We start from the raw sequence: 98,656 nt of genomic DNA on the forward strand, positions 1-98,656 counted from the left end.
TGCTGGTGGCCGAACCGATCACCCCGCAGGTGCTGCTCGGCGGTGCTGTCATCGTCGCCGGGGTCGCCCTGGTGGTGACCACCGAACGGCCACGTCGGGCGGGCACGGGATCACGATCGGGGAGCACGCCGGCGCGCGACCGCCAGTAACGTCCGGCCCATGTCGGCCGCCGCGCTGGTGTCGATCGCGCTGCTCGGCGCGCTGGTCGGCTTCGTCGTACCCCTGGTGTCCCGGCGCTTCGCCACGGCGGACGCCCGGCCATTGGCGTTTCCACTGCCGCAGCCGGGCCGACGGCCCTGGGTCGACCCGGCGGTGGCGGCCAGCGTCTTCGTCGGCCTTGCCGTCGCCGTGGGTGACGGCCCGGCGTTGCCGGTGTTCCTCGCGATCGCGGCCGTCGGTCTGGTGCTGGCGCGGGTCGACCTGGCCTGTCTGCGGCTGCCCGACCTCCTGGTCCTCGTCGCCGGGTTGCTGGCCCTCGGAGGGCTGACCGTCGCGGCGCTGCTGTCCGGCACTCCCGGTCGGCTGCTCGGCGCGCTGGGAGGTGCGACGGTCGCGGGCGCGGCGCACGTGCTGCTCGCCCTGCTGCCCGGCTCACGACTGGGCTTCGGGGACGTGAAACTCGCCGCCGTCCTCGGCCTGCCGCTCGGCTGGCTGGGCCGGGATGCCCTGCTCACCGGGTTGCTCCTGCCGCACGTGCTGCACGGCGGGCTGGTGCTCGGCCTGCTCGCCGCCCGAAAGGTGCACCGGAACACCCTGCTGCCCCTCGGCCCAGCCCTGCTGGTGGGCGCCTGGCTCGCCGCCCTCCTCACCTAACCTCCGCCCCGCACCCCGCCCCCGCACCCCGCCCCTGCCTCGTCGATCTTGCAGTTTCTGCACCGACAGAAGGCGCATTTCACGCACAACGGCGACCGAAAGTGCAAGATCGGCGGGGGTCAGGGGGTCAGGGGGTCAGATCAGGCGGAGCTGGCGGTCCTTGGGGCGGCGGGGCTCGGCTTCGCCGAAGCGCTCGAACAGGCCGGGGTCGATGGTGTTGAGGAACGGCGAGGGTGCGCAGTCGCGCTCGGTGCCGTGGCGGGTGCGGCGGGCGGCGTGACTGACGTACAGCCGGTCCTGGGCCCGGGTCAGGCCGACGAAGAGGAGCCGGCGCTCCTCGGCGACGGCGTCCTCGTCGGGCGTCGAGCCCGGCCAGCGCAGCGGCAACAGCCCGTCCTCGACGCCGACCAGGAAGACCACCGGAAACTCCAGGCCCTTCGCTGCGTGCAGGGTGAGCAGCGTGACGGCCTCGGCACGCGGGTCGAGCGCGTCCACCTCCGCGCCGGTGGCCAACTGCGACAGGAACGCCTCCAGGTCGTCGCCGCAGCGTCGGGCCAGGGGGGTCAGCAGGTCCACGGCCGAGCGGACGTCCTCGGGACGGACCGCGCTGGCGGCGCCGTCCAGGGTGGGCACGGCGAACCGCTCGGCGACCACCTGACCGGCCAGCCGCACCCGGGCGGCCAGTGAGCCGGCCAGACCGTCGGCGTGCCGTAGCTCGCGGGCGATGGCCGCCACCCCGAGCCGGTCCCGCAGCCGGTCGTGGGAACGCTTCTGCACGGGGATGTTGGCCCGGGTCAGGGCGTCCACGATCGGGGCTGCCTGCGCGTCGGTGCGGTACAGCACGGCGATGTCGGAAAACGACAGCGAGGTGGACCGGCCGTCGATGCGGCCCGAGTCCAGCGAGCGGTGCGACAACCCGCCGACCAGATCGTCGACGGTACGCACCACGAAGTCGGCCTCCTCGGCCACCGACGCCGCCGGGTAGCGCCCGACCAGCGGAGCCTCCGGGTCGAGCCGGGCCGGGTCCAGTCGCCGACCCCGGACCAGCGAGGACGGTGCGATGGCCTGCACGGCGGCGGCCAGGATCGGGGCCGACGAGCGGTAGTTGCGGTTGAGTCGGACCAGTCGGGCGTCGGTGAAGTCCTCGGAGAAGCGCAGGAAGTAGCCGACGTCGGCACCCCGGAACGAGTAGATCGCCTGGTCCGGGTCGCCGATCGCGCAGAGGTTGCCGTCGGCGGGGCTGAGCAGCCTCAGCAGCTCGTACTGCACCTCGTCGACGTCCTGGTACTCGTCGACGAAGATCCACCGCCAGCGGTCCCGGTACCGTTCGACAAGCTTCCGGTCGGCCCGCAGCAGCTCCACCGGCAGGGTCACCAGTTCGTCCAGGTCGACCAGGTCCTGCTTGCGCAGCAGCGACACGTAGGCGGCACCGTCGTCGCCGGCCTCGGTGCGGGCCGCCGCCCGCTCGGCGTCGTCGGCGATCCGGAAGTCGACCGGGAGACCCGCCGCGTCGGCGTTCTCCCGCAGGATGGTCAACCCCAAGGCGTGGAACGTACCCACTGTGACGTCCTCGGCGACCGGGCCGAGCAGGCCGTCGAGGCGGTGCCGCAGCTCCTCGGCGGCCCGGCGGGTGAACGTGATCGCGAGGCAGTGCTCGGGAAAGACGTTCAGCTCCGCGCACAGGTACGCGATCCGGTGGGTGAGCGTCCTGGTCTTGCCGGTGCCCGGACCGGCCACGATGAGCAGCGGACCACCGGGTGCGGAGGCGGCCACCCGCTGCATGGCGTCCAGTCGGTCCAGCAGGCCGGTGCCGACCTCCTCCATGCCGGAGAGCATCGGCTCGAACGGCTCGTGCGGAGACGGTGGTGACGCGATCGGCGGCGCGGGCGCCGGGACCGTCTTCCGCTTCGGCTCCGCCTTCGCCGCCGCCGGGCGCTTGGCCGGGACCCGGGGAGCCGGCTCCGTGGGTCGCCGCTGCGCCGGCACCGGTACGTCGAACAGCGTCTCCTGCGTGCCCAGCTCGGCCGGGTCGAAGAGCGTGATCACGCCGTACTCGCCGTCGTAACCGGGCACCCGGCGGACGTCGCCACGCCGCAGCCGCCCGATGCCCTCCGCGAGCAGCTCACCACCGGCCTGCGCGACCTCGGTCAGCGGCGTCGTGGTCAGGATCTCCAGCTCGGGGCCGAGCGCGGCCAGCAGCTCGTTGAGCCGCCCCTCGACCTTCTTCGACCGGGCACCCACCTTGTTGATCTCACCGAGGATCTCGGCCAGCGGCACCAGGTGCGTGACGTCCCGGGCGTTCGCCGGCCGGTGCCCGTCCGGACGGTCGGCCAACTCCTCGATCCGGCTGAGGACTCCCACGGTGAGGGGCTTGCCGCACTCGGGGCAGCGCCCGTCGGCGGCCCGGGTGCGCTCCGGAGACCAGTTGACCCCGCACAGCCGGTGCCCGTCCGCGTGGTACTTGCCCTCCTCCGGGAAGAATTCGACAGTGCCGGCCAGGCCGACACCGGTCCGCAGCGCCTCCCGAACGGCGAAGTAGTCCCGTTCGGCGGTCAGCACTGTCGCCTCCCGGCCGAGCGCCGGCGGCGAGTGCGCATCCGAGTTGGACACCAGTTGGTAGCCGTCCAGGCTGCCGACCCGCCAGTTCATGGCGGGGTCGGAGGAGAGCCCGGTCTCCACGGCGAAGATGTGCTCGGCCAGGTCCGCGTAGCAGTCCGCGATCGCGTCGAAGCCGGACTTCGAGCCCAGCGCGGAGAACCAGGGAGTCCAGATGTGCGCCGGCACCAGGTAGCCGTCCGGGCTGGCCTCCAGGGTGATCTCCAGCAGGTCGCGGGAGTCCAGTCCGAGGATCGGTCGGCCGTCGGAGCCGAGGTTGCCGATCCGGCCGAGCGCGGTGTTGAACCGGGCCACCGCGTCCAGATCCGGCAGGTAGATCAGGTGGTGCACCTTGCGGGTCCGGTCGTCCCGCTTGTAGATGGTGGAGATCTCCACGCTCAGCATGAAACGGACCGGGTCCGCCTCCGCCGTCTGCGCGAGCCGGGGTGGCAGCCGACGGGCGATGTCCCGTTCCGCCTCCGGGCCGAGCCGGTAGAGCCCCGGCTCGGCAGGGCGCAGCGTCTCCCGCAGTTGGTCGTACCAGGCGGGGTGGGTGAAGTCGCCGGTGCCGAGCAGGCCGATGCCCTTACGCCGGGCCCACCACGCGAGGTTCGGCAGGGTGAGGTCACGGCTGCACGCGCGCGAGTACTTCGAGTGGATGTGCAGGTCCGCGACGAATGGCGGTAGGCCACCGGGGGGTACGGCGCTGAACGGGGGCACGCCGCATCCTGTCACGCCCGCCGCGCCGGCCAGCCGCCGCCACGCGCGGACGTGACCTCCGCTATGCCGAGCGCAGCTCGACCAGACTGATCTGCGGCTCCGCGCCGACCCGGACCGGCGGCCCCCAGAAACCGGCGCCGTTCGTCACGTAGACCTTGGTGCCGTCGACCTCGCCGAGCCCGCTGACCACCGGCTGCTCCAGCCCGACGGCCAGGTTGAACGGCACCATCTGGCCGCCGTGGGTGTGCCCTGACAGTTGCAGGTCGACGCCGTACCGGGCCGCCTCCTTGGCCGCCAGCGGCTGGTGCGCGAGCAGGACAACGGGTCGGCTCGGGTCGCGGTCACCGAGGGCGGCGGCGAAGTCCGGCCCGGCGGCGAGGCCGGTGCCCACCGCGGTGAGGTCGTTCACGCCGGCCAGGTCGAGCACACCGCCCCGGGCCTGGATCTCCTGCCGCCGGTTCTGCAGCACCCGCAGACCGAGTCGGTCGACCTCCTGGACCCACTCCTCCACGCCGGAGTAGTACTCGTGGTTGCCGGTGACGAAGAAGCTGCCGTGGCGGGAGCGCAGGTCACGCAGCGGCGCGGCGGCCGAGCCGAGTTCGGCCACGGAGCCGTCGACCAGGTCACCGACGACCGCGACGATGTCCGCGTCGAGCCGGTTGATCGCGGCGACGATCCGCTCGGTGTGTGCCCGCCCGCGCAGCGGGCCGAGGTGGATGTCGGAGACGGTGGCGATGCGCAGACCGTCCATGCTGCGGGGGAGCTTGGCCAGCGGGATCCGCACCCGGTCGAGGTGGGGCGGGCCGAGCGCCGTGCGGATGCCGTACCCGGTGACGCCGGTGGCGGTGAGGCCCGCGAAGATGGCCGCCCCACGGGCCAGCATCAGCCGACGGGACGGGTCGTGGTCCGGTGCCGCGACGGCGCCGGCGGCCGGCGGCTCGGTCGGCCCGGCGGCGCCGACCAGCACCGGCTCGGGCGCGGCGGTGGTGGGCTCGGCGGCGACCACGCGGCGACGCAGCACCAGCCGGGCGACGAGCATCGGAACTTCCAGCACTACCAGTACGACAAGCAGGTAGAACATCAGCGCGAGCCACAGGTAGCCCGGCCACGCGAGCCAGTAGAGCCCGGCCTGCGTCCCGGCGAGGGTGACCGGCACGAGCAGGGCCAGCACCAGGGCGGCGATCCCGCCGATCCGTCGCCAGCGGCCCGGCGTGGTGGTGTCCCGAACGAGTCGCTTCCACAGGTAGAGGTGGATGAGACCGGTGACCAGCGCCAGGACAGCCACGAACCCCAGAACCGCCATCATGTGTGCGCCTCCCTCAGCCGCCCGCGAACGGGGGCAGGACATCGATCGTGGCCCCGGCCGGTAGGGGTGCCTGACGATCATGACAGGTGACGCCGTCCACGAGGAAACTCGCAACCCGCAGCACCCCGGCGAGCCGGTCGCCGTGGCGCTGGGTCAGCTCGGCCGTGAGGTCGTCGAGTGACCGCCCGCCGGGGATGGCCTCCTCGGCGCGGCCGGCGGCGGCGCGGGCGCCCGCGAAGTAGCGGATGGTCAGCGGGGTCCCCTCCATGCTCAGCCTCCGATCGCGGACATCGGGCGGGTCGGCTGGAGGAAGGTGGGGTCGTCGATGCCGTGCCCGGCGCGCTTGCCCCACATCGCGGTACGCCAGCGTCGGGCCAACTCGTCGTCATCCGCGCCGGTGCGCAGTGCGGCGCGCAGGTCCGACTCTTCGGTGGCGAAGAGGCAGGCGCGGACCTGGCCGTCGGCGGTCAACCGGGTGCGGTCGCAGTCCCCGCAGAAGGGGCGGGTGACGCTGGCGATCACACCGACCCGGGCCGGGCCTCCGTCGACCAGCCAGGTCTCCGCCGGTGCCGCGCCGCGCTCGGCCGGATCGGGGCTCAGATCGAACACGGTACGCAGCGACGCCAGGATCTCCTCGGCGGTGACCATGGTGTCGCGGGCCCAACCGTGCTGGGCGTCCAACGGCATCTGCTCGATGATGCGCAACTGGTAGTCGTGATCGAGGGCGAAGCGGAGCAGCGCCGGCGCCTCGTCCTCGTTGAGACCACGCATCAGCACTGAATTGATCTTCACGGGGTTGAGCCCGGCAGCCGCCGCTCCGGCGAGCCCGGCCAGCACCGCGTCGAGGCGGGGGCGGCGGGTGAGCGTGGTGAACCGGTCCGGGTCCAGGGTGTCCAGTGAGACGTTCACCCGATCCAGGCCGGCCGCCCGCAACGCCGGGGCCAGCCGGTCCAGGCCGATGCCGTTGGTGGTCAGCGAGACCCGGGGGCGTGGTTCGAGGGCGGCGACCGCCGTCACGATGTCGACAAGCCCGGATCGGATCAGCGGCTCACCGCCGGTGAACCGCACCTCGGTCACGCCGAGCAGCTCGACAGCCACCCGGACCAGCCGGACGATCTCCTCGTCGGTCAGCAACTCGGGGCCGGCCAGCCAGGGGAGCCCTTCCGCCGGCATGCAGTAGGTGCAGCGCAGGTTGCACTTGTCGGTGAGGGACACGCGCAGGTCCCGGGCGACACGGCCGAACCGGTCGACGAGGACGCCGTCGGACCCCGGGGCGACGCTCACCTGTCGACCGTAGCGCGCTCGGCCGTGCTCAGGACGGCACGGGCGGTCTGGACGACCACATCTCGGAAGCTGGCGCCGAAGAGTGCGGTGTGCACGAGCAGCAGATGCAGCTGATGCACTGGCACGCGCTCACGCCAGCCGTCCGGTAGGGGCCAACTCTCCTGGTAGGCGGCCAGCGCCCGATCCAGGTGGGGGATGCCGCCGAAGAGGGCGAGCTGGGCGAGATCCGTTTCCCGGTGCCCACCGTGCGCTGCCGGGTCGACGAGCCAGGCCCGGTCATCGGCCCCCCACAGCACGTTGCCCGGCCACAGGTCGCCATGGATGCGCGCGGGAGGCTCGTCGTCGCCGAGCCCGTCGAGGCGGCCGATCACCTGCTCGACCAGAGCGGCATCGGCGCTGGTCAGCGCGCCAGCGTCGACCGAGCGTCGCAGGTAGGGGGCGAGGCGCCGCTCGGCGAACCAGGTCGACCACCGCCCGCCCGTGGGGGTGTTGTCCTGTGGAAGCGAGCCGATGAACCCGGGCCAGGCGGCACCGAAGGCGGGCGCGCCCGCCCGGTGCAGCCCGGCCAACTCCCGGCCGAAGCGCTCCGCGGCCTCCGGCGTCGGTTCGCCGGGCTCCACCCAGTCGAGCGCCAGCAGCTCCGGCAACACCACGATCACTTCGGGTACGCCGACAGCGCCCGCCTCCCGCAGCCAGCGCAAGCCGGCGGCCTCGGCGGCGAAGAAGCCCTCCGGCGCCGGTCGGTCGGCGCCTTCAGGCCAGGACTTGGCGAAGACGGAGTGGCCGTCGTCGAGGGTGAGCCGGGCGGCGGCGCAGATGTTTCCACCGGCGACCGGCGTCTCCCGGAGCCGCTGATGGGTCCGGAAGGTCGGGAGGTGTGCCGGGTGCGCGCGCAGGTACGCCAGGTCCATCAGCGCACGGTAACCGCTCCTTACGACAGCCAGGTGTCGCCCGACGACATCGGCGCTCTTTCCGCACTCGTAGGTGTGGCGTGAGCAGGGACAACACGTTCAGTAACTGTGGATAAGCCGCGTGTCGTCCACAGGGGTGGCAGGGCCCGGTACGCCCGCCGCAGGCTTCCGACATGACCTCGACCGAACGCCCTCAGCTCGCCGTCCGCTCACCCGCCGACCTGATCGCCGCTGTGCCGTACCTGCTCGGCTTTCATCCCACCGACAGCGTGGTCGCCGTGGCGCTGGTCGGCCGGCAGATCGTCTTCGCCGCCCGCGCGGACCTGCCCGACCCGACCGAGCTGGGCGGGCTGGCCGGGCACCTGGCCGGTGTGATCCGCCGGCAGGGCGCGGAGGCCGCCACCGTGGTGGGTTACGGGCAACCGGAGCGGGTCACCCCGGCCGTGGACGCGGTGCGCGACGCGCTGAACGACTTCGGGCTGCACGTGCTCGACGCGCTGCGGGTGACCGACGGTCGCTGGTGGTCCTATCTCTGCACCGAGCCCGACTGCTGCCCGCCCGAGGGTCGCCGCTACGACCCGACCGCCAATCGGTTGACCGCCTCGGCGGTCTTCGCCGGCCAGGTGGCACTCCCCGACCGGGCCGCCCTGGTGGCGCAGGTGGCACCGGTGGACGGCCCGGCCCGGGATGCTGCCCGCGCGGCCACCGCCCGCGCCGAGCTGAGACTGGCCGAGCTGGTCGAGCAGGCGCCCGAGAGTGACCTGCTCGGGGCGCGGGCGCTGCGCGCCGCCGGGTTGGCGGCGGTCCGCGAGGCCCAGCGCCGGCAGCGGCGTGGTGAGCGGCTCGACGACGACGAGGTGGCCTGGTTGAGCCTGCTGATGACCCACCTGCCAGTTCGCGATCACGCGTGGGAACGCACCGACGGCCGGGACCGGGACATCGCCCTCTGGACCGACGTGCTGCGCCGCGCCGAGCCGGAGGTGGCCGCCGCGCCGGGTGCGCTGCTGGCGTTCGCCGCGTGGCGCGCCGGACAGGGCGCGTTGGCGGCGGTCGCGCTGGAACGGACGCTGAGTCTGCACCCCGACTACTCGCTCGCCCTGCTGCTGGACGACCTGCTCCGGCGCGGCGTGCCCCCGGCCGAGCTGGACGGGTGGCCGTCCGTCGGGATGCCCGGCGTCATCCGGCCCCGCAAACGGAGCCGACGTGGCCGTCGCTGACGGGCCAGATGCGGGAGACTCCGCAGCAGTCGTATCGCAACTTTGCTATAGTCGGCTCTGGTCAGTCCTCTTCCACCCAGAGGCCGTGTCCGAACTGCGAATACCCGCGATCGAGCAGGCGGCAATCGGACACGCCGTCGAAAAGCTGGAGAGCCTTGGCCCCAACCTTGGCTACCCGCACTCCAGCAAGATTCGAACCGCCGACAACTTGCGTGAACTACGCCCACGCGGAGGGCGTAGCCGGTGGCGCGTCTTCTACGCGCAGGTCGGTGAGGCGTTCGTGGTCGGTGCCATCGGCCCAGAAGCCAGCGTCAGTCAGCGGAACTTCGCCCGGGCCGTCGCAGCCGCAGAGCGAAGGATCAAGGACGTGGAGGCGGAGTGATGAAACGTTCCGAACTCAAGACCTCGCAGCAGGTCATCGGCGATTTCAGCCGTCAGGACCCGGTGTTCCGCGCAGAGTGGGATCGGACAGCATTCGCGCGTGAGGTCGCGCTCCGTATCGTGGGATACCGCACCGAGAACCAGCTGACCCAGACCGCGCTCGCTCGCAAGGTGGGGATGACCCAGTCAGTCATCGCGCGACTGGAGTCTGGCGACCAGCCGCCGTCGATCGCGACCCTCGTCAAGCTTTCCAACGGCACCGGCATGGAGTTCGACGTCAAGATCTCCCGCGGCGCCGTCGAGATCGTGGCCGCATAGTCGGACCTAGCCGACTGGGCCGATCTTCTTTGTCAGCCCGACGAAGCCCGCCCAGGCGGCCGGCTTGAAGCTCAGCGTGCCGCCGTCCCGATCCTTGGTGTCGCGCACGAGCACGACACCCGCCAGGTTGTCGGCCACCTCCACGCAGTTGCCGCCATTTGAGCTGCTGCGGGTGCTCTTGCGCCAACGGGCGCCGCTCAGGTCATCCATGCTCGCGCTCTCATCAGGTCGATGGTCAGGTCTCGCGGTAGCGCTAACGACCTCGGGCCAGAGGTCGCCCTCGTCGCGGCCGAGGACCTCAGCGACCTTCGACCGGTGCCGCGTCTGCGGAATCCGTCCCGGGTTCGCCCACTTGGCCGCCGTCTTGGGATCCACCCCGATATGGGCGGCGAGGCTGTCGGCGGTCAGGCCGGATTTCGCGCGAGCTGACCGACCGGCACACCTACCACGGTTGGACCTGGATCGAGGCGTACGAGCTGGGGCCGGACGGCAGCGCACGCGTCAAGCGCGAACTGTTCGTGCTCCGCGAAGGGATCGACCTGCTGTCGTCCGGCCCGACCAGGCAGTCCGGCCGGCCCGGCTCGACGGCGAAGGTTCGACAGCCCCGCTGACTCCCGCCCCGGCGCTGATCCCTCGTCCCCCGAGGTCGATGGCCCGGGGCGGGTTCCTTCCGCAACGCCTCCGTCGAAGGATGTACGCGTTGCTCCTGTCCACGGCCGACGCGGCAGGGTCACCGCCGCCGGAGAATGATCTCGTGGCCGTTCTCCGCGTTGGTACGACATGACCCCCGAGTTGCTGCTGTCGCTGGCCGGGCTGGCGTTGATCGACAGCACCAGCATCGGCACCCTCTTCATCCCGGTCTGGTTGCTGCTCGCCCCCGGGCCGGTCAACGTCCGGCGGATCCTGGGCTACCTCGCCACCATCGCGGCGTTCTACCTCGCGGTAGGGCTGCTGCTGGTCTGGGGCGGCAGCGCGTTGGGGGACGCGCTGGGCGGAGCCCTGGACAACAGGGGTGTCCTCTGGGCGCAACTCGTCCTCGGCGTGGGAATGCTGGCGCTCAGCTTCCGCTACGACGGCAAGCGGCGTCCCCGTACCGGTGGCGTGTTGCGCTGGCGGGACCGGGCCACCGCCGGAGATTCCTCGGCCCGCTGGTTGGTCGGGCTCGCGCTGCTCGCGGCGCTCGCCGAGGTGGCGACAATGCTCCCGTACCTCGGTGCTGTGGGTCTGTTGGCCACCTCGGGGGTGGGGGCGGCGAGCGTGGTGGCGCTGCTCACCGGGTACTGCCTGGTCATGGTGCTGCCGGCGGTGTTGCTGCTGGGTGCCAGGGTGGCCCGCCCGCGACTGGTCGAGCCGGTGCTGGCCCGCCTGAACGCCTGGATCGTCACGAAGGCGGGTAGCGCGTTGGGCTGGATCCTCGGCATCGCCGGTTTCCTCATCGCCCGTGATGCCGCCGCACGGCTGGCCCTGTTCGACCTGATCGACCGGATCGGTCGCTGACGGGCCGCTCACGTCAGGCTGGCTGCTCCACGGTGATCCGGTGCGGCCCGGTGTAGACGTTCATGGTCCGGCCACGCAGGAAGCCGACGAGTGTCATCCCCGCCTCGTCGGCCAGTTCGGCGGCGAGGGTGCTCGGGGCGGACACCGCGGCCAGCAGCGGCAACCCCGCCATCCACGCCTTCTGGGTCAGCTCGAAGCTGGCCCGTCCGGAGACCAGCAGCAGGTGCCCGGCGAGCGGCAGCCGGCGTTCCCGCACGGCCCAGCCGATCACCTTGTCCACGGCGTTGTGCCGGCCCACGTCCTCCCGGAGCACCACCAGCTCACCGTCGGGGGTGAACAACCCGGCCGCGTGCAGCCCGCCGGTCCGGTCGAAGCCGCGCTGGGCGGCTCGCAACCGGTCGGGCAGTTCGGCGAGCAGCGCGGCCGGCACGCTGAGCGGATCCGCCGCGACCGGGAAGAGCGACCGGGTGCGTACCGCGTCGATGCTGGCCTTGCCGCAGACCCCGCAGGAGCTGGTCGTGTAGAAGTTCCGGGACGGGTCGGTGGCCGGTTCCGGTACGCCGGGGGCGAGCACCACGTCCACCACGTTGTACGTGTTCGGCGTCTCCGCGCCGGCGCAGAGTTGCGCTGTCAACACGTCGTCGGTCGACCGGATCAGCCCCTCCGTGAGCAGGAACCCGATGGCCAGGTCCAGGTCGTCGCCGGGGGTACGCATGGTGACGGCGAGCGGCTGACGTTTGCCGGGACCGGCCGCGCCGACCCGGATCTCCAGCGGCTCCTCCACGGCGAGCGTGTCCGGTCGGCGGACCGCTCCGCGCCCGGCGGTGGCCGCGTCCAGGTCGATCCGGAGTACGCCGCGTCGATCAGTTGCCCGTCCCATCCCGCCATCCTCCACCTCCCGCCGGCCCCACCCCACCCCCACCCGTTGATCATGAAGTTGGCCGCGCGTGTCGTCGGCGTGTCGAGCGATAACGTCATGATCAACGGGGTGGGGGGTTGGGCCGGCACTGTCGGGCGCTGGCACGGCTACGGTGGGCGGGTGGGGACGTACGCCGCAGTGGTGCTGGCGGGTGGGGCCGCCCGACGGATGGGCGGGGTCGACAAGCCCGCGCTTCCGGTCGGTGGCCGGCCGATGCGTGACCGGGTGCTGGCCGCCGTCGGCGACGCGACGCCGCGGGTGCTGGTCGGTGCGGCCGACGCCGTGCCGCCGGGTGTGCGGGTCGTCCGGGAGGACCCGCCCGGCGGGGGCCCGGTCGCCGCGGCGGCTGCCGGCCTGGCGCTGCTGGATGCCGACGTCAGCCTGGTCGCGCTGCTCGCCGCCGACCTGCCGCTGCTCACCCGGGCCGCGATCGGTGACCTGCTGGAGCACCTCGACGAGGAGACCACCGGCACCGAACCACCGGGCGGCGGCTCTGCGCCAGCGCCGCCGGCCCACAGCGGCCTCGACGGCGTGCGGGCACCGGACGGGGCGTGCTTCGTGGACGGGGCCGGGCGGCGGCAGTCGCTCTGCGGTGTCTGGCGGGTCGCCGCGCTGCGGGCGGCAGTGGACCGGCTGACGGTCGAGCGGGGCGGCAGTCTGTCCGGAGCCCCGGTCCGGGCGTTGCTGGCGGGTCTCGTCGTGCGGGAGGTGGCCTGGTCCGGCGAGGGCCCGCCACCGTGGTTCGACTGCGACACTGACGAGGACGTACGCCGGGCGGAGGAGTGGACGCGATGACGGTGATGGACGACTGGGTCACGGCCGTGTGCGCCGAGTTGGATCTGGACTCGGCCGCGGTGCCGGTGCCGGCGGTGCTGGATCTGGCCCGGGACGTCGCTCACCAGGTGCTGCGTCCGGGTGCGCCGGTCACCGCGTACCTCTTCGGCTTGGCGGTTGGCCGGGGCGCGGACCCGGCGGACGCCGCGGCCCGGCTCAGCGCGCTGGCGGGCGCCTGGCCGGTCGAGCTGGGCGCCGACCCCGCCGACCCGACGGCCCCCTGACCGCCGCTGTCCGATCCCGGTCGGGGCTGATTCGACCAACAGGCGGCGTGGGTAGGGTGATCGTGACGGACGGAGGCGATCATGACGGCTGACCACCCCTCGGCGCCGCACGGTGATCTGCCCGGCGCTTCGACTGAGCCGGCGGAATCGATCCTGCTTGACGAGCCCAGCACCACCGACCTGCGGGCGAAGGTGACCGAGGCGTGGCGGGAGTTCGCCCGCGCGCTCGCCGTACGGCTGCGGGAACTTCCCGTCGGCGCGCACCTCGACGTGACACTGGACCCCACCGCCTCCGGCACCGGGGACGCCGTCTATTCGATAAGCGTCGACGTGGACGCGGACCTGGTGTTGTCCGCCCGCGCGGTCGGCAACGCCGCCCTGCCGGCGGGCTACCGACTGGACCGGGGCGCGGTGGCGGACATGGTCGCGCTCGGTTGGTCCCCGCCCGGGGTGGTCGCCGGATCCGGCGGTTCCTTCGGGCTGAACGCCACGACGGCCGAGTCGACCCAGGTCGCCACGCTGCTCTCCCGCACGCTGCGGGACGTCTACGGTGCCCCGCACCCGGCGTTCCTCGTCTACCTGGTGCACGACGCCGAGGGCGAGCCGTTGGCAGTGGACCCGCTGGGCACCGCCCGCAGCGAGTTCGGTCCGGACGCCGACGTCGAGGGGGACCTGGAGGAGGCGTTGGCCGAGGCGGCCGCCGCGCAGGTCGAGCGGGACGACGTGCTCGACCTGGCCGATCGGGTCCGCACAGTGGTCTCCACGATGTTGAAGTCGGACACCGACCGGTTGCAGATCGACTCGGACGGCGACATCACCATCCGCGCCGGGTCGGCGATGGTCTTCGTGCGGGTGCGGGACAATCCGCCCCTGGTGGACGTCTTCTCGCCGGTGCTCACCGAGGTGGAGCCGACCGAGCGGCTCTACGTCAAGCTCTCCGAGCTGACGAACCGGATGCCGATCGGTCGCCTCTACTGCGCCGACGACACGGTCTGGGCGTCCATCCCGGTGTTCGGCCGTAACTTCCAGGCGACCCATCTGATGCTGGCGGTGCAGGTGATGACCGGTCTCGCCGACGAGTTGGACGACCGTCTGCACGGTGAGTTCGGCGGCAAGCGGTTCTTCGGTGAGGGTGACAAGCCGGTCCGGCGCGACGAGTCGGAGCACCGCACCGGCATGTATCTCTGAACCCGATCAGGCCACGTCCAGCAGGGTCTTGCCGACCGTCGCGCGCGCCTCGATGGCGGCGTGCGCGTCGGCGGCACGTTCCAGTGGGAAACGTTGGCCGATGAGCGGTCGCAGGCGGCCGGCCGCCGCGTCCGCCAGGGCCTGTTCGGTGTACGTCCGCAGCCGGGCCGGCGGCACGTCCGGGCGGACCAGCGTGACCTGCCGTGCCGTGGCGGCCTCTGCCGACACCGGGGACCACTCCCCGCTCGCCAACCCGAAGCTGACCATCCGGCCGCCCGGGGGGAGCAGGTCGAAGGCGGCTCGGGCCACCTGACCGCCGACCCCGTCGAGCACCACGTCGACACCGCCCACCGCGGCGCGGACCTGCTCGGCCCACTCGGGCAGCAGGTAGTCGACGGCCAGCTCGGCGCCCAGGCCGGGTAGCAGGTCCACCTTGCGTCGCCCACCGGCCGCGCCGATCACCCGGGCCCCGGCCCGGACCGCGAGCTGCACCAACAGGCTGCCGACGCCGCCGGCCGCGGCCTCCACCAGCACCCGGTCACCTGGGCGGACGCCGACCGCCTCGATCAGCATGGTGGCGGTCCGCCCGTCGGCCAGCAGCGCCACCGCCTCGTCCAGCGCCAACCCGGCCGGCACCGCGATCGTCGCCGACGCGTCCACTGCCGCGCGTTCGGCGTAACCGCCGGAACCTCCGGTGGCGCTGACCACCCGCTGCCCGGTCAGCGCCGGGTCGACGTCCGACCCGACAACCGTGATCACCCCGCCGACGCCGTTGCCGGGGATCAGCGGTGGGGTGAGGCGGAACGGGCCGGGGTGACCGGCGCGAAGTTGCGTCTCGATGAAGGTGATGTTCGCGTGCGCGACGTCGATCAGCACCTGGCCGGGGCCGGGGACCGGGTCGGGCGCGGGGCCGGGCACCAGCACCTCGGGACCGCCGAACTCACGTAACCAGATCGCCCGCATGACAGCCCCCTCGCCCCGATGGGCTGCCTCGCCCACTCGGGGGCCAGTCCATCTCCTCAACCTGGGTTGAGGTCAAGGGGTGCCGGCGGACGGGCCGACGCCGGGGGATTCGACCAGCCGGGAGAGCACGATGGTGCTGCGGGTGGAGGTCACGAAGGACTCGGCACGCAGCCGCTCCAGCGCTGCCTCCAGGTGGCCGATGTCGGCGGCGCGCAGGTGCACGAGCGCGTCCGCCTCCCCGGAGACGGTGTACGCCCCGACCACCTCGGGGTGTCGGCGGGCGGCCACTCCGATCTGCGCCGGGGTGGTCCGGCCGGCGCAGAACAGCTCGACGAAGGCCTCAGTGGTCCAACCGACGGCGGCCGGATCAACGACAGCCGTGAATCCCCTGATCACACCGGTGGCGCGCAGTCGGTCGACGCGACGCTTGACCGCCGGGGCGGAGAGTGACACCCGGGCGCCGATGTCGGCGTAGGACGCGCGGGCGTCCGCGACGAGTAACGCAATGATCCGCTGGTCTACCGCGTCTATCTGCAACGTTCCGCCTCTGGGAAGCAACGCTTGTGGCTGTTTTCAAAGTTCTACGGTACCTACTCTTGGTGACCGTGAACCAGCAGCGTTTCCCGCGAAAGCGGACATATCTCATGTGCTCGCCGGAGTACTTCGCGGTCGAGTACGCGATCAACCCGTGGATGGACGTGACCACCCCGGTCGACCGGGACCTGGCCGTCAAACAGTGGGACCGGCTGCGCGAGACGCTTGTCGGCCTCGGCCACGAGGTGCATCTGCTCACCCCCGAGCAGGGCCTGCCCGACATGGTCTACGCCGCCAACGGCGGCTTCGTGGTGGACGGAAGCGTCTACGGCGCCCGGTTCAAGCACGAGCAGCGGGCCGCCGAGGCCGCCGCCCACCACGCCTTCTACGAGGCGCAGGGCTGGCGGTTCATCGCACCCAGCGAGACCAACGAGGGCGAGGGCGACTTCGCGTACGTGCCGGAGGCGCACGGCGGGCTCATCCTGGCCGGTCACGGCTTCCGCACCGAGATCCCCGCGCACGCGGAGGCGCAGGAGGCGCTGGGTCGTCCGGTGGTGTCGCTGCGCCTGATCGACCCCCGCTTCTACCACCTGGACGTGGCGCTCGCGGCCATCGACGACGCAAACATCGTCTACTTCCCGGGCGCGTTCTCCGCGGCCAGTCAGCGGGTGCTCACCCAACTCTTCCCGGACGCGGTGATCGCCGACGACGAGGACGCGATGGCCTTCGGGCTCAACCTGGTCAGCGACGGCGCGAACGTGGTGCTCAACAGCGAGGCCACCCGCCTGGCCGGCAAGCTCAAGGCGGCCGGGTACACCCCGGTCCCGGTCGAGCTGGCCGAGCTGAAGAAGGGTGGCGGCAGCGTGAAGTGCTGCATCGCCGAGCTGCGGCACTGAGCCGCGAACGCCTCGGGGCCGGCCTCCCACTGGGAGACCGGCCCCGAATCGTGCTCCGGGTGGGCGTTCAGCCCAGCGTGGCCAGCTCGTTGATCAGCACGTTCGACATGACCTGACCGTCGCGCTGCACCTCGCGCAGGTACCACTTCTGCTGCGGGGTACGCGGCTGGTTGAACTGCCAGATGCCGCGCGGGCTGTCGATTTGGCCGATCTTGCCCAGCGCCAGGTTGACCTGCTGCGGCGTGGGCTTGCCGCCGGTCAGCTGGATGGCCTGGTCGAGCACCTGCGCCGCGTCGTACGACGCCATCGCGTAGGTGGTGGGGGTGACCTGGTACTTCTTGCGGTACGCCGAGGCGAAGACCCGGTTGGACGTGTTGTTCAGGTCGGCCGAGTAGTTCAGCGCGGTCTGGATGCCCAGCGCGTTGTCCTTCAGGTTCTCCAGCACGGTGCCCTCGGTGAGGAAGCCGGGTGCGTAGATCGGCCCGGCGAACTTCTCGCGCAGCTGCTTGATGAACTCCACGGCGGCCGCGCCGGCGAAGAAGCAGAAGACAGCCGTGGGCTTCTTGGCCAGTGCCCTGGTGATGTCCGAGGCGTACGTCGTCTTGCCGGGGTTGGAGGTGGCGCTGGTATAGGTCACCGGGTCGCTGATCCGCGGATCGGTGGTGCCGAAATACTGCCGGAAGCCGCGGACCACGTCCGGGCTGCCGACGTTCTCCGGCATGATGATCGCGACGCGGCCGTTCGCCGGCAGTTGGTCGCGCAGGTAGCGGCCCAGCGCCTTGCCGGCCTCGTCGAGCACGTACGAGGTCCGCCAGATGTAGAAGACGCTCTGCAGGCTGCTCGGTGAGGCGTTGGAGCCGATCAGCGGGACCCGGGCCTGCTCCACTGTGTCGCGGATGCCGACCATCACCGCCGAGTTGACCACGCCGGTGAGCGCCAGCACGCCCTGCTTGAGCAGGCCTTCGACGGCAGCCTTGCCGGTCTTCGCGGTGTCGCCCTCGTCGGCGGTCAACAGCTCCACCGGGTGGCCGCCCAGCCGCTGATCGTGTATGTCGAGGAAGAGCTGGAAGCCATTGGTGATGTCATCGCCGATGCTCTTGAAACCACCAGCCTGCGGCGTGATCAAACCGATCTTGATCGGGCCCCGGTCGGCGGTCGGCTCGGCGTCACCGTCTGAGCCGCACGCGGCGACGAACCCGGTGGTACCGAGCGCGGCCAACAGTTGGAGCGCCCGCCTGCGATTCATCTGCGACACCGAGTTCCTTCCAAGGAAGCGTTACAGGGCCGAACACCGCCCCTCCGGCGTTCTACCTGGTCCGCGACGCTGCGTCAATGGCTAGTGATCATCGTGCAGGGACCGCAACACGGCAAGGACCTGAGGCCAGGCGACGGCCTCCGGGTCGATCAGCCCGAAATGCTCGCATCCGGGCAGTTCAACAAGGGAAATATCGGAACCTGCGGCACGCGCCTCCGCGACGAAATCCCGGCTCATCTCCACCGGAACCTGATGATCGTCCGAGCCGTGAACAACTACCGTCCGTGTCCGTGTCGGTACCAACATCCGTGGATCCGTGCTCGCGTACCGGTCCGGGACCTGAGCCGGGCCGCCGCCGAGCAGCGCGGAGACCGCTCCCGAGTCCAGATCTCGCCGGTACGCCTCGGCCAGATCGGCCACCGGGGCCAGGGCGAGCACCCCGCCCACCGTCGCCGGGGCGGTGGCCGCCACGTATAGCGCCAGGTGGCCGCCCGCGGAGTGCCCGACCAGGATCGGCGCGGCCAGGCTCACCCGGCCGGGCAGCGCCTCGGCCGCCAGCGCCGGCAGCTCGGCCACCCCGGTCAGTACGTCGGTCAGGGTGCCCGGCCAACCGCCTCCGGGCTGCCCGGTGCGGCGGTATTCCAGCTGCGCCACCGGGTAGCCGTCAGCGGCGAGGGCTGCGGCCAGCGGGCCGGTGTGCCGTCTGTCGTACTCGGCCCGCCAGAAGCCGCCGTGCAGGACGACGACCAGCGGCCGGGCCGGCCCGGTCCCCGCCGGGAGGCGCAGATCGGCCACCTGATCGGGGTGGTCCCCGTACGCCACTGTCCGGTCGGGCTCCGGTGCGGGCCGGGTCAACACGGCGCGCGGGTCGACAGGCATGGCGCGACGGTAGCGCGCCCCGCCCGAGTGGTTCGGCCCCGGTAGTCGGTCCCGGCCGGCATGTCTCGCGCCCGCTGGGTAAAGATGGACCCCATGACCGAAGCGCGCTCCGCTGGAGAGAACGACCAGCCCGGCCCCGACGACTCCGGCCACTCCGGCACCGTGGTGGTGGTTGGCCCGGACGGCCGGCCGATCGGCACGATGCAGACCGACGAGGGCCAGGGCGAGGACCCGACCCGCCTCGTCGAACAGCCGGCCAAGGTGATGCGGATCGGCAGCATGATCAAGCAGTTGCTGGAGGAGGTGAAGGCCGCGCCTCTCGACGACGCCAGCCGCAACCGCATGCGGGAGATTCACGAGCGGTCGATCGTCGAGCTCAAGGAGGGCCTCGCCCCCGAGCTGCGCGACGAGCTGGAGCGCATCTCGCTGCCCTTCGCCGAGGACAAGGCCCCCAGCGAGGGCGAGCTGCGGATCGCGCACGCCCAGCTCGTCGGCTGGCTGGAGGGCCTGTTCCACGGCATCCAGGCGGCCCTGGTGGCCCAGCAGATGGCCGCCCGGGTGCAGCTGGAGCAGATGCGCGGTGGCCGGCAGGCGCTGCCCAGCGGCCCCGGTGGGGTAGTCCCCGGGATGCCGGGCATCGGCCAGCCGGGCGCCGGCGAGGGGCACAACACCGGTCAGTACCTCTGACCTCAGTCCACCCCGAAGATCTTCTCCAGGTACGCCGCCACGCCGTCCTCGGTGTTCGCCGTCGTCACATCGTCGGCGACCGCCAGGACGGCGCGGTGCGCGTTGGCCACCGCCACGCCACGCCCGGCCCAGGTGAGCATCGGCACGTCGTTGGGCATGTCGCCGAAGGCCAGCACGTCCGCCGCGGCCACCCCGAGCTGATCGCAGTACCAGGCCAGCCCCGCCGCCTTTGTCACCCCGGCCGCGGAGATCTCCACCAGCCCGGAGGACGACGAGTGCGTGGCCTCGGCCAACCCCGCCACCGCCGTGGCGATCAGCTCGGCGAAGGCATCCGGGTCCTGCTCGCCGGCTCGGGCGAGGAGCTTCACCGCCGGCACCGAGAGCAGCTCCTCCGGCGTCTCGATCGGCCGGATGCCGTTGGCGTCGGCGTCCCAACGCAGCGGGTAGTGCGCCTCGTGCCGCATCTCCCGGCTGTCCAGGATCTCCACGGCGAAGCTGATCCCGGGCACCTCGGCCCGTAGCCTCCGGGCCACCTCGGCCAGGTGGTGCGGAGCGAGCGGGTCGGCCCGCACCACCTCGTCCTCGAACGGGTCGTAGACCACGGCGCCGTTGGCGCAGACCGCCGGCAGCGGTCGCGCGAGCTGGTCGTACACCATTTTGAGCCAGCGGACCGGACGGCCGGTGACCAGGACGACCGGCGTGCCTCGCGCGGAGATCCGCGCGAGCAGGTCGGCGGTGCGTGGGCTGACGGTGTGGTCGTCGCGGATCAGCGTGCCGTCGATGTCGGTGGCGATGAGGCGGGGCGTGTCTCCCATTACCGGGACAGTAGCCGGTCCAGATACACCGCCACCCCGTCGTCGTCGTTGCGCAAGGTCACCTCGTCGGCGACGGCGCGCAGCGCGGGGTGCGCGTTGGCCACTGCCACCCGCGACCAGCCGGCCCACTCGAACATCGGCAGGTCGTTGGGCATGTCACCGAAGACCAGCACGTCGGCCGGGTCGACCCCGAGGGTCTGCGCCACCACTGTCAGCCCGGTCGCCTTGTCGACGCCGGGCGGGCAGATCTCGATGAAGCCGAGCCCGGCCTGGGTGAGCGTGGCGACCTGCGGCGGAACGATCCGACGGGCCACCGCCAGCAGTTCGTCCACGTGGTGGTCGGCGGTCCGGGCGAACGCCTTGATCACGTCGCAGGCGAGGCACTCGTCGCGGGTGCGCGCCTCGAAGCGGTCCTGGTAGGGCCAGCTCTCGTGGTAGTCGCCCCACAGCGGGGCGTCGTGCTCGTCGGACGCCTCGACCATCACGGTCAGCGGGCCGACCTGCGCCTCCAGGTCGGCGAGGAGCCGGGCCAGTACCTCGGCGGGCAGCCGCTCGTCGCGGAGCACCACCGGGCCGGTCGGGTCGCTCTGGTCGACCACCCGTCCGCCGCCGGCCATCACCAGGAAGTCGGCGGCGCGGATGTCGTTGCGGGTCAACTCGGTCAACCGAGGGCCGCGTCCGGTCGCGCCGACCACCGGAATTCCGGCGGCGCGGACACGGTCGAGCACCCCATGGGTGTACGCGGAGACGGTGTCATCGCTGCGGACCAGCGTCCCGTCGAGGTCGGTCGCGATCAACTTGGGCAGTCCCGGGCGGGTCATCGTTCCTCCTTCGCCCACCGCCGTCGCACCGCCAGGGTCAGGGAAACCGACGCCCGGCGTGACGGCGGGCAGCAACCGTACCTCGCGAAACGGGCCCCAACCATGGCTTCCAGGCGAATCGGACGCCAACCCCGGGCACCCGCAAGGTGTCCCCCGCGCGCGGCCCCCACCGCCCCCGCGATCTTGCACTTTCGGTTGCCGGTTTGCGTGTTTATGCGCCCTATGCCGGGACAGCAACTGCAAGATCGGCGCGGCGGGGGGAGGGGGCAGCGGGGTGGGGCGGGGGTTAGGGCTGGGGGTCGGGGCGGGCGAAGGGGGCGGCGGGGGTGACTGTTAGGTCGGCTGGGGCGGGGAGGCCGTCCTCGATGGGGCCGGGGTCTCGGCGGCGCCAGGAGCGGGGTGCTGGCGGGTCGGCGGGGCGGTCCTCGTCCGGCGGCCCGAACGCGCTGGGGGGTGCGGCGGGAGCCAGCCGCAGGGCGGCCGCGAACAGCACACAGGCGACGAATGCCATCACCAGCCCACGGCCGTACTCGACGTGAAAGCCTTCCTCAAGCGAGGAGAAGAAGTTTCGCTGACCGGGGTTGTCGAGGCTGGCCGTGGCGGCCAACAGCAGCGCCAGCAGGGCGCCGGCCAGGGTGAGGCCGGCCAGCCGGGCGTTCGGCCGCACGGCCGCCGTGCCGCGCAACGTCAGCGCCACGGCGCAGACGAGGGCGAGAAGCCCAACCAGATAGCCGACCCCGAAGCCGCCGACCTCGGACACCCCGGCGGGCACCTCGAACGCCGCGTTGCCCTCGGGCCCGCCGTTCGGCAGGTTCATCACCAGCCACTCACCGACGAGCGAGGCGATCGCGGCCACCGCACCCAGACCGGCGAGCAGGAGGGGCAGCCGAGGATCCTGCGCGAAGTCGGCCAGGGACCAGGTGAAGCGACGTCGCGGGGCCGGCTCGTCGGCACCCCACTCGATCACCGCCGGGGCCTCGGATCGGTCGCCCTGTCGCGGGATTGGAAGCTCCTCGGACATCGGCCACCCTTCCGCCGGTCACGGACCTGGCTCGCATCATGGCACAGCAAGCTGGTGGTGACAGGGATCGCAGGGCTGGCGAGCGCGCCGGTCTGTCGCTCGGCGGTCGCCTTTCCGCTAGCGTTTGCCCCATGCCTATCCGTACCGCTTCAGCACAATGGCAGGGCAATCTCACCGAGGGCGCGGGCACCATCCGCACCGGTAAGGGCGGCCTGTCCGGCAACTACTCCTTCAAGTCGCGCTTCGAGGAGGGTGAGGGCACCAACCCCGAGGAGCTGATCGCCGCCGCGCACGCCGGCTGCTTCTCGATGGCGTTCTCCAAGGCGCTTGCCGACGCGGGCTCGACGGCCACCTCGGTCGAGACCACCGCCAAGGTGCACCTGGACAAGACCGACGCCGGCATGACCGTGACCCGGATCGACCTGGAGACGGTCGGTCAGGTCCCGGGGATCGACGACGCGGAGTTCCAGAAGCTCGCCGAGGCCGCCAAGGCCAACTGCCCGATCTCCCGCCTGCTCTCGCCGGGTGCCGAGATCACCCTCAACGCCCGCCTGGCTGCCTGAGCCAGCCAGCGCACACCGCACGTCCACGGAAGGAGCCTCCGCCCGGTCCCGGGTGGTCGCTTCTTCCGTGCATGTGCGGATGACGGCCATGGCCGTCCAGCAGGACCGGGCCGTGTGCCCCCGCGTCGGGCACAATGGGCGAGGTGCCGGTGGAGATGAGCCGTGAGCGCTTCGAGGAGTTGGTCGGCGAAGCCCTCGACGAGGTGCCCGAAGAACTACTCGGCCTGATGAACAACGTGGTGATCCTGGTCGAGGACGACCCGCCACCGGGAGAGGTCGACCTGCTCGGCCTCTACGAGGGGCATGCGCTCACCGAGCGCGGTTGGGACTACTCCGGCGTGCTGCCCGACCGGATCTTCATCTATCGCCGTCCGATCCTGCGGATCTGCGACAACGACGAGGACGTCATCGACGAGGTGGCGGTGACAGTGGTGCACGAGATCGCCCACCACTTCGGCATCGACGACGCGCGGTTGCACGCGCTCGGCTGGGGCTGAGCCCCGCCGCTCGACGCCCGCCCGCGCCACACGGCCGGGCTGCGCCGCGCCGGCCGGCCGATGGCCGGTGCTTGCCGAGGTCGCCTACCGTCGGTGCAGCGAACTTGACCCTATTCAGGAGGCCCTTTCATGCGCAGCGAGCTGTTCTCCGCGGAAAATCTGGAGAAGGAGTCCGCGCAGCCCGGCATGCGGTTGCAGAACTCCAAGATGTTGAAGATCGAGCTCAACGGTGAGGCGATGGCCCGGGTCGGGTCGATGGTCGCCTATCAGGGGAACGTGCAGTTCCAGGCGTTGGGTTCAGGCGGGCTCGGCAAGTTCCTCAAGCAGAAGCTCACCGGCGAGGGCGTCCCGCTGATGAAGGTCTCCGGCCAGGGTGACGTCTTCCTCGCCGAGCTGGCCAAGGACGTGCACATCATCGACCTGGAGCCGGGCGACGCCCTCTCCATCAACGGCTCCAGCGTGCTCGCCTTCGACTCCACCCTCCAGTACGACATCAGGATGGTCGGCGGCGCCGGGATGGCATCCTCGTCCGGCCTCTTCAACTGTGTGTTCAGCGGCTACGGGCGGATCGCCATCACCACCAAGGGCACCCCTGTCGTGCTCAACGTGGACGCCCCGACGTACGTCGACCCGCAGGCCGCGGTCTGCTGGTCGGCCAACCTCCAGACCGGCTACCACCGGGCCGAGCAGCTCGGCCTCGGCACACTGCTCGGCCGCCGCACCGGTGAGTCGTTCACCATGAGCTTTGCCGGTCAGGGCTTCGTGGTGGTGCAGCCGTCCGAGGAGCCGCCGGTCCTGGGCAGTGGTCAGCAGCAGCAGGAGGGCGGTCTGCTCGGCGGTCTGCTGAGCTGACCGCAGCGGCGCGGGCGCCCCCGGTTCTCCTGGGGGCGCTCCGCGCCGGTCAGGTCAACTCACCGGTACGCAGGCGGCTCAGCCAGGCCGCCGCGTCGGCGTAGTCGGCGTCGGAGAGGCCCGCTGGGGCGGGCACCGGACGTTCGCCCGCCTCGGCCCACCGGTGCCGGGGATAGGAGCCCAGGAAGCGGACGTCGGCGCAGACCCGTCGGAGCCCCTGCAACGCCTCGCCCAGGCGTACGTCGGCCACGTGGCCGGTGCAGTCCAGGAAGAAGACGTAGCGGCCCAGCGCCTCGCCCGTCGGACGGGATTCGATCCGGGTCAGGTTGACGCCACGGACGGCCAACTCCATCAGCACGGACAGCAGCGCGCCGACCCGGTCGTGGGCGATGTAGACCGCGAGCGAGGTGAGGTCGTCACCGGTCGGCGGCGGTGGCGGCCCGGGGCGGGACACCAGCGCGAACCGGGTCACCGCGTCGGGGTGGTCGGCGATCTTGTCGGCGAGTGTGGTCAGCCGGTGCCGGGAGGCTCCGATCGGTGCGCAGATCGCCGCGTCGTACTCGCCAGTGCCGGCGCCGGCGGCGGCCGCGCCGTTGGAGAGCACGTCGACCACCACGGCGTCGGGCAGGTGGTCGCGCAACCAGCCCCGGCACTGGGTGGACGCCTGTGGGTGGGCCGCCACGGTGCGGATCGAGGTCAGCGGGGTGTCGGGCCGCGCGGCGAGCACGAACTCCACCGACAGGATCACCTCGCGGGTGATCACCAACGGCTCGCCCTCGGCCATCTCGTCCAGCGTGACGCCCACCGCGCCGCCGATCGAGTTTTCCAGTGGCACCAGCGCGGCGTCGGCGTCGCCGGCGCGGACGCTGTCCAGTGCCTCTCCGACGCTGCGGGCGGGCGTACGGGTGCCGCGCTCGGCGGCGGGTATGGAGCGCAGGGCCTGCTCGGCGAAGGTGCCCTCCGGCCCGAGGAAGACGAAACGTGTCGGCGGTGTTCCCGGCATGACGATCAGCCTACGCACCCGGCCCGTTGGCCGGGCCGGCGTCGCAGGCGAGGGCGCGGATCCCGGCCGGACTGGTGGCGCGTACCTCGATGGTGCAGACGTCGGTGCCAGCGGTGACCAGCACCGGCGAACCGGGCTCGCCCCGGGTGACCACCTGGAGTTCCTCGTGCCCGGTCACCGTCAACACAGTGAACTGCCAGTCGCCGGCACAGAGCGGCCCGGTGCGGACCTGGACCCGGACGTTCGCCGGCAGCACTCCGGCCCGCCCGCGCAACAGTTGCAGCACCCGCTGGCCGGTCGGCCCGTTGCGGCAGGCCGTCGCGACCAAGCCGGCGTCCGGGGTGGGCGTGACAGTGACGGGAGACGGCGCGGTGGTCGGCGGCGTGGTCGGTGCGGTGCTCGGGCCGGACGGTGTCGGGGCCGCACTGTGGGTGGGCACGCTGGTCGGCTCCCCCAGCCCGGGTGGGGCGCCACAGCCGGCCAGCGCCGCGACGGCGAGCGCCATCGGCAGGACTCGGGCGAGGCTCCGCGCAGGAACGCGCTGGGCTGCTCGGCCAGGAGTCGCCGGCGGGTTGTGAATCGTCGACCGCGTCGAGGGGGGCGCGGGCGAGGGTGGGGTGAACGGCACGGGCCGATCCTCGGGACATCGGAGAATTCGTCGCGGCCGGGGTGGCCGAGCCCATCGTAGGGTGAGCGGCCGGTCGGGTGAAGGTCAGCCGGTGACGCGGTGCCCGGCGCGCTGGAGCGCGGCAGTGCCCTCGGTCAGCCGGACGGTCGGCACCAGCAGGTAGTCGGTGTCGAACGTGGAGAACGTGACGGCGCTGACCCGTGCCTCGGCGAGCGGGTCGACCAGCGCGGCCAGGCTGCCGGTGCCGGCCGGCGCCGCCGCGGCGGTGACCCGTAGGCAGCGCCAGGTCGTCTCCACCACGGCCTGTGCCGGCGCCCGGTTGGTCGGGCAGATCACCGAGATCCCATCGGAGGTCCAGCTCACCGTCACCACGTCCGCGCCGCGCAGCCCACTCGAAAGCGCGTACGGCACTGTGGTGCCGGCGGCCAACCGGCACACAGCGTATTCCCCCGGCAGCAGAGCGATATCGAGCATGAGGGCACCCTACGGCCTTCGTGTGGGCCTGCCCCGGCAACGCCGCGTGCGGCGAAGGACACACTGCGCCGCAGGTCAGACCTCGGAGAAGAAGGTGAGTGAGCCGGCGACGGTGCCGTCGGTGAGCACCGGGGTGGAGATCGCGTCGACTGTCGCGTCGGAGCTGTTCGCCGAGGCGGCCTGCACCCGGAGTAGCCCACGGGCGAGTCGGCCGGAGGAGAGCGCCAGCAGGGGCGGGATCTTGTCGATCTCGGCTTCGGTCAGCTCGCCCCGGTTGGCGGTGAAGTCGAGCAGGCGAAGCCCGCCATCGAGCAACGGTCGCCCGATCAGCCCGGCCGGCTCACCGAGGCAGAGCAGCTCACAACCGGCCGCGGAGATCGCCACCACCCGGGTGTCGGCATCGATCAGCAGACACGGCTCATCGGCCCGGGAGACTGTCGACGACCATTGGCCGACATTGTCGGACTCCGGCTCTGTCGAGGCCCGCGCCGCCGGCACGAACGCTTCCGAGAGCGAAAGTTCGACGTGGGCCACCGCGCCTCCTATGTGCACCGATCGACTGTCCACGCTAGCGGGTCGCCGACGGAATCACCGAGCGCACCGGGTCACCGGGCGCACATCGTGAACCGAGGCGACCGGTGACGGCGCGGAGACCGGTGAGGTGAACGGGGGGACCGGAGCCGCGTGGCGTCGCCGGTGACGTTACCGGCGGTGGGCCGGCTTGTCAGCGGCCGTTCGGCCCTCGTCGTACCACCGGTAGTCGGCCGTTGGACGGTACGTGCCGTTCAGCCAGGTGCCCGGGTGCTGTGCGACCCGGGAAAGCTTCTCGGCGGTGGCGGGGCTGATCCGGCTGCCGCCAGCCACGAGCAGCCGGTCCAGTTCCCGGTGAGTGGCCATCAGGCAGTCCTTCGGAAGGCCGTAGACGCTGATCACGCCCGAGCCGACGAAGGTCAGCACCGGTGTCACCGGAACGGGCAGCCCCACCGCGTCGGAGAGCGCCTTGCTGGCCCGTTTGGCGTCCCGGCGGGACTCGGCCACGTACGGGGGCCGCTTGCCGTTGATCTGCACCACGTCGCCGGCGACGAGCACTCTGGCCCGGCCGTGGTCGGCGATGGTCACGGCGAAGAGGCCACTCGGCCCGATGGCGAGGAACCCGGCTCGGTCGTCCTGACCGCGGTCGAGAACGTCTGTCACGTCGGTGCGCGGCCACTCGATCACATGCCAGGCGGGCCCGAGGTGGTCGAGTTGGCCCAACGCCCGTGCCCCGGCCGCCTCCAGGCGTCGTGCACCGCGCTCGGCCCGACGGCGGCGGGCCCATTCGAGCGGTGTCGGACGGACCGGTTCCAGAACCCCCGGCGCCTCGACGCGGGGGTGTGGCACCGCGACGGGCGGCAGTGCCCGAGCGGACGGTACGGCTCGTCGTGCGGGAAAGACAGTCATCGCGACCTCCGGCAAAAGGTCCCTCGAAGTTATGTCCTCACTACCCTACGTTGCCACTACCGGTGTTCGGCAAGCCGGAGCGCCGGAATGACTGTGGATGAATGCCATATTCATCCACAGTTCTTTTCTCGGATGCCGCTAAACCCTGCCCTACGCTGCGGGAGTGACCCACTACGTCGACAGTGAAGTCGGGCGGCTCGGCACCGTACTGCTGCACCGGCCCGGCCCCGAACTGGCCCGGCTCACCCCACGCAACAACGACTCGCTCCTGTTCGACGCGATCCCCTGGGTGGGGCGCGCCCAGGAAGAGCACGACGCGTTCGCCGCCGCCCTGCGCGAGCGCGGCGTCGAGGTGCTCTACCTGGCCACCCTGCTAGCCGAGACGCTGGCCGTCGCGGACGCCCGGGCCGAACTCACCGAGCAGGTGCTCCGCTCCCGGCGGCTCGGCGACACCCTGCGCGCCCGCGTCGCCGACCACCTCTCCTACCTGGACCCGGCCGCCCTGGCCGACGTGCTCACCGCCGGGCTGGCCCACGAGGAGTTGCGGATCAGCTCGGAGCGACCGGGTGGACTGGTCTACACGTTGATGGACCGACACGACTTCGTCATCGACCCGTTGCCCAACCTGCTGTTCACCCGCGACTCGTCGCTGTGGATCGGCGACCGGGTCGGTGTCACCAGCCTGGCCATGCCGGCCCGGCGCCGCGAGACCACACTGACCGACGCCATCTACCGCCACCACCCCCGGTTCGCCGGCACCGAGTTCGTCTACCGCCCCAGCCTCGAGCACCTGGAGGGCGGGGACGTGCTGCTGCTCGCACCCGGGGTGCTCGCGGTCGGGGTGGGCGAGCGGACGACCCCAGCCGGTGCCGAGCGCCTCGGACGGCAGGTCTTCGCCGCCGGCCTGGCCCACACCATCCTGGTGGTGCCGATCGCGCAGAAACGCGCCACCATGCACCTGGACACCGTGTGCACGATGGTCGACGTGGACGCCGTCCTGATGTACCCCAACATCGCGAGCACGCTGTCCGCGTACACGGTGATCGCCGGCGGGGACGGCGAGGACCCACGGGTGGACGGGCCGGCGCCGTTCCTGCGCGCCGCCGCCGACGCGATGGACCTCGACGTGCTCCGGGTCATCGACACCGGGCTGGACCCGGTCACCGCGGAACGAGAGCAGTGGGATGACGGCAACAACACCCTCGCGCTGGCCCCGCGGCTCTGCGTCGGCTACGAGCGCAACACGGAGACCAACGCCCAACTGGAGCGGGCCGGCATCGAGGTGATCCCGATCGCCGGCTCCGAGTTGGGCTCCGGTCGGGGCGGACCGCGCTGCATGTCCTGCCCGATCACCCGCGACCCGCTCCCCGTCGCCGGATGAGCGGGACGACGGCCCCGACTCAGCGCAGTGTGAGTTGGCGGCCGAGCAGCCCCTGACGGGCCCGGCGACCGGCGGCGTCGAGTGGGTCGGTGACGGTGAGCGCCTCGGCGTACCGCTTGGCGAACTGCGCCACCGGCTCCTCCCACTCGGCGGCCGGGGTCTCCTCCGGCAGGTCCCAGACCGGCACGAGTCGACCGTGCGCGCGGAACATGCCGGCGAACTTGGTCTGCTCGCCGAGCGTCAGCGTGCCGGCCGCGCCGAGGCGGGCCAACGCGTCCAGGGCGGCGTCCTCGTCGTCCGGCAGCACCCAGCGCACGTGGGCCTTCTCCGGGACCTGACACCAGTACGCGGCCTTCGCCGCGGTCAGCCGTACCGTCGGGTAGATGGCCGCGTTCGCGCGCTCCAGCGACGCCTGGACGGTCGGATCGTCGGCGGCACCGGGGTCCAGCCAGAAGTCGAAACCGTCATGCATGGTGATGTCCAGCGGACCATCCACGAGGATGTCCTGCAGGCGAGGACCGGGGCCGGGCAGTGGCGCCACGGCCACCTGGCCACCCGGCTCGGCGCGCAGCGCGCTGAGCAAAGCGTCGGCCAGATCCCGGGACACGTCGCCGGACTGCTGGTGGCGCTGGAGACCGATCAGCACGCGGCCGTCCGGCTTGGTGATCGCCGGGGCGGCCATCGGCAGCACCGTGGCGAGCGTCGCCGCCCGGTCACCGAACTCCTCGACCAGGGCGGGCGCCAGCCGCAGCGGGGCGGAGGCGGCGGGCACCAACTCGCGCAACGCGATCCACTCGGACTCGTCGACCAGCCCGTCGAACGGACGTGGCACGAAGACGTCCCGCACCTTCTCGCGGCGGGGGGTGGTGTCGGCGGCGGTGCGCTGGCTCTTTCGACGCTTGCTCACGGCGTCACAGCCTAGAGCCCCGGGCGGCTCGCCGTGGCCGGGACCCGCCCGAGCCGGCCTCAGCCCGCCGGCACCAGGTCGGGTCGGGGTGTCGGCACCGGATCGAACTCCGCCCAGACGCGCTGGCCCATGCCGTCCTGCTCGACGCCCCAGCGGGTGGCCAGGCCGGCCACGATGTGCAGCCCGCGCCCGTCCGCCGCGTCCGGGCTGGCCGTCCGGAGCCGTGGCCCGGCGCTCGCGCTGCCACCGTCGGTGACCCGTAGTTGAATCAGTGCGCCCTCATCCGAGGGCCGCAGCTGCCAGGCAACCCGGATCACGCCGCCGGGCAGCGGTCTGGCGTGCCGCACCGCGTTGCCCACCAGCTCCGCGAGCACCGCGATCAGGTCCGCGAGGAGCGTCGGGGGTACGACGTCCGCCAGCTCGGCGGCGAGCCGGTGCCGGGCCAGCCGCGCCCCGCCCGGGTGGTGGGGAACCACCACGCACCAGGCTCGATCCCTCGTTGCCGCTGCCACCGTCGCCTCCACGTCGCGCCACCCCTGGTCAACCGCGTGGTAGCCGCACCTCTGCGACCGTACCGCCGCCGGTCCTCGGACGTAGGGATACCCATCCATTCTGCTGTTCAACGATCCGGCGGACGAGATAGAGGCCGAGCCCGGCCCCCGGGTAGCCGCGACGGTCGCCGGACTCGCCCTGCCAGAACCTGTCGAACGCCCGTTCCACGTGCTCGGGCCGGATGCCGATGCCCTGGTCGCTGACCCGGAACGCCACCAGATGAGCGTCGCCCGAGGCGGTGATCTCGATGGGCGAACCAGGTGCCGAATATTTACCGGCGTTCGTCGTCAACTCGGTCAGCACGGTGGACAGGCTGGGCCGGTGACCGAGCGCCTTGGGTAGATCGCTCGGGAGTCGGAGCACCAGCCGACGGCGCAGCTCCGCCGGCAGGTCGACGACGGCGGAGCGCAGCGCCTCACCGAGGTCGAACGGGGTGGGAGGGTCGTCGCCCGGCCCCACCTCGGCCGCCGAGCTGAGCAGACGGTCGACCAGCCGGGCCAGCTCGTTGGCGCGTTGCCCGATCACCCGGGCCGCCTGCCGTCGGTCGACGTCGGTCAGCGACTCCCAGTGGTCGGTGAGGGTGTCCGCGTACCCCTTGATGACGGTGACCGGGGTGCGCAGCTCATGGCTGGTCACCGCGACGAACAGCTCGCGGTCGTGGTCGCGGCGCTGCTGGTCGGTGATGTCGCGGAAGGTGACCACCCGTAACGTGCCCGGACCGGGCAGGTCGCCGGAGGTGATCCGCAGCCAGCGACCGTCCGGCATCCGGTGGTCCCGGACCTGCCCGGAGGGCGGCAGCGGGAACGGCAACGGGCGGCTGAGCGCCTGCTCGACCGTCCGGCCGGTGACCTGGGCGGCGGCCGGGTTCCAGAGCCGGACGTGCCCGTCCCGGTCGACGACGGCCAGCCCGTCGGCGAGGGCCGCTACCACCGGGCCGTCGCCGTGCACCGGCAGGCCACTCTGGTCGCCGTACATGTGCCCGACGCAGGACGCGAGGTAGGCGATGACCCCCTGCTGCTCGGCGCCCGGCTCGTCATCGCCCGGATAGAGCGCGTGCAGGCTGCCGACTGTGTGACCGCCGATCTCGGCCCGGGAGACCACCATCCGGCGCAGGCCGCTGCCGGCCAGTTCGCCGGCCAGCTTGCCGTTGAGGTCGCTCACCCGCGCCTGGCGTACCCGAGGCCCGGAGAGCAGGCAGACGGTGTCCGGGTCATCGACCGCCAGTGGTCGGCCGAGGGCCCACTCCGCCGCACCGGTCGCGGCGATGACGCGGCCGCCGGTCGGGCCGAACTCTACGAACGCCATCCCGGTCGCGCCGAGCGCCGGCTGGGCCACCCGGAGTAGTTGGGTGAGGACCGGCAGCCCCGCGTCCCCAGAGTTGATCATCTCGATCACGACGGTGTGGCCGGCGAGGAGAGCGGGGAAATCGATACGCTCCGGCATGTGCCGAGTCTGCCCCGCCGACCCGGTTTTGGGCACCCCCGCCCGGTCGATGGGTCAGCGGTCCAGCCGGGCGAGGGCGTACGCGGGCCGGTCGGTGATGATCCCGTCCACCCCGGCGGCCAGCACCAACTCCAGGTCGATCGGCTCGTTGACAGTCCAGACGTACACCTGGTTGCCGGCCGCGCGCAGTGCGGGCAGCAACTGCGGGCGGGCCCGAACCAGGCCGATGCCCGGCCCGGCGATCCGGGTGCCGAACGGCAGCCGACCCAACCGCAGCCAGCGCGGCAGCACCTCCAGCAGCAGCACTGTGGGCAGCGTCGGAGCCAGCTCGCGCACCCGACGGACCGCCAAGGGGGAGAACGACATGACTGTGACCTGCACCCTGTCGTCCGGCGCGGGGTCGGCGAGCCCGTACCGGCGCAGCAGGCTGACCAGTCGCCGTTCCACGTTCGAGCCGTAGCGGGACGGGTGCTTCGTCTCCACCAGCAGTCGGACCGGCCGCCCGGCGGCGAGCACCGCGTCCAGGAGCCGGGCCAGGGTCAGCAGCCGGGTGTGCGACTCATCCGGCGGCAGGTCGCCGTTCGGGGCGCTGCCCGGGTGCCACGAGCCGAAGTCCAGGGCGTCCAGCTCGGCGAGCGTACGCGCGCTGACCAGACCGCTACCGTTGCTGGTGCGGTCGAGTCGTCGGTCGTGCACGCAGACCAGGTGCCCGTCCCGGGTCAGCCGGACGTCGCACTCCAGGCCGTCGGCGCCCTCGTCGAGGGCGCGCAGGTACGCGGCGAGGGTGTGCTCGGGTAGGTCGAACGAGGCGCCTCGGTGCGCGAAGACCAGTGGCCCGCCCATTCCGCCGGCCTCAGATGACCTGGCCGGGCTGCCCGTTCGCGTCGACCACCGGTCGGCCGACCGCAGCCCACTGGCGCATCCCGCCGTCTGCGTTGCGCACCTGCTCCCAGCCGTTGTTGATCAGGTAGGCGACGACCTGGGCGGAGCGTCCGCCGGAACGGCAGACGACCGCCACCTCCCGGTCGGTGGGCACCTCGGCCAGCCGGGCCGGCAGCTCCATCATCGGCAGGTGGTGGGCGGTGGGCGCGTGGCCGGCCGCCCACTCGTCGTCCTCCCGCACATCCAGCAGGTAGGTCTCGTCGGCGATCTCGGTCACGGGCACGGTGGGAACCTGGGGTCCGAACACAGGAAGCAACACTAGATCCTTGTGGCCCGGTTCGGCACCGACCGGGCCGTCGGCACCATCACAACCGGGTCACCCAGCGGGGGTTGGCCTGCGCCCAGACCGGCACCCGGGTGCCGCGGAGCGCCTCGAAGAGCCCGTTGCCGCCGTTGTCCAGCACCACGTACGAGACCTCGTCGATGGTCTGCGGCGAGGAGGGCACCTGGACGCCGCGCATCCCGTCGGGCGGCAGCGCGCGCAGCGCGAGGAGCAGGTCCTCCAGGGGCACGCCGTTGGTGTCGACTGTCAAGGAGCCGCCGACCGCCCGGAGCACCTGGTCCAGTTTGACGGGGTTGCTCCGCAGGTCCGCCTTGCCGGCGCTGTCCAGCATCGCCCGGAGCAGCTGCTGCTGGTGGTGCTGCCGGTCGTAGTCACCGCCGGGCAGGTCGTAGCGCTGTCGGACGTAGTCCAGCGCCTGTGCGCCGTCCATCTGGTGGCAGCCGGTGGGAAAGACCCGGTTGGTGTGGATCGAGCGGACCTCGGTGTCCACGCACATCTCCACCCCGCCGAGCAGGTCGATGACCTTCCGGAAGCCGGAGAACTCGATCAGCGCGGCGCCGTCGAACCGGATTCCGGTGAGCCGGTGCAGGGTGGCGGAGAGCAGTTGGGCGCCGGCCTGCCCGCCGCCGCCGTGCTCGTACGCGGCATTGATCTTGTCTTGACCGCCGCCGAAGCCGTTGCCGGGCGGAATGGCGACCAGCAGGTCCCGCGGGATGGAGACCAGGTACGCCTCCCGCTGCCCGGCGGGGACGTGCACGATGAGGATGGTGTCCGAGCGTTGGTCCGGGCCGCTGTCGCCGGGGCGCCGGTCGGAGCCGACCAGGAGGTAGTTGAGCGGCCCGTCCAGGTCGGTGCGATCGGTGCGGGCGTCGGTGGCGAGCAGTTGCTCCTTGGTCACCGTGCGGTCGTAGCGGTGGCTGAGGGTCTTGAGCCCGGCTACGGCGAGCCCCGCCAGCAGGACGAGGGCCAGGCCGATGCCGAGCAGGATCCGCGGCCCGCGGGCGCGAGGCGCCCGGGCGGACGGGGCCGTTCCGGCCCGGCCCGCTGCGTTCCGTCCCCACCTGGACGTGTCCGCCTCCCCGCAGCCGATACGTGAAACCTGCTCACGTAAGGCTACGGGTGGTGAGGAGGCAGTCGCTGACTTTCCGCGACTCCCGGTCTCACTTGCGGCTGGAGATCACCTCGGGGTGGGTGAAGACGAACTCGGCGAGTTTGTCCTGCTTGACAGCCTGGAACATCGCCATCGTCTCGTCGCTCAAGCCCTCGGTGTTGTTGTTGTTGGCGTTGAAGGTGCCGTTGTTGGTCTTGAGCATGGTCAGCTCGTTGCCGGTGACCCCGCGCATGGTGAAGATGAAGTCCTCGATCGGCACGCCGCCGGTGTCCAGCACGAACGCCTTGCCCGCCGCCTTGATCAGGTTGTTCATCTTGGCCGGGTTGGACAGCATCCCGCCCTCGGTGGCCTTCTTCGCCATCGCCTTGATCAGCTGCTGCTGGTTGGCCTGCCGGTCGTAGTCGCCGTTCTTGAGGGACTTGCGCTGGCGGGAGTAGTCGAGCGCGGCCCAACCCTCCATCTCCTGGCAGCCCTTCTTGTGCACCACAGGGGTCCGCTGCTTGCCGGTCTTCTTGGCGTCCGCGTTCCACATCGGCTTGCCGTCGACGTACGACATGTGCAGCGACTTGACCTCCTGGCTGACGCAGATCCGCACCGTGCCCAGGGTGTCGATGACGTTCTTGAAGCCACCGAAGTTGATGATCGCGGCGCCGTCGAAGCTGATCCCGGTGAGCCGCTTGATCGTCTGGGCCATCAGCTGGGCGCCACCCTCCCAGCCGCCGCCGTTGGCGGCACCGGCCTGGAACGCGGCATTGATCTTGCCGGAGCCGCCGCCGTAGCCGCTCTTCTCGAACGCCGGGATCTGCGCCTCGGTGTCCCGGGGGATCGAGATCAGGTACGCCTGGTCGTGCGTGGCCGGAATGTGCAGGATGATGATGCTGTCCGAGCGGACGTTGTCGGCGGCCCAGCGCTCCCGCGCGTCAACGCCGAGAAGCAGCATGTCGATCGGGCCGTCCAGGCTCGCGCCGCCCTCGGCGTCGGACTTGCCGGCATCACCCAGCAGGTTGCCCTTCGCGATGCCGCCGGTCGCCTGCCCGATCAGCGCCTTGCTGCCGACGATTGCCACCCCGCTGCTCAGCATCAGCACGGCGCCGAAGACCACTGTCAGCCTGGCCCAGAGCGGGTCCTTGCGCTTGGCCCGCTTCTTCGACGACCCACCGCCACCCGGGCGGTCGCCACCGCCACCACCGCCGCTGCCGGGCGGACGCGAGCCCGGCCCGCCACCTGAGGGGCGTGCCTGTGCGGGTATGGCCGCAGCGACTCGACCGCTGGGGGCGGCGGACCCGGAGGAAGAAGGGCGACGACTGGCCTGAACCGGCATGCGTGCTCCAGCTCGTGATCAGGAGGGGGCGGCACCACTGTACGTACATCAATTCGACTTGGCGAGTTCATCCCGGGTCAATCCGGACGTCGAATTTTGCAAACTCAGTCGATCGTCGCTGCTCGATGAGCCGAACGGCTGGTGCCGGCCGGGTCGCGGTCAGCCGCCGTTGTTGCTCTTCGGCGGGTTCGCCTTGACCCAGTCGGCCATCGTGTCAGCCGACATGGCCTGGTACATCGCGAGCGCCTTCTCCCGGTTCGACACGACCACCGACTCGCCGTTGATGGTGTCGCTGCCCGAGTTCGGGCTGGTCACAAAGGTGAGGTTCTGGCCGCGCAGGTTACGGAACTGCAGCGCCATGTCTGTAACCGAGAAAGTCTGGTCGACGGTTACGGCCGCGGTCACCGACTTGAGGAAATCGTTGAGCTTCTTCGGGTTCGCCAGCGTGCCGGTGCTGGCCGCCTTGTCCATCAGCGCCCGAAGGAACTCCTGCTGGTGCCGCATCCGGGCGAAGTCCCCGTCCGGGAACTGCTTGCGCTGCCGGATCCAGTCCAGCGCCTCCGCGCCGTCCATGTGGTTGGTGCCCTTGGTGAAGGTCCGGTACGGCTTGTGGATCGAGGTGACGGTGCGCTCCACCTTCAGATCCACCCCGCCGAGGGCGTCGGTGACCTCCTTGAACCCGCCGAAGTCGATCGCCATCACGTGGTCGATCCGAACGTCGGTGAAGCACTCCACGGTGCGTACCGCCAGCGGCAGCCCACCGAACGCGAACGCTGCGTTGATCTTCGCGCGCGAGCCGGAGCCGCAGTCCGCGCCGGCGCTCTCCGGGATCGGCACGTACAGGTCCCGGGGGATGGAGACCAGGTAGGCCTCCTGGTGGTCGGCCGGGATGTGCATGACGATGATCGTGTCGGCGCGCCACTGACTCTTGCTGTCGACCGGCGCGTCCGGGTCCCGCGAGTCGCTGCCGACCAGCAGGATGTTCAGCGCGCCATCGACGGTCTTGGCAGGCCGGCCGCCGGTGATCTCCGCGAACGGGTCGGTGCGGGCCAGGTCACTGTTGAGGTTGCGGGCGTACAACCAGGCGCCGACGCTGCCGAGCAGCGCCAGCACCAGCACCGCGGCCCCGGCCACCAGGGCGATCCGACCCCAGCGCGGTCGCGGGCCGCGCCGCCCCGGACCACCGGCGCCACCCGGGCCGTCGGGCCCGGTCGGCCCCGCCGGGCCGCCGGAGCGAGGCTGCTCCTCGTCGTACGACGGGTAGAAGCGCGCCTCGGTCGGACGGGCACGCCCGGAGGCGCCCCGGTCGGGGCCGGGCACCGATGCGCGCCCGGCGCTGCGGTTCAGGTACGGATGCGGGACGCCGGCAGACGAGGTCGCGGACATGTAACTCAGGGTACGTAGCGAGAGCCACCGCCGCCTTCAGGCGACACTCAGCGGCAGGCGGTACGCGAAGATCTGGTTACCCTAGCCGCGTCCGGAAGTACTCGATCGTGCGTCGCAGGCCATCTTCGGGCGCGACCGACGGCTCGTATCCGAGCAGTTCACGAGCGAGCGTGAGATCCGGCCGACGCATCTCCGGGTCATCCGAGCTGCGGGTGACATAGGTCACCTTCGAGGTGCTGTCGGAGAGCGACACGATCAACTCGGCGAGTTGCCGCATGGTCAGCTCATGCTCGGTGCCGCAGTTGACCGGGCCCGTCTCGGTCGAGTCGAGCAGCAGCAGGATGCCGCGCACCAGATCCTCGACGAAGCAGATGGACCGGGTCTGGTTGCCAGTGCCGTGCACGGTGATCGGCTCGCCGCGCAGCGCCTGGGAGATGAAGGTGGGGATGGCGCGGCCGTCGTCCGGGCGCATCCGCGGGCCGTACGTGTTGAAGATCCGGACGATCGCCGCGTCGAGCCCTCGGTAGCGGTGGTACGCCATCGTGGCGGCCTCGGAGAAGCGCTTGGCCTCGTCGTAGACGCTGCGGACCCCGATCGGGTTGACGTTGCCCCAGTAGGTCTCCCGCTGCGGGTGCTCCTTCGGGTCCCCGTACGCCTCGGAGGTGGACGCCATCAGGAACCGGGCGCCGTCGGCGGCCGCGCGCTCCAGCAGGTGCAGGGTGCCGACCGAGCCGACCCGGAGGATCTCCACCGGCAACTGGGCGAAGTCGGTGGGGCTGGCCGGCGAGGCCATGTGCAGGATCGCGTCGAACCGCTCGGCCAGTGCCGGGTGGTGGGTCGGCAGACCGTCGGAGATGTCCGCTTCGACGAGGGTGAAGGTCGGCCGGTCCAGCAGGTGGGCGACGTTCTCCTTGGAGCCGGTCACGAAGTTGTCCAGCGCCACCACCGTGCAGCCTCGGGCGATCAGCGAGTCCACCAGGTGCGACGGGACGAAGCCAGCTCCGCCGGTGACGAGGACGCGGTGACCGGACCCAAAGCGCTCAGCAACCTTCATACCGCTCAGCCTACCGACCGCCGAATTGGCGGAAGGGGTCCCCTGTTGACGTCACGCGTCAGCAGGGGACCCCTCGACAGGTGCCGCGATCAGTGGGCGCCGGAGCCGGTGAGGGCTCGCACCTCCAGCTCCGCGTACTTGTCCTCGTCGTGCTCCTTGGAGATGACGGTGCCGATCCATCCGCAGAGGAAACCGAACGGGATGGAGAGGATGCCCGGGTTGGACAGCGGGAACCACTGCCAGTCGTGGTCCGGGAACATCGAGGTCGCCGCACCGGAGACCACCGGCGAGAAGAACACCAGCAGCACGGCCGAGAGCAGCCCACCGTAGATCGCCCACACCGCGCCGGAGGTGTTGAACCGCCGCCAGAAGAGGCTGTAGAGGATGGCCGGTAGGTTGCCCGAGGCGGCGACCGCGAAGGCCAACGCCACCAGGAACGCCACGTTGAGGTTCTGCGCGAAGATCGACAGGGCGATCGACACCGCGCCGATCGCCAGGGCGGAGATCCGGGCGACCCGCACCTCCTGCCGCTCCGACGCCTCGCCCTTCTTCAGCACGTTCGCGTAGAAGTCGTGCGCCAGGCTGGACGACGACGCCAGTGTCAACCCGGCGACCACCGCGAGGATGGTGGCGAAGGCGACCGCCGCGATGATCGCCAGCAGGGCTGCCCCACCCAGTTCACCGCCGAAGAAGTCGATGCCGAGCGCTTCGGCCAACTGCGGCGCGGCGGTGTTGCCAGCCTTGTCCTGTGCCGTGATCGCCTGGCTGCCCACCAGCGCCGCCGCACCGAAGCCGAGGGCCAGGGTGAGCAGGTAGAAGGTGCCGATGATGCCGATCGCCCAGAGCACGCTCTTGCGGGCCGCCTTCGCGGTCGGCACCGTGTAGAAGCGGATCAGGATGTGCGGCAGACCGGCGGTGCCGAGCACCAGGGCGATACCCAGGGACAGCAGATCCACCTTGTTGTAGAACGTCTGTGTCGAGTTGCCGGCGACCTCGACGCCGTACCGGAGCCCGGGTTCGAGGAACGCGCTGCCCTTGCCCGATGCGGCGGCCGCCTGGCCGAGCAGCTCCGACAGGTTGAAGTTGAACTTCGCCAGCACCAGGATGGTCATCAACAGCGCGCCGCCCATGAGCAGGAACGCCTTGACGATCTGCACGTAGGTGGTGCCCTTCATGCCGCCCACTGTGACGTAGATGATCATCAGCGCGCCGACCATGATGATGGTGGCCACCTTCGCGGTGTCCGCGTCCATGCCGAGGAAGGTCGTCCCCGGCCGGATGCCGAGCAGCAGCGCGACCAGCGCGCCGGCGCCGACCATCTGGGCGAGCAGGTAGAAAATCGACACCGTGATGGTGGAGACCGCCGCCGCCGTACGCACCGGACGTTGACGCATCCGGAAGGCCAGCACGTCCGCCATCGTGTACCGGCCCGAGTTCCGCAGCAGCTCCGCGACCAGCAGCAGGGCCACCAGCCAGGCGACCAGGAAGCCGATCGAGTAGAGGAAGCCGTCGTAGCCGTACAGCGCGATGATGCCGGCGATGCCGAGGAACGAGGCGGCCGACATGTAGTCGCCGCCGATCGCCATGCCGTTCTGGAAGCCGGTGAAGGACCGGCCGCCCGCGTAGAAGTCGGTCGCCGTCTTGGTCTGTCGGCTGGCCCAGATGGTGATGCCCAGGGTCACCGCCACGAAGACCAGGAAGAGCGTGATGGTCAGGTTGCGGGCGGTGTGATTGCCCGCCTCAGCCGCGAGGAACGTCTCAACCGCGTGAACCGTCTTCACGGGTCACCTCCCCGATCTCGGCGCGGATCCGGTCCGCGATGGGGTCGATCTTCCGGTCCGCGTACCGGGAGTAGAGCCAGGCGATCAGGAACGTGGAGACGAACTGGAGCAGGCCGAAGACCAGTGCGACGTTGATGTTGCTGCCGAACAGCTTCGTGCCCATGAAGTCCCGGGCGTACGCGGAGAGAATGACGTAGAGCGCATACCACAGGAAGAAAGCGACGGTCATCGGGAAGACGAAGCCGCGCAGCGCACGCCGCAGCCCGGCGAACTCGTCCGACCGTTGTACGGCCAGGTACTTGTCCGACTGGGAAGCGGCCGGAGCGGGTGTGTCCGTGGACATCTGTGGATCACCACCTTCACAGGCGTCAGAGGAGTTTCGCGCACCGTAAAGAGCGCACTCCCCGGCAGGGAAGGCTGAGATCGACGCCGGTCGGCGAGTGCGCCGAGCGGTTGGCTGGCTGCGCCAAGTGACTCAGGTCACTGCGGTGATCGGTCGCCCCAGGCGAGGCGTCCGTTCAGGCCGGCAGCTCGTGGTAACGACCGCGGTAGTGCAGCAGCGGAGTGGCCTCCTCGGCGAGGTCGACAGCCTCGATCGTGGCCTCGACCAGCAGGCCCCAGCCGTACTCCCGGGCGGTGTCCAGCCGGCACCCGGCCCAGCCGCCGGCGTCCGCCGGCACCGGCCCGAACGGCGTCTCGATCCACGTGCCGGTGGCGAAGAGCCCGCCCGGGGCGGGAAAGAGGCCGGCGAACCGGTCGGCGAGTTGCCGGTGCGGCGGGCCGAGCGGCGTGACCGCGAAACGACCCGACTCCTCGACGGCCGCCCAGAGGTCGGACTCCGGGTCGATCAACCCGAGCAGCCGGTCCGGTTCCCCCTCGGCCACCAGGGTGGACGAGACGGTAAGCCCGGCCGGACCGGGTGCCGTCCAGAGGGTCACCGGTGCGGCGAGACGACCACGCAGCCTGCGTACCGGCGACCGTTGCCCGGTCGGCACCGCGAACGGATCGGTGTGATGGATCTCGGCACCCGGCTCATGATTCACGTGAAACATTGTGCCGCCCCGACCCCTCGCCCGTCGGCTGGCACGGCCAGAGCGTGCCGCATTGGCAGGTGTGGCCGGCTCGCCTTGGCTCTCCGGCCGTCCGGGGCGGTGGAGTTGCCCGGCTACGGCGCGGTCCGCTCGGCGGAGGGCGATACCCGAATGACCGTGATGCCTCTGAGTCATATTGATGCCTCAGAGGCATCACGCTCGCGGTGACACACCGATCCCTGGTGGGATGCGCCGTCCGGTCGCTTGCGTGGTCTGAGGTCCGATCCGCTGGCCGGTCGATTCTGCGGGCCTGCCGACCGCTCCGGCCCGACCCTCACCTTCGCTCCGGCCGCCTGGCGCGGCTTCCTTGCCGAGGCCGTCCAGGCGGCCAGCCGACGGGCCGGCTAGCGGCGCGGCGTGACGGTGGCCAGCAACTCCGGCTGGCGTCGGTCCAGCACGTCGCCGGCCAGGTATGCGCCCAGCAGAGCCGCGCCCAGCCCGTACGCGGCGCCGACCGGCAGGGCCAACCAGAGCCACGCGTCACCGAGCAGCGCGGCGGCCACCACCATCGGCACCGCGACGACCACCGAGACGAGCATGGCCAGCAGGGTGAGCAGCCCCTTCGCCAGGCCCGCACCGCTGTTCATGGCGAACGGGTTGCTCGTCTCCGGCAGTGAGTACGCCCCGAGCACCGAGATCAGGCTGTTCACCGCCAGCCCGGCGCCGTAGGTGGCCACCAGGCCGCCGATGGTGAGCCCGATCCACTCCGGTCGGCTGAGCAGGAACGACAGGACCACCGCGACGAAGCCCAACATCGGCAGCACGTACAGCGAGAAGGCCGTCATCCGGGCCCGCAATTCGACCCGGCCGGGCACCCCGGCCACCACGTTCGCCGCGTACGCGCTGCCGTCGAAGCCGAACTGGTTGGCCAGGGTGACGGCGGCGAGCACGCCCACGAGGACCATGGAGATGGTGACTACGACCGGTGAGCTGTCGCTGGCAGCCGCAGTGAACCCGGCACCGCCCTCGACCGCGAAGTCCCCGCCCGTAACGTTGATCAACACCGGTACGAAGATGCCGACCACCGCGATCGTGATCAGGTTGGCCCGGCGACGCGCGTCCCGCCACCAGTAACGGGCCTCCCGGGCGACCAGGGCACCGAACCGGTCCCGGCCGGCCCAGGTGGCGATCCGCGGAAACAGTTGGGCGACAGCGCCGCCGGTGACCCCGCGCCGCACCGGGGCCTTACCGGCGCTCGCCGCACCCACCATCGCCGACTCGAGCGACCGGGACCACCAGGCCAGCAGGGCGCCGAGCGCCACCACCGTGATCAGCAACTTGACCGGTGCCGCCCACACCCGGCCCTGGGCCACGTCGATGCCGACGGTCCACGGAGCGCCCAACGGCGTCCAACCGATAACTGTCGCCACGCCGGTCAACCGGGCCCAGTCCGCCTCGCGCAGCGCGGCGAGGCCGAAGACCTGCAACGGGCCGAGCAGCGCGGCCGTCACCGCCAGCAGCACGGCCGCCAGGTCACGGACCCGTCGGGACCGCAACATGGTGGCGAAGGCGCTGGTCACCGCCCGGCTGGCGGCCACACAGAGCAGCAAACCGGCGAGCACACCCACGACGGCGACCAACCCCGCCGACCAGCCACCCAACGACCAGGCGGTCAGCACCAGCCCGAACGACGCGATGAGCACCGCCAGCACCGGCACGCTGATCAGGGCCGCCACGAACAGGCCGGTCACCAACGTGCGCCGGGGCAGCGGCAGCAGCGCGAATCGGGCCGGGTCCAGTGTCTCGTCCACACCGAAGAAGACCAGCGGTAGAAAAAGCCAACCGAGCACCAGCAGCCCGCCACCGGCCGCCGCGATGAGCACCGCGTACCGGCCGTTGCCGGTCAGGCCCGGCGCGGCGAAGAGGAAGAACCCACTGGCGGCGAACCAGAGCCCGAGCAACGCGCCGCCGACGAACAGGGCGATCCGCCAGCCCTGGCCTCGAAAGTTGTTGCCCATCACCCGCAGCTTGAGCCGCACGAAGTGTCGAGCGGAAACCGACCGTACCGGCGCGGCGGGGGTGGCGTCCGCACTCACTGGGAGAGCCACGACAGCTCCTCGCCGGTCGCGGTGCGCCCGCCGACCACCTCGACGAAGACCTGCTCCAACGAGCGGCCGCCGCGGACCTCGTCGATGGTGCCGACCCGCTTGATGGTGCCACCGGCGAGGATCGCCACGTGCGAGCAGAGCCGCTCGACGACCTCCATCACGTGACTGGAGAACACCACAGTGCCGCCGCCGGCCGCGTAGCGGGTGAGGATGTCCCGGATCAGCGCCGCGGAGACCGGGTCGACCGCCTCGAACGGCTCGTCCAACACCAGCACCCGAGGGCCGTGCAGCAGCGCGCAGGCCAGGCCGATCTTCTTCTTCATGCCTGCCGAGTAGTCCACCACCAGCGTGCGACCGGCGTCTCCGAGCGCCAGCACGTCCAGCAGCTCGGCAGCCCGCTGGTCGACCACCGCAGGGTCCATCCCCCGCAACAACCCGTTGTACGCCAGCAGCTCCGCGCCGGTCAGCCGGTCGAACAACCGGACCCCGTCGGGCATCACTCCGAGCAGCCGCTTGGCGGTGACCGGGTCCTGCCAGACGTCGTGCCCGAGCACCCAGGCCGAGCCGGCGTCCGGTCGCAACAGCCCGACCGCCATCGACAGGGTGGTCGTCTTGCCGGCGCCGTTCGGGCCGAGCAGGCCATAGAAGGAGCCGGCGGGGACGTCCAGGTCGACGCCGGCCACCGCGATCGTGCCGTCGAACCGCTTGGCCAGGCCACGCAGTGCGAGCGCGGGGTGCTCAACAGTCATGCGCCGACGTTATCCGTCCATCGCCAGTTCCGCCGTCCGGCGACGGGCGGACCCGCGATCATCCCCGAGGCGGACGGTGATTGCGCCGATCTTGCAGCTTCTGTTGTCGAATTGGTTGACCTGAGCCTTGTGTCGGGACAGAAAGTGCAAGATCGCGGAACGCGCCGGCAGCGCCGAGGATCTCGCAGGCACGGACTCGGTGCTGGTCCGTGTTGAGCACCACGACAATGCCGTTTCCCAGTACCTGTTCGTTCGGGTCGGCGATCTGACTGCCGAACTCTGGGTGGCCGACCGCGCGGCCGCTACGAGGTACGCCCCAAAGGTTGCCGAACGGCTCTGCGTCGGCACCGACGCCTGCTGAGTTCGACGTCCCGGACTCACATGCGGAGGGCTTCCGGGGTGTGCAGGCGGAGCATGGTGGCGGCGACGTCGGCCGGGGCTCGCCGGCGGGTCGCCATCGACACGACGACCATCACTGTGAAGGCCAGCGGCACCGTCCAGGCGGCCGGCTGCGCGATGAGCGTGGCCGGCCAGCCGGACAGCGGTGGGCCGAGCACTGTGACCAGCACCGCGCCGATCGCCGCGCCGCCGCCGGCCACCACGCCGGCGGTGGCGCCCACGTCGGTCAGCCCACGCCACCAGATGCCGAGCACCAGCAGCGGGCAGAAGCTCGACGCGGCGACCGCGAACGCCAGCCCGACGACCTGCGACACGTCCAGCCCGGAGACGTGCAGCGAGAGCACCGCGGGCACACCACCAGCGATGACTGTGGCAAGCCGGAAGCCGCGTACCGAGCCCCGACCGAGCACGTCGGTCGAGATCACCCCGGCGACGCTGGTCAGCAGGCCGGACGAGGTGGAGAGGAACGCCGCGAAGGCGCCCGCGGCGACAAGCGCGGCGAGTAGCCGTCCGGCCAGGCCGTCACCCAGGGCCGCTTCGGGTAGCAGTACCACCACCGCGTCGGTCTGGCCGCTGAGCAGCAACTGCGGGGTGTAGATCCGGCCGAGGACCCCGTACAGGGTGGGCAGCAGGTAGAACGCGCCGACCAACGCCAGCACGACAAGTGTGGTCCGGCGGGCCGCCGCGCCGTCCGGATTGGTGTAGAAGCGCACCAGCACGTGCGGCAGACCCATGGTGCCCAGGAAGGTGGCCAGGATCAGCGAGTACGTGGCGAACAGGCCCCTGTCGTCGTCACCGGCGGCACTGGGCAGCAACCAGTCGTTGGCGTCGGTGGCCACCCCGGACACGTCCGGCACCGGATCACCGGCAGCGAAGGTCAACTCGTCGCCGGGGCGTACCTCCCGGATGTCACCGTCGGGCAGGGTGAGGGTCGCGCGGTGCTCGACCACGACGGTGGTCGCGGCCCGGAACGTGGGCCCGTCGGGCGGGGTCACCGCCGGGCGGCCGTCGGCCTGCCACTGCAGGGCCAGGAAGATCACCGGTACGGCGAGAGCGGTCAGCTTGAGCCAGTACTGGAACGCCTGCACGAAGGTGATCGCTCGCATGCCGCCCAGCGCCACGTTGGCGGTGACCACGGCCGCCACCAGCAGGGCGCCGAGAGGGTACGGGGAGCCGGCCACAGTGGCCAGGGTCAGCCCGGCGCCCTGAAGTTGCGGCACCAGGTACAGCCAACCGATGAAGATCACGAAGGCGGTGGCCAGGATGCGGAGCCGACGCGACCCCAGCCGCAGCTCGCAGAAGTCGGGCAGGGTGAACGCACCGGAGCGGCGCAGTGGCGCGGCCACGAAGAGCAGCAGGGCCAGGTAGCCGGCGGCGAACCCGACCGGGTACCAGAGCACGTCCACGCCGTACTTGAGAACCAGACCGGCGATGCCGAGGAAGCTCGCCGCCGACAGGTACTCCCCGCCGATGGCTGCGGCGTTCCAGGTCGGACTGATCGCCCTGGACGCCACCAGGAAGTCGGAAGTGGTCCGGGCCAACCGCAGCCCGTAGAAGCCGATCCCGACGGTGACGAGGGTGACCGCGACGATGGCCGGGACCACGAAGTCGTTGCCCACTCAGTGCTCCGGCCGTTGCACCAGGTCGGTGAAGTCCTGCTCGTTGCGCTCGGCCAGCCGCACGTACGCCCAGCCCACGCCGATCAGGAACGGGAAGGAGGCCACCCCGAGCAGCAACCACGGCAGGTTGACACCGGCGATGGTGGTCCGGCCGAGCGAGGGCGCGATCGCGAACAGCCAGGGCAGCCCGCCCAACCCGATGGCCACCACCAGGGACAGCCGCAGCGCCAGCGCGAGTTGGGCCCGGACCAGGCCGCGGACCAGCGCCTCGCCGACCTGGGTCTGCTGGGCCAACTCGGCACGGGTCCGCTCGGCGCGGGTGTCCTGCCTGGTGATTTCGGCCAGCACGATCCGGGACCGCCGGGGCGGCGGCACCGCACCGCTCGACCCCACGTCAGGGAGTTGCTTGGCCACCCCGGCAGTCTCGCCCGCCGTACGCGATTGTCAAGCGTTCACGCTCACCAGCGTTGCAACCCGAGGCAGTCGGTCACGGTGGCGCTCACCGGGGTCGTGTCGAGGACCCGCCGGGCGCGTTCCCTGCCGAGGTTCGTCGCCCAGAAGCCGTCCCGGGGCAGCTCGGCGGCGATCTCCCCCAGCGCGCAGGAGCGCATCGGCTCGGGCAGCCGGTCCAGGGCCGGCACGGCGTCGGCCGACAGCCCGGACAGGTAGCTGACGTCCAACCGGCCGGTCTCCAGGTACCTGTCGACGTTCCGTTCGGCGATCATGCGATCCGGGTTGAGAAGGGCCAACCCGAGCAGCGCCAACACCGCGGTGCCGACCACCAACCGGGGGAGCCAGTCGGCCCGCAACCGCGCCACGGCCACCCCGACCAGGACGAACAGCAGCCCCAGCCAGAGTTCGACTGTCGACACGACGAGCCGCAGCCGGGTGGCACCGTACGCATCGGCGTAGACCTGCATCCGGTAGAGCGCCGACGCGACGATCACCAGACTGAGCGCGGCGAGCGTGCCGAGCAGTACCCGGACCAGCAGCCGGTCCCCCCGGGTGGCCTTCGGCGCCCGGCGGGCGGCGATCGCGATGACCAGCAGGGTGAGCGCGGTGACGGCGAGCAGTTGCCAGAAGCCGCCGCGGGCGTACTGGGCGTAGGTGAGCCCGGCGGTCCGCAGCACGTGCCCCGCCCCGCCGAACAACACAGTCAGCTGGACCAGCACGAATACGGCGAACAGGGCGTCGAGCAACACCAGCGGAAGGGTCCACTCCAGCCGGTGCGCCGGCCGGGACGACGCCGGTCGCAGGCCCTCCAGGTCGGGTGGGCGGCTGACCAGGTACGCGCCACCTAGCAGACCACAGCCGATCAGCATCAGCCGCAGCAACCAGCCGATCACACCGGCCGGCGCGATGTCGGGCAGCAGACCGCCGACCAGGTTGGCGAATACCGCGTCGGCGGAGGAGAAGAGCAGCCCGAACAGCGTCAGCAGGACGGCGGACACCGCCAGGCTGGTCACTATGCGTCCGAACCCGATCCCCGACCCCGCCGGGCGGTTGTTGCGCACTCCGCGTACCGCCCACGGGAGCGCCCGTACCGTCGCGGCCGGTGGCAGCGTCGCGGCGACAAACATTCCGAGCGGGCTCCGCCCGCCGGTCACCGCGAGCGTCACGGTCCCCACCGCTGCCAGCAGGCAGAGCACGAAGAGCCAACCGGCGGCCCGGAACGTGCCGACGGCGACCAACGCGACAGTCGCGGCAGCCCAGGCGACCTGCGCCACCCGCCCCGGTGCCCCCGTGGCACCGGGACGGGCGGGTTCGGCGCCGGTTGCGGTGCCGGGCTCGGTCGGCTCGGTGTGGCCCGCAACCGGGGAGGACGCCCCGGGCTTGACGATGGCGGCGGTGCCGAGGGCGGTCGTGCCGGCCAACGCGGCGAGCAGCCAGCCGAGGCCCGGACGAACCATCGTGAGCACCGAGGCGCCGACGACTGCCGCCGCCGTCGACGCCGCCAGGACCATCGGACCCGCATCCCCGGATGGCCCCGGCCAGCGCCGCGCGATCATCGATGGCGGCCGGGGCAGGGCCGGTGCGGCCGGAGCTACCTGGGGCCGACCGGCCGCCGGCGGTGCGGCCGGCCAGGTCGGCCCGGTGGCCGGGATCGGGGTGCTGCCGGGGCTGGTCATGCTGCCTCTTCTCGATATGACCCGTCGCACGGGATGGTGACCTGAATGCGGCAGCCGGGCCGGTCACCCCGGTCTGGCCCGGCGGGATCGAGGACACGGATCCGACCGCCGTGCAGTTCGACGACCCACCGGGCGATGGCCAGGCCGAGCCCGGTCCCACCACCGGCCGACCGGTCGCCGCGGGTGAACCGCTCGAACACCCGGGAACGCTCGGCCGGCGGAATGCCCTGGCCCTCGTCGCTCACCTCGAAGCGGAGCTGGTCGCCGTGCTCCTCTGCGCTCACCCGCACCGTGCCGCCGGGTGGGCTGTGTCGTGCCGCGTTGTCGAGGAGGTTCGCGAAGACCTGGTGCAGCCGCCACGGGTCCGCGTGGACAGTCAGCGGTGCCGGCAGGTCGCGGAGCTGGAAGCACACGTCCAGGCCCGCGCCGGACGCGCTGGCAGTGGCGTGCTCCACCGCCTCGTCGAGGAAGTCCCCCACGTCGATGCGTACGCGCCGCAGCGGCACCACCCCGGCGTCGAGTCGGGACAGGTCGAGCAGGTCGGCGACGAGGTGCCCGAGCCGTTCGGTCTGGGCCAGCGCCGAACGCAGCGCCGCGGGCTCGGGGTCGGCCACCCCGTCCACCATGTTCTCCAGCACGCCCTGCAACGCGGTGATCGGCGTACGCAGCTCGTGCGACACGTTGGCGATCAGCTCGCGTCGACGCTGGTCGGCGGCGTGCAGATCCTCGGCCATCTTGTTGAACGCCTGGGCCAGCTCGCCGACCTCGTCACGGGAGGTGGCGCGTACCCGACGTGTGTAGTCGCCGCGGGCCATCGCGCCGGCGGCCGCTGTCATGTCCCGCAACGGCGAGGTCATGCCGTGCGCGAGCACCTGCGAGGTGAGCAGGGCGACCGCGATGGCGGTGGCGGAGGTGATCGGCGGCGGCCAGCCGATGCCGTACGAGAAGTAGGCCAGCCCGGCCGCCCCGGAGGCGACCAGCAGCACACCCAGCTTCAGCTTGATCGAGCGCACCGGGTCCAGCGGTCGGGGCAGCAGCTCCAGCACCCGGTCCAGCCGGGTGAGCAGGGTCGCCGTCATGACGGCAGCTCCAGGGCGTAGCCGACCCCGTGCACAGTGCGGATGAGGTCGGCACCCAGCTTGCGGCGCAGAGCCTTGATGTGGCTGTCCACGGTGCGGGTGCCGCTCCCGTCGCCCCATCCCCAGACGTCGGCGAGGAGCCGTTCCCGGGGGAGCACGGTGCGGGGTCGACCCGCGAGGTGGACCAGCAGGTCGAACTCGGTCGGGGTGAGGTGCACGTCCGCCCCGGCCCGGCGGACCCGTCGCTCGGCCTCGTTGATCTCGATGTCGCCGAGGCGGATTGCGGGCGGCGCGGGAGTGGCGGCGGCCCGCTCCATCCGGCGCAGCAGAACATGCACCCGGGCGGTGAGCTCCCGCATCGAGAACGGCTTGGTGAGGTAGTCGTCCGCGCCGACCGCCAGCCCCACGAGCAGGTCGGTTTCGTCGTCCCGTGCGGTGAGCATCAGCACCGGCACCGCACGGTCAGCCTGGATCCGGCGGCACACCTCCAGGCCGTCGAAGCCCGGCAGCATCACGTCGAGGACGACGAGATCCGGCTGTACGGCGTGGAACTGCGCGACCGCGCTGGGCCCGTCCGCCGCGATCTCCACCGTGAAACCCTCGGCCCTTAGTCGGGCGGCGATGGACTCGGCGATGGTCCGTTCGTCCTCGACCACCAGTACCCGGCGTTCTTTCATGGGTCCTGACTGTAGGGAGCGGCCGTGGAGATCAGTGGTTTGCGTTGTGAATAACCTGTGGAGAACCGCTCACGGCTGTGGATAACTCGGATGCGAAGCGGGGCCGGTGGCACGATGCCGCCGGCCCCGCTGCACCAAACCGTCAGTCGACAGGTACGACCAGGTCCACTGACATGCTGCCGGTGGCCGGGACGGTGAAGAGCGCCAGCTTTCGGCTGCCGTCCGGCTGGGTCACCAGGTAGCGACCGTCGAAGTACTCATCTCCGAGCGAGACGTTGTAGGTGAAGTAGATCCGCTGCGGTCCCTTGAGGCGAATGCTGAACCGACCGTCGCTGATCGACCCGTTGCCCGCGATGTCGCCGGTGTCGGCGCTGCGGGCGATGACGAATCCGCTGGTGAAGGAAGCGCCGTCCGGCGTACGGAGGGTGCCGGTCAGCTCGATGCCCTGGTCGAGTTGGACGTTGTGGGTGGCGGCCGCCCCGGCGGTCACCGGCACCGGAGTGGCCTTGAACCGGCTGGGCTTGTCGCCGGACCACTCGCTGGCGTACGGGTTACCACCGAACACCAGCGGCCAGGCGTACGGGCCGAGGCGCTTGATGGTGTAGACGCCGCGCTCGTCGGTGATGGCGTCCTGGGCGCCGACCCCGGGGTGACCGGTCAGCACCGACACGCCGGCGTTCGCCACCGGCTTGCCGGCCACGTCGGTGACAGTGCCCGTGACAGTGCCCGCCCGGTCGAGCAGGACCTGCGGTCCGGTGACGACCTGACCGGCGGTGGCGGCGACGACGGCTGCCTCCCGCTCGTCGCCGGTGCCACCGTTGGCGCCCACCCACTGACGGCCGTACGTGTCGCGTTGCGGCACCGCGAAGAGCTTGTAGCTGCCGACGGCGAGTGGTCCCACCTGGATCTTGCCGTTGCGGTCGCTGCAGTCGCCGTAGCCGTCCTGGAGCGACGCCTGCTTCGGCAGGAAGGTGTCCAGGCAGATGTTCGACACCGGCGCGCCGCTCTGCCGGTCCACGATGGTGGTGCTGATGACCGCGCCGGGCCGCATCTTCACTGTCAACTTGGTGTCGACGTTCGCCTTGACCCGTACCCCGTTCACCTCGCGGGAGAAGTGCAGCTTGTCCGGTGCGTCCAGGTAGATGGTGTGTTTGCCCTGCGGCAGGCCGGTGACGGTCACAGTGCCGGTGCCGTTGCTGCAGATCGACTGGGCGCAGAAGTTTGCGATCGGGGCGCCGGTGACCGAGTTGATGGCCGACAGGGTGACCGAGCCGGTGCCGAGCAGGCTGTCCGCGATGGTCGTCTGCTGCCCACCCCGCACCTCGACCAGGTTGGCTTCCTCAGAGGTCAGCTTGCCGCGGTAGTACTGCTGACGCTCACCGGCGGTCACGCCAACCTTGTAGGCGCCCTGGAGCAGTTGCGCGGTGAACTCGCCGTTCGCGTCGGTCTGCGTCCACGCCCCGCTGGACGAGTTGGCGGTGGTGATGCTGACCTCGGCGTTCGGGAGTGGGGCGCCAGCGGCGGTGGTGAACCGGCCGGTCAGGCTGCCCGCCGGCAGCGCCGTCTCGTTGACCACGATCGCCTCGTCGGCCTTGACCTCGAAGACGTCGGCGCTCTCCTGGTCGAGCTTCCCGGGCACGTACTGCTCCTGGTAGGAGCCCTCGATCGGTTGGATGCTCACCGTGTAGCGACCCGGTCGGGCGGCGATAGTGAACCGGCCCTGGTCGTCGGTGCGACCCCACGCCCGGGCATACGTTTCGGTCTCCCGAACGTCGACGCTCAGGTCCACCACCGGCTGGCCGTCGGTGTTCACGATGCGTCCGGTGATGCTGCCGGTGGCGAAGAGCTGCTCGTCGACCCGGGTGGTGCCACCCTCGGTGACGGTCACCGGGTCGGCGTCGAACGCGCTGTCCTTCTGGTGGTGGTACTGCTCAGGCTTCTCCCAGGGGAAGTAGCCCACCACGTACGAGCCGGCTTGCAGCCCGCCGACCGTGTAGTTGCCGTCGGCGTCGGTGTTGGTGGAGCCGACGTACTCGTAGCTGTCGCTCTCGTAGAGCTGCACGAGGACTTCGGCGGCGGGTGTGCCTGCGCTGGTGGTCAGTCGTCCGCTGACCGCGCCCGTCGCCGCGGCCTGGGCCGGGGTGGCGCCGGGCAGCACGAGCGCCGCCACGACGGCACCGGCCAGGAGAACGCGGCGGGCTTCGAATAGCTGCATCGATGTCCCAATGTGAGGGTGGTGGGGCGGCCTGAGCAGGCTCTGCCCGCACCGACCCTGCGCCCCGTACGGGGTCGGCACCCGAAGAATAGGTCACCGACGATGGCTCTGGAATTGCCCGACCGGGCGAGCATCCTCAGTGGAAACGGGCACCCTGGCGGTCAGCCCAGGCCGATGCGCTCCGGCCGGGCCGAGGCGGAGCCGAGCCAGGTGTGCGGGTTGCCGTACCAGCACCAGCCCAGCTTGGGTGCGCCCTGGCTGATCCACAGCGCGGGCACCCGCTTGTCGCCGCAGCGGGAGCCGACCAGCGAGAAGCACCGGTTGCTGGCCAGCGCGGCCGGGTGCAGCGTGATGAAGGCGAGCCCCTCGTCGATGCTCAGCGGCAACCGGCCCTGCGCGGTGATCCCCTCCATGGCCGTGGCCGGGGCCAGGTTGCGGAACTCCTCGCCCCGGTCGACGTCGAAGAGCAGGTACGCCGGCCCGGCCGGCACCTCCAGCTCCTTGATCGGGTCGAAGCGGGGCAGGTCGTCCTCGGCGTAGTTCCGGTCGACGACGCCGGGCTTGCGCTTGCCGGCCACTGTGGTGAGCTCCACCCGTTCCGGCACCCCGATCAGCTCTCGGGTGATGACCAGCAGGAACGGCACCCGGGCGTCGGTGGGGGCGGGCAGGCCGGCGGTGCCCTCGACCGCCCTGGCCCGCAGTGGCGCGACCAGGTCGCGGAAGGCGCCCTCGGTCAGCCCGGCGAGGGCGGGGTAGCCGAGCTGCACCAGTCGGTCGAGTTGGTTGTCGAACTCGGATTCGGCGTCGAACGGGGTTGCGGTCACGGCGAGCCTCCCGGAAGTCGTACGGACTAGCGTACAACGTACGGTAGGGCTGGTTCCATTCCCGGCTCAGCGACTCCAATCCTGCTTCGCGGCCCTGACCAGCTTGTCCTTCAGCTCGCGGGTGTGCCGCCGGCTCACCGGCAGCTCGGTCGAATCGATCACCACCACGTAGCCGGAGTTGACCAGCCGCAACTCCGCGATCAACTTCAACTGCACCAGGTACGACCGGTGCACCCTGACGAAACCGGCATCGGCCCAGCGCTCCGCCAGCGTGGCCAGTGAGACCCGCACCAGGTGCGACCCCTCAGCGGTGTGCAACCGGGCGTAGTCGCCCTGCGCCTCCACCCACCGCACCGCCGAGCGGGGCAGCATCCGGGTGGTGCCGGCCAACTCGATGGGGATGGTCGGGTCCTCCTCCGCGCGGGCCAGCGCCGCCGGGTGCGACGGCACCACCCGCGAACCGATCACCCGGCGCAGCGACTCGGCCAGCCGATCGGCGCGCACCGGTTTCCGGACGTAGTCGGTGGCGCCCAGATCGAACGCGTCCACCGCGCCGTCGTCGTACGCGGTGACGAACACGATCGCCGGTGGCCGGGCGAAGCGGCGCAACACCCGGGCCAGCTCCATGCCGTCCAGGCCGGGCATCCGGATGTCCAGGAAGACCACGTCCACGTCACCGTCGCGCAGCAACCGCAGCGCCTCGGTGGCATCCCCGGCCGTGTGCAACCGGGCCACCCGGGGGTCGGCCCGCAGGTGGTACGCCAGCTCGTCGAGCGCGGGCGGCTCGTCGTCCACGGCGAGGACGCGCAGGAAACCGGACGCGTTCACCGCACCCGTTCCGGTTCGCTCGCTCACGACCCTGCCCGCACGCCGGGGTGGAACTTCGGCACCCGCATGCTCACCTTCGTGCCCGAGCCCAGCCCGGTCTCCACGACCAGGCCGAACCGGTCCCCGAAGACCGAGCGCAACCGCTCGTCGACGTTGGAGAGGCCGACGTGCTGGCCCGTGTCGTCGCCCGGGTCGCCGGTGCCGCGGGCCAGCTCGGCGATGCCGGCGGTCAGCGTGGTCGGATCCATTCCCACTCCGTCGTCCTCCACCGTGATGTGGCATTCGGCTCCCGCGTCCCGGGCCTCGATGCTCACCATGCCCGTGCCCGGCTTGCGGGACAACCCGTGGCGAACCGCGTTCTCCACCAACGGCTGGAGGCAGAGGAACGGCAGCGTCACCGGCAGCACCTCCGGGGCGATCTGCAACCGCACCTGCAACCGGTCGCCGAACCGCGCCCGTTCGATGGTCAGGTAGCGGTCGATCGACCGCAGCTCCTCGGCCAGCGTGGTGAACTCCCCGTGCGCCCGGAACGAGTACCTGGTGAACTCGGCGAACTCCAGGATCAGCTCCCGGGCCCGCTCCGGGTCGGTGCGGACGAACGAGCCGATCGCGGTCAGCGCGTTGTAGATGAAGTGCGGGCTGATCTGCGCCCGCAACGCCCGGATCTCGGCGCGGGCCAGCCGCTCCCGCGACGAGTCCAGCTCGGCCAGGGCGAGCTGGTTGCCGGCCCAGTGCGCGGTCTCCAGGGTGGCCTGCACCAACCCCGGAGGCGGCGGGCTGTCGGCGACAGCCACCAGCGCGCCCACCACCCGGCCGTCCGCCCCCAGCAACGGCGCGACCACCGCTCCGCGGACCGGGCAGTCGACCCGGTCGCAGTGCAGCTCCTGCTCACCCAGCACTGTCGAGCGGCCGGTGTCCACGGTCCGCTGGGCCGCCGCGAGCAGTTGATCTCCGTGGTGCGTGCCGCGCCCGTCGAGGGCCAGCAGCCGGTCGGCGTCGGTGAGCGCCAGCCCGACCGCTCCCACCAGCGCCCGCAGATGGCGTACGGCCTTCGCCGCGCCCGCCTCGCTCAACCCCGCTCGCAGAGGCTCGGCGGCCAGGCCGGCGGTGTGCAGCACCTCGTAGGTGGCCCGTTGGGTGGCGGTGGCGATGCCACGGCGGGCCCGCAGCCGCAGCACCGCCAGCAGGGCCGCGGTCAGCGCGGTGACGAGTGAGACGACGCCGACCACGGCGGAGAGGTTGGCAGCCACGCAGCGATCCTCGCCCCTGCGAGCCGGCGCGCCAACCCTCTAGTACGCGCCCTTGCGGGCGAGCACCACCCCGACGGTGCGCCACAGGATGCTCAGGTCGTACGCGAGCGACCAGTTGTCGACGTAGTAGAGGTCCAGTCGGACCGACTCGTCCCAGGACAGGTCGGAGCGGCCGGAGACCTGCCACAGCCCGGTCATGCCGGGGCGGACCAGCAGCCGGCGCCGCACGTCACCCAGGAAGTCACCGTCGTCGGCCGGTAGCGGGCGGGGCCCGACCAGCGACATCTCGCCCCACAGCACGTTGATCAGCTGCGGCAGCTCGTCCAGCGACGTGGCCCGCAGGAAGCGGCCGACCGGGAAGACCCGAGGGTCCTCCTTCATCTTGAACAGCATGCCGTCGGTCTCGTTCCGATCGACCAGGCTGGCCAGGCGGTCCTCGGCGTTGACGTACATGGTCCGGAACTTCCACACCCGGAACGTGCGCCCCTCGTGCCCCACCCGGGGCTGGCGGAAGAAGACCGGCCCGGGGTCGGAGATCCGGATCGCCACGGCGATGGCCAGGAAGAGCGGGGACAGCAGCAGCAGGCCGAGGCCGGCGGCGACCCGGTCCATCAGGTTCTTGGCGAGCAGCGCCGGCCCGGAGAGGGTCGGCTCCTCGACGTGCAGCAGCGGCAGACCCTCGATCGGCCGGATGTGCACCCGAGGGCCGGCGATGTCGGTGAGCTGCGGGGCGACCACCAGGTCGACGCCGGAGCCCTCCAGCTGCCAGGCCAGCCGGCGCAACTCGCCCGGCTCCGCGCTGGCCGACCCGCAGACGGCGATGGTGTCCCCGCCGACCTCACGGACCAGGGCCAGGACGTCGCGTCCGGCGTACACCGGAACCGGGGTCGGCATGCCTCGGGCCGCCGCGTACCCGTCGGTGATGTGGATGGCGACGGGCATCAGCCCGGCGGCCGGGCTGCGGGTGACCGCCGCGTAGACCTCCAGGCACTCGGGCAGGGTGCCGACCAGCACCATCCGGTGGGCGGCCTGGCCGGCCCGCCGCCGGATGTAGTGCAGCGCCCACCGGGCCACGAAACGGCCCCACAGGATCAGCAGCAGCGCCCCGAGCAGGGCCGTGCCGACCGTCCAGCGGGACAACTCGGTCTTGGTGGCGAAGGCGAGGAACGAGACACTCGCGGCGACCGTCACCCCGGCCCGGATCACCCGCTTGAACTCGTCCGGGCCGAGCCCCAGGTAGCGGCGGTCGTACGCCCGGTTGCTCCAGAGGATGATCACCCAGCCGAGCGGGAGCAGCAGGTAGGAGACGGTGTGGAACCAGGTCGGGTCCTGCTGGGTGCCGGAGAACCCGGAGGCGGCCTGGTCGAACAGCTGGATCGCGATCCAGCTGGCGAATGCCGCCGCGCCGAAGTCGAGCAGCAGCAGGATCGCGGTGTAGGGGCGGTGCCAACGGGAGACGCGGCGTCGCGCCCTGGTCCATGCCGACCGAGGGACGCCGTTGTGGGACGGCGGCGTCGGCGGCTGGATCTCGAAGCTGTCGACGTGCCGCACGAGTCTGCTCCGGCCTTCGTTGGTTACCGGGCGCTGGAGGCTTGCCGTCACCTCACCCATGTCCTCCCGCATGACACGGGCCGCTCACTCGGCGTGAAGGCCCGGGTCGCCCACCGTCCCAGTCTCCCACGCGGGCTCCGAACGATCGTCGCCCCGAAGGAGATTGGCGACCGACGGTGCTGGAGGGATCTGGCCGGCTCCGCACCATTTCAGAAGCCGGGGACCGGGCCACTATACCGATGGATGCGCGCGTGGCGAGAAGGGCGGACCGGAGCTTCCACTCAGGGAGGGCGATTCCGCTCTGTAGCCCTGAAGTGCAATTACTCACCGTACGAGGCGAGACAACCGACGGTCAGCGAGCGGCTTGCCGCCGGTCTGGCAGGTGGGGCAGTACTGGAGGCTGGAGTCGGCGAACGACACCTCGCGCACTGTGTCCCCGCAGACCGGGCAGGGCAGCCCGGTGCGCGCGTGCACCTTCAGCCCGGAACGCTTCTCGCCCTTGAGCTCCGCGGCCCGCTGACCGAGGGACCGCTCTACCGCGTCACCGAGGACCTGTCGGGTGGCGGCGTGCAGTGTGGCGATCTGGGCGTCGGTGAGCCGATCGGTGATCGCGAACGGGGACAGCTTCGCGGCGTGCAGGATCTCGTCGGAGTACGCGTTGCCCACCCCGGACAGCACCGACTGGTCGGTCAGCACCCCCTTGACCTGCCCCCGTCTGCTCCGCAGCCGCTCAGCGAAGAGGGGCAGATCCGCGGCGAGCGCGTCCGGGCCCAGCTTGGCCACCCCGGGGACCGCCGCGAGGTCGGTCACCAGATAGGCGGCCAGCTTCTTCTGCGTGCCGGCCTCGGTGAGGTCGAAGCCGGAACCGTCATCCAGGCGTACCCGCACCGCGATCGGACCCTTGCCCGGACGCAGTGGGGTGGTGGCGGGGAACGCCTCCCGGTAGTGCAGCCAGCCCGCTCGCGCCAAATGCACCACCAGGTGCACTCCGCCCTCGAAGAGGACGTCGAGGAACTTGCCGTGCCGACTGGCGTCGACCACCGCCCGGCCGGCGACCTCGGTCGGCGCCGGCTCGTACGTTTTCAGGGCGCTGATCGCGGCGATCTCCAGCCGATCGACGCGCCGCCCCACCGCGCGCTGACGCAGGTAACCCGCGAGCGCCTCAACCTCCGGTAGTTCGGGCACGACACAACGGTAGCCTTCTTTCCCGTGAGCGTGAGGAATGAGCTTGCGAGTCCCGCAATCGCGAACGAAGGGCAAGCTCCGTGAGAATCGTGGTGGCACACAACCGGTACCGGGAAGCGCAGCCCTCCGGTGAGAACACGATCGTCGACTCGGAGATCGCTCAGCTCACCGCCGCTGGCGTCGAGGTGCTGCCCTTCATCCGTAGTTCGGACGAGATCCCGTCGATGTCGAAGGCGGCGAAGGCGCTGCTGCCGATCTCGCCGATCTGGGCGCCGCGCGCCCAGCACGACCTGAGCCGACTGCTCACCGAACACCGACCGGACGTTCTGCACCTGCACAACCCGTACCCCCTTATCTCGCCCTGGGTGGTGCGGACCGCGCACCGGCACGGCGTGCCGGTGGTGCAGACGGTGCACAACTACCGGCAGGTCTGCTCGTCGGGGATCTACTTCCGCGACGGCGTGATCTGTCAGGACTGCAAGGGTCGGGCGTTGGGTGTGCCGGCGATCAAGCACCGCTGCTACCGCGACTCGGCGGTGCAGAGCGCGCTGATGGCTACCACCCTGGCCGTGCACCGGGGCACCTGGCGCTCGGTGGATCGGTACATCGCGCTCACCTCGGCGATCGCCGATCACCTCCGCGACTACGGCATTCCGGACGAACGCATCGTGGTGAAGCCGAACTCCGTACCCGATCCGGGTCGGCCGGCGCCGCTGGGTGACGGGTTCCTCTACATGGCCCGGCTCTCCCCGGAGAAGGGCGTCGACCTGCTGCTGGACGCCTGGCGTCGGCACCCGGTGGGTTCGCTGGGCACGCTGCGGGTGGCCGGCGACGGCGAGCTGCGCCACCTCGTGGAGGCGGCCGCCGCCGAGCGACACGACGTGGTCTACCTCGGTCAGCTCGACCGGGCCGGCGTGCAGGCCGCCGTCGAGGCGAGCGCTGTGGTGATCGCCGCCGCGATGTGGCACGACGTGCTGCCCACCGTGATCATCGAGGCGTTGGCGAACGGCCGGCCGGTGCTCGGTACGGCATTGGGCGGCATTCCGTACCTGGTCGGGGCCGACGCCCCGCACGAGCCCGCCGGCACCGGGCCCGCCGAGGTCGCCTCCGCGGTCGCCGGGGGCGGCGGCGGGTCAGCCATGCCGGCGGGAATCGGTCTGGGTGAGGCCGGTTGGGTGGTCGCTCCGGAGCCGGCCGCGCTCGCGGCCGCGCTGCCGGTCGCCCGCGCCGGTGCGTCCGGGCTGACAGTGGGCGCCCGCGCCCGCTATGAGCGAACCTTCCACCCCGACGTGGTCACCAAGCGGCTCATCGACATCTATGCGGGCCTGGCCCGAACTCCCAACCACGTCTGAACCCGACCCACCCCGCCCCACCCCGTCCCGTCTTGCGCCGTGCCGTGCATGATCGCGCTCGATCCAGGAAGTAGTCCCGTCCGGCTGCTCCGAGGCCACTACATCCTGGATCGAGCGCGATCATGGCGGCGGACGCCGCCACGCCGCCGCCCCTCCGCGCGGCGCTGCGGACGGGGCAGGCGGATCTGCCCGCAAGATCTGCGCAACATCAGGGATGTTGTGGTCTCCCGCCGGTCGGAGGCAGCAACTTCGGGGAAGTTGGGTGGATCTTGCGGGCGGGCAGCGCGCAGACAGGCGGGCGCGTGGGTGAGGGGTTGGGCTGGGTGGGTCAGCGCAGGGAGGCGCGGGCGGAGAAGGCGATGCTGGCCAGCAGGAAGCCGCCGTTGACGATCGTGAAGGCGACCATCACCCAGAGGACCAGCGCGGGGGCCACGGCGAGCACCAGGGCGGCCACGAAGACCACAGCACCGTAGTCGCGGACCAGCTTCACCAGGCGCACCGGCAGCGAGGTCGAGGTGACCATGCTGGCCGCGTTCGGGCCGGCCTGCATCACCGACGTCACCAGGTTGACCATCCAGGTGCCCGCGAAGGTCGCCACGAGCCAGGTCGGCGTGGCCGGCTCCTGCGCCACGGCGGTGGCGGCCAGGGCCGCCACCAGGGCGATCTGCGCGGCCACGTCGCAGAGCACGTCGACGCGCGCGCCGGCCGCGCTGCCCTGGCCGGTCACCCGGGCCAGCTGCCCGTCCGCGCAGTCCAGGGAGTACGCCACCTGCCAGCCGACCAGGGCGAGCAGGCCGACGACCCAGGCCGGTACGTCCCCGGCGGCGACCGGGCCGGCGAGCGCCACCACGGTGACCGAGGTGGCCAGCCCGAGCACCAGGTTGGTGATGGTCAACGCTGTCGGTCGCAGCCCGAGCCGCTGGGCGACGAGCGCGAAGACGGCCCCCAGCCACTGGCTGATCGACTCGCTGAACAGGCCGCCGCCCCGGTTCACCCGGTGGAAGTCGGCGACGGTGGGACGGGGGTCAGCCAAGCTGGTCGCGGATTGCACCGGCGTAGTCTGCCAGCCGTTCCCGGGTCTCGGTAGGCGACAGTGCCAGGTGTTCGAGGATGGTGTACCGGTCCGGCCGGGTACGCGGCGCGAACTGCACCGCCTCGATGAACTGGTCGTCGGTGAGCGCCACCTCGCCGGGGAGCCGGGGCAGACCGTGTCGGGCCAGGCAGGCGGACATCTCCCGAAAGCGGCGGAGGTCTCCGCGCAGCCAGGTGCAGAACAGCGCACCCAGCCCGGCCAGCTCGCCGTGCGAGGCGGTCCCGGGAAAGAGCGAGTCGACAGCGTGCATGATCTCGTGGCAGCCGCCGCTGCACGGACGGCTGGTGCCGTCGACAGCCATCGCCAGGCCGCTGGAGATCAACGCTTCGGCGAGGACGATCACGAAGGCGTCGTCGCTCATGTCGCCGGGGTGGTTGAGCACCGCCTCGGCGCCCGCTCGCGAGAGCGACGCGGCCAGCCCGTCGACCGGCTCACCGCGTACCTGCCGGGACAGCTCCCAGTCGGCCAGCGCGCTGATGTTGCTGATCACGTCGCCGATGCCGGCCCGGTTGTGCCGGTCCGGGCCGCTCTCCACGAAGTCCAGGTCGACGATCACCCCGATCGGGATGTGGACGCCGTAGGAGCCCTTGATCCCGTCGGTGATCAGGCTGGCCACCGGGGAGGCGATCCCGTCGTTGGCGAGGCTGGTCGCCACCGACACCATCGGCAGACCTCGACGGGTCGCCGCGTACTTGGCCACGTCGATGGTCTTGCCGCCACCGATGCCGACCACCGCGTCGTACGACCGGGCGCGGAGTTTGCCGCCCAGGTCGTCGGCGGCGTCCAGGGTCCCGCCGGAGACGGTGAAGACGTCCGCCGAGCGCAGCGACGGTCGGATCAGCTCCGCGATCTGGGCGCCCTGACCCGGGCCGACCACCACCGCGACGTCACCCCCGGAGGAGATCCGCCCGTCGGCCAGGATCGCCCCCAGGTCGGCGACCGCCCCGCGTCGCACGTCGATGTGCAGCGGGGTGAGGACGCTCCGAGCTAGTAGAGGCACGCGATCTCCCGCGCGCGGGCCAGGTCGGCGTGGTTGTCGACCTCGACCCAGGGGACGTCACCGATCGGCGCCGCCCGCACCTCCCCGCCCCGGTCGGAGAACTCCTGGTAGCCGTCCTCGTAGTACAGGTTCGGGTCCCGTCGCCAGGTCGCCTCCAGCGCGTCGGCGAGGGCGTCGGCGATCTGCGGCTCGATCAGCGTCGCGCCGATGTACTCCCCGTACGCCTCGCCCGGATCCATCAGCTTGGTGATCCGGGTGAGCTGACCGGCGGCGTCGAAGGTGGTCTTCATCTCCTCCTCGGCCAGCGGCTTGAGGGTGTCCACGGCCAGCAGGATGCCCGGGCCACGCTCGGCGAGCAGGGTCTTCTCCACGCTCACCGGGTGCACGGTGTCCCCGTTGACCAGCAGCACTCCGCGCGCGAAGTACTCCCGGGCGAGCCAGAGCGAGTAGGCGTTGTTCCACTCCTCGGCCTTGTCGTTGTGCACAAGGGTGAGGGTGACCCCGTACCGCTTCTCCAGGTCGGCCTGCCGCTCGCGGACCGCGTCCGCCGCGTAGCCGACGACGATCACGATGTCGGTGAGCCCGACCTCGGCGAGGTTGCCCAGCGCGATGTCCAGGATCGTCGTCTCGCCGTCCACCGGCACCAACGCCTTGGGCAGGGTGTCGGTGTACGGGCGCAGCCGTCGTCCCGCTCCGGCCGCGAGCACCATTCCGATCATCGCGACATCCTCCCTAGTCCTGCTCCCGTCACCGCTGGAGGATAGCGCCGGCCGGGTGTGCCGCTCCGGCCAACCGGGTCAGCCGGGCAAGGCTGCCAGGTCGGCCAGCATGGTCAGGCGCTCCTCCGCGCTGAGCACGGCGTACGGGCCGGCGGCCCGCCGGTCGGTCTCCAGCTCGATGGCGAGCCGTTCGGGACCGGCCGGAAGGGCGGCGATGCTCGACGCGGTGTGCCCGGCGGCAGTCCAGGCGGCGGCGTGCGCGTCGGCCCGGTGGTATCGCATCGTGCTGAGCCGGTTGAGCAGCAGCACGCCCGACGGGGTGCCGTCCGGCTCGTACGGGGGCGCCAGCGCGGCGAAGGCCGAGGCGACCCGGTCCCCCTCCTCGTCGGTCAGCACCAGGGCGTACGACAGCAGTCGGCCGAGCATGGCCACCAGCCGGGCCACCCGGTCGTCGTGCCCGGCCCACAGCTCCTCGGTGACCTCGGCGTGCACCTGGTACAGCTCGGCGAGGAAGGCGGTGCCCCGCTCGGTGGCGGACAGGGCGCCGGCCGGGCCGCGGTAGATCATCCCGTGTGCCACCTGCTTGTCCACTGTCCGTCGGCAGACGACCGGGTCCTGGTAGCGGGTGATCGCCGCGAACCCGGGCCCGTCGACAGTGCCACCGGGTGCGGCCAGCCGGGTGCGGAGGTCGACCAGGAAGCCGGTCGCCGCGATTCCGCCATAGCGCTGGGACAACTCGGCGCCACCACCGTCCCGGCCGGCCAGGATGCCGGCACGGAAGGTCCGGTCCACGGCCGGGGCGAGCAGCCCGGCGATCCGGTGGGGCGCCAACTCGACGGTGTTCACAGACCGATCGACCGCAGGACGGCGAAGCCCTCCTGCGCGATCCGCCGGATCAGCCCGTCGTTGACGTGGCGGTGCTCGTCGAGCACTGTCACCTCGTGCTCGGCCAGCCAGCGGTACTCGGTGTGCTTGCCGGCCTCCAGCGTCGGGCGGTCGAGGTCACCGTCGACGCGGACCAGGAAGTCGTACTCCGTCCGGGCCAGGCCGTCGTCGCCGACGTAGCTGTACTCACCCACCTGGCCCAGGACGTGGGAGAGGACCCAGCCGGTCTCCTCGGTGATCTCCCGGCGCAGCGCCTCGTCGATGTCCTCGCCTGGCTCCACGTGGCCGCCGACGATGTCCCAACAATTGGGAAACAGGCGTCGGTGTGGTGAGCGGCGCTGAAAGAAGATGCGGCCGTCATGGTCGACGATCAGCGCGCCGGCGCAGCGCAGGGGCTCGGTGGACACCATCCGACAGTAGCCAGCGCCCGCAGCTTGTGCGATGCCGCTCTTGTCCAGGAAACATCCACCGACCACCATGTCCGTACCGAATGCCACCGTCCCAAAGGGGTGATGTGTGATGCAGGTACGGGATGCGATGTCCAGCCAGGTCCTCGTCGTCGGTCCGGAGCACACGCTCCGACAGGCGGCCCGGATGATGTCGGCCCGCGGTGTCGGGTCGGCGGTCGTGATCGACCCGGATTCCGAGGGCGTGGGGATCATGACCGAACGCGACGTGTTGAAGGCCATCGGCGCCGGTCTGGACTGCGACGTGGAACGCACCGGCGCCCATCTGACCTGGGACGTGGTCTACGCGGGGCCGGAGTGGACGGTGGCCGAGGCCGCCGCCGCGATGGCCCGGGGCGGGTTCCGGCACCTGGTGGTGCTGGACGGCCAGGAGGTGGCCGGCGTGATCTCGGTGCGGGACATCATGCGGGTCTGGTCGGAGAGCCAGGCGGTCGCCGCTACCTGACCGGGGGTGGTGTGCCGGGCCGGATCGATGGGTAGGCATCCCTTGCGGGCGCGGAGACACCGTGGCCCGTGAGGGAGGTCCCGATGCGCGACGCGGAGCGGCTGGTCGAGCAGCAGTACGCAATGCTCCTGCGCCGGGACGTGGCCCGGCTGCCGGATCTCTACGCCCCGGAGGCGTTCTACGCCATGCCGGGCGTGACGGTCCGTCCGATCGAGCTGCCCGCGCTTCTGCGCACCTGGACCGGCGCCTTTCCGGATCTGCGGGTCGACCCGATGGGCGCCGTCCGCACCGGCGGTGGCGCCGCCGTCGAGCTGCGCCTGACCGGCACCCACACCGGCACCCTGCATTCGCCGTACGGCACCGTCGCGCCAACCGGCCGGCTGGTGAGCTGGGAGGTGGCCGACGTGGTCCGGGCCCGTAAGGGTCGGATCACCGCCTGGCGCTCCTACTTCGACTGGAGTCAGCTCCTCGACGCGCTCGGCGTGCGGCTGGAGGGACTTTCCCGGGCCGCGCATCACGACGCGCTCGCCCTTCCGGTCTGATCTGCCGCCGACCGGTGGAGTGGGGTCACCCGACCCGGTGGCTCAGGATGCGGACATCGCCGTGCCGACCGCGCGTTCCCCACCGCCGCCCGTACGCTCAACATCCATGACCGCCGAGCAGTTGATCTCCTTTGCCCGTGGGGCTCCCTCGCTGGACATCGTCGATGTCGAGGGGCTCAAGGCCGCCGCCGTCCGCGCCTTCGACGCCGACCCCGCGGGGGTGACGGCGTACGGCACCTCCGTCGGGTACCTACCGCTGCGAAAGTGGATCGCCGAGAAGCACGGGGTCGGGGCCGATCAGGTGCTGGTCACCAACGGGTCGCTCCAGGCCGACGCGTTCCTCTTCGACCACCTGGTCCGCCCCGGCGACGCTGTGGTGGTGGAGCGCCCGACGTACGACCGGACGCTGCTCAACCTCCAGCGGATGGGCAGTGAGCTGCACGGCATCGCCGTCCAGCCGGATGGCCTGGACACTGCCGAGCTGCGCAAGCTGCTGGAGTCCGGGGTCCGCCCCCGGCTCGCGCACGTCATCCCGAACTACCAGAACCCGGCCGGCATGACGCTGTCCCTGGAGAAGCGCCGGGAGTTGCTCGACCTGGCCGCCGAGTACGAGTTCACGATCTTCGAGGACGACCCGTACGCGGACATCCGCTTCCGTGGCGATGCGCTGCCGTCGATGCTCTCGCTGGACACCCGCAACGTGGTGGTGCACGCGTCGAGCTTCACCAAGACGGTCTGCCCGGGCGTACGGGTCGGTTACCTGGTCGGCCCGGCCGACCTGATCGCCTCCATCGCGAAGAACGCGACAAGCCTCTACATCTCCCCCGGGATGGTGTCCCAGGCGATCGTGCACCAGTTCTGCGTCTCCGGTGACATCGACCGCTCGATCGAGACGGTCCGGGCGGCGCTGGGCGAGCGGGCCCAGGTGCTCGCCGAGTCGTTGCGCCGGCACCTGCCGCAGGCGCAGTTCGTGGAGCCCGACGGTGGCTACTTCCTCTGGGTGGAGTTCCCGGAGGACGTGCTGGTCGACCGGCTCGCCCCGGCGGCGGCCGAGCGCGGGGTCGCCGTGGTCAAGGGCAGCGACTTCGTGCTGGACGGCGGGCGGCACGCGCTCCGACTGGCCTTCTCGGCGGTGACCGCCGACAAGATCGACGAGGGTGTCCGGCGGCTCGCGGCGGCGGTCGAGGCCGTCCGTAGCTGAATTAACTGTCGGGTTCCTGACAGAACGACGTTGCCGGCCGTCCCGGGGCTCCCCTCCGGGCGGCCGGCTGGCCCACAATGCTGCGAGCGTCACCCCGTCAGCTGCGGCTTCACCGCCCGGCCTCCGGGCCGGCCCCGCCCGGGTTGACGCGGCAGCACAACCTCCCGCCCCCACAGGTGCCGGGTGGGCCGTGTCGTCCCCCGCACACCCCCCGATGCGGCCCGGCCCGCCCGGCGCCGCCCCACGCGACCGCCGTCACACCGGTCCTCGACCGCGATCGGCGTAGCCTGCAAGCCGCAGCTGAGCGCGGGAGGTGACGCGATGACGGATCGGACAGAGCGGGACCGGACGGCACCGTCGACCACCGGTCGGGTGCTGCGACCTCGGGCGTGGCCCTCCCCGGTCCGGGCGATGACCCGGATCCTCAACGCCGACGGCTCGCCGCCGGTCCCCGCCCCGACGGGCACGGGCACCGGCCGCAGCGCCGTGGTCGACTGCGCCCTCTACGTCGACGGCAAGCGGCAGCCCGGCGACTGGACCTACGCGGAGGCGCTGGCCGCGGCCCGCCGCGAGGAGCACGGCTTCGTCTGGATCGGTCTGCACCAGCCGGAGCTGGCCGAGATGACCGCCATCGCGGAGACCTACGGCCTGCACGAGCTGGCGGTCGAGGACGCGGTCAAGGCCGAGCAGCGCCCCAAGTTGGAACGGTTCGGCGACGTCGTCTTCCTGGTGCTGCGCACCGCCCGTTACTGCGAGCACACCGAGCTGACCGAGAACTCCGAGGTCGTGGAGACCGGCCAGGTGATGCTCTTCATCGGCCCGAACTTCGTGATCAGCGTCCGACACGGGGATGCCTGCCGGCTCGCCCCGATCCGCGCCGACCTGGAGACCAAGCAGGAGTTGCTGCTGCACGGGCCGTGGGCGGTGGCGTACGGGGTGACCGACCGGGTGGTCGACCTCTATCTGGAGGTGGCCGACCAGATCGAGGACGACCTGGACATGCTGGAGGCGGAGGTCTTCGACCGGCATGGCCACGGGCGGATCCAGCGGATCTATCAGATGAAGCGGGAACTGGTCGAGTTCAAGCGGGCGGTGGTGCCGTTGCAGCGGCCGCTGATGACGCTGACGTCCCAGGTCAACCGGGACGTGCCCAAGGAGATCCGCAAGTACTTCCGGGACGTGCAGGACCACCTGAGCCGCACCGTGGAGCAGGTGAACTCGTACGACGACCTGCTGAACTCGATCCTCCAGGCGCGGCTGGCCCAGGTCACCGTCGACCAGAACAACGACATGCGCAAGATCGCCGCCTGGGCCGGTATCGCCGCGGTCTGGACCGCCATCGCCGGCATCTACGGCATGAACTTCGACAACATGCCCGAGCTGAAGATGACGTACGGCTATCCGGTGGTGCTGGCCCTCATGCTCGGCGTCTCACTGGCCCTCTACCGGTGGTTCCGCCGCAACGGCTGGCTCTGACCGCGAGGCGGAGGCGCCGCCGGGCGAAGAGCACCACCTGACGCGGAAACGCCGACGAGTGGGTGGACCCACTCGCCGGCGCCCGATGCGCTGCTGCTGACCTCAGCGGCGGCCGTTGGTGCGGGCCGTGTCCTTGCCCAGAGCCTTGGTGAGGTCGTCGGTCGGCCGACCGGAGACGTCGGTGGCGCCCTCGGCGACCGACGGGACCTTGTCGGTCGGGCGGACACCGGTCTGCTTGGCCGGGGCGGTGGTGCTGGCGCTGGAGCCGCCGGCCACCGCCGAGCTGCCCGCGCCGGTCATCCCCGCCGCGCCGGACATGGCGGAGCCGTCGGACCCGCGGGCGGCGGACGGCGTACGCACCTCGATCGAGTCGACCTCGTCGCGCATCGGCTCCAGGGTGCTGCGGGTCGGGTCGTACTCGGCCCACTCCTGCTGCTCCCGGCGGCGACGCAGCGCGACCGCGCCGGCCAGGCCGGCGATGGCACCCGCCGCCAACAGGCCGGTCATCATCGAGCCGCGACGGCGCGGCTGCTTCTTCTTACCGGTGATCCGCATGGTCTTCGACTTGGCCTTCCTGGTCAGCGGCCCTGCCTGCGCGGCGCCGTCACGAGCAGCGGCCGCCAGCGGTGCCAGCGTGGTGAGAGTCGTCCCCCAGCCGGTCGACGCGCGGTCGCGTACCTTCGCGGCGGTCGGTGCGACGTAACCCCGGGCCACCTGGACCCGCGGGCCGACGGTCGCGCCGGCGCCCTTCGCGGCGTGGTTGGCTGCCAGCATCAGGTGGCTGATGCTCTGGTTCAGCTCGGCCAAGGCCTGCTGCCTCTGGGACTTGCGCCGCCCGAATCCAAACACGGTCCTACCTCCTGGGAGTTGTTCCTTCGTCATCCTCCACCTTCGGATGCCTCCGCGATGCCAGATCGGGCACATGGGAGGATCCGCATGGAACTGACCAACGAGTGAGGAGTACCCGTGGCCGAGGCTGTCTACGCCACCCTGCACACCAACGCTGGCCCAATCCGGCTGGAGCTCTTCCCGAACCACGCGCCGAAGACCGTCCGCAACTTCGTCGACCTGGCCGAGGGCAACCGTGAGTACACCGACCCGCGCACCGGTCAGCCGGGCAGTGGTCCGTACTACGACGGCACCATCTCGCACCGCGTGATCAGCGGTTTCATGGTCCAGATGGGCGACCCGACCGGCACCGGCCGGGGCGGACCGGGCTACAAGTTCGCCGACGAGTTCCACCCGGAGCTGCGGTTCGACCGTCCGTACCTGCTGGCGATGGCGAACGCCGGACCGGGCACCAACGGTTCGCAGTTCTTCATCACCGTGTCCGCGACGCCGCACCTCAACAACCGGCACACCATCTTCGGCCAGGTCGCCGACGAGGCGTCGGTGAAGATCGTGGATTCGATCGCGAGCACCCCGACCGGTCCGAGCGACCGTCCGCTCCAGGACGTCGTCATCGAGCGGGTCGAGATCGAGCGGTCCGCTTCCTGAGCGACTGGCGAGGTACCTTTGCTCGCATGATTGAGCGCTCCGGAGCACGGCCGGTGCCGGTGGACCGTGTGGTGTTGGACGGCGGGTCGGCCCGGTGAGCGAGTCTCCGCCGACCACCCCGGTCTGCTACCGGCACCCCGGCCGGGAGACCTACGTCCGGTGCTCCCGCTGTGACCGGCCGATCTGCCCGGACTGCATGCGGGATGCCGCGGTCGGGCACCAGTGCCCGGAGTGCGTCAACGAGGGACGACGCAGTGTCCGGCCGGCACGTACCGCCTTCGGCGGCGGTACGGCCGGTCGGCACGGCTACGTCACCAAGGCGCTGATCGCCGTGAACGTGCTGTTCCTGCTGCTCTCCATCGCCTCCGCGCGGGGCGGGGACGCGGCGGTGGGCGGCTCCGGCTTCGGTGGCCTGATGGGTGGCAGCACGCCGCTGACCGAGTGGGGTGCGGTGCTCGGCCGGGCCTACCTGTCCGACTACACGCTCGGCGGGATCGCCGAGGGCCAGTGGTACCGGCTGGTCACGGCGATGTTCCTGCACTACGGCGTGCTCCACCTGCTGCTCAACATGTGGGCGCTGTGGGTGCTCGGCCGGTCGTTGGAGGCCAACCTCGGGCGGGTGCGGTTCGCCGCGCTCTACCTGATCGCGGGCCTCGGCGGCAACGTGGCCGCCTACCTGTTCAGCAGCCCGCGGGCGGCCACCGTCGGCGCGTCGACGGCCGTGTTCGGTCTCTTCGCCGCGCTGATCATCATCGAGCGCAGGTTGGGCCGGGACATCTCCCGGATCATCCCGATCCTGGTGATCAACCTGGTGTTCACGCTGGCCGTGCCGGGCATCTCGATCCCCGGGCACCTGGGCGGCCTGGTGGTCGGCGCGTTGATGGCGTTGGTGCTCGCGTACGCGCCGCGCGGTCGGCGCACGCTGGTGCAGGTCACTGGTGGGGCGCTGATCCTGCTGATCCTGCTCGCGCTGGTGCTCTTCCGGACCGCCGCACTGCTCACCTGACGGGGCGGGCGGCGCGCAGTGCGGCGGCCACCTCTTCCGGGGTGGCCCCCAGGTCGTACCGGCCGAACAGGTGCAGCGAGTTGCCCGCGTCGATCTCCAGGGTTTCGCTGGTCAGCCCCAGCCGCGGCCGCCGGTCGACGGCGATCGCCTCGACCGACGACCAGGGCAGCAGACGTCGGCCGGCGAAGCCGTTGATGACTGTGAGCCCGGCCGGGGCCACCGCCAATCGGACCGGCGCGACCAGGTCACGTACCGCCCAGCCGGCCAGCGCGGCGGCGGCCAGAGCGGCCAGCGCCAGGCGGACCGGGTCGCCGTCGGCGAAGAGCAGCCCGAGCGCGAGGAGCAGGACGGCGCCAGCCAGCTTCGCCGCCGGCAGGCTCGACGGCACCCGCCACTGCTGTGCCGGGGAGGTCTCATTCACCCGCCCAGCATGCCAGCGGCCGTCGGATTCCGGCACCTCGTGCCGGTGTGGCCGGACGACCGGTCGATGGACGACGTAGGATCGGGGCAGCCCAAGTTACCGGGGAGTAAACATGAGTGACGCGGTCATCGTCGGCGCGGTACGTACCCCGGTCGGGCGGCGCAAGGGCAGCCTCGCCAGCGTCCACCCGGTCGACCTCTCGGCGCACGTGCTGCGCGCCCTCGCCGAGCGCACCGGGCTCGACCCGGCCCAGGTCGACGACGTCTTCTGGGGCTGCGTGTCCCAGGTCGGCGAGCAGTCGTGGAACATCGCCCGCAACGGCGTGCTCGCCGCCGGCTGGCCGGAGACGGTGCCCGGCACCACACTGGATCGCCAGTGCGGCTCCAGCCAGCAGGCCCTGCACTTCGCCGCCGCGACGGTGCTCTCCGGCCAGGCCGACCTGGTGGTCGCCGGTGGCGTCGAGTCGATGACCCGGGTGCCGATGGGCTCCAGTGTGGCCGGCGGCATGCCGTTCAGTGACCAGCTGCGCGCCCGCTACCGGGGCGTCGAGGGCTTCGCCGACGACGCGCCGCTGCCGTTCAACCAGGGGGTCGGGGCCGAGCTGATCGCCCAACGGTGGCGCCTCTCGCGTACCCAACTGGACGAGTTCGCCCTGGCCAGCCACGAGAAAGCCGCCGCCGCGCAGGACGCCGGCGCGTTCGACCCGGAGCTGACAGCGGTGCCGCTCGCCGACGGCGGCAAGTTCGCCGCCGACGAGGGCATCCGCCGGGAGACGTCCCTGGAGAAGCTGGGCGAGCTGGCCACCCCGTTCCGCGCTGACGGGGTGGTGACCGCCGGTTCCGCGTCCCAGATCTCCGACGGCGCCGCCGCCCTGGCGGTGACCACCTCCGACTGGGCCAGCCGGCACGGCCTGCGCCCGCTGGCCCGGATCCACACCGCAGTGGTCGCCGCCGACGACCCGGTCACCATGCTCACCGCGCCCATCCCGGCCACCGCGAAGGCGCTGCGCCGCGCGGGGCTGGGCATCGAGGAGATCGGGGTGTACGAGGTGAACGAGGCGTTCGCCCCGGTGCCGCTGGCCTGGCTGGCGGAGACCGAGGCGGACCCGGAGCGACTCAACCCGCGCGGCGGGGCGATCGCCCTCGGCCACCCGCTCGGCGGCTCCGGTGCCCGGATCATGACCACCATGCTCCAGCACATGCGGGACAACGGCATCCGCTACGGCCTGCAGACCATGTGCGAGGGCGGCGGCATGGCCAACGCCACAATCGTCGAGCTGGTCTGACGCGCGGCGGGAAAAGACCTCGCCTCAAGGCGGAACGGCCGCCTAAGGTGCCCAGCGTGACGACGATCGCCGGTGAGCGTGCCCCCGACTGGTCCAGCGAGCAGTGGCAGGTGCGGGCCCGGTCCTGGGTCGACGCGCAGCTGAGCCGGGCCGGTCGACGGGTGACCGGGCTGGTGGAGCCGAGGCTGCGGCCCTGGTCGCTGGTGTGGCGGGTGCCCACCGACGACGGTCCGGTCTGGTTCAAGGCCAACAACCCGGGCACCGTGCACGAGGCGGTACTGATCGCGGCGCTCGCCGAGTTGACGCCCGACCGGGTGCTGACGCCGATCGCCGTGGACCCGGCGCAGGGCTGGTCGCTGCTGCCCGACGGCGGCGAGTCGCTGCGCGACGTGCTGGCGCGCGACCCGGACCTGGCGCACTGGGAGCGGGCGCTGCCCGGGTACGCGGCGCTGCAACTGGCGAGCGCGTCGCGTGCCGACGAGCTGGTCGCCAGTGGCGTGCCGGATCAGCGTCCGGAGGTGCTGGCCGGTCTCTTCGCCGAGCTGCTCGACGATCACGAGGCGCTGCTGGTCGGCGCCGAGGGCGGGCTCGGTCCGGAGGTGCACGAGCGGTTGCGGGCCGAACTGCCGGCGTACGCACAGCGGTGCCGCCGGCTCGCCGACATCGGCATCCCGGCGACGGTGCAGCACGACGACCTGCACGACGGCAACGTCTTCGCCGGCGCGGCCGGTTACCGCTACTTCGACTGGGGCGACGCCTCGGTGGCGCACCCGTTCGGCACGCTGCTGGTGACCCTGCGTTCGATCGGGCACGCCGGCAAGCTCGCCGCCGACGACGCCCACCTGGTGCGGTTGCGCGACGCGTACCTGGAGGCGTGGTCCGACAGGTACGACCGGCGGACCCTCGTGGAGGCGGCCGACCTGGCGATCGGTCTGGGGCCGGTGAGCCGGTCGCTCTCCTGGCGGCGGGCGCTGGACACCCCCGAGGAGTCCCGCGCCGAGTACGCCGACGCGGTCCCGGGATGGCTGGAGGAGCTGTTCGCCGCCAGTCCACTTCAGCCCAACTCCTGACCATGATCCGTCCGAGTCGGAAGTCGGACAGGCAGTGCGACAGGCGGCGTGGAACTTCCAAAAAACCCGCGTGACCCACGTCACCCTGCTGGGGACGTCGTTGGGCAGGTCATGGACGTCTTCTCCCGAACGTTCCTCCCGGCCGCCGCTGAGGCAGGCCTGGCCGTGCAGACGGTGAGCCGGCACATGCCGGTCTTCCGGCGCTGCGTCGGCTCCGGTGACGCCACCATCCTGGTCACCCGTTGCAGCCGCCCCGACCGCCCGGTCACCGGCGACTACCTGTTGCTACTCACCCACCGCCGCCTGGTGGTGACCCAGCAGACCCGCCTTCTGCACCGACTGCGCCTGCACCTCAACACCGAGTTGCGCGAGCTGAGCAACGTCACCTGGAGCCCGGACCCGCGGCTGCAGTCGGTGGAGATGGCGGCCACCGCGATCGACGGGATCCGTGAGCGGTTCCTGATCCGGACCAGTCACCCGAAGCAGGTCTGGCAGCTTGACGCGTTGCTCAACCAGGCGTTCCGGACCCGCCTGCGGCCGCCCGGCGCGCGGGTCGTCGCCAGCATCGGCGACGCACCGGCCGCCGCCCGGCCGGGCATGTTCGCTCCGTCCTGGTGAGCTGACCGCGCATCGGGCGTCGTTCCACCTTTACCGAACTCGAACACACACCGATCGCGCCGAGCATCAGCAGTCGGCAATCATGGGCCGGTGACCGTCGAACCACCGCATCGCGGGCTCGTCCTTGTCGTGGAGGACGAGCCGGCCATCGCCGACCTGGTCCGGCTCTACCTGACCCGGGACGGGTTCGGCGTCCACCTGGAACGTGACGGCGAGGCCGGTCTGAGCGCGGCCCGCCGGTTACGCCCGGTGGCCTGCGTCCTGGACATCGCGCTGCCGGGCCTGCCCGGCACCGAGATCTGCCGCCGGCTGCGCGAGGCCGGTGACTGGACCCCTGTCATCTTCCTCACCGCGCGGGACGACGAGGTGGATCGGATCGTCGGCCTGGAGATGGGTGCCGACGACTACGTCACCAAGCCGTTCAGCCCTCGGGAGCTGGTCGCCCGGGTCCGCGCGGTGCTGCGTCGATCCGCCGGCGGCCCGGAGGGCGCGGACCGGCCACGCGTCGTCGGCCCGGTGACGCTCGACCCGGCCCGCCGCACTGTCACCGCCGCCGGTGCCCCGGTGCAGCTCACCTCCACCGAGTTCGACCTGCTGGCCCACCTGATGGCACGGCCCGGCCGGGTCTTCACGCGGGAGGAGTTGCTGGCCGGAGTCTGGGGCTATGCGGCGCACGCCGGCACCCGGACTGTGGACGTGCACGTCGCCCAGGTGCGGGCGAAGCTCGGCCCGGCGAGCGTGATCCGGACCCATCGCGGCGTGGGGTACGCGGTCGATGCCTGACCACCCCGGGCGCGTCGAGTCCCCGACCATGGCTCTGCCGGTGGTGGGCGCCGCCCCACCCACAGCACCCCGACGAGCCCGATTCGGCCGTACGCTGACCGCCCGCGCGGTGCTCGTCACCTGCGCTGTGGCACTGGTGTCGGTGCTGGTCACCGCCATCGTCGCGGTGCCGTTGGCGATCCGTGGCGCGGAGCGGAGCGAGCAGCAGGCGCTCGCCGCCCAGGCCCGGCTCGCCGCCGAGGTGCTGCGCACCCGCCTCGACCGGGGTCGCAGCGCCGACGAGGAACGGCTCATCCAGCAACTGCGCGACCAGGGCATCGACGCGTACCTGATCCGGCGCGGGGCGGTCGACCGTTCCGGTCTGCCACCCCGGGTGGTGCAGCGGATCGAGCAGGGCCGCAACGTGTCGGCTCGCCGCTCGGTCAACGGGGAGCGGGCCCTGGTCGAGGGTCGGGCCCTGCCCGGCGGCAACGGTGTGGTGCTCTCCCGTCCGCTGGCCAACGGACTGTGGGCCCGGGTGCTGCTCAGTCTCTGGCTGCCGCTGCTCGCCGGGTTGACCGCCGGTGTGGTCGCCGGGCTGCTGCTGGCCCGTCGGCTGGCCCGTCCGATCCGGGTCGCGGCGACCGCCGCCGCCCGGCTGCGCGCTGGTGATCGTGCCGTCCGGGTGCCGGTGGAGCCGCCGGACGAGGTCGCCGACCTGGCCGAGGCGTTGAACGGGCTGGCTGCCGCGCTGGCCACCAGCGAGGGTCGACAGCGGGAGTTCCTGCTGTCCGTTTCGCACGAGCTGCGCACCCCGCTGACCGCGATCCGGGGGTACGCCGAGGCGCTCGCCGACGGGGTGCTCGGCGCCGACGACACTGTGGACACCGGTCGAACGATGCTGGCCGAGGCCCAACACCTGGACCGGCTGATCGGTGACCTGCTGGCACTGGCCCGGCTGGAGGCCGCCGACTTCCCCCTCGAACCGGTGCCGGTGGACCTGACCCAACTGGCAGTGGACGCGGAGCCGACCTGGTCCGGTCGGTGTGCCGCGGTGGGCGTGCCGTTCCGGGTGGAAACGCCTGGTCAGCCGGTGCCGGCGTACACCGATCCGGGGAGGATCCGGCAGGTGCTGGACGGGCTGCTGGAGAACGCGCTGCGGGTCGTACCCCCGGGGTCGCCGGTGGTGCTCGCGGTCCGGCCGGCCGGCGCGGACCCGGCGCACGGCGGTGTGTTGGAGGTCCGCGACGGCGGGCCCGGCTTTACCGACGACGACCTGGCGGTGGCCTTCGAACGCGGTGCGCTGCACGAGCGTTACCGGGGGGTGCGAAAGGTGGGCAGCGGGTTGGGGTTGGCGCTGGCCGCCGGGTTGGTCCGCCGGTTGGGCGGCGAGATCGCCGCCGGGCACGCACCGGAAGGTGGTGCCGCCTTCACCGTCCGGCTGCCCGGTGATCCTTACCTGACCCGAACATCGGCCTGACGCTCTGCTCGTCGTTCCCGGGAAGGCTGAGGGCTCCACTGACGAGAGGGAGAGTCATGCCACGTTGGGGTATCGCCACCGGCACCACTGCACTGCTCGCGGCGGTCGCGCTCGGCGTCAGCGGCTGCGGCGCGGCCGAGGTGGCCAGTCAGCCCGCCCGGGATGTCGCCGTCGAGGTCGCCGCCGCCATGGGGGTCGAGGGTCAGGCGCTGACCGCGATGGGCTTCGACGCCGACGACCTGGACGTGCTGACCGTCGCCGCACCGGCCACCCCGACGCCGGGTGCGTCCCCCGGCGCCAAGGAGAAGGCCCGGGACAAGCGCGGCGAGGAGTGGCGCAAGCGCCGCCAGGCCCGCGTGCTGCTGCGCAAGAACACACTGCACGGTGAGGCGGTGGTGAAGACGAAGGACGGCGGTACGCAGACAGTCGCCGTGCAGCGCGGCGAGGTGACAGCCGTCGACGGCGACTCGATGACGGTCAAGTCCACCGACGGCTTCACGATGACCTGGACCTTCGGCGACGACCTGCGGGTGGTCGAGCGGCGGGCCACGGTGCAGCCGAGCGAGGTAACTGTCGGCGCGACGCTCGGCGTCGCCGGCGCGAAGGACGGCGACAAGGGCGTGGCCCGGCTCATCCTCGTTCCCCGCGCGAAGTGAGCGCAGGGGCCCTGGTGGACGCCAGGGCCCCTGCTCTCGTCAGTAGACGCGGGAGCCGATGAAGTCGTCGTGACCGTAGCCGACCGGGTTGGCGGCGGTACGGGCCTCGAACGACCACTGCTGCCGGGTGCTGCTGGAGCAGTTCGCCAACCGCAGGCGGGAGCTGCCCAGCAACGGGTTGTCGAACGCCACGCACAGGTTGTTGGCGCTCGCCGGCCTGATCTGGTTACCGACGAAGACGAACTGCTGCGCGCCGGTGCCGTTGCAGTCGTAGATGTTGACAGCGGTGCCGGCGCTCATCGAGCTGTTGGCGACGTCCAGGCAACGGTCGTGGGACAGCTCCGAGTGCAGCGACCGTCGTGCCGAGTCGTACCAGAAGCCCTGGTTGCGCCCACCGTGGCAGGAGTACGGCTGCTGCGCGGTGCCGTTGCGGGAGTCGTACCCCTTGCCGTCGACGCAGGTGCCGGTGGCCAGGTTGCGCAGTTGCTTGAACTCCAGCAGCCCCGGGTAGAGCACACCACCGCCGGTGCTGGCCGGGTCGACGCAGCTGGCCCGCGTCTGCCCGGAGTTCCAGAACTGGGTGATGCACTGGGCGAACATGCCGTGCCCACGGGCGTTGGGGTGGAACGACTGGCGGGCGGCGTTCTCGTTCCAGATGCCGACCTCGATGAAGAGGCCGCGGACCGAGGTGTTGTCGGTGCACACCTCGTGCCCGTGGAAGAGCCGGCTGGCGTCCAGGTAGCGGGTGCCGGTGTTCGCCGCGGCGGAGCGCAGCGCCGACTCGAACATCGGCACCGCCTTGTTCCGGGCGAACGCCGCGTCGGCCAGGTAGAGCAGACAACCGCCGGAGTACCAGCCGGGGAAGTTGGGGTTGTCCTCCACGTCGGGGCTGCCGGGGCTCGGGTACGACATCAGCACCAGCTCGTAGTCCGACAGCAGGTAGCCGGCGTTGGTCATGGTCTGCCGGATGTCCGTGAGCGCCGACTCCACGGCCTGCCGGCTGCCGTCGGTGCGGATCGTCCACTGGTCGGTGTAGGTGGGGTAGCAGACGCCCTGGAAGAAGACCCGGCGGACGGCGCAGTCGGTGGCGACCGGACCGAACTGGATGGTGCCGTCACCGTTCGCGCCGACCACCACCCAGATCAGCTTCACGTGCGTGTTGCGCGCCTTGATGCCCAGGTAGTCGCCCTGGTTCAGTTCGTTGTGCTGGGTCGGGCCGCCGGCGATCAGGTTCCAGGGGGTGGCACCGGAGCAGGCGATGTTGTACTGCGCGTCCGACGTGATGCCGGTACGGAAGACGGCCTGGTCGTAGGAGCGGTCGCACCAGTTGCCGTCCTGGTGGGTGCCGGGGACGTAGTTGCCGACCCCCTCACCGGAGATCTCGCTGTCGCCCATGGTGACCAACGCGGTGCGGCGCTGTTCGATCGGGCGGATCGCCGGGCTGCCGTAGAGGGCTGTCGCCTCGGCGGCTCGGATGGCTTCGAGGTTGGCGGGGAGTGGTTGGACTGTCGGTCGGTCGGCCGCGGTGGCGGGGGTGGCCGGTCCGGCGAGCATCGGTAGGACGAGAGCGGCGACGGCGACGGCGACGGTGATGGCCCGTCGTCGGGTCGCGCGTTCGGGCCTGGCGGGGATTGCAGGCATCGACGCACTCCTTTCGGCTCAATCGCGGGACGTCGATTGAGTTACCAGACGGTAACGTGCGGATCAACGGATGTGAATGCGCCTCAGGTCCTTGCGCGCGGGATGCAGAACCGCCCGGATCGGACTATCCGGGCCGGCTTGTGGTTCAGCGGCCCGGCAGCGGTGCAGCCGGCTTCTTGTTCAGCGGCCCGGCGGCAGGGCGTAGCCGACGTAGCCGCGGAACTCCAGCCGCCAGCCGGCCGGGACGAGTTTGGCGCAGGCCGCCCTGTTGCCGGTGCAGACGATCGCGTCGACCGAGGAGGGGTCGGCCGGCGGTCGTTCCGGCAGTACCGACTGCAACGCCACCAGGTCCGGTGAACTGCCGTCGGGCTGCCGCAGCAGCAGCCACCACGGGTACTCCCAGTTGTCGTTCTGCTGCACCAGCCCGATCCGACGCGCACCGCTGTCCTGTACCGCTGTCGCCGCCCAGCGGAACTCGTCGGCCCACTGCGGTCGGCGCAGGAACCGGGTGTCCCAGTCCGAGGTGGTGAAGACCGAGCCGGCGCCGACCAGCCGGCGCGGGAAGCCGTACGACAGCGCGAGCACTCCGGCCAGCGCCGAGGTGGCCAGCACGGTGACGGCCGCCACTGTGGCAACCGTTCGACGCCCACCCGCGCGGTTGCGCAGGAGCGCGTCCAGCCAGAGGCCGGCGAGGGGCACGGCGAGCACCACTGCGTAGAGCAGCAGCCGGTTGCCCCACGGCTGCCACTTGATCATCGCGGTGTGCAGCAACACGGCGGTCAGCACCACCACGGCGTACGCCCGCAGCGACCCGGCCCGCTCGGGAGCGATCCGCCGTGGACGGGCGAGCGCGATCACCGCGCCGATCATCGCCAACGCCCCGGCCAGCGGAAACGCCACCCGGTCCTCGTCCGGATACCAGGCCGGCTCCGGGAACAGCTCCCGCCCGAAGGTGATCGCGCGGTCCTGCGGGTCGACCCCGATCGCCTCGGCGCCGCTGATGATCACTTCGGCTCCGGCCCGACGCAGCGGCGCCAGCGGCGTGTCGAAAGCGGTGTGCCCGATCCGCAGCGCGTTGACCACAATCGACGCTGGGTCGTGCCGCTCCATCGGAATGGACTCGCGCAGCCGGGGCGGCCCCAGCGGATGCCCGAACTCGGCGGTCACCCGGGCCAGGAACGGGCCGACCACCACGGCCGCGACCACCAGGATCAGCACCGAACCGCCGACAGTGCGGGCCAACCCGCCGACCGGCCAGGACCGCCGAACCTCGCCCGCCGCCGCCGACTCATCGCGCCGGGCCAGCCTCAACTGGGCCAGTCCCCAGAGCACCAGCAGCGGGCCGACAGCGATCAGGCCGCTGGTCTTGGTCACCGCGGTCAGCCCGGTGGCCGCCCCCAGCCCGAGCAGCGTGCCCCAGCCGGTCCGCCGACGCAGCCCGTCGAGCGCCAGTGTCGCCGCGCAGGCCACCCACGCCGCGCAGATCAGGTCGGTCTGCGTGCTGGTCGCCTGGAGCACCACCATCGGCGTGGTCGCCAGCACGAACGCGGTGAGCAACTGGGCCCGCCGGCCACCGCCGAGCTGCGCAGTGATCCGTGCCGCCACCAGGAGGCAGACCACCCCGGCCGCCCACTGCACCAGGTTGTACAGGTGGTCGCCGCCGGTGAGCAGGCGCAGGTGCAGCAGCAGGTACTCGGCCCCGGGCGGGATGGTCACCTGCCGGTGGATGGCGGTGGGCCAGAAGTCCAGGTCGCCCTGGGCCACCCAGTGCTCCACCTTGGGCAGGTGATAGGTCTGTGAGTCGAAGTTGTTCGGTTCGGCCAGCAGCGCGACCAGCAGCTCCACCAGGACCAGCCCGCCGACCGTGCCGGCGAGGAGCCGCTCGCCCGGTCGGGCCGTACGCCAGGCGTCGACCGCCATGGCGAGCAGACCGGCGGGCCCCCGACCGGCCCGCGGTGGCGCGGGGGCCGGCTCATCGCGCTCGGCCACCGGGGCTGCCACGTCGGTGCCGCCTCCGGACACTCCAGCGCCGACCGGCACCGTCCGTGATGCGGCGCTGACTGTCGGTGCAGCGCGGACCGGCACCGGTGCGGCGACTGGCGGCTGCCCGAGGTGGGTCGCCCGTCGCCAGCGCAGACCGGCCGCCGTCGCGGCAGCGATCAGGAAGAGCAGCCAGGCGACGGTGAACGCGGGCCGGGTCAACGCGTGCGACGCGCCGAGCACCTCGACGACGAGCACCGCGTACGCCCCGCTGAGCAGGGCGGCGCGCACCACGGCGAGCCGCAGCGGTGCCACAGCACCAGCCTCGCGTGGCATCGCCGCGACGGTGAGCAGGAGCACCGCGGCGGCAGGAACCACCGCGAGCAGGGAGCCGGCAGCCGACATGGCGGAAGTAAACACCATTGATCTGAACCCGCCGCGCCGGCTGCCCAGCGGTGGCGGTACGCGGTGAACAAACCAACCAGGCTAGGCTATGGCCGACGTGTTGCCGCCACCGTGGAGATCCCCGTGAAGCTCTCGATCCTCATGCCGGTCTACAACGAGGAAGAACGCATCGCGGATGCCCTCAAGCAGGCACTGGCGGTGGACTATCCCTGTGAGATCGAACTGGTCGTCGTCGACGACGGCAGCCGCGACGGCACCGGCGAGGTCCTCGGTCGCGCCGACGACGCGCGCCTGCGGGTCATCACCCACCAGCGCAACGCCGGCAAGGGTGCCGCCATCAAGACGGCGGTCGACAGCGCCGAGGGCGACTACATGGTCATCCTCGACGCCGACCTGGAGTACGACCCGCAGGACATCCCCAAGCTGCTCGACCCGGTGCTCGACGGGCGGGCCACTGTGGTCTACGGCAATCGCACCTTCGGCAGCCACAGCGCCTACAGCTTCTGGTACGTGATGGGCAACAAGGGCGTCACGATGGCGGCCAACGTGCTGTTCAACTCGTACATCGGTGACCTGGAGACCTGCTTCAAGCTGATGCCGGTGGCGCTCTACCGGTCGCTCGAGGTGCGCTCGCGCGGCTTCGGCATGGAGGCCGAGGTGACCGGCAAGCTGCTGCGTCGCCGCATCCGGCCGTACGAGGTGCCGATCAGCTACCGGGCGCGCGGCCGCGAAGAGGGCAAGAAGATCACCTGGAAGGACGGCGTCGAGGCGATCTGGATCCTCGGGCGCGAGCGCGCTCGCCGCCGCCCCGCCGTCTCAGCCGCCAACTGACCCCAGGAACGCGCTGATCGACCGCCGCAGGCCGTCGGCGTCCAGACCATGCCACCGGGCGTGGTCGGCCGGATCGCCGTACCGTCGCAGGTCCGTCTGACCCACCCCGAGGGCGAGCAACCGGTGCGGTACGTCCGCCAGTGCCCGGTTGACGAGTGCGCTCGACGTTCCCGCCAGGTACGGCTCGACCAGCACCACGTCGGTGTTGGCGAGCGCCCGCAGCCCGGGCGTGTCGAGCGGCCGGGACGTGTGGGTGTACGCCACCGTCACGTCCATTCCCTCGGTCGCCGCCATTGTGGGGTCGAGCATCGGTCCGACCGCCACCACGAGTGGCGCGTTCGACAGGCCCCGCCGGAGGACCCGTAGCGCTGTGGCATCGGGGTACGCCTCGGCGTTGCGCTGCTCGGACAGCCGCAGGTAGGTCGGATCGTCGGTGGTCGCGGCGTTGCGCAGCAGCGGCGCCACCTCGTCCGGGTGGCCGGGCACCCGGACCGTCCAGCCGTCGCCGAGGGAGTCGAAGAGCGCCACGTCCCCGGGCGACTGATGGGTTCGGCCCTCCGCCGACCCGTCGTACGACGCGCCGATGCTGACCAGGATCGCTCCCACGCCCTGGTGGTCCAGATCCAACTTGATCTGCTCGTACGCCCGGTCCACAAGGAAAGTCGCGTACGAGTGCGCGATCGGACGCAGCCCGGTCAGGGCGAGCCCACCGGCCACACCGATCATCAGTTGCTCCCGGATCCCCACGTTGAGCACGCGGTCCGGGTGTCGGTGGCCGGCTGGGGCGAACTGACTCGCCGAGATGTCGGCCAGCACCAGTGCGGTGCGCGGATCCTCGTCGAGGAGCGCGGTGGCGGTGTCGATGAAGGCGGTACGCATGTCGATCATCCCTTGCTCTCGATGCGGGCGACCACCAGGTGCGGGTGTCGTGGTCGGTGCCCGGTCAGCGCGGCGTACAGGGCTTCGTGGTCCCGGCCGTCGACGGTGTCGGCGGTCCAGCCGTTGACTGTGAACCGGCTGGCGATGCCACCGGCCCACCCGTAGCTGGCCGACGCGTTGTCGACCACGACAGCGGTGAGGCTGTCCAGGCCGGTCGCTCCCGCGTACGCGATCGCCTCGTGGTTGGATCCCTCGTCCAGTTCGGCGTCGCCGAGCAGCACGTACACCCTCGGGTTGAGCAGCCCCTGGGCGCGCAGGCCGAGCGCGGTGCCGACGGCCAGCCCGAGCCCGTGCCCGAGGGAGCCGGAGCCGATCTCGACCCCGGGCACCAGGAGGCGGTCCGGGTGGTGGCCGAGCCGGCTCTCCGGCCCGGCCAGGTCGTCGAGCCAGGCGTCCGGGATGAAGCCGTGTGCAGCGAGCACCGCGTAGTAGGCGGCCGGTCCGTGGCCCTTGGAGAGCAGGAACCGGTCCCGCTCCGGGTCGTCGGCGGTGTCGGGGGTGACCCGTAGCACCCGGTCGTAGAGCACCTGGAGCACGTCGATGGTGGAGTGCGCGCTCGGCGCGTGTTTCTCGTCGCCGGTCAGTCGTCGGATCAGCCCGGGCAGTCGGGCGCTGCTGTCGGTGGGCAGTGTGGTGGTCATGCCACTACTGTGTGAGTTGAAGTGGACTTCAACTCAAGGACCTGGTGATGCCGGATCTATTGACGATCGGTGAGCTGTCCGCCCGCTCCGGGGTGGCACCGTCGGCGCTGCGCTACTACGAGCGACTCGGGCTGATTCGCGCCGACCGCACCGGCGGCAACCAACGCCGGTACGCCCGCGCCGAGTTGCGGCGGGTCGCCTTCATCCGGATCTCCCAGCAGGTCGGTGTCTCGCTCGACGAGATCCGGGAGGCACTCGACTCGCTCCCCGAGGCCCGCACGCCGAGCCCACAGGACTGGGCGCGGCTCTCGGCGAGTTGGCGCAGCCGGCTGGACGAGCGGATCCGGCTGCTCAGCAGGCTCCGCGACGACCTGGACGGCTGCATCGGCTGCGGCTGCCTGTCGTTGCAGCGCTGCACGCTCAACAATCCGGAGGACACCCTGGCCGGCGAGGGCCCGGGCGCCCGGCTGGTGCTGCCCCGACCGACCGACGACCCGACGCTGGCGAGTTCGCTCAACTGACGGCCGAGCCGCCGCCTGCTGGGCGGGTGAGCAGCACCTTGCCGAAGTGGTCGTTCGACTGGACGAGCCGGTGCGCCTCCGCCGCCTCGGTCATCGGCAGCCGCCGGTCCACGATCGGCCGGATCCGGCCCGCCTCGACCAACGGCCACACCTCGTCCCGTACGCCCTGGACGATCTCCGCCTTCTCGGCGAGCGGACGGGACCGTAGCGACGTCGCGGTGACACTCGCCCGCTTGGTCAGCAGCGCCCCGAGATCCAACTCGGCCTTGCGCCCACCCTGCATCCCGATCACCACGAGCCGACCACCGGTGGACAGCGCGGAGACGTTCCGCCCCAGGTAGGACCCACCCATGATGTCGAGGATGACGTCCACGCCGCGCCCGTCGGTGACCCGCCCGACCTCCTCGACGAAGTCCTGCTCCCGGTAGTCGATGATGTGCGCCGCGCCCAGCTCACGCAGCCGGTCGTGCTTGGTCTCCCGCGCGGTGGTCAGCACTGTCACGCCGAGGGCCGCCCCGAGCTGGATGGCGAAGGTGCCGATCCCGCTGCCGCCGCCGTGCACCAGCAGCGTGTCGCCCGCGCCGAGCCGCGCCACCTGGACCAGGTTCGACCAGACCGTGCAGGCCACCTCGGGCAGCGCCGCCGCGTCGACCGGGTCGCACGCCGGCACCGGCAGCAACTGCCCGGCGGGGACCGCCACCCGCTCCGCGTACCCGCCGCCGGCCAGCAACGCGCAGACCTGCTGCCCGACCGCCCACCCGGCGACCTCCGCGCCAACCTCAGTGATCACCCCAGAGCATTCCAACCCGGGGTACGCGGGCGCGCCCGGCGGCGGCGGGTAGTGCCCCTGCCGTTGCAGCAGGTCAGCGCGGTTGACCCCGCTGGCCCGCACATCCACGATCACCTCGTCCGGGCCCGGCTCCGGGTCGGGCACCTCGGCCCAGACCAGCGCGTCGGGTCCACCGGGCTCCGGAATCGTGATGGCTCGCATGGGCCCAGTCTTCCCGATCTTTCCGGATGTCGCAGGCGCACCGTTCAGCCCACAGTGGACCCAGCAGGCCGCCTGGCCGGCGCACCGGGGAGGGACGCCGGGCCGCCCGGAGCGAGCCGTGGCAGACTATGCGTGGCCGTACGCCCACGGGTGGCGGCCCAGGAGGGTTCGCCTAGTGGCCGATGGCGCTGGTCTTGAAAACCGGTAAGGCAGCGATGTCTTCGTGGGTTCGAATCCCACACCCTCCGCCACCTTGATCCACTCGACCTCCCGGAAGTCGGGGTTTCAGGACTCCTGGGACACCCCGACATCACTGAACCCGAGTCGATCTCCTGGTCCACGCCTCGTAGCTGAGCAGCGCGACGAGAAACGCGGTGAGCAGGCCGAGAGCGGCCAGGCCGGGCAGGTAACGGCCGACGGGCAGCAACGGCAGCGCCACGACGGGAGCGACGAACTGCCCCGGTCGCACGCACCGGACGCTGAGACCCAGGAACGTCGCCCTGCCTGCGAGGAACAGGGCGGTCCCGCCGAACAGCGCGATCGCCGGCATCCAGTCCGAGGTGCCCTGGGACTCCTCGTGCGCGAGCCCGGCGAAGATCTGCTCGACTCCCAGCGCCACGTAGATGGTCCCGGCGAGCAGCGGAAAGTGGGCGAGGGTGTAGGCGTTGGCGCCGACGTGGGCCCGCCGTAGCCCGGACTCCATCATCAACGCCTCGCCGGCGGCCATCGCTGTGGAGGAGTACAGCCAGTACAGGCACACAGTGACGGCCAGCGTAAGGACCGCGGCCAACAGGATCGGTCCACGGATCCGCTGTACACCGACACCGGCGCCGACCGAGATCAGGGACTCGCCGAGCGCAATGATCACCACGAGGCTGTGTCGCTCCGCGAAGTGACCGGGGCTTCGCACCGGCCATCCGCTCAGCACCGAGGACACCACCCCGCCGCCCATGTCGATGGTGAGGGCCGCCGCCCAGAGCAGGAGTTGTGCGGTGCCACCGAGCAGGGCACCGAGCACGAAGGGGATCCAGGACAGCGCGGTCGAGAGCGCGTACAGACGAATGGTCCTGCTCACCTGTGGGTTGCCCGCGGCGGCCCAGTGGAAGAGCGCGAGAGCGATGACGCGAAGCGTGACGTAGGCCAGCACCAGGATCAGTCGTTGTCTCGTCGTGCCGGGCCCGGTCGCCCAGGCGTCGGGAAGGACCAGTGCGACGACGAAGACGGCTGCCATCGAGACCGTCACACCGGCACGGATCAGCCCGACGTCGATCCGGACGTGGTTGCCCAGCCAGGAGTAGACCACCCAGGAGATCCACAGCAACAGGAGTACGAGGAATCCCTGCGTGAGCGCCACCGGCGACGGCCGCTCGCTCATGAACGTGGTGACCCGGATGAGTCCGAAGACGAACACCAGGTCGAAGAAGATCTCGAAGAGGGTGGTTCGGTGTGTCTCCGCGGTCGCCACCGGCCGCGCCGGGAAGATCCGCCCCATCAGGTCATCTTCACCGGTTGCACGGTGGCAGTCCGGCGCCCCGCGTCCCGGTCACTCCGGCGGGTCGGTGGCCCGTTGCTCGCGGCGGATCGTCTCCTCGGCCAGTCGCTCGACAGCTCGTCGGCGCTCATCGGCGATGGCGCGCTCATCCCGGTGGCGGAACGCGGTGAAGACGGCCACCACGAAGTCCCGCCAGACGCCGGCCATGATGTCCCCCTGAGGAACGCTGCCCGACCTCAAACGTAGCTCTGCGAAACCACACTGGGTCAGCGCGTGCTTCCGGTCGTTGGGAGGGCCGTGGCGGGGTAAGAAGGGGCTGGTATCTCCGCACATCGGAAGGACGCGTCCCCATGACCCTGGAACGACCGATCGCCCCGGACCCGTACGAGCTGCTGCCGACGCTGCCCTCGTTCACGCTGACGAGCGACGACGTGCAGAACGGCGAGCCGATGGACGCCCGGCACGCGCATGGCAGCACCGGGGGTGACAACGTCTCGCCGCAGCTGGCCTGGTCGGACTTCCCCGCCGAGACGAAGAGCTTCACGGTGACCTGCTACGACCCGGACGCGCCGACGGGCAGCGGGTTCTGGCACTGGGTGCTGGTGAACGTGCCGGCCAACGTCACCCAGTTGCCCACCGGGGCTGGTGGCGCGGCGGGCACCGACCTCGGCGGGGCGTTCTCGGTCCGCAACGACTACGGCGAGCAGGGCTACGGTGGGGCGGCTCCGCCGGCCGGCGACCGCCCGCACCGGTACGTCTTCGCGGTGCACGCCCTGGACGTCGACCGCCTGGACCTGACTCCGGACGCCAGCCCCGCCTATGTCGGCTTCAACCTGACGTTCCACACCCTGGCAAGGGCGGTAATCCGCCCCACGTACCAGATCAAGGACTAACCGCGCCCCCAGCTCCCGCGATCTTGCACTTACTGTCCCGACATCCCTGACATAACAGGCATAAGGACGACAGGAAGTGCAAGATCGCCGGGGCCGGGGCCGGGGCCGGGGCCGGGGCCGGGGCCGGGGTCAGGCTGGGACGCGGGCCACGGCGAAGACGGACTGGCCGAACGGTGGGAGGACGAGCTGCTCGGCGGCCTTGGTGGCGGGCAGGACGAGGGTGTCGTACACCTTGACCATCGGGCCCTCCTTCGGCATCAGCCGGAAGACCTTGGTGGCCATGAAGTAGCCGATCAGCCCGAGCGCGTTGGCGTAGTGCATCTTCTCGATGGTCAGGCCGGCGTCGGTCATCGCCGCCCCGAGCGTCTTCTTCGTGTAGCGGCGGACGTGCCCGGTGGCGATGTCGGCCGGGCCCATCGCGAACTGGAACGCCGGCACGATGATGATCACAGCGCCGCCGGGTCGGACCAGGTCGCGCATGCTCTCCAGCGCGCCCACGTGGTCCTCGATGTGCTCCAGGACGTTGTACGAGACGGCGGCGCTGTAGTCGCCCCGGTCGTTGTGCGGCAGCAGCATCTGCCGGACGTCGACGTTCGGACGGTCGGCGAGGCGCTCCTTGAGCTGCACCAACCGGTCCGGGTCGGCCTCGGTGGCGGTGAACCGCGGCAGCCGCTCGGACCATTCCAGCGCGTAGTCACCGAGACCGCTGCCGATCTCGATCGGGTCGTCGCCGAGGTACGGCACGGCCAGTTCGATGAACCAGCGACGGTGGTTGACAGCGGTTGCCAGGCCTTCCAGCACCTCGGACTGCACGCGCTGATCCCCAGTGATTTCTGCCATGCGTCGATTCCTCACGATATGAACTCGACCCGTGCCTGGACCGACAGAGTGAATCATCCGCTGGGACGGCGAAAGAATCGGGGCATCGGGGTGGCCGAATTGCGGTCGGGGGGTGGGTTCGTGATCGGCGGTCGGCGAACCCGGCACATAGTACGGCAGTACCCCGAAACATGTCACGGCGGCGCCATACGCTGACTACCCTGTGAATTGTCATGACTACTCCTGAACCGGACGCGCCCAGCGACAGCGGCGGCCCGGCCGCCGCGCCGTCGGCGGAGGGGGCCTCCGGTGCCGTTCGGCCTTCCCGCAGGGGGATGTGGGCCGATCTGGCCGCCGTGCTGAGCTTCGTGGTCCTCGGCTTCTGGGTGACCGGCCGGCTCTGGTTGGACCCGGGCAGCGATGTGCGGGACAACCAGTCCGATCAGTCGCAGTTCGAATGGATGATGGCCCACGGTGCGCGAGTAGTCACGCACTTTGCGTATCCGTTCCATTCCAATCAGATGAACGTCCCCGACGGCGTCAATCTGATGGCCAATACGTCCGTATTATCCATTTCATTGCCAATGACGCCGATCACCCTGTTGTTCGGGCCGCGAGCGTCATTTCTGATCTTTCTCACCCTCGGCATGATTGCCACTGCCACTGCCTGGTATTTCCTGCTCTCCCGGATCCTGATCGGCAGCCGGGGGCCGGCGTGGCTGGGCGCGGGCTTCTGCGCGTTCGCGCCGGCCATGGTGTCGCACGCCAATGGGCACCCGAACATCGTGTCGCAGTTCGTCGTCCCGTTGATCATTTGGCGCACCCTACGACTCGGCGAACCGGGCCGCTGGCTGCGCAACGGGGTCCTCCTCGCGCTGGTCATCGTCTGGCAGGCGTTCCTCAACCTGGAGATCCTGCTGATGACCGCGATCGGGCTCGGCGTGATCGCCGGCGTGCTCGCCCTCGGCCGCGCGGATCTCCGGTCGCGGGCCCGACAGTTCCTCGCCGGCCTGGCCGTCGCCGCCGGGGTCGCCGGGCTTCTGCTGGCGTACCCCCTGTACGTCCAGTTCTTCGGACCGGACGCGTACTCCGGGCTGTCCCGCCTGATCCGCGGCTACTCCAGCGACGTGGCCTCGTTCGTCGCGTACTCCCGGGAATCACTCGCCGGCAGCGCGCGCACCGCCGCGGGCCTGGCCAAGAACCCGACCGAGGAGAACAGCTTCTTCGGTTGGGCGCTGGTGGTGCTGGTGATCGCCCTGGTCTGGTGGCTGCGTCGCTCGATCGTGGTGCTAGCGCTGGCCGCGCTCGGGTTGGTCTTCGCGGTGCTCTCGCTGGGTCGGGAGGTCCGCTTCGACAACCGGGGTACGGGTGTGCCGGGCCCGTGGGCGGCGCTGGAGAACCTGCCCATCCTGCACTCGGTGGTGCCGACGCGCTGGGCGTTGGCGATCACCCCGATCATCGGGCTGCTGCTCGCCTATGGCGCAGAACGTGCCCGCGAGTTGGCCGGCGCGCATCCGGCCGCCCGGGGGCAGGTCCGCTTCGTCACCGCCACAGTCCTCATCATGGCCCTGTTGCCGATCGTCCCCACCCCGCTGCCCGTGGCTCACCTGGACCCGGTCCCGAGCTTCGTGACCAGTGGGGCGTGGCGGCCCTACGTGGCCGGTGGGCGCAGTGTGGTGACGCTGCCGTTGCCGGACAGCACGTACGCGGAGCCGCTGCGCTGGTCCGCAGCGACCCGGCTGGACATGCCGTTGGCCCGTGGCTACTTCCTCGGCCCGGACACCCGCCCGAACGCCGATCCGCCCAAGGTCGCGTTGTTCGGTGCGACTCCCCGCCCCACCAGCAGCTTCTTCGCCACCATCCGGCGCACCGGGGCGGTGCCGCCGATCACCCCGCAGAGCCGGGTCCGAGCTGTCGACGACCTGCGCTACTGGAGGGCCGGGGTGGTCATCCTCGGGCCACACGAGCACGAGGCCGCGCTACGTCGGGGGATGACCGAGCTGACCGGGATCCAGCCGGTCTTCACCGGCGGTGTGTGGGTGTGGGACGTCCGGTCGTTTACCGACTGAGCAGTGCGGCCCAGCCCGGCTCAGAAGGTGCAGCCTGGCCTAGCGGACGCAGCAGCCCTGGCAGACCTTCGGCCGGGGCAGGGTGAAGGCGAGGCAGCAGGTGCGGCGCTGCACTGTCGGCTCACCGGTCGGCCCCGGCACCAGCTCGATCAGGTCGTTCAGGTCGAGTGCGCCGAGCACTGTGTCGATGCTCTGCACCGTGGAGCCGGGCAGGGCGTCCGCGGCCCGCAGGAGGCCGTGCGCGATGCCGGAGGCGACCGAGCCGAGCAGCGTCCGGGTGCCCACCCGGACCTCGGACTGGATCGCCGTGATGAGCGGCGCCAGGTGGGCGTCGAGCAGTGACGCGCGCATCGCGGCCAGCAGTTCCGCCTCGTCGGCGACGACCCGCACCTCCGGCAGGCCAGCCAGCGCCAGCGGATCGTTCGGCAGCACCGCCACCGTGGTGCCCCGGCGCAGGCCCATGGTGAGCAGCTGCCGGTGGTCCTCGAAGTGGATCAGCAGGTCGGCCGGATCGAGCAGCGGCACCCGCCGGGCGGAGGCCCAGCCGAGCACGACCGGCAGCGCGGCCCAGTAGCTGTACGACTTCCACGCCAGCGCCGCGCAGGCGTGCGGGGTGCCGCCCCAGCGGACGGCGGCGCCGTTCAACAGCTCAGGCAGCCGGCTGCCGTCGATCAGGGTGGTGGCGGGCGCCCAGCCGAGCTCGTCGTCGACCAGCAGGCCCCGGGCGAGGCCGGGAAGGTCGTCGGTGCCGAACATGGCCCGGAGCGCCGCGGTGACGGGGGCGAGCGGCGTGGTGGCGGCCTCTCGCCGTGGCATCACCGCTGTCACCTGAGTCGTCCCCTGTCTGTGTGACCGAGGAGTGCGCCCCGGCGGACGAACCAGTGCCGTCCTGAGCTAAGGCTAGCCTAACCAAGCCTCTAGCCGTAAGGGAAGCCTCACCTTGGTCAAATCCCAGACGCCCAGGTCACTCCGTATCCGACGGGAGTAGCGCTTCGCGTACTACCCGGAGTCAGTGCTGGGAAACGCCGCCGCACAATCGATGGTCATCGGTGAATTGTCAAGCGGTGTGTCGAAAACATGCCACATGCGTGTGCGCTCGCGCACCGAACGTGAAACTTATAGCCCCGGCCACGAGGAAGCTGATGACGACCTCACCCCTCGAACGGGCTGCCGACTCCTTCGCGGCCGAACTCGCCCGGCAACGGACCGGGCGCGGGCTGTCCAAGAAGCAACTGGCCGTCCTGATGGGGTTCGACCCGTCCTACGTGAGCCACGTCGAGGGGCGCCGGCACCGCCCAACCGAGGACTTCGCCCGTCGTGCGGAAGCCGTCCTGGAGGCCAGCGGCGCGATCTGGCAGCGCTTCCGGGAGTACGACGACCTACGGCACGCCCGAGCCGGTCAGCCGCACCGCGAGCCGTACCTGCCGGGACAGTGGCTGCCACCCGGCACCGGCCTGGTAGTGGAACGGGAACTGGCCACCCTCACCCACGCCGACGACGGCTACCGGTGCGTCATCCACCGTGAGCTGTACAACGCCGGCACCGAGCCGGTCACCCGCTACCTGGTCCGGGTCGCCGTCGACCGTTACCCGAACGACCCCGGCCGCTCCAACCGGCACCACCGGGAGCATCCCCTCACCTTCGCCGAGCTGCAGATACAGGCCCGTCGGGACGACGGCGGCGGCGACCCGGAGCCGATGCACTGGCGAGCCAAACACGATCGGGACGCGTTCAAGGAGATCTGGCTGCTCTTCGAGAACGGGGATCGACGCTTCCCCCTCTACCCGGGCGACCGGGCCACCATCGAGTACGCGTACAGCGTCGGGCACGAGAAGTGGGGCCCCTGGTTCCAACGAGCCGTCCGACTGCCCACCCGGCAGCTCGCCGTACGCCTGGACCTGCCTGCGGCCCTCGACCCGCAGGTCTGGGGCGTGGAAACCTCGCTCAGCGCGGAGGAGGGCCCGCTGCGGACGGCGCCGCAACGTCACGACGAGGGCGACCGGGCGATCTACGACTGGCAGACCGACGACCCACCGTTGAACGCCCGCTACCGGATGCAGTGGCGGTTCCGCGCCCGCCCCGACACCGAACCGGACATCGGCCCCGGCGGCACCCGGGTCCGACCCAGCGACCGGATGCGCGGCCTCGGCATCGTGCAACGCGGGGCCGACCTGCTCCGTCAGCGCGCCCGCCCGTTCGACCTGCCCGGCGACGAACACGTCGCCCGGGACGTGGTCGACCGGCTCACCATGGCCCTGGCCCGGCTCGACGAGCTGCACCCGTTCAGCAAGGGGGTGGGCGTCGCCGCCCCGCAGTTCGGCATCGGCCGCGCGGCGGCCGTGTTGCGGCCCCCCGACCGGTCGGCGGAGCCGGTCGTGCTGCTCAACCCCCGGGTGGTCGACGCCGACCCGGAGACCGACGAGCAGTACGAGGGCTGCCTCTCCTTCTTCGACCACCGGGGTCTGGTGCCCCGGCCGCTGCGACTGGACGTCGAGCACGCCCAGTGGGACGGCAGCCGGATCATCACGTCGTTCGAATTCGGTATGGCCCGGCTGGTCGCACACGAGATCGACCACCTGGAGGGCCGGCTCTACGTCGACCGGATGGCCCCCGGGGTGCCGTTGGTGCCGGTGGAGGAATACCGCGAGACAGGGCACCCCTGGCGCTACTGACCACGAAGGGGCCGGGGCGCGTGCCCCAGGGGGCAGGGGCACGCGCCCCGGCGTGGGGGGAGGAACGTCTAGAGGTCACCGAAGGTGTCGTAGCGGATCTGCGGCGGCGGCACGTCGTCCGCGGCGAGCACCCGCAGGGTGGACCGGACCATCCGGGCGGCACCGGAGACGAAGCAGTCGTGCGTGGTCCACGGGCCGTACCGGGCCACCACCTCCGGGATCTCGCCCTGCTCGCCGTCGAAGTCCGGGTCCTCGCTGCACGCCGGGGTGACCGACAACCACGGGTGTACGGCCACCAACTCCTGCAACCCGTCCAGGCCGTACAGGTCGGCCGCCTGCCGGGCGCCGTAGAAGACGTGCACCCACCGGGTCCGGTTGTAGGTGGCCAACTCCTCCACCAGCGCCTTGATCGGCGCCAGCCCGACACCGCCGGCCACGCAGAGGATGTCCCGTTCCGAGGCGCGGTCCAGGGTCATCGACCCCATCGGGGCCGCCAGGCGGAGCAGGTCACCCGGCCGCACCCGCCGCACCAACGCGCCGGACACCCAGCCGGCCCCCGGAGACCGCACGTGGAACTCCAGGACGTTGTCGTCGTTCGGGGCGTTCGCCACCGAGTAGTTGCGCCACACCCGGGGGTGGTGGCGCGGTGCCTCCAGGCTCACGTACTGCCCCGCCTGCCAGCGCAGCGGATGCTGCAACGCCCGGCAGGTCAGCACGGCGGTGTCCGGGCCGTACCGCTCGTGGGTCAGCACCTCGGCGTGCCAGAACGGCGGGTCGTCGTCGGAGACGGCGCCGGCCACCATCAGGGCGGCGATCGCCGCGTACGCCTCCCGCCACGCCTGGTCGTACTCCAGGTTCCAGCCGTCGCCGGCGGTGCTGCGCAGCGCGTCCAGCAGCGCGACGCCCATCGTGGCGTAGTGCCGCTCGTCGACGTGGTACTTGCGGTGGTCGCGGCCCAGCGCCCGGAGGAACTCGTCGAAGCTCTCCGGATCGTCGACAGTGTGGATCGCCGTGATGATCGCTTCGAGTAGGCGGTCGCCCTGGCCGGTCATCTGCACCGGGAAGAGTTGCCGCAGGGCGGGGTCGAGCAGGAACACTCGGGCGTAGAAGTGCTCGGTCAGCCGGACCCGGTCGTCCTCGACCAGGGTCCAGCTCTCCTTCAGCAACCGCGCGAGGTTGTCCACGGACGCTCCTCCTCCAGACGGCAACGGATCGGGCGCTCATAGAATCTCCACGGAGCGTGTCTACTGGTCGCACAGAATGTGCGATCGGCTCATGGTGGCCGGTCGGCCATGTCACGGGTGCCGCCCGTCGGGCAGAGTGGTGCGGTGACCGTTGAGCTGACCCGTCCGGTGTCCCGCCGACTGCTGGGCACCGAGACGCTGCTGGTCCTCGGCCTCTCTCTCGGCCAGTCCGCGATCTACGCGGTGGTGTCGATCATCGCGAAGTTGACCGCCGACGGTCCGCTCTCCAAGCAGACCGCCTCGCTGAACACCTCGGCGTCGGCCCGCCCCTGGCTGGACCTCACGTACCAACTGCTCGGCATCGTGTTCGCGCTGCTGCCGGTGCTGCTCGCCGTACACCTGCTCAGCCGTGACCCCGGCGACCCGGCAAGGACCCTCGGCCTGGACGCCCGGCGGCCCGGCCAGGACGTGGCGCGCGGAGCCGGCCTGGCGGCGCTGATCGGCCTGCCCGGGCTGGCGCTGTTCTGGGTGGCCGCCCACCTGGGCCTCAACGCCACGCTGGTGCCGGCCGCGCTGCCGGACGTCTGGTGGGCCGTCCCGGTGCTGATCCTCGCCGCCGTGCAGAACGCCGTGCTGGAAGAGGTGATCGTGGTCGGTTACCTGGTCACCCGGCTACGTCAGCTCCAGTGGCGGTTGGCAGCGATCATCGCGGCCAGTGCTCTGCTGCGCGGCTCGTACCACCTCTACCAGGGCTTCGGCGCGTTCGTCGGCAACGCGATCATGGGCGTCGTGTTCAGCCTCTTCTACCTGCGCACCCGGCGGGTGCTGCCGCTGATCATCGCGCACACCCTGCTCGACGTGTTCGCCTTCGTCGGCTACGCGCTGCTGCCCCGGGAGTGGTTCGACTGGCTCTGACCGGTCAACGCCCGAGTAAGGGGTGAGAGGCTCTTCGACGACCCGTACCCGCGGGAGCACCGAATCCGGGAAGGCAGAAAACGGCGGGATTCAGCAGACGTGCGTCCGCCAACTCACCTTCGTCACGGTCATGGGAACGTAGAAGAATCCGTCACCAGGAGTAGCACAGTCCGTGCCGGTGAAAGTCATCCCTTGGGTGGTGAACGACCAGCTTATCTCGGCGTTCCGGTTGGTGTAGTTGTAGTAGTTGAATCCCGTGATGTTGCCGCTCCACTCCGTGGTGGTCACCAGGGACGGAGTCGCCGTAGGAACCCCGTTCGGGTGATCCCAGTGGGGCCAGACGCAGAATGTGCCCGGCTGGCAGTTCCCGGGCGGGTAGACGCCGGCCCCCGACTGGGGTGCCGCCGAGGCGGGAGGGGCAGCAGCCAGCACGCCTGCAATGACCCCGGCGATGGCGAAGGGTTTCAACAGCACAGCGACCTACCTTCATCGATAAGAATGAATTGACTCAAGCTACCGGCGGAAAGTTGCACCGTCAAGTACCTGCGCTACCGTCCAGGTGGACGGCCGCATCGTTCGCAACGTGGGCAATGCGTCACGATCGCCGCAGCTTGCAACGACAGCAGGGCCATCGGTCGGCGGCCAAGGGTCAGGGCGACGAGCTGCTCCGCACCGCAGGCCGTGGCGCCGCCTACGGTCACTGACGGCAGGACGCCAGCGACAGCGCTCAGCGGCGGGTTGGTTGACACGGGGAACATAATCGATACAACTAAATCTATCTCTGGGCTGAACGAGCTCCGGTCGCGTCCCTGAACACCGTTAGGAAGGGAAGCTCATGCGCAGATTTACCAGCCGAATCGCTGCGGGTCTCGCCGCCGCCTTGATCACCACACTGGCCGTGACGATACCGGCGTCGCCCGCAGCCGCTGTCGAGACGCTCAAGGTTCCCGACGCCGGCCTCGTCTTCTACCAGGCCTACACGCAGATCATTGTGGGCAGGCAGGCAACGCCCGACGGTATCTGCCGCCCGGTCCCGGCCGAGGCGATCTGGGCGATCGGCTGGAACGGCTTCGGTTCCGTCTCTGGCTACCGGACCTCCGACTGCACCGGCGCTGCGTCCGAGCTCAACAACTTCCACAGCTGGCCGCACGAGGGCTACTACCTCTCCTACCGGGCCGGTTGACCACCGTTCCCGGTGGCCGATCGCGGACGGCCACCGGGAAAGCGCCGATCCGGAATTGCCCGGATCACCCCGCCGGTCAGCGGGCGACGCCGGGACGTTGCCGGGCGGGCCAGAGTGGCATACGTCTGGCAGGCGATGGTGCCGCTGGTTAGGGGGCCCGTCGGGGTCGACCAGGGCCCCGGTTACGGCATCGCCCACATCGGCGACAGCACCACCGTGGCGGCCGATTCAAGCGGGCCGCCGGTCGGGTCGGTAGACGGCCACCGTTCGGGCCGCGAGCCGGTCCGCCGCCGCCGCGTCACCCAACGCCGCCGCGAGCACCGCCGCACCCGGCAGCAACCGGGCCACCAGCCGCAATGCGACCCAACCGCCGGCCTGCGCGGTGAGCGGCGCGGCCAACCGCCAGGCCGCCTCCGCCGCCCGCGGCCACGCCCCCTCGACCGGGTCACCCGGCGTCTCGGCGGCGGCCAGAGCAGCCGCCGCGCTAGCCCGATCCGGGTGCACCTGGGTCAGCACCAGCAGGTCGACGGCCCGGTCGGTATGCGTCGGATCCTTGCCGTACGCCGCGGCCAGGTGCAGCACCAGCTCCGAGTGCGTCCACAGCACCGCCGCCAACTCGGCCAGCGGCGCGAAGAAGCCGGCCAGCGCGGCGGTCGCCCCACCCGCACCCGCCGAGCGGACGAACCGCCGGGCCGCCAACCGGGCCAGGCCGTCCGCCGAAGCGTCCGGATACCGGGCGCGCAACCCAGCGGCCCACCCGGCCGCGCCGGGCCCGAACGTCCGCACCGCAGCCAGAGCCAACAGCTCCGGTGCGAAGCCAGGGTGGTCGAGCACGCGCGCGGCGACCGCGCGCAGCTCCGATTCCGGGGTACGCCCCAGGGCCGGCTCAGCCTGCCGAACGGCGGGTGCTGCCGGTGCCGTCAGCTGCGGGGCCACGGGTTCGGGGGTGGGCTCCGCCGGCGTGGTGCTCTTGCGTGGGGTGACCGCGCGCTTGGTTGTCTTTGCGGCCTTGACCGGGATCGCTGGTGTGGTGGTGCTCGCTGCCCTGGTGGGGCTCGCGGTGCGCTTGCGCGGTGCTGGCGTGGTCGGGGTCACCTCGGTGGGCGTCTCGGCCGCCTTGGGGCGGGCAGCCTTGCGAACGGGGGTGGTCCGAGCATTCGGCGGCTCTGGGAGTGCCGCGCTCGTGTCGGTGGTCACGTCGGTCGGTGCGCGTCGAGGCTGTGGAGGCAGGGGACGGTCCGGATCCGGAGGCTGGAACAGCACCGCCGGGGCAGCCTTGGCCCGACGAGGACGCGGGCCCACCGGAGCGGCTGCCGGCGGTGCCGTCGACTCGGTGGGCTCCACCGTCTCGGTGGGCTCCTCGGCCACGATCGGCGGCCTGAAGGTGGCCCGTGGGGAGCGCCGACGCGCTCGTTCAGCAGGCTCTCGACTGGTCGACTCGCTGGGCGGCTGCTCCTGCATATCGATGGAGCGTAGTCCCGATCACGCCGTCGCACAGCGTTGAAACACGGACGGCGGGCGGGCCTGGTGGGCGCACCCCGGAAGTCGTTTTGCTCCCGGTGGGTGGCGACCTGTATCCTCGGGCGCGGTGGTCTGAGGATCACCAGGGAGACTTCGCCTAGTCTGGTCTATGGCGCCGCACTGCTAATGCGGTTGGGGTCTTAAAGCCCCTCCCGGGTTCGAATCCCGGAGTCTCCGCGCGAAAGCCGGGTGTGTAGACTGGCTGAGCACAAGCGCCCGTAGCTCAATGGATAGAGCATCTGACTACGGATCAGAAGGTTAGGGGTTCGAGTCCCTTCGGGCGCACAGCAGTTGAGCAGGCAAAACGCCTCTTTGGTCATCGACGTAAGTCGACCAGGGGGCGTTTTTCGTGCACCCATGGGTGCGCAGCCGGCCGCCGACGCTGGCTGACCGTTACGGAAAGTTGCCGAGGGTGAGCTCTGGAGGGGCAGAAGCCTCTCGCCATGGTGCTGACCGCCGGTGAGCGCGGTGACAGCCCGCAGTTCAAGGCGATCCTCGGGGCTGTTCGTGTTCCCCGCCTGGTCACGGGCCGCCCCAGGACCGGCCGGACCGGCTCCTGGCCGACAGGGCGTACGGGTCGAAGGCGAGCCGGGCCTACCTGCGCCGGCGCCCGATTGCCGCAACGATCCCCTGAGTAAGACTGACCAGGACGCCCACCGACGGGCCAAGCACCATCCAGTTCGCCGCTATCAACGAGTGGCGGTGACCGACTTCGACACAGGCCCTGGCCGGAGATCAGGGCGTCGAAGCCGGTCGGGCACCGTTGTGGTGTCGCGATGCTCGAACCGCAACGCCATGGCCTCCTCCGTCTTCGATCCGCCGAGGTTCCCTCCTGAGGCTAGCGACGTCGACGATCAGGACCGACAACCTCGGTGGACGCCCATTGGTCGCGCTGCACCCCGGCGAGGAGTCGTGACGCGCGGCGCGGGATGAGTACGAGTGCGGATGGCAGCCGTCGCTCGGGGCGACCAGAATTTCTCCCCATGCGAACGCGAATCGTGATCGCCCTGGCCGCGGTCGGCCTGGGCGGGCTGCTGACCACCACCGGTTGCTCGTTTCGGGAGAGCATCTGCGCCAGCGGTGAGTATCCGGCCATCGCGGTGGGCGGGCAGGGCGGCAGCGCCTGCTTCCCGGACGGGCAGGAGCCGACCCCGCCGTACGTCCGCTACCCGGAGGGCAAGGTCCCGCAGCACGTCGACGACGAGTGGGACGTCTATTGGCGCAGCCACGGCATCGACGAGAACAACAACATCATCGAGACCTGAGCCGCAAACCCGGAGGATCGTCGCCCCGGCGGAGGAGCGACGGTTCGAGTCCCCGCGGTCGTTCGGCGGACGGCATCCGGTCCCGCCGCAGGTCCGATCTTCGTGACCGAACCTGTGCGGGACCGGATGCCTGTCTCGTGCTACCCGGGTGCCGGGGCGATCTGGTGATCAGCCGAAGCAGTTGGGCACCGGCGGTGAGCTGGGTGTGCAGTTCGTGGGCCTGTTGCCGCTGATCACCGTCTTCTGGTCCACGGCGACCTGGCCGCCGTCGTTGAAGATCCCGCCGGGTGCCAGGAAGGAGATGTTGTCGGTGACCTTGCTTTCGGTGAGGGTCAGCGTGGCGTTGTTGTAGATTCCGCCGCCCTGGGAGTTCGTGCCGATGGCCCGGTTCCGGTCGACGTGGGTGCGGCGCAGGACGACGGTGCCGCTGCCGTTGTAGACGCCGCCGCCGTGTTCGATGGTGCTGTTCGTGCTGGCGACGTTTTCGTTGATCCAGCTGTCCTCGGCGACGAACTGGCCGATCTGGTTGTAGACGCCGCCGCCGCGTTGGCCGGCTTCGTTGTGGTGGACCTTGCCGTGGCGGAGTTGGAAGACGCCGTCGGAGAAGATTCCGCCGCCTTCGCTGCCGGCTCGGTTGTCGTTGACTTCGACGTTCTTGGCCTCGGTGGTGGAGTTGATGCCGCCGCGGATGCCGCCGCCACGGAAGCCCGCGGTGTTGTTGTCCAGGTGGACGTTCTCGAGCACGGCGACGCTGCTGTTCGACAAGCCGCCGCCCGCGCCACCGAGGGGCAGGGTGTTGAAGACCCCGATCGTGTTGTTGTAGCTCAGTCGGGTGTCCTGCACGGTGAGGCTGCCGTTGTTGTGGATGCCCCCGCCGTCGTACAGGGCGCTGTTGTTGCTGATGATGCTGCCGCCGTCCTTCTTGTTGCCCTTGTCCTTGCCGTTCCAGTCCTTGCCGTGGTCGGTCCCGCCGAGGATCTTCGCGACGCCGAAGTTGGCGATACCGCCGCCCAGGCCGTTGGTCTGGTTGTAGACCACGTTGGTGTTCTCGATGGTGGCCTTGCCGCCGATGTCGATCCGGATGCCGCCGCCTCCGCCGCCGACCCCACTCTCGGCTTGGCCGCCCTTGATGGTGGCGTCGCGGAGCGTCAGGTCGCCGCCGGCTCCTACCTCCAGGATCCGGAACGGGGTGGCGTTCGCCGCGCGGACGATGGTGGACCCGTTTCCGTCGATCACGACGTGCTGGGTGACGATCGGCAGGCCGACCGCGCCGAAGGGCACCGGTGGCTGGGGTGCGGACCTGTTGAGCGTGTAGGTGCACTTCTCGGCGAGCCGGAGCTTCGCCCCGGAGTTGGCGTTCGCGCGGACGATCGCCGCGA

99 protein-coding genes, 3 tRNA genes and 2 pseudogenes (1 of these 104 running past the window's edge) are annotated in these 98,656 nt (G+C 71.2%); 40 read left to right on the forward strand and 64 right to left on the reverse strand.

What is annotated here, in order from left to right:
* Together NIE79_RS28875 and NIE79_RS28880 are read left to right on the forward strand one after the other, a co-directional pair.
* Positions 1 to 149 carry the 3' end of an EamA family transporter gene (locus NIE79_RS28875; RefSeq protein WP_238681575.1) on the forward strand. The gene continues 793 nt to the left of window position 1, outside the view, so 149 of the gene's 942 nt are visible here — the last part of the coding sequence; its start codon lies off the left edge, out of view; it ends in the stop codon at positions 147 to 149.
* Between the two features lie 10 nt (positions 150 to 159).
* Entirely contained in the window at positions 160 to 813 is a 654-nt protein-coding gene (locus NIE79_RS28880) for an A24 family peptidase (RefSeq protein ID WP_238681576.1), read from the forward strand.
* Between the two features lie 135 nt (positions 814 to 948).
* Here NIE79_RS28880 and NIE79_RS28885 read toward each other — a convergent pair whose 3' ends face one another.
* The 5 genes from NIE79_RS28885 to NIE79_RS28905 form a co-directional block, all read right to left on the reverse strand.
* Positions 949 to 4,128 carry a UvrD-helicase domain-containing protein gene (locus NIE79_RS28885; RefSeq protein ID WP_238681577.1) on the reverse strand — a complete coding sequence of 1,060 codons (3,180 nt, stop codon included), beginning with the start codon at positions 4,126 to 4,128 and terminating at the stop codon, positions 949 to 951.
* A 61-nt stretch (positions 4,129 to 4,189) separates the two neighbouring features.
* Complete coding sequence (locus NIE79_RS28890) at positions 4,190 to 5,434, reverse strand: metallophosphoesterase (protein WP_238681578.1); 1,245 nt, start codon at positions 5,432 to 5,434, stop codon at positions 4,190 to 4,192.
* A 13-nt stretch (positions 5,435 to 5,447) separates the two neighbouring features.
* Positions 5,448 to 5,702 carry a MoaD/ThiS family protein gene (locus NIE79_RS28895; protein WP_238681579.1) on the reverse strand — a complete coding sequence of 85 codons (255 nt, stop codon included), beginning with the start codon at positions 5,700 to 5,702 and terminating at the stop codon, positions 5,448 to 5,450.
* A gap of 2 nt (positions 5,703 to 5,704) precedes the next feature.
* Positions 5,705 to 6,718 (reverse strand): GTP 3',8-cyclase MoaA, encoded by a 1,014-nt coding sequence (moaA, locus tag NIE79_RS28900; RefSeq protein ID WP_238681580.1) that lies wholly within the window; start codon positions 6,716 to 6,718, stop codon positions 5,705 to 5,707.
* Positions 6,715 to 7,629 carry a fructosamine kinase family protein gene (locus NIE79_RS28905; RefSeq protein WP_238681581.1) on the reverse strand — a complete coding sequence of 305 codons (915 nt, stop codon included), beginning with the start codon at positions 7,627 to 7,629 and terminating at the stop codon, positions 6,715 to 6,717. The genes moaA and NIE79_RS28905 overlap by 4 nt, the downstream gene beginning before the upstream one ends.
* A 173-nt stretch (positions 7,630 to 7,802) precedes the next feature.
* Between NIE79_RS28905 and NIE79_RS28910 the strand changes: the two genes are divergently transcribed.
* The 3 genes from NIE79_RS28910 (at position 7,803) to NIE79_RS28920 (ending at position 9,545) form a co-directional block, all read left to right on the forward strand.
* Entirely contained in the window at positions 7,803 to 8,846 is a 1,044-nt protein-coding gene (locus NIE79_RS28910) for a DUF4192 domain-containing protein (RefSeq protein ID WP_238681582.1), read from the forward strand.
* Between the two features lie 85 nt (positions 8,847 to 8,931).
* A complete protein-coding gene (locus tag NIE79_RS28915; RefSeq protein ID WP_238681583.1) occupies positions 8,932 to 9,228 on the forward strand; it encodes a type II toxin-antitoxin system RelE/ParE family toxin in 297 nt (98 codons plus the stop codon).
* On the forward strand, positions 9,228 to 9,545 hold the full coding sequence (locus NIE79_RS28920; protein WP_238681584.1) for a helix-turn-helix domain-containing protein: 318 nt from the start codon (positions 9,228 to 9,230) through the stop codon (positions 9,543 to 9,545). Before NIE79_RS28915 ends, NIE79_RS28920 begins: the two co-directional genes overlap by 1 nt.
* Positions 9,546 to 9,551: 6 nt before the next feature.
* On the opposite strand, the gene NIE79_RS28925 is transcribed toward NIE79_RS28920, so the two are convergent.
* Entirely contained in the window at positions 9,552 to 9,755 is a 204-nt protein-coding gene (locus tag NIE79_RS28925; RefSeq protein WP_238681585.1) for a DUF397 domain-containing protein, read from the reverse strand.
* Positions 9,756 to 10,325: 570 nt separating this feature from the next.
* On the opposite strand from NIE79_RS28925, the gene NIE79_RS28930 reads away from it, so the two are divergent.
* Complete coding sequence (locus NIE79_RS28930; protein WP_238681586.1) at positions 10,326 to 11,042, forward strand: GAP family protein; 717 nt, start codon at positions 10,326 to 10,328, stop codon at positions 11,040 to 11,042.
* A 13-nt stretch (positions 11,043 to 11,055) separates the two neighbouring features.
* Here the strand turns inward: NIE79_RS28930 and fdhD are convergent, their stop codons facing one another.
* Positions 11,056 to 11,922 (reverse strand): formate dehydrogenase accessory sulfurtransferase FdhD, encoded by an 867-nt coding sequence (gene fdhD / locus NIE79_RS28935; RefSeq protein ID WP_238681587.1) that lies wholly within the window; start codon positions 11,920 to 11,922, stop codon positions 11,056 to 11,058.
* A gap of 96 nt (positions 11,923 to 12,018) precedes the next feature.
* Between fdhD and mobA the strand changes: the two genes are divergently transcribed.
* The 3 genes from mobA (at position 12,019) to NIE79_RS28950 (ending at position 14,207) form a co-directional block, all read left to right on the forward strand.
* A complete protein-coding gene (gene mobA, locus NIE79_RS28940) occupies positions 12,019 to 12,756 on the forward strand; it encodes a molybdenum cofactor guanylyltransferase (RefSeq protein WP_238681588.1) in 738 nt (245 codons plus the stop codon).
* Positions 12,753 to 13,019 carry a DUF6457 domain-containing protein gene (locus NIE79_RS28945; protein WP_238681589.1) on the forward strand — a complete coding sequence of 89 codons (267 nt, stop codon included), beginning with the start codon at positions 12,753 to 12,755 and terminating at the stop codon, positions 13,017 to 13,019. Before mobA ends, NIE79_RS28945 begins: the two co-directional genes overlap by 4 nt.
* Before the next feature lie 81 nt (positions 13,020 to 13,100).
* Positions 13,101 to 14,207 (forward strand): T3SS (YopN, CesT) and YbjN peptide-binding chaperone 1, encoded by a 1,107-nt coding sequence (locus tag NIE79_RS28950; RefSeq protein ID WP_238681590.1) that lies wholly within the window; start codon positions 13,101 to 13,103, stop codon positions 14,205 to 14,207.
* 6 nt (positions 14,208 to 14,213) lie between these two features.
* Here NIE79_RS28950 and NIE79_RS28955 read toward each other — a convergent pair whose 3' ends face one another.
* Together NIE79_RS28955 and NIE79_RS28960 are read right to left on the reverse strand one after the other, a co-directional pair.
* On the reverse strand, positions 14,214 to 15,170 hold the full coding sequence (locus NIE79_RS28955; protein ID WP_238681591.1) for a zinc-binding dehydrogenase: 957 nt from the start codon (positions 15,168 to 15,170) through the stop codon (positions 14,214 to 14,216).
* A gap of 72 nt (positions 15,171 to 15,242) precedes the next feature.
* Positions 15,243 to 15,707: an Lrp/AsnC family transcriptional regulator gene (locus NIE79_RS28960; RefSeq protein ID WP_238681592.1), complete on the reverse strand. Its 465-nt coding sequence runs from the start codon at positions 15,705 to 15,707 to the stop codon at positions 15,243 to 15,245.
* A gap of 59 nt (positions 15,708 to 15,766) precedes the next feature.
* Here NIE79_RS28960 and ddaH point away from each other — a divergent pair, with 59 nt between their 5' ends.
* Positions 15,767 to 16,600, forward strand: a complete 834-nt coding sequence (ddaH, locus tag NIE79_RS28965; RefSeq protein ID WP_341844839.1) for a dimethylargininase — start codon at positions 15,767 to 15,769, stop codon at positions 16,598 to 16,600.
* A 67-nt stretch (positions 16,601 to 16,667) separates the two neighbouring features.
* Here the strand turns inward: ddaH and NIE79_RS28970 are convergent, their stop codons facing one another.
* Both NIE79_RS28970 and NIE79_RS28975 read right to left on the reverse strand, forming a co-directional pair.
* Positions 16,668 to 17,855, reverse strand: a complete 1,188-nt coding sequence (locus tag NIE79_RS28970; protein ID WP_238681593.1) for an ABC transporter substrate-binding protein — start codon at positions 17,853 to 17,855, stop codon at positions 16,668 to 16,670.
* Between the two features lie 81 nt (positions 17,856 to 17,936).
* Positions 17,937 to 18,734: an alpha/beta hydrolase family protein gene (locus NIE79_RS28975; RefSeq protein ID WP_238681594.1), complete on the reverse strand. Its 798-nt coding sequence runs from the start codon at positions 18,732 to 18,734 to the stop codon at positions 17,937 to 17,939.
* Between the two features lie 84 nt (positions 18,735 to 18,818).
* Here NIE79_RS28975 and NIE79_RS28980 point away from each other — a divergent pair, with 84 nt between their 5' ends.
* Positions 18,819 to 19,421: a bacterial proteasome activator family protein gene (locus tag NIE79_RS28980; protein WP_238681595.1), complete on the forward strand. Its 603-nt coding sequence runs from the start codon at positions 18,819 to 18,821 to the stop codon at positions 19,419 to 19,421.
* A 2-nt stretch (positions 19,422 to 19,423) separates the two neighbouring features.
* Here the strand turns inward: NIE79_RS28980 and NIE79_RS28985 are convergent, their stop codons facing one another.
* The 3 genes from NIE79_RS28985 to NIE79_RS28995 all read right to left on the reverse strand — a co-directional run bounded on the left by NIE79_RS28985 (position 19,424) and on the right by NIE79_RS28995 (position 22,078).
* Positions 19,424 to 20,236 carry an HAD family hydrolase gene (locus tag NIE79_RS28985; protein ID WP_210787440.1) on the reverse strand — a complete coding sequence of 271 codons (813 nt, stop codon included), beginning with the start codon at positions 20,234 to 20,236 and terminating at the stop codon, positions 19,424 to 19,426.
* Positions 20,236 to 21,057, reverse strand: coding sequence for an HAD family hydrolase (locus NIE79_RS28990; protein WP_238681596.1), 822 nt, complete (start codon positions 21,055 to 21,057; stop codon positions 20,236 to 20,238). The genes NIE79_RS28985 and NIE79_RS28990 overlap by 1 nt, the downstream gene beginning before the upstream one ends.
* A 286-nt stretch (positions 21,058 to 21,343) precedes the next feature.
* Positions 21,344 to 22,078 (reverse strand): hypothetical protein, encoded by a 735-nt coding sequence (locus NIE79_RS28995; protein ID WP_238681597.1) that lies wholly within the window; start codon positions 22,076 to 22,078, stop codon positions 21,344 to 21,346.
* A gap of 131 nt (positions 22,079 to 22,209) precedes the next feature.
* Here NIE79_RS28995 and NIE79_RS29000 point away from each other — a divergent pair, with 131 nt between their 5' ends.
* The 3 genes from NIE79_RS29000 (at position 22,210) to NIE79_RS29010 (ending at position 23,990) form a co-directional block, all read left to right on the forward strand.
* Positions 22,210 to 22,641 carry an OsmC family protein gene (locus NIE79_RS29000; RefSeq protein ID WP_091396762.1) on the forward strand — a complete coding sequence of 144 codons (432 nt, stop codon included), beginning with the start codon at positions 22,210 to 22,212 and terminating at the stop codon, positions 22,639 to 22,641.
* 149 nt (positions 22,642 to 22,790) lie between these two features.
* Positions 22,791 to 23,138, forward strand: a complete 348-nt coding sequence (locus tag NIE79_RS29005) for a metallopeptidase family protein (protein ID WP_196924705.1) — start codon at positions 22,791 to 22,793, stop codon at positions 23,136 to 23,138.
* A 129-nt stretch (positions 23,139 to 23,267) separates the two neighbouring features.
* Complete coding sequence (locus tag NIE79_RS29010; RefSeq protein WP_196920294.1) at positions 23,268 to 23,990, forward strand: AIM24 family protein; 723 nt, start codon at positions 23,268 to 23,270, stop codon at positions 23,988 to 23,990.
* A 49-nt stretch (positions 23,991 to 24,039) separates the two neighbouring features.
* On the opposite strand, the gene pheA is transcribed toward NIE79_RS29010, so the two are convergent.
* The 5 genes from pheA to NIE79_RS29035 all read right to left on the reverse strand — a co-directional run bounded on the left by pheA (position 24,040) and on the right by NIE79_RS29035 (position 27,535).
* The gene (pheA, locus tag NIE79_RS29015; protein WP_238681598.1) at positions 24,040 to 24,993 is read right to left on the reverse strand and encodes a prephenate dehydratase; all 954 of its coding nucleotides are present in this window, start codon (positions 24,991 to 24,993) and stop codon (positions 24,040 to 24,042) included.
* Positions 24,994 to 25,003: 10 nt separating this feature from the next.
* Positions 25,004 to 25,498, reverse strand: a complete 495-nt coding sequence (locus NIE79_RS29020; RefSeq protein ID WP_238681599.1) for a hypothetical protein — start codon at positions 25,496 to 25,498, stop codon at positions 25,004 to 25,006.
* Positions 25,499 to 25,705: 207 nt separating this feature from the next.
* Positions 25,706 to 26,095 (reverse strand): ACT domain-containing protein, encoded by a 390-nt coding sequence (locus tag NIE79_RS29025; protein WP_238681600.1) that lies wholly within the window; start codon positions 26,093 to 26,095, stop codon positions 25,706 to 25,708.
* Positions 26,096 to 26,170: 75 nt separating this feature from the next.
* Complete coding sequence (locus tag NIE79_RS29030; protein WP_238681601.1) at positions 26,171 to 26,629, reverse strand: hypothetical protein; 459 nt, start codon at positions 26,627 to 26,629, stop codon at positions 26,171 to 26,173.
* A gap of 168 nt (positions 26,630 to 26,797) precedes the next feature.
* Positions 26,798 to 27,535 (reverse strand): hypothetical protein, encoded by a 738-nt coding sequence (locus NIE79_RS29035; protein WP_238657411.1) that lies wholly within the window; start codon positions 27,533 to 27,535, stop codon positions 26,798 to 26,800.
* 163 nt (positions 27,536 to 27,698) lie between these two features.
* Between NIE79_RS29035 and NIE79_RS29040 the strand changes: the two genes are divergently transcribed.
* The gene (locus tag NIE79_RS29040; protein WP_238681602.1) at positions 27,699 to 28,916 is read left to right on the forward strand and encodes an arginine deiminase; all 1,218 of its coding nucleotides are present in this window, start codon (positions 27,699 to 27,701) and stop codon (positions 28,914 to 28,916) included.
* A gap of 19 nt (positions 28,917 to 28,935) precedes the next feature.
* Here the strand turns inward: NIE79_RS29040 and NIE79_RS29045 are convergent, their stop codons facing one another.
* The 25 genes and pseudogenes from NIE79_RS29045 to NIE79_RS29165 form a co-directional block, all read right to left on the reverse strand.
* On the reverse strand, positions 28,936 to 29,823 hold the full coding sequence (locus NIE79_RS29045; RefSeq protein ID WP_238681603.1) for a DUF5926 family protein: 888 nt from the start codon (positions 29,821 to 29,823) through the stop codon (positions 28,936 to 28,938).
* Positions 29,824 to 29,882: 59 nt separating this feature from the next.
* The gene (locus NIE79_RS29050) at positions 29,883 to 30,302 is read right to left on the reverse strand and encodes an ATP-binding protein (protein WP_238681604.1); all 420 of its coding nucleotides are present in this window, start codon (positions 30,300 to 30,302) and stop codon (positions 29,883 to 29,885) included.
* Between the two features lie 61 nt (positions 30,303 to 30,363).
* The gene (locus tag NIE79_RS29055) at positions 30,364 to 31,818 is read right to left on the reverse strand and encodes a PAS domain-containing sensor histidine kinase (RefSeq protein WP_238681605.1); all 1,455 of its coding nucleotides are present in this window, start codon (positions 31,816 to 31,818) and stop codon (positions 30,364 to 30,366) included.
* A gap of 54 nt (positions 31,819 to 31,872) precedes the next feature.
* Positions 31,873 to 32,661, reverse strand: coding sequence for a glycerophosphodiester phosphodiesterase (locus NIE79_RS29060; RefSeq protein ID WP_238681606.1), 789 nt, complete (start codon positions 32,659 to 32,661; stop codon positions 31,873 to 31,875).
* A gap of 10 nt (positions 32,662 to 32,671) precedes the next feature.
* Complete coding sequence (locus NIE79_RS29065; protein WP_030487745.1) at positions 32,672 to 33,007, reverse strand: rhodanese-like domain-containing protein; 336 nt, start codon at positions 33,005 to 33,007, stop codon at positions 32,672 to 32,674.
* Positions 33,008 to 33,065: 58 nt separating this feature from the next.
* Positions 33,066 to 33,941, reverse strand: coding sequence for an LCP family protein (locus NIE79_RS29070; RefSeq protein WP_443677171.1), 876 nt, complete (start codon positions 33,939 to 33,941; stop codon positions 33,066 to 33,068).
* A 262-nt stretch (positions 33,942 to 34,203) separates the two neighbouring features.
* Complete coding sequence (locus tag NIE79_RS29075) at positions 34,204 to 35,475, reverse strand: LCP family protein (RefSeq protein ID WP_238681607.1); 1,272 nt, start codon at positions 35,473 to 35,475, stop codon at positions 34,204 to 34,206.
* 159 nt (positions 35,476 to 35,634) lie between these two features.
* Positions 35,635 to 36,861, reverse strand: a complete 1,227-nt coding sequence (locus tag NIE79_RS29080; protein WP_238681608.1) for an LCP family protein — start codon at positions 36,859 to 36,861, stop codon at positions 35,635 to 35,637.
* A gap of 76 nt (positions 36,862 to 36,937) precedes the next feature.
* Positions 36,938 to 37,915, reverse strand: a complete 978-nt coding sequence (locus NIE79_RS29085) for an NAD-dependent epimerase/dehydratase family protein (protein WP_238681609.1) — start codon at positions 37,913 to 37,915, stop codon at positions 36,938 to 36,940.
* Positions 37,916 to 38,004: 89 nt separating this feature from the next.
* Complete coding sequence (locus NIE79_RS29090) at positions 38,005 to 39,696, reverse strand: monocarboxylic acid transporter (RefSeq protein ID WP_238681610.1); 1,692 nt, start codon at positions 39,694 to 39,696, stop codon at positions 38,005 to 38,007.
* Entirely contained in the window at positions 39,674 to 40,039 is a 366-nt protein-coding gene (locus tag NIE79_RS29095; RefSeq protein WP_088950720.1) for a DUF485 domain-containing protein, read from the reverse strand. The genes NIE79_RS29090 and NIE79_RS29095 overlap by 23 nt, the downstream gene beginning before the upstream one ends.
* Positions 40,040 to 40,214: 175 nt before the next feature.
* Positions 40,215 to 40,769, reverse strand: a pseudogene (locus tag NIE79_RS29100) (flavin reductase family protein); the annotation flags it as partial.
* Positions 40,770 to 41,131: 362 nt separating this feature from the next.
* Positions 41,132 to 42,835, reverse strand: coding sequence for an ABC transporter permease (locus NIE79_RS29105; RefSeq protein ID WP_372471859.1), 1,704 nt, complete (start codon positions 42,833 to 42,835; stop codon positions 41,132 to 41,134).
* The gene (locus tag NIE79_RS29110; RefSeq protein WP_091396824.1) at positions 42,820 to 43,584 is read right to left on the reverse strand and encodes an ABC transporter ATP-binding protein; all 765 of its coding nucleotides are present in this window, start codon (positions 43,582 to 43,584) and stop codon (positions 42,820 to 42,822) included. Before NIE79_RS29110 ends, NIE79_RS29105 begins: the two co-directional genes overlap by 16 nt.
* 377 nt (positions 43,585 to 43,961) lie before the next feature.
* A complete protein-coding gene (locus NIE79_RS29115; RefSeq protein ID WP_238681611.1) occupies positions 43,962 to 45,602 on the reverse strand; it encodes a sodium/solute symporter in 1,641 nt (546 codons plus the stop codon).
* Complete coding sequence (locus NIE79_RS29120) at positions 45,603 to 46,016, reverse strand: DUF485 domain-containing protein (protein ID WP_238681612.1); 414 nt, start codon at positions 46,014 to 46,016, stop codon at positions 45,603 to 45,605.
* A 44-nt stretch (positions 46,017 to 46,060) separates the two neighbouring features.
* The gene (locus tag NIE79_RS29125) at positions 46,061 to 47,731 is read right to left on the reverse strand and encodes a DUF4153 domain-containing protein (RefSeq protein WP_238681613.1); all 1,671 of its coding nucleotides are present in this window, start codon (positions 47,729 to 47,731) and stop codon (positions 46,061 to 46,063) included.
* Positions 47,728 to 48,810, reverse strand: coding sequence for a sensor histidine kinase (locus NIE79_RS29130; protein ID WP_238681614.1), 1,083 nt, complete (start codon positions 48,808 to 48,810; stop codon positions 47,728 to 47,730). The genes NIE79_RS29125 and NIE79_RS29130 overlap by 4 nt, the downstream gene beginning before the upstream one ends.
* Positions 48,807 to 49,487: a response regulator transcription factor gene (locus tag NIE79_RS29135; RefSeq protein ID WP_238681615.1), complete on the reverse strand. Its 681-nt coding sequence runs from the start codon at positions 49,485 to 49,487 to the stop codon at positions 48,807 to 48,809. The genes NIE79_RS29130 and NIE79_RS29135 overlap by 4 nt, the downstream gene beginning before the upstream one ends.
* Positions 49,488 to 49,629: 142 nt before the next feature.
* Complete coding sequence (locus tag NIE79_RS29140; RefSeq protein WP_238681616.1) at positions 49,630 to 51,702, reverse strand: carboxypeptidase-like regulatory domain-containing protein; 2,073 nt, start codon at positions 51,700 to 51,702, stop codon at positions 49,630 to 49,632.
* A gap of 161 nt (positions 51,703 to 51,863) precedes the next feature.
* Positions 51,864 to 52,526 (reverse strand): DUF5701 family protein, encoded by a 663-nt coding sequence (locus tag NIE79_RS29145; protein WP_238681617.1) that lies wholly within the window; start codon positions 52,524 to 52,526, stop codon positions 51,864 to 51,866.
* A 66-nt stretch (positions 52,527 to 52,592) separates the two neighbouring features.
* Entirely contained in the window at positions 52,593 to 53,354 is a 762-nt protein-coding gene (locus tag NIE79_RS29150) for a LytR/AlgR family response regulator transcription factor (RefSeq protein WP_088950711.1), read from the reverse strand.
* A gap of 23 nt (positions 53,355 to 53,377) precedes the next feature.
* Positions 53,378 to 54,604: a sensor histidine kinase gene (locus NIE79_RS29155; RefSeq protein ID WP_238681618.1), complete on the reverse strand. Its 1,227-nt coding sequence runs from the start codon at positions 54,602 to 54,604 to the stop codon at positions 53,378 to 53,380.
* Between the two features lie 39 nt (positions 54,605 to 54,643).
* Complete coding sequence (locus NIE79_RS29160; protein ID WP_238681661.1) at positions 54,644 to 56,215, reverse strand: sugar transferase; 1,572 nt, start codon at positions 56,213 to 56,215, stop codon at positions 54,644 to 54,646.
* Positions 56,216 to 56,479: 264 nt separating this feature from the next.
* Positions 56,480 to 57,340 (reverse strand): Fpg/Nei family DNA glycosylase, encoded by an 861-nt coding sequence (locus NIE79_RS29165; RefSeq protein WP_238681619.1) that lies wholly within the window; start codon positions 57,338 to 57,340, stop codon positions 56,480 to 56,482.
* 80 nt (positions 57,341 to 57,420) lie between these two features.
* Here NIE79_RS29165 and NIE79_RS29170 point away from each other — a divergent pair, with 80 nt between their 5' ends.
* Positions 57,421 to 58,692: a glycosyltransferase gene (locus NIE79_RS29170; protein WP_238681620.1), complete on the forward strand. Its 1,272-nt coding sequence runs from the start codon at positions 57,421 to 57,423 to the stop codon at positions 58,690 to 58,692.
* Positions 58,693 to 59,020: 328 nt separating this feature from the next.
* On the opposite strand, the gene NIE79_RS29175 is transcribed toward NIE79_RS29170, so the two are convergent.
* The 5 genes from NIE79_RS29175 to NIE79_RS29195 all read right to left on the reverse strand — a co-directional run bounded on the left by NIE79_RS29175 (position 59,021) and on the right by NIE79_RS29195 (position 62,799).
* Positions 59,021 to 59,743, reverse strand: coding sequence for a CDP-alcohol phosphatidyltransferase family protein (locus NIE79_RS29175; protein WP_238681621.1), 723 nt, complete (start codon positions 59,741 to 59,743; stop codon positions 59,021 to 59,023).
* A complete protein-coding gene (locus tag NIE79_RS29180) occupies positions 59,718 to 60,785 on the reverse strand; it encodes an iron-containing alcohol dehydrogenase family protein (protein WP_238681622.1) in 1,068 nt (355 codons plus the stop codon). The genes NIE79_RS29175 and NIE79_RS29180 overlap by 26 nt, the downstream gene beginning before the upstream one ends.
* Positions 60,773 to 61,504, reverse strand: coding sequence for a phosphocholine cytidylyltransferase family protein (locus NIE79_RS29185; protein WP_238681623.1), 732 nt, complete (start codon positions 61,502 to 61,504; stop codon positions 60,773 to 60,775). The genes NIE79_RS29180 and NIE79_RS29185 overlap by 13 nt, the downstream gene beginning before the upstream one ends.
* Positions 61,505 to 61,582: 78 nt before the next feature.
* Positions 61,583 to 62,350 carry a hypothetical protein gene (locus NIE79_RS29190; RefSeq protein WP_238681624.1) on the reverse strand — a complete coding sequence of 256 codons (768 nt, stop codon included), beginning with the start codon at positions 62,348 to 62,350 and terminating at the stop codon, positions 61,583 to 61,585.
* On the reverse strand, positions 62,347 to 62,799 hold the full coding sequence (locus NIE79_RS29195) for an NUDIX domain-containing protein (protein ID WP_238681662.1): 453 nt from the start codon (positions 62,797 to 62,799) through the stop codon (positions 62,347 to 62,349). Before NIE79_RS29195 ends, NIE79_RS29190 begins: the two co-directional genes overlap by 4 nt.
* Before the next feature lie 109 nt (positions 62,800 to 62,908).
* Here NIE79_RS29195 and NIE79_RS29200 point away from each other — a divergent pair, with 109 nt between their 5' ends.
* The 4 genes from NIE79_RS29200 (at position 62,909) to corA (ending at position 66,520) form a co-directional block, all read left to right on the forward strand.
* Positions 62,909 to 63,301, forward strand: coding sequence for a CBS domain-containing protein (locus NIE79_RS29200; protein ID WP_238681625.1), 393 nt, complete (start codon positions 62,909 to 62,911; stop codon positions 63,299 to 63,301).
* 83 nt (positions 63,302 to 63,384) lie between these two features.
* Positions 63,385 to 63,843, forward strand: coding sequence for an ester cyclase (locus NIE79_RS29205; protein WP_238681626.1), 459 nt, complete (start codon positions 63,385 to 63,387; stop codon positions 63,841 to 63,843).
* A gap of 106 nt (positions 63,844 to 63,949) precedes the next feature.
* The gene (locus tag NIE79_RS29210; RefSeq protein ID WP_238681627.1) at positions 63,950 to 65,044 is read left to right on the forward strand and encodes an aminotransferase-like domain-containing protein; all 1,095 of its coding nucleotides are present in this window, start codon (positions 63,950 to 63,952) and stop codon (positions 65,042 to 65,044) included.
* A 321-nt stretch (positions 65,045 to 65,365) separates the two neighbouring features.
* Entirely contained in the window at positions 65,366 to 66,520 is a 1,155-nt protein-coding gene (corA, locus tag NIE79_RS29215) for a magnesium/cobalt transporter CorA (protein ID WP_203119035.1), read from the forward strand.
* A gap of 102 nt (positions 66,521 to 66,622) precedes the next feature.
* On the opposite strand, the gene NIE79_RS29220 is transcribed toward corA, so the two are convergent.
* Positions 66,623 to 67,402 carry a hypothetical protein gene (locus NIE79_RS29220; protein WP_238681628.1) on the reverse strand — a complete coding sequence of 260 codons (780 nt, stop codon included), beginning with the start codon at positions 67,400 to 67,402 and terminating at the stop codon, positions 66,623 to 66,625.
* Between the two features lie 84 nt (positions 67,403 to 67,486).
* Here NIE79_RS29220 and NIE79_RS29225 point away from each other — a divergent pair, with 84 nt between their 5' ends.
* Together NIE79_RS29225 and NIE79_RS29230 are read left to right on the forward strand one after the other, a co-directional pair.
* Positions 67,487 to 68,017 carry a peptidylprolyl isomerase gene (locus NIE79_RS29225; RefSeq protein ID WP_238681629.1) on the forward strand — a complete coding sequence of 177 codons (531 nt, stop codon included), beginning with the start codon at positions 67,487 to 67,489 and terminating at the stop codon, positions 68,015 to 68,017.
* Between the two features lie 94 nt (positions 68,018 to 68,111).
* Positions 68,112 to 69,023, forward strand: coding sequence for a rhomboid family intramembrane serine protease (locus NIE79_RS29230; RefSeq protein WP_238681630.1), 912 nt, complete (start codon positions 68,112 to 68,114; stop codon positions 69,021 to 69,023).
* On the opposite strand, the gene NIE79_RS29235 is transcribed toward NIE79_RS29230, so the two are convergent.
* On the reverse strand, positions 69,016 to 69,444 hold the full coding sequence (locus NIE79_RS29235; RefSeq protein WP_238681631.1) for a PH domain-containing protein: 429 nt from the start codon (positions 69,442 to 69,444) through the stop codon (positions 69,016 to 69,018). The two genes, NIE79_RS29230 and NIE79_RS29235, sit on opposite strands and share 8 nt — an antisense overlap.
* Positions 69,445 to 69,556: 112 nt before the next feature.
* Here NIE79_RS29235 and NIE79_RS29240 point away from each other — a divergent pair, with 112 nt between their 5' ends.
* From NIE79_RS29240 to NIE79_RS29265, 6 genes are all read left to right on the forward strand, one after another.
* Positions 69,557 to 70,729: a thiolase family protein gene (locus tag NIE79_RS29240; RefSeq protein WP_238681632.1), complete on the forward strand. Its 1,173-nt coding sequence runs from the start codon at positions 69,557 to 69,559 to the stop codon at positions 70,727 to 70,729.
* Positions 70,730 to 70,785: 56 nt separating this feature from the next.
* Positions 70,786 to 71,799: an aminoglycoside phosphotransferase family protein gene (locus NIE79_RS29245; RefSeq protein WP_238681633.1), complete on the forward strand. Its 1,014-nt coding sequence runs from the start codon at positions 70,786 to 70,788 to the stop codon at positions 71,797 to 71,799.
* A 111-nt stretch (positions 71,800 to 71,910) separates the two neighbouring features.
* On the forward strand, positions 71,911 to 72,417 hold the full coding sequence (locus NIE79_RS29250; RefSeq protein WP_112675276.1) for a hypothetical protein: 507 nt from the start codon (positions 71,911 to 71,913) through the stop codon (positions 72,415 to 72,417).
* A 90-nt stretch (positions 72,418 to 72,507) separates the two neighbouring features.
* A complete protein-coding gene (locus NIE79_RS29255; RefSeq protein WP_238681634.1) occupies positions 72,508 to 73,200 on the forward strand; it encodes a response regulator transcription factor in 693 nt (230 codons plus the stop codon).
* The gene (locus NIE79_RS29260; protein WP_238681635.1) at positions 73,193 to 74,659 is read left to right on the forward strand and encodes a sensor histidine kinase; all 1,467 of its coding nucleotides are present in this window, start codon (positions 73,193 to 73,195) and stop codon (positions 74,657 to 74,659) included. Before NIE79_RS29255 ends, NIE79_RS29260 begins: the two co-directional genes overlap by 8 nt.
* Before the next feature lie 56 nt (positions 74,660 to 74,715).
* Positions 74,716 to 75,315, forward strand: a complete 600-nt coding sequence (locus tag NIE79_RS29265) for a hypothetical protein (protein ID WP_238681636.1) — start codon at positions 74,716 to 74,718, stop codon at positions 75,313 to 75,315.
* Between the two features lie 39 nt (positions 75,316 to 75,354).
* On the opposite strand, the gene NIE79_RS29270 is transcribed toward NIE79_RS29265, so the two are convergent.
* Both NIE79_RS29270 and NIE79_RS29275 read right to left on the reverse strand, forming a co-directional pair.
* A complete protein-coding gene (locus NIE79_RS29270) occupies positions 75,355 to 76,956 on the reverse strand; it encodes a ricin-type beta-trefoil lectin domain protein (RefSeq protein ID WP_238681637.1) in 1,602 nt (533 codons plus the stop codon).
* Between the two features lie 180 nt (positions 76,957 to 77,136).
* Positions 77,137 to 79,359 carry a glycosyltransferase family 39 protein gene (locus NIE79_RS29275; RefSeq protein WP_238681638.1) on the reverse strand — a complete coding sequence of 741 codons (2,223 nt, stop codon included), beginning with the start codon at positions 79,357 to 79,359 and terminating at the stop codon, positions 77,137 to 77,139.
* 105 nt (positions 79,360 to 79,464) lie between these two features.
* Here NIE79_RS29275 and NIE79_RS29280 point away from each other — a divergent pair, with 105 nt between their 5' ends.
* On the forward strand, positions 79,465 to 80,172 hold the full coding sequence (locus NIE79_RS29280) for a glycosyltransferase family 2 protein (RefSeq protein ID WP_030487790.1): 708 nt from the start codon (positions 79,465 to 79,467) through the stop codon (positions 80,170 to 80,172).
* On the opposite strand, the gene NIE79_RS29285 is transcribed toward NIE79_RS29280, so the two are convergent.
* Complete coding sequence (locus NIE79_RS29285) at positions 80,158 to 81,051, reverse strand: transketolase family protein (protein WP_238681639.1); 894 nt, start codon at positions 81,049 to 81,051, stop codon at positions 80,158 to 80,160. The two genes, NIE79_RS29280 and NIE79_RS29285, sit on opposite strands and share 15 nt — an antisense overlap.
* A 5-nt stretch (positions 81,052 to 81,056) precedes the next feature.
* Complete coding sequence (locus tag NIE79_RS29290; RefSeq protein ID WP_238681640.1) at positions 81,057 to 81,752, reverse strand: thiamine pyrophosphate-binding protein; 696 nt, start codon at positions 81,750 to 81,752, stop codon at positions 81,057 to 81,059.
* A gap of 47 nt (positions 81,753 to 81,799) precedes the next feature.
* Between NIE79_RS29290 and soxR the strand changes: the two genes are divergently transcribed.
* Positions 81,800 to 82,273 (forward strand): redox-sensitive transcriptional activator SoxR, encoded by a 474-nt coding sequence (gene soxR / locus NIE79_RS29295; RefSeq protein WP_238681641.1) that lies wholly within the window; start codon positions 81,800 to 81,802, stop codon positions 82,271 to 82,273.
* Here the strand turns inward: soxR and NIE79_RS29300 are convergent.
* On the reverse strand, positions 82,266 to 83,264 hold the full coding sequence (locus NIE79_RS29300; RefSeq protein WP_238681642.1) for an NAD(P)H-quinone oxidoreductase: 999 nt from the start codon (positions 83,262 to 83,264) through the stop codon (positions 82,266 to 82,268). The genes soxR and NIE79_RS29300 overlap by 8 nt on opposite strands.
* Before the next feature lie 161 nt (positions 83,265 to 83,425).
* Between NIE79_RS29300 and NIE79_RS29305 the strand changes: the two genes are divergently transcribed.
* Positions 83,426 to 83,515 (forward strand) — tRNA-Ser (locus tag NIE79_RS29305).
* 59 nt (positions 83,516 to 83,574) lie between these two features.
* Here the strand turns inward: NIE79_RS29305 and NIE79_RS29310 are convergent.
* Positions 83,575 to 84,756 carry a low temperature requirement protein A gene (locus NIE79_RS29310; RefSeq protein WP_238681643.1) on the reverse strand — a complete coding sequence of 394 codons (1,182 nt, stop codon included), beginning with the start codon at positions 84,754 to 84,756 and terminating at the stop codon, positions 83,575 to 83,577.
* 51 nt (positions 84,757 to 84,807) lie between these two features.
* A complete protein-coding gene (locus tag NIE79_RS29315; protein ID WP_238681644.1) occupies positions 84,808 to 84,963 on the reverse strand; it encodes a hypothetical protein in 156 nt (51 codons plus the stop codon).
* Between the two features lie 143 nt (positions 84,964 to 85,106).
* On the opposite strand from NIE79_RS29315, the gene NIE79_RS29320 reads away from it, so the two are divergent.
* Positions 85,107 to 85,649 carry a YbhB/YbcL family Raf kinase inhibitor-like protein gene (locus tag NIE79_RS29320; protein ID WP_238681645.1) on the forward strand — a complete coding sequence of 181 codons (543 nt, stop codon included), beginning with the start codon at positions 85,107 to 85,109 and terminating at the stop codon, positions 85,647 to 85,649.
* A 129-nt stretch (positions 85,650 to 85,778) separates the two neighbouring features.
* On the opposite strand, the gene NIE79_RS29325 is transcribed toward NIE79_RS29320, so the two are convergent.
* Positions 85,779 to 86,489: a class I SAM-dependent methyltransferase gene (locus NIE79_RS29325; RefSeq protein ID WP_238681646.1), complete on the reverse strand. Its 711-nt coding sequence runs from the start codon at positions 86,487 to 86,489 to the stop codon at positions 85,779 to 85,781.
* Between the two features lie 212 nt (positions 86,490 to 86,701).
* Here NIE79_RS29325 and NIE79_RS29330 point away from each other — a divergent pair, with 212 nt between their 5' ends.
* The gene (locus tag NIE79_RS29330) at positions 86,702 to 88,537 is read left to right on the forward strand and encodes a DUF6311 domain-containing protein (protein ID WP_372471864.1); all 1,836 of its coding nucleotides are present in this window, start codon (positions 86,702 to 86,704) and stop codon (positions 88,535 to 88,537) included.
* Positions 88,538 to 88,576: 39 nt separating this feature from the next.
* Here NIE79_RS29330 and NIE79_RS29335 read toward each other — a convergent pair whose 3' ends face one another.
* Complete coding sequence (locus NIE79_RS29335; protein ID WP_238681647.1) at positions 88,577 to 89,353, reverse strand: IucA/IucC family C-terminal-domain containing protein; 777 nt, start codon at positions 89,351 to 89,353, stop codon at positions 88,577 to 88,579.
* A gap of 326 nt (positions 89,354 to 89,679) precedes the next feature.
* Between NIE79_RS29335 and NIE79_RS29340 the strand changes: the two genes are divergently transcribed.
* Complete coding sequence (locus NIE79_RS29340; protein ID WP_238681648.1) at positions 89,680 to 91,209, forward strand: peptide deformylase; 1,530 nt, start codon at positions 89,680 to 89,682, stop codon at positions 91,207 to 91,209.
* Positions 91,210 to 91,277: 68 nt separating this feature from the next.
* On the opposite strand, the gene NIE79_RS29345 is transcribed toward NIE79_RS29340, so the two are convergent.
* A complete protein-coding gene (locus tag NIE79_RS29345; protein ID WP_238681649.1) occupies positions 91,278 to 92,393 on the reverse strand; it encodes a globin domain-containing protein in 1,116 nt (371 codons plus the stop codon).
* A gap of 144 nt (positions 92,394 to 92,537) precedes the next feature.
* Between NIE79_RS29345 and NIE79_RS29350 the strand changes: the two genes are divergently transcribed.
* Positions 92,538 to 93,308: a CPBP family intramembrane glutamic endopeptidase gene (locus NIE79_RS29350; RefSeq protein WP_238681650.1), complete on the forward strand. Its 771-nt coding sequence runs from the start codon at positions 92,538 to 92,540 to the stop codon at positions 93,306 to 93,308.
* A 90-nt stretch (positions 93,309 to 93,398) separates the two neighbouring features.
* On the opposite strand, the gene NIE79_RS29355 is transcribed toward NIE79_RS29350, so the two are convergent.
* Positions 93,399 to 93,782: a hypothetical protein gene (locus tag NIE79_RS29355; protein WP_238681651.1), complete on the reverse strand. Its 384-nt coding sequence runs from the start codon at positions 93,780 to 93,782 to the stop codon at positions 93,399 to 93,401.
* Between the two features lie 361 nt (positions 93,783 to 94,143).
* Here NIE79_RS29355 and NIE79_RS29360 point away from each other — a divergent pair, with 361 nt between their 5' ends.
* Positions 94,144 to 94,491 (forward strand): hypothetical protein, encoded by a 348-nt coding sequence (locus NIE79_RS29360; protein WP_238681652.1) that lies wholly within the window; start codon positions 94,144 to 94,146, stop codon positions 94,489 to 94,491.
* Positions 94,492 to 94,719: 228 nt separating this feature from the next.
* Here NIE79_RS29360 and NIE79_RS29365 read toward each other — a convergent pair whose 3' ends face one another.
* The gene (locus NIE79_RS29365) at positions 94,720 to 95,859 is read right to left on the reverse strand and encodes a hypothetical protein (protein WP_238681653.1); all 1,140 of its coding nucleotides are present in this window, start codon (positions 95,857 to 95,859) and stop codon (positions 94,720 to 94,722) included.
* A 239-nt stretch (positions 95,860 to 96,098) separates the two neighbouring features.
* Here NIE79_RS29365 and NIE79_RS29370 point away from each other — a divergent pair.
* The 4 genes and pseudogenes from NIE79_RS29370 (at position 96,099) to NIE79_RS29385 (ending at position 97,277) form a co-directional block, all read left to right on the forward strand.
* Positions 96,099 to 96,189 (forward strand) — tRNA-Ser (locus NIE79_RS29370).
* A gap of 35 nt (positions 96,190 to 96,224) precedes the next feature.
* Positions 96,225 to 96,297, forward strand: a tRNA-Arg gene (locus NIE79_RS29375).
* Positions 96,298 to 96,434: 137 nt separating this feature from the next.
* Positions 96,435 to 96,681 (forward strand): annotated as a pseudogene (locus NIE79_RS29380) (transposase); the annotation flags it as partial.
* A 314-nt stretch (positions 96,682 to 96,995) separates the two neighbouring features.
* A complete protein-coding gene (locus NIE79_RS29385) occupies positions 96,996 to 97,277 on the forward strand; it encodes an SCO0607 family lipoprotein (protein WP_238681654.1) in 282 nt (93 codons plus the stop codon).
* Positions 97,278 to 97,445: 168 nt separating this feature from the next.
* Here NIE79_RS29385 and NIE79_RS29390 read toward each other — a convergent pair.
* On the reverse strand, positions 97,446 to 98,656 hold a 1,211-nt coding region (locus NIE79_RS29390), incomplete at its 5' end, for a hypothetical protein (RefSeq protein WP_238681655.1).

This window comes from Micromonospora trifolii (genome assembly GCF_022229005.1).
GTDB classification, from domain to species: domain Bacteria; phylum Actinomycetota; class Actinomycetes; order Mycobacteriales; family Micromonosporaceae; genus Micromonospora; species Micromonospora trifolii.

What these genes read in the sequence shown, in the direction of transcription:
- NIE79_RS29275 (WP_238681638.1), bottom strand. Translation starts at nt 79,359, where the DNA reads ATGGTGTTTACTTCCGCCATGTCGGCTGCCGGCTCCCTGCTCGCGGTG.
- NIE79_RS28975 (WP_238681594.1), bottom strand. Translation starts at nt 18,734, where the DNA reads ATGCCTGTCGACCCGCGCGCCGTGTTGACCCGGCCCGCACCGGAGCCC.
- NIE79_RS29060 (WP_238681606.1), bottom strand. Translation starts at nt 32,661, where the DNA reads ATGGGCGGGCCACTGGTCTTCGCGCACCGAGGCGCCTCGTTCGACCTA.
- NIE79_RS29360 (WP_238681652.1), top strand. Translation starts at nt 94,144, where the DNA reads ATGCGCAGATTTACCAGCCGAATCGCTGCGGGTCTCGCCGCCGCCTTG.
- NIE79_RS29025 (WP_238681600.1), bottom strand. Translation starts at nt 26,095, where the DNA reads ATGCTCGATATCGCTCTGCTGCCGGGGGAATACGCTGTGTGCCGGTTG.
- NIE79_RS29200 (WP_238681625.1), top strand. Translation starts at nt 62,909, where the DNA reads ATGCAGGTACGGGATGCGATGTCCAGCCAGGTCCTCGTCGTCGGTCCG.
- NIE79_RS28950 (WP_238681590.1), top strand. Translation starts at nt 13,101, where the DNA reads ATGACGGCTGACCACCCCTCGGCGCCGCACGGTGATCTGCCCGGCGCT.
- NIE79_RS29195 (WP_238681662.1), bottom strand. Translation starts at nt 62,799, where the DNA reads ATGGTGTCCACCGAGCCCCTGCGCTGCGCCGGCGCGCTGATCGTCGAC.
- NIE79_RS28880 (WP_238681576.1), top strand. Translation starts at nt 160, where the DNA reads ATGTCGGCCGCCGCGCTGGTGTCGATCGCGCTGCTCGGCGCGCTGGTC.
- NIE79_RS28985 (WP_210787440.1), bottom strand. Translation starts at nt 20,236, where the DNA reads ATGGGAGACACGCCCCGCCTCATCGCCACCGACATCGACGGCACGCTG.
- NIE79_RS29035 (WP_238657411.1), bottom strand. Translation starts at nt 27,535, where the DNA reads ATGACTGTCTTTCCCGCACGACGAGCCGTACCGTCCGCTCGGGCACTG.
- fdhD (WP_238681587.1), bottom strand. Translation starts at nt 11,922, where the DNA reads ATGGGACGGGCAACTGATCGACGCGGCGTACTCCGGATCGACCTGGAC.
- NIE79_RS29000 (WP_091396762.1), top strand. Translation starts at nt 22,210, where the DNA reads ATGCCTATCCGTACCGCTTCAGCACAATGGCAGGGCAATCTCACCGAG.
- NIE79_RS29270 (WP_238681637.1), bottom strand. Translation starts at nt 76,956, where the DNA reads ATGCCTGCAATCCCCGCCAGGCCCGAACGCGCGACCCGACGACGGGCC.
- NIE79_RS28980 (WP_238681595.1), top strand. Translation starts at nt 18,819, where the DNA reads ATGGACCCCATGACCGAAGCGCGCTCCGCTGGAGAGAACGACCAGCCC.
- NIE79_RS29085 (WP_238681609.1), bottom strand. Translation starts at nt 37,915, where the DNA reads ATGAAGGTTGCTGAGCGCTTTGGGTCCGGTCACCGCGTCCTCGTCACC.
- NIE79_RS29125 (WP_238681613.1), bottom strand. Translation starts at nt 47,731, where the DNA reads ATGACCAGCCCCGGCAGCACCCCGATCCCGGCCACCGGGCCGACCTGG.
- NIE79_RS29110 (WP_091396824.1), bottom strand. Translation starts at nt 43,584, where the DNA reads ATGACTGTTGAGCACCCCGCGCTCGCACTGCGTGGCCTGGCCAAGCGG.
- NIE79_RS29325 (WP_238681646.1), bottom strand. Translation starts at nt 86,489, where the DNA reads ATGGCAGAAATCACTGGGGATCAGCGCGTGCAGTCCGAGGTGCTGGAA.
- NIE79_RS29300 (WP_238681642.1), bottom strand. Translation starts at nt 83,264, where the DNA reads ATGCGAGCCATCACGATTCCGGAGCCCGGTGGACCCGACGCGCTGGTC.
- NIE79_RS29135 (WP_238681615.1), bottom strand. Translation starts at nt 49,487, where the DNA reads ATGAAAGAACGCCGGGTACTGGTGGTCGAGGACGAACGGACCATCGCC.
- NIE79_RS29340 (WP_238681648.1), top strand. Translation starts at nt 89,680, where the DNA reads ATGACGACCTCACCCCTCGAACGGGCTGCCGACTCCTTCGCGGCCGAA.
- NIE79_RS29265 (WP_238681636.1), top strand. Translation starts at nt 74,716, where the DNA reads ATGCCACGTTGGGGTATCGCCACCGGCACCACTGCACTGCTCGCGGCG.
- NIE79_RS28895 (WP_238681579.1), bottom strand. Translation starts at nt 5,702, where the DNA reads ATGGAGGGGACCCCGCTGACCATCCGCTACTTCGCGGGCGCCCGCGCC.
- NIE79_RS29335 (WP_238681647.1), bottom strand. Translation starts at nt 89,353, where the DNA reads ATGCCACGGCGAGAGGCCGCCACCACGCCGCTCGCCCCCGTCACCGCG.
- NIE79_RS28930 (WP_238681586.1), top strand. Translation starts at nt 10,326, where the DNA reads ATGACCCCCGAGTTGCTGCTGTCGCTGGCCGGGCTGGCGTTGATCGAC.
- NIE79_RS28925 (WP_238681585.1), bottom strand. Translation starts at nt 9,755, where the DNA reads ATGGATGACCTGAGCGGCGCCCGTTGGCGCAAGAGCACCCGCAGCAGC.
- mobA (WP_238681588.1), top strand. Translation starts at nt 12,019, where the DNA reads ATGATCAACGGGGTGGGGGGTTGGGCCGGCACTGTCGGGCGCTGGCAC.
- corA (WP_203119035.1), top strand. Translation starts at nt 65,366, where the DNA reads ATGACGGATCGGACAGAGCGGGACCGGACGGCACCGTCGACCACCGGT.
- NIE79_RS29080 (WP_238681608.1), bottom strand. Translation starts at nt 36,861, where the DNA reads ATGTCCGCGACCTCGTCTGCCGGCGTCCCGCATCCGTACCTGAACCGC.
- NIE79_RS28995 (WP_238681597.1), bottom strand. Translation starts at nt 22,078, where the DNA reads ATGTCCGAGGAGCTTCCAATCCCGCGACAGGGCGACCGATCCGAGGCC.
- NIE79_RS29140 (WP_238681616.1), bottom strand. Translation starts at nt 51,702, where the DNA reads ATGCAGCTATTCGAAGCCCGCCGCGTTCTCCTGGCCGGTGCCGTCGTG.
- NIE79_RS29310 (WP_238681643.1), bottom strand. Translation starts at nt 84,756, where the DNA reads ATGGGGCGGATCTTCCCGGCGCGGCCGGTGGCGACCGCGGAGACACAC.
- NIE79_RS29010 (WP_196920294.1), top strand. Translation starts at nt 23,268, where the DNA reads ATGCGCAGCGAGCTGTTCTCCGCGGAAAATCTGGAGAAGGAGTCCGCG.
- NIE79_RS29160 (WP_238681661.1), bottom strand. Translation starts at nt 56,215, where the DNA reads ATGGGTGAGGTGACGGCAAGCCTCCAGCGCCCGGTAACCAACGAAGGC.
- NIE79_RS29315 (WP_238681644.1), bottom strand. Translation starts at nt 84,963, where the DNA reads ATGGCCGGCGTCTGGCGGGACTTCGTGGTGGCCGTCTTCACCGCGTTC.
- NIE79_RS28920 (WP_238681584.1), top strand. Translation starts at nt 9,228, where the DNA reads ATGAAACGTTCCGAACTCAAGACCTCGCAGCAGGTCATCGGCGATTTC.
- NIE79_RS29220 (WP_238681628.1), bottom strand. Translation starts at nt 67,402, where the DNA reads ATGACGAAGGAACAACTCCCAGGAGGTAGGACCGTGTTTGGATTCGGG.
- NIE79_RS29185 (WP_238681623.1), bottom strand. Translation starts at nt 61,504, where the DNA reads ATGATCGGAATGGTGCTCGCGGCCGGAGCGGGACGACGGCTGCGCCCG.
- NIE79_RS29285 (WP_238681639.1), bottom strand. Translation starts at nt 81,051, where the DNA reads ATGCGTACCGCCTTCATCGACACCGCCACCGCGCTCCTCGACGAGGAT.
- NIE79_RS29055 (WP_238681605.1), bottom strand. Translation starts at nt 31,818, where the DNA reads ATGCCGGAGCGTATCGATTTCCCCGCTCTCCTCGCCGGCCACACCGTC.
- NIE79_RS29130 (WP_238681614.1), bottom strand. Translation starts at nt 48,810, where the DNA reads ATGACGGCGACCCTGCTCACCCGGCTGGACCGGGTGCTGGAGCTGCTG.
- NIE79_RS29095 (WP_088950720.1), bottom strand. Translation starts at nt 40,039, where the DNA reads ATGTCCACGGACACACCCGCTCCGGCCGCTTCCCAGTCGGACAAGTAC.
- NIE79_RS29020 (WP_238681599.1), bottom strand. Translation starts at nt 25,498, where the DNA reads ATGGCGCTCGCCGTCGCGGCGCTGGCCGGCTGTGGCGCCCCACCCGGG.
- NIE79_RS29075 (WP_238681607.1), bottom strand. Translation starts at nt 35,475, where the DNA reads ATGCCGGTTCAGGCCAGTCGTCGCCCTTCTTCCTCCGGGTCCGCCGCC.
- NIE79_RS29210 (WP_238681627.1), top strand. Translation starts at nt 63,950, where the DNA reads ATGACCGCCGAGCAGTTGATCTCCTTTGCCCGTGGGGCTCCCTCGCTG.
- NIE79_RS28910 (WP_238681582.1), top strand. Translation starts at nt 7,803, where the DNA reads ATGACCTCGACCGAACGCCCTCAGCTCGCCGTCCGCTCACCCGCCGAC.
- soxR (WP_238681641.1), top strand. Translation starts at nt 81,800, where the DNA reads ATGCCGGATCTATTGACGATCGGTGAGCTGTCCGCCCGCTCCGGGGTG.
- NIE79_RS28955 (WP_238681591.1), bottom strand. Translation starts at nt 15,170, where the DNA reads ATGCGGGCGATCTGGTTACGTGAGTTCGGCGGTCCCGAGGTGCTGGTG.
- NIE79_RS28990 (WP_238681596.1), bottom strand. Translation starts at nt 21,057, where the DNA reads ATGACCCGCCCGGGACTGCCCAAGTTGATCGCGACCGACCTCGACGGG.
- NIE79_RS29330 (WP_372471864.1), top strand. Translation starts at nt 86,702, where the DNA reads ATGACTACTCCTGAACCGGACGCGCCCAGCGACAGCGGCGGCCCGGCC.
- NIE79_RS28905 (WP_238681581.1), bottom strand. Translation starts at nt 7,629, where the DNA reads ATGGACCTGGCGTACCTGCGCGCGCACCCGGCACACCTCCCGACCTTC.
- NIE79_RS29240 (WP_238681632.1), top strand. Translation starts at nt 69,557, where the DNA reads ATGAGTGACGCGGTCATCGTCGGCGCGGTACGTACCCCGGTCGGGCGG.
- NIE79_RS29250 (WP_112675276.1), top strand. Translation starts at nt 71,911, where the DNA reads ATGGACGTCTTCTCCCGAACGTTCCTCCCGGCCGCCGCTGAGGCAGGC.
- NIE79_RS28890 (WP_238681578.1), bottom strand. Translation starts at nt 5,434, where the DNA reads ATGATGGCGGTTCTGGGGTTCGTGGCTGTCCTGGCGCTGGTCACCGGT.
- NIE79_RS29320 (WP_238681645.1), top strand. Translation starts at nt 85,107, where the DNA reads ATGACCCTGGAACGACCGATCGCCCCGGACCCGTACGAGCTGCTGCCG.
- NIE79_RS29260 (WP_238681635.1), top strand. Translation starts at nt 73,193, where the DNA reads ATGCCTGACCACCCCGGGCGCGTCGAGTCCCCGACCATGGCTCTGCCG.
- NIE79_RS29290 (WP_238681640.1), bottom strand. Translation starts at nt 81,752, where the DNA reads ATGACCACCACACTGCCCACCGACAGCAGCGCCCGACTGCCCGGGCTG.
- NIE79_RS29205 (WP_238681626.1), top strand. Translation starts at nt 63,385, where the DNA reads ATGCGCGACGCGGAGCGGCTGGTCGAGCAGCAGTACGCAATGCTCCTG.
- NIE79_RS28945 (WP_238681589.1), top strand. Translation starts at nt 12,753, where the DNA reads ATGACGGTGATGGACGACTGGGTCACGGCCGTGTGCGCCGAGTTGGAT.
- pheA (WP_238681598.1), bottom strand. Translation starts at nt 24,993, where the DNA reads ATGCCGGGAACACCGCCGACACGTTTCGTCTTCCTCGGGCCGGAGGGC.
- NIE79_RS29385 (WP_238681654.1), top strand. Translation starts at nt 96,996, where the DNA reads ATGCGAACGCGAATCGTGATCGCCCTGGCCGCGGTCGGCCTGGGCGGG.